Origin of the sequence: Mucilaginibacter achroorhodeus, assembly GCF_007846095.1 — a bacterium.
Lineage (GTDB): Bacteria > Bacteroidota > Bacteroidia > Sphingobacteriales > Sphingobacteriaceae > Mucilaginibacter > Mucilaginibacter achroorhodeus.
In genome coordinates this window covers 806,753-922,095 of the sequence record NZ_VOEI01000001.1, presented here as the reverse complement: position 1 = coordinate 922,095, position 115,343 = coordinate 806,753, and the positions used below count along the sequence as shown (strand labels likewise).

Sequence of the window (115,343 nt, the reverse complement as noted above, 5' to 3'; positions counted from 1 at the left end):
CGTGACTATGCCCGTAAGATCATATTAATGGGTAAACACTCTGATGATACCACAGCAGGCGAGATCATGAGCAATGGCCTGCCGCACATTACGCCGGATTCTTCTATTGACGATTGCATGCTCATCATGAGCGAACGCAACATCCGTTACCTGCCGGTGTTTGATCGCGAGCAAAACCTTTGCGGTATTGTATCCATCAATGATGTGGTGTATGAGACTATCCACTCGCAAAAAGAAACCATAGAGCAACTGCACAGCTACATCCACACCTAAAGGCTGCTTTTGAAAACCATTAGCGATATGGCAGGTTATTTATAAGCGTGTTAATCTCGCTTGTACGTAATGAGCCATATAACGAAACAAGAAGCCACACCCATACTATTTGGTGCCGAAGTTTTTATTGAGCCCGGCCAACAGCCTGAAGAGATAGACCTTTGGTTTCGCAGGTTGAGCGATGCCGGTATGCTGGTAACGCGCATCCGCCTGTTTGAAAATTACATGCACCAACCCGATGGCACATGGGATTACACCTTGTTTGACGAGGCTTATAAAGCTGCAGATAAATACGGTGTAAAAGTTTATGGTAATCTGTTCCCGCGTACCGCCTTTACTGACCTGGGCGGATTAAAATTTCCGAAAGATGCAGAGCACCTTATATCCATCTCTAAATATATAGAATATGTGGTGGGCCACTTTAAACAGTTCTCATCATGTTATGGCTGGGTGCCGGTGAATGAGCCTGGGGTGGGCTCTTTCCCTCAAGAAGAATTTGCCACCGATAAATACAAAGAGTGGCGCGAAGCACAACAGCAAAACGAGTACAACAGCGGCGGATATGACCGGTTTGATTTTGCCGACGAGCGTTTTCACCTTTACTACAATACCTGGTTTTTGCAATGGCTTACCGATGAGATACAAAAGCACCATCCCGGTAGTGTGATCCATGTTAACAATCACGCCATCTTTAAAAACGTAGCCGAATATGATTTCCCGGCCTGGAGGGATTTCCTTACAAGTCTTGGCGGCTCAGCACATGCAAGCTGGCATTTTGGCTACTTTAACCGGCAACAGTACGCATTGGCGGTAAACGCCAATTGCGAGATCATCCGGTCAGGGGCGGGGGAAATACCCTGGTTTATGACCGAACTGCAGGGCGGCAATAATACTTACAGCGGTTTCCTGGCGCTGTGTCCAACCAAGTTTGAGATAGCCCAGTGGTTATGGACTGCCATTGGTGCAGAAAGCCGTGGGGCTATATTCTGGTGCCTTAACCCACGCTCATCAGGTATAGAGGCTGGCGAATGGGCTATGCTCAATTATCACAATGAGCCATCAGACAGGTTTACCGCTGCGGCGGAAGTGATAAAAGTGGTGGAAAGCAGTCGCGGCTTTTTTGATAATGTCAAAGAAGTTGAATCCGGCGTGAATATCCTTTACACCCGCGAATCGCTTTGGATAGAGAAAACCTTACAAATGGGCGGCAAAAGCTATGAAGGGCGGGATGAAGGCGGCGTTATGAAATCGGCTATCGCTTATTTTGAGGCGTTGAGCGAGGCTGGCATTCAAACTAACTTTAAAGAGATAAGCGAGTTCGATTTTAATAGGGATAGCTATAAAGGCACAGCGATAATACTGGCGCATCAGATATCCATCCCATCAAAATACTGGCCGCTGCTTACAGCTTTTGTAACCAAAGGCGGCAAACTAATTGCGGATGGCCTAACCGGCTATTATGATGAAAATGCCGTAGCAACCATGCGACTTGGCTTCCCTTTGCGAGAAGTTTTTGGGGCTGATGTATTGGAGTACAAAGCTATTGATAACATAGAAGAATTTACAGTGGTTGATGCTTTTCTGCCTGCCTTGCAATGGGTGGGGCAGTTAAAACCAACAACAGCAACACCACTGGCTGAAAGTGATGGCGAAGTTTACGCTACCGTTAATCAAAAGGGGCAAGGCTCGGCATGGTGGATACCAACCCTCACCGGTTTGGGCTGCCGCGTTTATGAAGATTACAATCAGTTAAATCAGTTTTTGAAACATGCGCTTGATATAAAGGCGCTTAACCTGCCATTTATGTTCAACGAGCCGCAGCCCGGTGTAATGATGAAAGTACTTAACAATGGCAAAGAATACGTAACTATCATCGTCAACAAAAGCGAAAATAGGTGCGAGTTTGCACTGTTAAATAACAAACCAAGCTTGCAGCCAATGGTCTTGTTTGCTAATTGCGGCGGTAAGGCAGGCGGTAATCATATCAGTATAGAAGCAGAAGAAACAATGGTGATCAAGTGGCTTTAGTCGCTATTCTTCTTCGCTTTCTCTTTAGCCTGCTTCGCTTCGAAAAGCTCCTGGTCTTCTTTGATGCGAAACTTTGTTATCCTTTCAACGAGATCCAACGGCAATGGCTTATCAAACGGAAAACGGATAGTTCCTTTAGATGTATCAAAACTATCTAAATCAGCAGCGAATACCTCTATGGCTTTAGCGCCGGGATAAAAGCCAATATGCTTGCTTTGCGCAGCAAAATAAACCAGCACGCTATGCTGTTTGTAAGCCGGCATACCATAACTTATAGTTTCCTGCGCTTGAGGGGCAGCCTGCTTAATGGTTTCTCGCATCGTGTTCAAAAGTTGCTGGATATCTTCTCCAAAGCTTTTAATGTATGCATCTGTTGACGCTGGTTTCTGCATCATTACGCTGTTATTATGGTGTTGATCTGGGTCTACGCTTCCCTAATTTAAAACAAAAATCCGTCAAATGCGTAAAATACGTATATGTCAAAAAAATTGCAGACTACTTGTTTCGGTCAATAATTTTTTCATATTTGTTTAAAATTTTACTCAGAAAACAAACCGCCCTGTGACTATTGATCTAACCAACTGCGATAGAGAACCTATACACATTCCGGGAAGTATCCAATCTCATGGTTTTTTGATCGCTATTGACCGTAGCGGCGAGATCACTTATCATAGTGAAAATATTAAGAGTTTCCTGCCGGATCTGCCGCCCAATTTATTAGGGCAGAACATTGCATCTATACAGCCTTTGATAGGTAAGAATGAACCGCCTGACTTCATTCTTCAGCTGATAACTTTTGGCAAAACAAACGGCTTTGAACAAACGAACCCTTTCAATACTGACATACGCGGCAACGCTTTTCACCTGATCATATCTGAAAGTGGAGACAACTACCTGTTGGAATTTGAACCGGCACGCTCTGATAACAGCACTGATGTACAACGCACTATAGGTCGTTCCATCTCCGAAATGCTGGCCGATAAAAACCTGCAAAACCTGCTTAACAACAGCGCGGCACAGGTAAGAAACGTGATCGGTTACGACAGGGTAATGGTTTACCGTTTTGCAGATGACGGGCATGGGGAAGTAATTTCAGAATCAAAGAATGATGACCTGGAATCATGGCTGGGCTTGCATTACCCGGCATCTGACATTCCTAAACAAGCGCGTGAGCTGTACAAAAAAAACCTTACCCGCATTATTGTTGATGTTAATGAATTGCCAAGCGCTATTCTTACCTCGGCAGATGATACCGCTGCTTCATTAGATCTTACTAACTCGCAGCTTAGGGCGGTATCGCCCATCCATATTCAATATTTAAAAAACATGGGTGTGGCCTCAAGCTTCAGTATATCTTTACTTTACAAGCAAGAACTTTGGGGGCTTATTGCCTGCCATAACTATACACCGCGTTTTATTGATTTCCGCTCGCGCGAAGCAGCTAAGCTTATTGGTCAGATACTATCATCGGCCCTTGAATTTAGGCAGGATGAAGAGAACCAAATGGTAATGGAGCGCTATAAAAGCGCCGTTGACCAGCTAAGCCGCTTAATGCTGAAGGATGATAGCATAGAGTTTGCTTTAACCGCTAATGACGTTACATTACTTGATGCTACAGATGCAAGCGGTGCTGTACTTATGCTGGAAGGCAACCTGATCAAATTAGGTCAAACACCTAATGACGAGCAACTTAAAGGATTGATAGGCTGGGTAAAGGCAAACATCATAGATTCGTTGTTTTACACCACTAAACTACCGGGCGTTTATCCGCCGGCAAACGAATTTAAAGATGTTGCATCAGGCGTAATGGTCTATACGCTGTCGCGAGAGTTAGACGAGTATGTGATATGGTTTAAGCCTGAGCAACTTAAAACGATAAAATGGGCTGGTAATCCGGATAAACCGGTTGAAGTTGACGCCAACGGCAATCGTACGTTATCGCCACGCAATTCTTTTGAAGAATGGTCCGAAACGGTTTCTGCTACCTCCGTACCGTGGAGTAATGAAGAGGTTAAATCTGTAATACGTTTACGCAGCGAACTGGCTTACGCCCTCAATCAAAAAGCCGGCGCTATACGCTTGCTTAACGAGCGTTTAAAACAGGCTTACGAAGAGTTGGATACTTTTAGCTATACCATTTCGCACGATCTTAAAAATCCGCTCACGGCTGTTAAAAGCTACGCGCAGATACTGCTTCGCGATAAAACCCTTACACCACAAGCTACAAGGGCCCTGGAGCGAATAAATGCAGGTGCCGATAAGATGAATAACATGATAGCAGAAGTGCTTGATTATTCGCGTATAGGTCGTTCAGATCTGATTTTCAGTGAAATAGATGCAAAAAGCATGATAGAAGACCAGGTAAGGGAGCTTGCAACCGTTTATGAGGTAGCCCCGTCTGTAGTGACCATTAAAAACGCTCCACCGATAACCGGCGACCCGGTAATGATATCGCAGGTGTTTGCCAATGTGATCAGTAATGCTATCAAATACTCCAAAAAATCAGAAAAACAAAAGGTTGTTATTGATGCTACGGAGAACGAACGTGAAATAATTTACGCTATTACTGATAATGGCCTCGGTATCGATATCAAGCATCTGCCACGCATATTTGAACTGTTTAACCGCATGGATAACGTAGGCGACATAGAAGGCACCGGTGTTGGTTTAGCTATTGTAAAGCGTATAGTAGAAAAACACCGCGGCAAAATTTGGGCAGATAGTGAGCTTGGAGAAGGAAGCACGTTTTACATAGCCTTCAACAAAATGGCGAACGACTAAGCTGCTGCCTGCTGCTTGTTAAACCAATCGCCAAATTTTAAGAAGGTTTCATTAGCTGCTGCTATAATAACGGCCTCCTGTTCGGGGTTTTCTGCCTGGGCGTCCATTTTTTCTTTAAAAATGTTCCACATCTCCTCGGTGCGGTCGCCGTAGCCCGAGAAAAAGCTTAAACCGATACCGTTAAGGCCTAATTGCTGTTCCATCATTTTGCTGATGATCTTTCCGCCTAAGGTAGAACCCTCAATTACATATAATGCCCCTAACGCTTCCAAATGGGTTTCAATACGTGGCAGATCATTACCCTCAGCCTTTGCAGGCACCTGTCCGCCCAAGGCTTCAATATCGTTGGCAATAAACGCAATCTTCCTGCGCTCATCATTATCCGGCAACAGGTTTGAGTCGACATGCTGTTCAATACTTTTTTCCAATCCGCCAAAATAGCCATAGAACATCTTTAACAGATTGATATATCCATCCTTGTTTCGGATAGATTTGAGATTCCCAACTAATGCCTTTTCTAATATCTGGTGGTTTTGTTTAGTTTCTTCTTTCAGCTTTTCTGATAGCATGTTATTCAAAATTGATAGCAGGGTAAAAATAATGAATACTTGCAAGTATCAAATATAATATTTAGCATTGTGTACAACAGACACAATATAAAGGTCTGATAACCAATAAACCTGTACCGCTTACCATAAGCTGCTATTCTTTATGAAAAAAAATTACCTGCTGCTGCTCGCATTGCTGCCTGCCATTGCTTCTGCGCAAAATAAATGGTCGGAAACTAAACGTGGCGATATCGCTCTCGTATCAAACCCCGGGGGCCAAACGCTGGGCTATTCCACCACTTCAGGCGTTAAAATTATTATGGTTGATGGATTGGCCTTTAAAGACCTGAATAAGAATGGTAAGCTGGATAAGTATGAAGACTGGCGCCTGCCGGTTGATGAGCGCGCCAAAGACCTGGCAAGTAAACTTAGCGTAGAGCAAATAGCGGGGTTAATGCTTTACAGCCGCCATCAAATGATACCAACCATTCCGGTTGGCCCTTTTGCCGGCACATACAACGGCAAACCTTTCAGTGAAAGCGGCGCAAACCCTTTTGACCTCTCAGACCAGCAGCGCAAATTTTTAAAAGAAGATAACGTGCGCCACGTGCTGATAACATCGGTACAAAGCCCCGAGGTTGCTGCCAAATGGAGCAATAACGTACAGGCTTTTGTAGAAGGCATTGGTTTTGGTATACCTGCCAATAACAGCTCAGATCCGCGTAACGGAACAATTGCCACAGCAGAATATAATGGTGGCGCAGGTGGGGCAATCTCCATGTGGCCGGGCTCCTTAGGCCTTGCTGCAACGTTTGACCCAACCGTTACCCAAAACTTTGGCCACATTGCGGCACAGGAGTACCGCGCTTTGGGTATTGCCACTGCCTTGTCGCCGCAAGTGGATATGGCCAGCGACCCGCGATGGAACCGCGTTAGCGGAACCTTTGGTGAGAACCCTTGGCTGGCTGCCGATATGGCCCGGGCATACATTGATGGTTTTCAAACCTCGATAGGTGACAAAGAAATTAAGGGCGGCTGGGGTTACAATAGTGTTAACGCCATGGTTAAACACTGGCCAGGCGGCGGTGCAGGCGAAGGAGGCCGCGATGCGCATTATGGCTTTGGGAAGTATGCAGTTTATCCGGGCAACAACTTTAAGCAGCACATGATACCTTTTACAGAAGGCGCATTTAAACTTGCCGGAAAAACAGGGATGGCAGCTGCGGTAATGCCCTACTATACCATCAGCTTTAACCAGGATACCAAGAACCACGAGAACGTGGCTAACAACTATAATAAATACATCATCACCGATCTGTTGCGTAACAAATACCATTACGATGGCGTAGTTTGTACCGACTGGCTGGTTACCGGTGATGAAACGGTGATCAATAGCTTTTTGTCAGGTAAATCATGGGGAATGGAAAAGGCGAGTTTAGCCGAACGCCATTATAAAATATTAATGGCCGGTGTTGACCAGTTTGGCGGCAACAACGATATGGCACCTGTACTTGATGCCTACAAAATGGGCGTTAAGGAACATGGCGAAAAATGGATGCGCGAGCGTTTTGAGCAATCAGCAGTGCGTTTGCTTCGCGGCAGCTTCAGAACCGGTCTGTTTGAAAATCCATACCTTGACCCTGAACAAACCAAACAAACTGTTGGCAAGCCTGAATTTATGGATGCAGGTTATCAGGCCCAGCTTAAATCAATTGTGATGCTGAAGAACAAAGGCGGGGTGTTGCCTCTACAAATTGGCAAAACCGTTTATGTACCAAAAAAATTCACACCTGCAGGCAAAAATTTCCTGGGGATGCCATACCCTGAGAAATTGGAATACCCGGTTAACATGGATATCGTTAAGAAGTACTTTAAGGTGACCGAAAATCCTGATGAGGCAGACTATGCTTTGGTATTTGTTGCCAGCCCTATTGGCCATGGTGGATACAACGAAGATGATGCAAAAAGCGGCGGCAATGGCTACCTGCCTATCTCTTTACAATATGGCAAGTATACAGCAGATAACGCAAGGGCAACCAGCATTGCCGGCGGCGATCCGTTAGAAAAAACAACTAACCGCAGTTACAAGGGTAAATCAGAAATATCAACCAACGTTACCGACCTGGCTATTGTTAACGATACCTATGTAAAAATGAAAGGCAAACCGGTTATCGTATCTGTAAACATGAACAACCCGATGGTTTTTGGCGAATTTGAGAAAAATGCCAGCGCCATCATTGTGGACTTTGGGGTGCAAGGCCAGGCGAGCCTGGATATCCTTACCGGAAAAGCTGAACCATCTGCCCTGTTACCGTTGCAAATGCCACTGGATATGCAAACCGTTGAAGCACAGTTTGAGGATGTGCCATTGGATATGAAATGCTACAAAGACTCTGAAGGCCACCTTTACGATTTTGGTTATGGCTTAAACTGGAAAGGCGTTATCAAAGATGCACGCACAGCTAAGTATACAAAAGCCGGTGTAAAACCGTAAATTGATCTCCACATCCCCCAGAGGCGCTTCAACAGCACTTGCGCCTTTGCGGGAAATCTAAACAATAACCATGAAAAGTCTGCTTATCCTGCTTACAGCTTTAATACCGGCCATAAATGTCGCTGCGCAATCATCGGATGTAATTAAGACCGATGCGGGCAAAATATCCGGGGCAACCAATGCTGATAAAAGCATTCGCATTTATAAAGGTATTCCGTTTGCAGCACCGCCCGTTGGCAATTTGCGCTGGAAAGCGCCTCAACCGCTAAAGCCATGGCAGGGTGTTAAGGACTGTACAGATTTTGCCAAAAGCCCTGTGCAAGCTAAACCCAACGAGTTTGGCGTTTACACCCGGGAGTTCCTGATAAAAGATGAGCCTTTGAGTGAGGATTGCCTTTATCTGAATGTTTGGACGGGCGCTAAATCAACTGCAGAGAAACGCGCTGTTTTTGTGTGGATCTATGGTGGTGGCTTTGTAAGTGGGGGAACCAATGCACCTATTTATGATGGCGAGGCATTGGCCAAAAAAGGAATCATTGTAGTAAGCATCCCTTATCGTGTGGGGATATTAGGTTTCTTTGCCCACCCCGAGCTGACCAAAGAATCACCCAATCATGCTTCGGGAAATTACGGTCTGATGGATCTTATAGCTGCCTTAAAATGGGTTAAGCGGAACATAGCAGCCTTTGGGGGCGACCCGGAGAAAGTTACCATTGCCGGCCAATCTGCGGGGTCGATGAATGTAAACAGCCTGGTGGCATCACCTCTTGCCAAAGGTTTGTTCAGGAATGCCATTGCGGAGAGTGGTGCCAGTTTTATACCCGGACCATTTAGTGGTGCTACGTTGAAAGAAGCTGAGCAGGCAGGCGTACAAACTGCAGAGAAGTTAGGCGCAAAATCATTAGCAGATCTGCGCAAACTATCAACCAGCGAATTGTTAAAGCAATTTGGTGGCAGGCCTATTATTGACGGCTATGTGTTACCGCAAAGCATTGCTGAAATTTTTGCAGCAGGCAAGGAAAATGCTGTAAACCTGCTTACCGGATGGAATGAGGACGATGCATTTATAGGCCAGTTAAAGAATGCAGAAACATATCAAACAGATGCTAAGAAACAATATGACGGTGATGCCGACGAATTTTTAAAACTGTTCCCCGGCAGTACTGATGCACAGGCAGAACGCTCGCAGATCAACATATCGCGCGATATGACGTTCGGGATTCAGAATTATACCTGGGCCAACGTACAGGCCAAAAAGAGTCGCAAAATTTATCTGTACCGGTTTACGCGCAGAATGCCTGCCACTCCGGCATTTGAAAAGTACGGTGCTTTCCACACGGCCGAAGTACCCTATATTTTTAATAACCTCAAGTTTGTGAATCGCCCTTTTGAAGCGGTGGATAAAAAACTGGCAGATGATGCTTCATCTTACTGGGTAAATTTTGTAAAAACAGGGAACCCCAACCATGGCAATCTTCCAAAATGGCCGGTTTACACCATCCAAGACAAGCAGACCATGTACCTGGGCAAACAGCCTGCTGCTAAGCCATTAGCAGATTCAGCAGCGTTGGATTTTTTGATTAAGCGTGCGCAGAAGAAAAAATAAGTGTCCAACAGAACGCTTACGCCCGACCTCATTTTAACAAATAGGGCACATGAGTCCAGCTAAACCATTTTCCTTATCTTTGCATTATCCGGGATAAAAACCCGGCAATGTATCATGATAAAAGAAGCAGAAATTGTATGCCCGCCCGGGCAGCAGGATGATGAGAATGTTTTAAAAACGCTTGCATCCGCAGCTCTAAATATCCCGCAAAAACGAATAACCGGTGTAAGAGTAGTAAAGCGCTCTATTGATGCCCGTGGCCGCAAGGTGGTTTACCGCATGCAGGCACAGGTTTTTGTAGATGAACCTTTTAAAGTCGAGCATTATACCCATCAATATCAAAACGTTGCTGACGCCAAACGCGTCATCATCGTAGGTGCCGGCCCGGCGGGATTGTTCGCTGCCCTGCAGGCCATTGATAACGGCATGAAACCTGTTGTGCTGGAGCGCGGCAAGGATGTTAAGCAACGCCGCCGAGATCTGGCAAACATCAATAAACAGGGCCTGGTTAATCCTGAATCCAACTATTGCTTTGGCGAGGGTGGTGCGGGTACCTACTCTGATGGTAAACTCTACACCCGCTCAACCAAGCGCGGGGATGTAAAAGGCGTATTGGAAACCTTTGTGGCCCACGGCGCAACCGAAGATATTTTGGTTGATGCCCGCCCACATATAGGTACCAACAAGCTGCCGCAAATAATCACCGCTATGCGGGAGAGCATACAGAATGCCGGCGGCGAAGTGGTATTTGACGCCAAAGTAACCTCATTGATGGTGGAGTTTGGCAAGATAAAAGGGGTGCAATTGGCCAATGGCGAAAAGCTTTTAGCTGATGCGGTGATCCTGGCAACCGGCCACTCAGCGCGGGATGTGTTCGAGATGCTGCATCGACAGAATATCCTAATAGAAGCCAAGCCATTTGCTCTGGGTGTCCGTATCGAGCATCCGCAGGAGATCATAGACCGTGCGCAGTACCATTGCGAGTTCCGAGGGCCTGATCTGCCACCATCTTATTATAGCCTGGTAGAGCAGGTAGATGCTCGCGGGGTGTTCTCATTCTGCATGTGCCCTGGCGGTATCATTGCTCCATGTTCTACAGATGTAGATGAGATAGTAGTAAATGGGTGGAGCCCATCCAAACGCAACAACCCTTACGCCAACAGCGGTACGGTGGTGCAAATAAATATGGAAGATATTAAAGGCGATATGAATGATCCGTTCCGCATGCTGAATTTTCAGCAGGAAGTGGAACGTATAGCCTTTAAAGCCGGCGGTGGTAACCTGGTTGCACCAGCCCAGCGTATGGTTGATTATGTAGAAGGCAGGCTTTCTCGCGACCTGCCCGATAACTCCTACCTGCCCGGCTGCAAAAGCGTTGAATTAAAAGACGTGCTGCCCGGCTGGATCGGCGAGCGCTTACGCAAAGCCCTGCCTTCATTTGGCCGTAAAATGAAAGGTTATTACACCAACGAGGCCATCTTGGTAGGGGTAGAATCGCGTACATCATCACCGGTAAAAATACCGCGCGACAGGGAAACTTATCAGCATCCACAGGTAGCCGGTTTATTCCCGTGCGGCGAAGGTGCGGGCTACGCCGGAGGTATCATTTCAGCAGCAATAGATGGTGTTAACTGCGCGGATGGGGTGGCAAAATATTTAGGCTAACAAGCCATTGAGGCAACCACGCCGAAACCTATATTTACTAAAACTATGCAATCTCCACTCAATAAATATAACGAAAAGTTTAAGGCAGCGCTGGCGGGTTTAAATCCTGAGCAGTTGGCCGCCGTAAATAAAATGGATGGCCCCGTGCTGGTAGTAGCGGGGCCGGGTACGGGTAAAACGCAGATCCTGGCGGCTCGCATCGGTAAAATATTGACGGATACCGATGCCCAGCCCAATGAGATATTATGTTTAACCTACACTGATGCAGGTGCGGTTGCTATGCGCAAACGCTTGTTCGAATTTATAGGGCCGGATGCATACCGCATTAACATCTATACATTTCACGCTTTTTGTAATGAGATCATCCAGGAGAACCTGGAGTATTTTGGTAAGCTGAATCTGGAAGCATTGTCTGATCTGGAATCGGCCATGCTGTTTCGCGAGTTGGTAGATGAGTTTGGGAACGATCATTTACTGAAACGCTTTACGGGCGATATTTACTTTGACGCACCGCGACTTAAAAAGCTGTTCTCTACCATGAAGACTGAGAACTGGTCGGAAGAGTTGGTGATAAAAGCGGTGCAGGATTACCTGGCCGATCTGCCAAACCGTGAGGAGTTTATTTATAAACGAGCCAATCCAAAAGCAGGTATTAAAATAGGCGACCCAAAGCAAAAGGATATCGATAAGGTAACTGAAACCATGCAGAAACTATTGGCTGCCGTTGCCGAATACCGTAACTACGATGCCAAGATGAAAAGCCGCGGCCGTTATGATTATGACGATATGATCATGTGGGTGATCAAGGCTTTCCGCGAGAACGACGAGATACTGCGCCGTTACCAGGAACGCTATCAGTATTTATTGGTAGATGAGTTTCAGGACACCAGTGGTTCGCAGAACGAGTTACTCAAATTCCTGCTCAACTATTGGGATACCCCCAATGTGTTTGTAGTGGGCGATGACGATCAATCGATATTCAAGTTTCAGGGTGCCAACATGAAGAACATTCTTGATTTTGCCGGTGATTATGTGGATACCCTGCATACCGTGGTATTGAAGCATAATTATCGCTCCAATCAGCATATCCTGGATATTTCCCGCGCGCTTATTAACAATAACCGAGAAAGATTAACAGCGCAGCTTAAGCTTGATAAGAACCTGCAAGCCTCGCACCCCCGTTTTAGCAGTGACGTAGTTCCACCATCCATAAAAGAATATGAGAACCCTAATCAGGAACTGGTTGATGTGGCCATGCATATTAAAGGTTTGGTGGCGAAAGGAACAGAACCAGGCGAGATAGCAGTGATCTATCGTAATCACAGCCAGGTTGATGACCTGCTGCATTTCCTGGAAACACAGGGCATCGCCGTAAATACCAAACGCAAGATAGATGTGTTGACTATGCCTTTCGGCGAAAAGATCATCAATATATTGCGCTATCTGGCTATGGAACTTGATTCGCCTTACAGTGGCGACGAGTTGCTGTTCGAGATATTGCATTATGATTTCTTTGACATACCGCCGATAGAGATAGCCAAGGCCAGCATTGCCGTATCAAAGGAAAACTTTGCAACGGCAAGTAATAATCAGCCCAAAACCTCACTGCGCCGCTACATCCACGAGATGAAGATACCGGCGCAAACCGACCTGTTCAGCAAGCCGGTGGGCACCAACATGAAGTTCCTGATCAATGATATTGATGAATTACTTACCGGTGCGGTAAGCGTTACGCTGCAACAGTTGTTTCAGTCGGTGATCTCTAAAATGGGTATCCTTAAATACATTATGCAGCAGCATGATAAGGGCACTTATATGCAGGTGCTTACCAGTTTCTTTGATTTTTTAAAGGATGAAAGCCGCAAGAACCCCGAGATAAAACTGGCAGAGCTGATCACCACTATCGATCTGATGCGTAAGAACGGCATCCGAATGGAGCTGAACAAAGTGATATTTTCTGAGAATGGTATCAATTTTTTGACGGCACACGGCTCTAAAGGGTTGGAGTTTGAGCACGTATTCTTTATCGGTTGTGATAAAAAGACCTGGGATGCTAAAGGCCGTAACAACGGTTTCAGCTATCCGGATACTTTAACGCAGTCGGCATCAGAAGATATTGCTTTGAAGGAAGAATCGCGCAGGTTGTTCTATGTAGCATTGACAAGAGCAAAACAATGCCTGAATGTGTCGTACGCTGCTAAAGATAAGAACGGGAAAGACCAGGAGCCATCGCAGTTTGTTGGTGAGATATTGGCCGATACACATTTGCAGGTGAGCTATCCTAAAGTGAGCAGTGATGATATGATAGAATTTATTGCCACGCAATTTAACGAGGCCGACAAACCGGTTGTTGAATTGCTGGACAGGAACTACATCAATCAACTCCTGCAAAATTACACGCTATCGGTGACGCATCTGAATAATTACCTGGATTGCCCGCTGAGGTTTTATTTCCAGTGTTTGATACGCGTGCCTTCGGGTAAAAGTCCGTCGGCAACGTTTGGGCAGGCGGTGCACTGGGCATTAAATAAGGCTTTCCGCCGGTTAAAGGATTTTGGTGATGAGTTTATGCCAATTGAGGAATTTATGAAAGAGTTTCGCTGGTACATGTACCGTAACCGGGATTCGTTCACTAAAGAAGAATTTAAACTTCGCGTGGCCTACGGCGAAAAGATATTGCCGCCATACTACGAGCAAAATATAGTCACCTGGAACAAAGTGACCCGTACTGAGCATAGCATTAAGAACATTGAGGTGCAGGGCGTACCGATTAAAGGAAACCTTGATAAGATAGAATTTAACGGCAAACAGGTAACCGTGGTAGATTACAAAACCGGCCGCGTGCGCAACGCTAAACCCAAACTGGAGCGCCCAACCAATGATGAGCCCAACGGAGGCGACTATTGGCGCCAGGCGGTATTCTACAAGATATTGGTTGATAACGACCGCACCAATGATTGGGAAGTGGTGGATACCATCTTCGATTTTGTGGAGCCAGAGAAGGAAAACGAATACTACAAAGCCAAGGTAGTGATAACACCAGAGGATATTGAGGAAGTGACCAACCAGATCACCTCAACCTATCAGAAGATCATGAGCCACGAGTTCAGCACAGGCTGCGGCAAAAAAGAATGCGACTGGTGCCACTTTGTTAAAAGCAATTTTAAACAACCGGAAGGGTTGCTGGAGGTTGCTGAAGGGGATGATGTGGTAGAGTAAATGAGGTCTGTTAAAAAATGGAAAGTCAAATACTAGAGTCGTAGCGGGTTAGATTAAATTCTTTATGTGTTCTGAATATAGAATCGGCGAGCCTGGTGCCTGTTGAAACTAATTTTGCAAGCACTCTTATTTGCTCCTTGCAAGCCAGGCTGTCAGTAGGGTGGGGGTAATTGATTGTATGATCTATTTCTCCCCATATTTCTTCAAACAATGTTCTAACTTGAATTTCACAACAGATTTTATTTTTATTATTCGGCTTAACCAAATAGTGAATGCTTGTATAGTAGGTGTCTCTAACTTCCGTATCTAATCCTAATGTACTGTAAAATGCAGCAGATTCAGGATCCCAAGTATAAGCTTTTGGTCTTTCAACAAAAATCCAATCTCCGCTTTCAATCTTATCATTTATTGCTTTATTAATTTCCTCGAATTGGTCTTGATAAAGATGCAGAACCCTAACGCCTGCAAAGTCCGATATGATATCAAAAAGATTATCTTTTGTAATCATGATACCTTTATCTAATTTTCTTTGTAGTTTATCTTCAAGGTGGGTCGGATCTTTTAAACGAGATTTAATAGAATGAATTATCGGAAACGGCTTTTTGTTAAGCTGGGGATGATCTCCGAAGAACACCAATACTCCAGCTAAAAACTGCTTGTATTCAAATTGCTTGTCCATATAAGCCTGGACCGACTCTTGAATTTCTGTTGTCATCAATTAAGGGTTTCGATTCTTTCTAACAAACTTTTTGCAAATTCTATATATCTTTCTCTGGTTGGTTTGTATAATGTATTTGCATTGCCTTTGATTGTAGATATATCATCAGCTTCCAAATTTGGTAAATCAGGAATTTCCCAAATAGGACGTTTGTATTTTTGAGACATGTTTGGCAAAGTATTATGCGAATGCATTACACTTTTCCCACCTATTGGCGTTTTTGCTAACTCTGGATCAAGATGGCTACGTAAGTCTGGATTAATAAATGCTTCAATTGTCTCCGGAATTTGTTGAGCATAATTATAATGAGCTTTGGCTAAATCCCATGGAGTAACATCCTTATATTTTTTTGCATTATATATCGTGTAACCTAAAAATCTTACAAAGTTGGTCGGAAATCTATTTCTTTTATCTTCCGAAATCAATCCATAAATAGTATTGAACTCCTTTTTCCATTGATTTAAAGCTCCCCCTATATTTCTAATGCCATACAGTGAAAACATATCAGGTAATGCTGGTATCAAAAAACCGTCGACAGTCGATATAATTACTTTATTCAAAGCGCCTAAACTTGGTGATGTATCAATTATAACAAAGTCGTAGTTATGGATTGCTGTGTACTGTTCGGCAATTGTTCTAATATTTGTGAGAGTTCTTATAGAAAGCGATTCGCCGAGATAGGCACCGCTCCACCTTTCTGAGATTTTATTTTCATATTTATGAATTGTTAATCTACCAGGAATCAAATCTAAATTATTTTTTACAGGTACAGGCGGTGGTAGTTTCGGCAAATCACTTACACCGTCTTCTGTTGGCTTCAATAAAAAATGTATTGTCTTTGGCGTATCAAGGAAGTCAGAAAAATCATTTACTGACATATTTTTCATAGAAGACTCAAAATCATCGATAAAGCTATCTTCCTCAAGCCAAATGTTATGTAATGCTTCTTCATCCATTCCACAAATGGTCAAATTGCATTGAGGATCTAAATCTATTATGAGAATTTTATGTCCCTGTTCGGCTAAAATATTGGATAAATGAAATGCTAAAGTTGTTTTACCAACCCCGCCTTTGTTGTTGAATAAGGAAATAATTTTCATTGACTAGGTCTCTTTGAAATAAATATAAACATTATGCCGATGTAACAAAACTATTAAAATAAAAAGCCTTCCGATTCCGGAAGGCTTTTTATTTTATCTCTTCTGCAACGCACTCGCTGCGGGATCATCCAAGAACCATTGGACATCGGTGCTTTTGATCAATTGCGCCGGGTATTCCTCAACGTTGGTATCATCCTCAAGGATGTGTTTAACCGCTTCGGCTTTGCCCTGGCCGTAAACCAGGAAGGCAATATGCTCTGCATTGTTTATCAATGGTGCGGTGAACGTGATGCGGTTCATCTTAACCTCATCAATGTACAAAGCCTGTACGGATGCACTTTCATCATGCAACACGCTGGTATGCGGGAACAAAGATGCAGTATGCGAGTTATCGCCTAAACCTAAAATGATCAGGTCGAATTCCGCTTTTTCGCCATCAAAGAAATCCGCAATTTTTTCGGTGTATTGTTTGGCTGCTTCCTCTGCACCAAGATCCGTCTGCACCGGGAAAACATGTGCAGGATCAATCCCCAGCGGGTCAAACAAGGTTTGTTTCGCCATCAGGTAATTGCTCTGCGAATCGGTTAACGGCACATCGCGCTCATCGCCGAAAAAGAAGAACACTTTGTTCCATTCTATTATATCGCGGTACTCGCTTACCAACAGTTCATGCAGCTTTTTAGGCGAACTGCCACCGCTTAAGGCAACCGCAAAGCGATCTTTAGCCTCAATGGCTTCCTTGGCACGATCGGCAAAGTAGGCAGCTAATGCGGCTAAAACCTCGGTATCTGTGTTAAAAACATTTAAAGTCATCTCAATTTGAAAATTAGATGATTTGAAAATTTGAAGATGCGCTAAATATTTTCAAATCAACACATCTTCAAATCATCAAATCGAGATTATTTTTTGCCGTTAACCGGTAGGGTAAACCAATTGAAACCATCGCGGGCAATTAAAGCCTCTGCAGCTTCAGGCCCCCATGAGTCGGCGCTGTAGTTAGGGAAATTAAGGCTCTTTTTATTTTGCCATGTGTTCAGGATAGGCATTACCAGTTCCCATGCAGCTTCAACCTGGTCGCCACGCATAAACAGGGTTTGGTCGCCAAGCATGGTATCCAATATCAAAGTTTCGTAAGCTTCAGGCGCCTGGTTGGTATAGGTGCCTTTATAGTCGAACACCATATCAACGGCATTCAGCACCATATCAATACCAGGGCGTTTGGCCTGTACCTGCAAGCGGATACTCATCTCCGGCTGTATGCTGATGATCAGCCTGTTCTGTTGCCAGCTTTCGGCAGCCTCAGTAGGAAATATCAGGTGCGGTACATCCTTAAATTGGATATTAATTACCGATGACGACTGGTGCATACGTTTACCTGTACGCAGGTAGAACGGAACGCCCTGCCAGCGCCAGTTATCAATAAAGAACTTGATTGCGGCAAATGTCTCGGTGTTTGATTGAGGATCTACCTTTTGCTCCTCGCGGTAGCCCGGTACTTCCTGCCCCTTCATCCAGCCGCTGCCATATTGGCCACGCACTGCAGAATTACGCACATCTTCGGGTGTGAACCTGCGCATAGCGCGTAAAACATCAACCTTGCGGTCGCGCACCTCGTCAGCATTAAAGCTAACTGGTGGTTCCATGGCTATGTGGCAAAGCAACTGCAGCAAGTGGTTCTGGATCATATCGCGCATAGCACCTGAGCCATCGTAGTAATCACCACGTTCTTCAACACCCAATTGCTCGGTAACCGAAATTTGCACATGCTCTATATAATTACGGTTCCAAAGTGGTTCCATAATAGAGTTGGCAAAGCGGAAGGCCATGATGTTCTGTACCGTCTCTTTACCCAGGTAATGGTCAATACGGTAGATCTGGCACTCATCAAAAATACCCTTAAGCAATTCATTAAGGTCTCTGGCCGACTCTAAATCATGACCGAAAGGTTTCTCGATAATGATGCGTACGCGGTTTTTATCCTCAGCCAGTTTGGCTTTAGAAATATTTGATGCAATGATAGGGAAGAAATTTGGCGCCACTGCAAGGTAGAATAACACGTTGGCGGTGGTTTTCCACTCTTTGTTGTGCTTTTCAATACGTTTACCAAACTCTTTATAGGTTTCTGCATTAGTTGCATCAGATACCTGGTAGTATATGTTTGCTGAGAACTCTGCCCATTTTTTTTCATCGGCTTTACCGCTACGCGAGAACTGGTTAATATCCTTATGCAGGTTATCGCGGAACTGCTCATCGGTAAGTTTGGTACGGCCAGTACCAATTATTGAAAATTGCGCGGGCATCCAACCATCTAAGAACAGGTTATAAAGCGCAGGTGCAATTTTACGGGCGTTAAGGTCTCCGGTACCGCCAAAGATGATAAATATGGTAGGATCGGCTTTTGCGTTATTGTTGCTCATTGTTGTGTTTTTTGGAGCGGGAAATAGGAGCGGGATGCCGGAGAAAATTCTGGCGTCCCGCTCCAACATCCCGCACTTTAAATTATTCTTTTTCCGGTGCCCATTGGGTATGGAACGTACCTTCTTTGCCTATAAGCTCATAAGTGTGCGCGCCAAAATAGTCGCGCTGGGCCTGGGTTAGGTTTGATGGTAAACGTTCGGTGCGGAAGGCATCGAAATAGCTTAAAGATGCTGCGTAGCCGGGAGCTGCTATGCCTACTTTAACAGCTGCAGCTACTACCTGGCGTATGGCCGGTATAGTACCTTCAACCAGTTTGGCTACATCCGCATCCAGTAACAGGTGCTTTAAGTTTTTATCCTTGCCGTAGGCATTATAGATATTCTCCAGGAATTTAGAGCGGATGATACAGCCACCTCTCCAAATCTTAGCGATCTCATCCAGGTGAAGATCATACTGATACTCTTCAGATGCTCTCGACAGCATGTGCATGCCTTGCGCATAGCTGATGATCATGGTGAAATAGAAAGCGTTTTCCAGAGCTTCTAAAAGCTCTTTATCATCACCCTCAATTTGCTGATGATCATCCTTGCTGTAAATACCTGCGGCTTGTGTGCGTAACTCTTTGTATTTAGACAAGTCGCGCATGGATACGGCAACGTCTACCGTTGGGATAGGTGCCTGCAGATCCATAGCGCTTTGAGAGGTCCACTTACCGGTACCTTTGGCGCGGGCTTCATCTTTAATATCATCAAGCAACAGGTGATCTGTGCCCGGTGCTTTGTATTTGAAAATATCTTTGGTGATATCTAAAAGGAATGATTGCGCACGGCCTTCGTTCCAGTCGGCAAATACTTTACCAATGGCTTCGTTGTCCATTTTAAGACCTTTTTTCATGATCTCGTAGGTCTCTGCCAACAACTCCATTATACCGTACTCAATACCGTTGTGCACCATCTTTACGAAGTGACCAGATGCGCCAGGGCCAATGTAAGTAACACAAGGCTCACCGTTTACTTTCGCAGCAATAGCTTCAAAAATCGGTTTCATTACCGCATAGGCATCTTTATCGCCACCCGGCATCATGCTTGGGCCGCGGCGTGCACCTTCTTCGCCTCCAGACACGCCCATACCGAAGAAATGCAGGCCTTTAGCTTCCAGTTCTTCTACGCGGCGGTTAGTATCGGTAAAGTGCGAGTTACCGCCATCTATTAAAATATCGCCTTTATCAAGCAATGGTGTAAGCTCTTCAATAACGCTGTCAACAGGTTTACCTGCAGGTACCAGCATCATAATGGCACGCGGCGTTTTAAGGTTCTGGATAAATTCCTTTACATCTAAAAAACCCTTAACCTGCAGATCACCACCTTCTTTATTTAGTGAATCTACTTTGCCTGCATCTTTATCATGCCCGGCTACAGCAAAACCATGGTCTGCCATATTCAGCAGCAAGCTGCGGCCCATAACACCAAGGCCTATCATGCCGAAAGCATATTTATCTGTTGTGCTCATTTTTTGTTGTGTTGAATTCTTTTTTTAAATCTTCAAGTATCTTTTTGGTTGTTTCGAAACCGGTATGCTGGTATGCCCGCATACCCAGTTTACCTGCAGCAATGGCAAACATCTTCCTGTCGTCAAAATAGACACACTCTGATGGTTGCGCCATGGCCACGCCCATTGCCAGTTTAAAAATAGCAGGGTCGGGCTTGCGGATGCCTACTTCACATGAGGAGATAAATGCATCAAACACCTCGTGCAGTTTAAACTTCTTGATGCGGTAATCATTCAGTTCCTTGCCCTCGTTGTTGATGGCCATTATCTTAAAGCCGGATGTTTTTTTCCATTCCTTAAGCCAGGCAAGCATATCCGGCAATTCCTTTGATTGCTCAAACATGAAGTTCTTAAAATCCTCGCGGGTAAATTCGCGCGGGTGGTTAAAAACAACGGTATCCAGGTAATCATCCAAGTCTACACCGGCGGCCTCGTACACATTAAAGATAAATGTGTGCAGCTCCTTAACCTCGTTATAATCAAGGCCAAATTTTCGTGCAGCTTCCTCGCGCGACTGGTGCCCCCAGCCGTTAGTAAGTAAAACCCCACCAATATCGAAAAACAGGAATTTAACAGATGTTGCTTCCATTAATTTAGTCCTTTTTCTGTTGGTCCTCAATTGCCTTTAAAAGTTTCTCGAAAGGCTTGTTGAACTTATCGATACCTTCATCTTCTAATTTCTGGGTGATCTCATCAAGGTTGATACCTGCAGCTTTTACACGCTGTAAAGTTTCAGTAGCCTGCTCTAAACCAAGCATTAAAGTATCGGCAGCAATACCGTGGTCGCGGAAAGCTTCAATAGTTTCCAAAGGCACGGTATCAACGGTATCAGGGCCAATAAGGGCCTCAACATATTTGGTGTCTTTAAAATCAGGGTTCTTGCTGCTGGTACTTGCCCAAAGCAAACGCTGTGGTTTTGCACCTTTAGCTTCCAACGCTTTCCAGCGCTCGGTGCTGAATACGCGTTTGTATATTTCGTAGGCTTTTTTAGCAGATGCAATGGCAACTTCGCCTTTAAGGTCGCTCAAGCCCTTTTCTTCCAATAATGGATCGATCATTACATCGATACGGCTTAAGAAGAAGCTGGCCACCGACGAAATGTGCGCAATGTTGTGGCCTGCTGCCAGGTGGTCTTCCAAACCTGCTATATAAGCCTCGGTAACTTCCTCGTAACGCTGTAAGCCAAACAGCAATGTAACGTTGATATTGATGCCTTTTGCGATTGACTGGCGGATAGCCTGAAGGCCCGGTTTTGTACCAGGGATTTTGATCATCACGTTTTTACGGTCAACTTTTTTCCATAGCTCTTCAGCTTGTTTAGCAGTACCCTCGGCATCTAAAGCTAAAAACGGAGATACCTCAAGGCTTACATAACCATCGGCACCTACAACTCCCTCATTATAAACCTGATCAAATAAATCGGCTGCTGCCTGAATATCTTTAACAGCTAATTCAAAAAACACATCTTCAGTTGTTTTTGCCGTTTTACCGAACTCTTTAATATCGGCATCGTAATCTGAACTGCTGGTTATTGCCTTCTCAAATATGGCCGGATTTGAGGTTACGCCTCTAACGCCGTCCTCATCAATTAACTTTTGCAGTTTACCTGATGAAATGATCTCGCGGTCGATAAAATCAAGCCAGATGCTCTGACCGAACTCGTGAATTTGCTTTACTTTATTTGCCATGATAAATGTATCTGTATGGTTTTTAATTCGTTAATTATTGTAAGTATAACACTTAGAACAGCCAAATGTGCTGATTAATGTGTTTTATAATGTAATACTAATCTCCTTATTGCGTTTACGCCGTGTCAATTAGCTGTTTAAACTTATGCTTTGATGATCTCTACCGGATAACCGATAAACAATCCGCTTTCTATCACACCGGTAATTGATTTAATGTCACGCTCAAGCGTTTTGCTGACGTTATCGAAATGGCAATCTAAAACCAGATTATTGTTTTCAGTAATAATAGGGCCATCTTTGCCTTTTGCCGGGCGTAGTACAATACTGGTAGCTCCCAATTCTTCCAACTTTTGCCCTACTGAGACCAAAGCCTGCGGGAAAACCTCAACCGGCACCGGGAAGTGGGTGCACAACTGGTTAACCATTTTGGAGTCATCTACAATGATGTAGCTCACCGGGCTTACGCTGATCAGCAACTTCTCTTTGAACATGGCACCGCCGCGGCCCTTTATAAGCCAATTGTTAGGGTCAACTTCGTCGGCGCCGTCAAATAACCAGGTAGGTGTATGTTCGTAGAGGCTGGTAAGCGGGATGCCTAGTTTGCTGCAGAACATAGAGATCTCCAGCGAGGTAGGGATAGCTTTAATATTTAATTTTTCGGTCTTGAGGCGTTCTGCAATGGCAAGTAAAGCCATGTAAACGGTAGAACCGGAACCAACACCAAGTATATCGCCATCCTTAACCTTTTGGGCAATCTGGCGCGCTACTTTTTGTTTAGCCTCCGGGTTGATGATCTCAGAAGACCACTGGAGCCGTTCAATTAAACTATCCATACTGGTATCAAGTAGTAAGTATCAGGTAGTAAGACAGAACGCCTTTACTTCATACTTACATCTTTTTTATAAATGATATTAGGTAGAAAGCATCAAGTAGCAAGAAGATGGACAGTACATCTAAATACTTGCTACTTGATACTATGGTATTAGCCTAAAAGCGCTTTCGCTTTCGCTACAACATTATCAACAGTGAAGCCGAAATGTTTGTAAAGGTCATCAGCCGGTGCAGATTCACCAAAGGTTGTCATGCACAAAGTGTCGCCCTCATCGGTAGTGTATTTGTGCCAGCCTTGTGGCGAAGCCATCTCAACAGCCAAGCGCTTTCTGCTTGCTTTTGGCAATACACTTTCTTTATACGCTGCATCCTGTGCCTCAAATAACTCCCATGATGGCATGCTTACCACGCGGGTTGAGATACCTTCTGCTTCCAGTTTTTCCTGTGCCTGTAAAACCAATGCAACTTCAGACCCGGTTGCTAATAATAATAAATCAGGGTTGCCGCTTTCTTTAGAAACTACATAAGCGCCTTTCTCAAGATTAGATGCCTTAGCAAATTTATCCTGATCTAATATAGGCAATGCCTGGCGGGTGAATACCAATACAGTTGGGCCACCTTTTTTCTCTACAGCAACTTTCCATGCGTAAGTGGTTTCGTTGGCATCAGCCGGACGGATAACCGTTACGTTAGGGATAGCACGCAGAGATGCCAAATGCTCAACAGGTTGGTGGGTAGTACCATCTTCGCCTAAGCCGATACTATCGTGCGTGTACACAAATACCGGACTGATTTTCATGATAGCCGCTAAACGGATAGGAGGGCGCATGTAATCTGCAAACTGCAGGAACGTTGCACCAAAAGGTATCAAACCTTTTGTAAGCGACATACCATTCAATGCAGAACCCATGGCGTGCTCGCGGATACCAAAGTGGAAGTTGCGGCCTGCACGGTTTTCTGAAGTGAACGAAAATTCTTCTTTAAGGTTAGTTTCGGTTGATGGTGCCAAGTCGGCCGCGCCGCCTAATAGGTTAGGCAGTGCACTTGCAATGGCGTTTAGTACCTTACCTGATGCCTGGCGGGTAGCCATTTTAGGGTCAGATGCCTTAAAGGTTGGCAATTTATCAGCCCAGCCTTGCGGAAGATCGCCTTTAAAGGCAGTTTCAAACTCGGCTGCTAACTCAGGATATTTCTCTTTGTATTTAGCAAAAAGTTCATTCCATTTTTCTTCTTTCTTAACGCCGCGCTCACCTTTTTCGCGGTAATATTTCAATACCTCATCAGGTACATTGAATGATTTTTCAGGATCAAAGCCAAAAAATTCTTTTACCAGTTTCACTTCATCGGCACCAAGCGGTGAACCGTGTGAGCCTGCAGTGCCAGATTTGTTAGGGCTGCCATAAGCGATCAACGAACGTACACGGATCAGAGAAGGTTTTTGAGACTCTGCCTTAGCGTTTATCAAGGCCAGTTCTAACGCGTGGGTGTCATTAACATCATTAACCTCCTGTACATGCCATCCGTAAGCACGGAAACGGGCGCTTACATCCTCGTTAAAAGCAATATCAGTACTGCCTTCAATAGAGATGTGGTTATCATCGTACAGATAGATCAAATTACCTAACTCCAGGTGGCCGGCTAAAGAAGCAGCCTCAGAAGTTACGCCTTCCATCATATCGCCATCGCTTACGATAGAGTAAATATTGTAGTTAAAAAGATCAAAACCCGGTTTGTTGTAACGGGCTGCCAAGTGTTTTTGTCCAATTGCAAAACCAACACCGTTTGCAAAGCCCTGGCCAAGAGGGCCTGTAGTTACGTCAACGCCCGGTGCCAAACCATACTCCGGGTGGCCGGCAGTTTTGCTGTTTAACTGGCGGAATTGTTTGATATCATCTAATGAAAGATCGTAACCGGTTAAATACAAGAAGCTGTATTGCAGGATACATGCATGGCCGGCTGAAAGGATAAACCTGTCGCGGTTAACAAAATCAGGGTTATGCGGGTTATAGTTTAAAAACTTGGTCCACAATACATGGCCCATTGGGGCCAAAGCCATTGCCGTGCCTGGGTGGCCCGAGTTTGCTTTCTGTACTGCATCTGCCGATAATATCCTTACGGTGTCTATCGCTAATTTTTCAAGTTTTTCGTTCGGTTTTTCCATTGTTGTAAGTAAAAAAGATAGCGTAATTATTTTGTTGGGGTTGCCATTGCAACGTGTGTAACGGGATGTTTATCCTCCTGCCACAATCTCGCCCCGCCTTTTATTCCGTCGGCATTGGTAACAATTTTCATGTTCTTATCCAGCTTAAAATCAAGCAGGTCTGAATTACCGCCGCCTATATATAAATAGTCGTAATTGAATACAGTTTTTAATATTTGAAAAACTTTGCGAATACGGCGGTTCCATTTTTTCTCACCTATCTCGTCAAGCGCACGGTCGCCAATATATTCGTCATAGTCACGGCCCTTTGATACCGGGTGATGTGATACCTCCAGGTGAGGCAAAAGGTGCCCATCCATCAGTAAAGCAGTACCAAAGCCGGTGCCCAGTGTAATTACCATCTCAAGGCCTTTGCCCTTTACAACGCCAAGGCCCTGCATATCAGCATCGTTAACAACCTGGGTGTCTTGGCCAAGTTCTTCGGTAAGGCGTTTTCTGAAATCAACATCGGCCCAAAAATCGGTGCCCAAATTAGGGGCTGTTTTAACAATACCGTTGCGTACATAACCCGGGAAGCCTACAGATACGCGATCATAAGGGGGATAATTTTTTACGAGGGTTTTAATTGCCTTAATGATATTATCGGGGTTGGCCGGTTTGGGGGTGGCAATCTTCTGGTAATCCATTGTAAGGTCGCCCTTGCTGTCTAATATGGTTGCCTTAACGCTTGAACCGCCAATATCTATTGAAAGTATCCTTAATTGGGAAGGTGTTGTTTTCATTTACCCGGTAATATTAAGATGTTATAATGTGGTATTCGCTGTAAATATCACATAATTATATAAAAAACAATACTAAACAGCCATATTATTAAACGCCAAATAAAGCGGAATTGCCTTACAGTTATGTAATCTCTATGTTACTTTATCTGTGCAGGCATTTTATATAACTCTTTATAACATTTTGGGTTTGCCGGAAAGGCGGTTTATGACATTAACAAGATTGTTTGCAAGACCATCATACCGACAAAATCCTGTCAGCGTTCACGAGCGTTCACAGATGTTCATGGCGTGAACGTGAACACTATAACAGGTTTAAAAAGCTACGCTAAACAAATAAAACAGCTTAACCGTTACCATTTGTGTTCATTTGTATAACTTACATCTCTATCTAAAAATTATGAGCAACATTCTGCACATTCTTAATGGCGATGCCACCCTGCACGGTTTTGAGCGCACCGGTATTGATGGTGACGTACTGGTTTGGCGCGAAGTTCTATCGGAAGGGCCATTGTTAGAGAACATCAATTCTGGTGGTTTTTGGAACAATAGAGCGAATTGGATAGGTGAGAATTTCGGCGAGACTGCTGAAGGCTATCAACAAAAAGTAGTTGAACCATTGTCTAAACTAAATGCCGATTATGACGAGGTAGACCTTTGGTTTGAGTTTGACCTGCATTGCCAGGTAAATATGCTGGGTGTTATGATGATGCTTTCGCAACATACTGATCTTAACGAGCGGAGCATTTACCTGATATGCCCGGACAGCTTCCCCAACAAACCCGACTTTCGCGGCATGGGCGAACTGACTGGCGACGAGCTGGAGTACCTGTACGATAGTATCCGCGTGCAGCTAAGCGCTTACGATTTTGAACTCGCCACCGAAGCCTGGGATATTTACATTGCTAAAGATGCCGCCCTCTTACAAAACTGGCTGGCAACAGAACGTTTCTGGGGTAACCTGCATTCGCTGCAAGCAGCGCTGAATGCTCATCTCAAACGCTTGCAGGTCGATGCAAACGGGCATAATTATATTGAGCAGAAATTATTGGAAATTTATAACCATGGTACTAAAGACCGCCCATCTATTCACCAGGAGTTTTGGAAAGCCGAACCTATTTACGGAATGGGAGATAGCGAGCTGAATACTTATTTAGATAAGCTGGGGATAAGTTAAAACTTAATTAGCTTTTCCATCATTTCCTCCAAGCGCGCTTTGGCAAGAAACTGGTCTTCCAATGCTTTGTTCATTGGTATAGCTGTATCAAGGCTTGCGCAGCGCATTACCGGTGCATCAAGATATTTAAATAAATGTTCGCCAATGTAAGCGGCAATTTCACCGCCAAAGCCGCTGGTTAGCGTATCTTCATGCAATACCATCACCTTAGAGGTTTTCTTAACGGTTTTTTCTACTGCTGCTTTGTCCCACGGCTGCAAGCTGCGAAGGTCGATGATCTCGATAGACTGATCGGGGTGGTTATCGACATACTCAATTGCCCAATGTACACCTAACCCGTACGTGATGATGCTTGCCTTGGTGCCTTCTCGTACAACACGGGCTTTTCCTATTTCAACAAAGTAATCATCATCGGGCACGTTGCCGCTAATGCTGCGGTAAAGGGCCTTATGTTCAAAATACATTACCGGGTTAGGGTCGTTAATGGCGGCCATCAATAAACCTTTGGCATCATCAGGAAAGGCAGGGTAAACTACCTTTAATCCCGGCGTTTTAGTGAACCAGGCCTCGTTGCTTTGGGAGTGGAAAGGGCCTGCACCGCTACCCGCCCCCGTTGGCATCCTTATCACTGTATCAACGGTTTGGCCCCACCGGTAATAGGTTTTGGCAAGGTTATTTACTATCTGGTTAAAGCCGCAGCTCACAAAATCGGCAAACTGCATCTCCACCACCGATTTATAACCATTAATAGCCAACCCCATCGCCGTACCAACAACGCCCGATTCGCAAATAGGAGTGTTGCGCACGCGGTCTTTGCCAAATTCGTCAACAAAACCCTGTGTTATCTTAAAGGCCCCGCCATACTCGGCTATATCCTGACCCATTATCACCAGGTTTTGGTGAGCTTGCATGCTAAAACGCAAAGCATCAGATATGGCATCAATATAGCGTTTATCCGTGCTTGTTTCTGATGGTACGTGCCGTGGGGTATTAAACAAGCGGTACATTGCCTGCTCCTCTGTTTGCACGTGGGGTATAATATCAGGCTCGTTAAATACCTTCTCAATTTCGGTATCTATTAGCGATGTAAATTCATTTCTAAGATATGGTACCCACTCGGGCCTTAACACCTGTTCATCAAGCAGGAATTTCTCAAAGCAATCCAGCGGATCTTTTTGCTTCCATTGCTCGATCAAATGCGGAGGCACGTATTTAACCCCTGATGCTTCCTCGTGCCCGCGCATACGGAACGTCATGCATTCGATGAGTACCGGGCGCGGATTCTCCCTTATCTCACGCGCCAGTTCACTAATGGTTTGATAAACTTCCAATACGTTGTTGCCATCAATGCGGCGGCCCTCTATGCCATAGCCTACAGCCCTATCGGCCAAAGTTGCGCAACGGTACTGTTCATTGGTTGGGGTAGATAGGCCATAGCCGTTATTTTCTATCAGGAATATAACCGGCAGGTCCCACACGGCGGCAATGTTCAGCGCCTCGTGAAAATCGCCTTCGCTGGTTGCCCCTTCGCCTGTAAAAACAAGCGTGACTTTTTGCTCTTTTTTTAACTTATGGGCAAGTGCAATACCATCGGCCAGGGCCATTTGCGGGCCAAGGTGCGATATCATGCCTATGATCTTATATTCCTGCGTGCCAAAATGGAAAGAGCGGTCGCGACCTTTTGTAAAACCTGATGCCTTACCCTGCCATTGCGCCATCAGGCGGGAGATAGGGATATTGCGCGATGTAAATACACCCAGGTTACGGTGCATAGGCAAAATATACTCATCGGCATCAAGCGCAAGCGTGGCGCCAACGGAGATAGCTTCCTGACCGATGCCAGAAAACCATTTGCCAATACGGCCCTGACGGAGCAGTATCAGCATTTTCTCTTCAACCAGCCGGGGCAATAACAGTTTCTTGTAAAACGTTATTAGTCCGTCGTTATCTATATTTTTCCGGTCAAAAATCATTACGTAAAGCTAAGAAGTTTTTAAAACTTTGTATGTTTGAACAATTCACTATTTCGCTATGAAGCAACTGTACGTTAGGTCCCTTTTATTTTTTGCCCTTATTGCACTGGTAAGCTTTGTGCCCGATCATTTCCTGGTGCCAGAGCATTTCTTTCTTAAAAAAGGCGACACTATAAATTTGCACCTGGTGTTAGGTGAAAACCTGGCCGGCGAAAGTGAGGTTCCTTACACGGCTAAACAAACTACCAAATTTGCCATATATGAAGGCAAAAAGGTTACTGATCTTACTAAAGTGACCAAAGATAACAGCAAGCCTTTGTTGAAGTATAAAGTTGAGAATAACGGCCCCGTGCTTATTGCTTTAAATAATAACGAGCTTAACGAGATACCACGAGAAGACTTCCTGGCATTTTTAACCGAACAAGGTTATGATGATATTGCCGATAAGCTTAAAAACAGCAACGCTTTAAATTTTACTGAAAAGTATAACCGTTATATTAAAACCCTGCTTACTGTTGGTGATGCCGGCGGTAGTGAGCATAGTAAGGTAATTGGCGACGATTTTGAGATAGTACTAAAACAAAATCCATACAAGCTTAATTACGGTGAAGACCTTACCGCAACCGTAACATTTAAAGGCAAGCCTTACGATGGCGCGGTTTGGTTGTACATTAAAGCGTCATCAGGAAATATCTATCCGCAAAAATTGGCTACAGATGGCGCAGGCCGGGTTTATATGAATATCAGTCGCGAGGGTGTATACATGCTGCGTGCTACAAAGTTTGAGGCGTCGAAAGGAAAAGATGCAGATTATGAATCATGGGTGGCCAGCTACATCTTCTCATTCCGCAACCATGATGACGAACCAAATACCTACAAAGAATTTGGCTTTGGTGATAAGCATTAAAGCAGCGGCAAGGTCTCAGGATTAAACCAGGGCTTCAGTTCATACCTTACTTGTAACAGGCCTGAATCGTATGCCTTGCTATCCAATAAGTTGAGTTGTACCCGGCTTTTGATCTCCTGGAAAAGCGCTTTACCTTCACCCAATACAATAGGGTGGATAGCCATTAACAATTCGCTTACCAAACGCTTTTGCATAAATATGGATATCAGTTCGGCGCCGCCGAAAAGCCAGATATCGCCGCCTTCAGCATTTAAAATGGCGTCGACTTTGGCATCAAAATCATCGCGACTGATCACCTTGAATTTCTCATTTTCTTCAGGCTCAAGGCTATCTGAAAAAACGTAGATATTGGGAACTGGGAACATATCCAGATCGTTGCGGATGATCTCAAAGCTTTTGCGGCCAATAAACAGGGTATCGGTGTTGGCGTAAAAGGCTTCCATACCATAATCCTGGTCGTTAAAACACCAGTCGTATTCGCCGTTTGGGCCTTCAATAAATCCATCGAGGCTCACGGCAACATTCATGATCACATTTCTTCTCATAAAATTTTATTGCTGCGGGCGCTGGCCCTCTTTCCATTGCTGACTAAAAGATTTTTCGGCAACTTTTGGCATCTCTTTGTAGTGCCCCCATGATTTTTTAAAGAAGGTACGAAGCATCCAGTTTTTCATTTTACCACCAAAGAAGTCGGTAAGTTTGCGTTTAAGCATACCTTTGGTCCATGCCTGCCAGCCCAGTTTTTCTACTACCGGTGCCAGCCCTTCCTTAACCGAATCGCGGCGGTTTAGCAGCAGCATTTTGTGTATGTCGATCTTAACCGGGCACACTTCGGTACATTTACCACAAAGGCTCGATGCAAAGCTGAGGTGCTTAAACTCCTGCATACCCCTTAAATGCGGGGCGATAACCGAACCAATTGGGCCACCGTAAGTATAATCATAAGTATGGCCGCCAATGTTTTGGAAAACAGGGCAAACGTTTAAACATGCGCCACATCGAATGCAGTATAAGCCCTGCCGCTGCTCTTTTTGAGCGAGCAAATTAGTGCGGCCATTATCAAGCAAAACAACATACATTTCTTCCGGGCCATCGGTTTCGTTAGCCTGGCGTGGGCCGCTCAATATGGTATTATAAACGGTAAGATTTTGGCCGGTACCATGGGTAGCCAGCATTGGCCAAAAAGTGTCCAGGTCTGCAATTGATGGTATCATTTTTTCGATACCCACAACGGCAATGTGTATTTTGGGGAAGCTTGTAGTTAAGCGCGCATTACCCTCGTTCTCGCTGATGGCGATACTGCCTGTATCGGCAATTAAAAAATTAGCACCTGATATGCCTACGTCTGCCTGCAAATATTTGCTGCGCAATATCTCGCGGGCTTTTTGGGTAAGCTGCTCTGGTGTGCTATCTATAGGGCTGCCAAATTTTTCATTAAAAAGTTTGGCTATGTCCTCTTTAGATAAGTGCATGGCAGGGGTAACCATGTGGTAGGGCTCCTGGCCCAGCAGTTGCACAATATATTCCCCAAGGTCGCTTTCAAGGGCTTCAATACCATGTTCTTCTAAAGCCGCGTTGAGGTGTATCTCCTCGGTAGCCATAGATTTTGATTTGATAACCGTTTTTGCGCCTGCCTTTTGAATAATATCCAGGATCTCTTTGCGGGCTTCTTCGGCATCATTGGCCCATATTACCTTACCACCGCGTTTTTGGAAGTTCGATTCAAACTCCGGTAAAAACTTATCCAGGTTTTCCATCACCCGCCATTTGATGGTGTGGCCTTTCTTTTTGGAGTGGTCCAGGTTGGCTAAGCGGGATTTGCCTTTTATGAAAGACACATCATACTTATCAATGTTGTTATTGATAATGCGCCTGTGTTCTGTTTCAAAGGCTTTTTGCTCTGATGCTACCAAAAAATCTTCTGCCGTGCTTGCCATGTATGCGAAAGTAAGTAAACCTGATAAAAGTTTTATGATATGTTAAAAATACAACAAGGACAGGTTAAACAAATAAGGGATATAAACAAAAAGAGCGGCCCAAGGGTCGCTCTTTTGTTTTAAACAGGTACTATTTATCTTGTGCCTTTTGCGGCGTCGGCTTTGTCAACAACCGGGCGGGCATCACGGTTAGCCAGTTCCCAACCGGTGTAAAAGGCCAGTTGCGCACGTTTAGCTAATAGCGGGAAGTTGATCTTACTTACTTCATCGCCAAGGCCGTGGTAATCTGCGTGTACACCGTTAAAGTAGAATATAATTGGCACGTTGTAACGGGCAAAGTTGTAATGATCTGAGCGGTAGTAGAAGCGGTTTGGATCGTTAGGATCATCATATTTGTAATCCAGCTTCATTTTGGTGTATGTGTTGTTAGCTGCCTCGCCAATTTTATGCAGATCAGAGCTTAGCATGTTTGAGCCGATAGAATATACGTAGTTAGCAGAATCCGGTTTGCCAACGTATTCTTCACCAACACGGCCGATCATGTCAATGTTTAGATCGGCAATAGTGTTAGCCAACGGGAAAACAGGATGATCTGTGTAATACTCAGAACCTAATAAGCCTTTCTCCTCACCAACGTTGCCTAAGAACAAAACGCTGCGGCGCGGGCCTTTGCCGTCTTTCTTAGCTTGAGAAAAAGCACGTGCGATCTCCAGGATACCAGTGGTTCCTGAGCCATCGTCATCAGCACCGTTGTAAACCTTATCAGTAGCACCAGGCTTGGTATTTAAGCCGATATGGTCATAATGTGCAGAAAATACCAAAACCTCATCTTTAAGTTTTGGATCGCTGCCCGGCATAAAGCCTAATACGTCTACAGCTTTTACATCTGTCTTGGTTGAACTTATGGTTACATCTGCAGTACTTTTTACAGCCTGAGATTGTTTTGCAGTAGCTGCAGCCTCTTTAAGTTGGGCAAACGTTTTGCCACTTGGTTTTAAAGCTGCATCAGCAACCGGCCCTGTTACAATAAATAATGGAGCAGTGGTAGCTTTAGCAGCCGCGTCATCCCCTTTTTTAAGTGAAAGCTGACCGGCACCACTTGGATTTACACCGTTAAAGCGTGCAAGTACAGCGCTAACGCCTTCATTTGCAGCCAATATCAATGCAGGCTTTTGCTCTTGTATAGCTTTAACAATAGCACGGCGCCCTTCAGTCATGCGGTAACTGGTGTTGGCGGGTTTGCCTGCTTCAGGTTTGTCTTCGTTTATCCAAAGTACCACTTTGCCTGCCAGGTTTAGGCCGGCTAATTCTTCCGGTGTACCAAAACCAACAAATACAACTTCGGTAGCATTTACCTTGGCATCAGCAGCACCCTGGAAAACAAAATCCTTCCAGTTCATGAAGCTTTGGCCGTTGATGGTTAAGGCGCTAACATTAACAGTGTTTTGCGTAAGCGGAACATCTAAAAAGTAAGAGCCTTTTACAGGAGCCTGCAGGCCTAATCTTTTAAATTCGGCTGCAATGTAATTAGCAGCCATTTCGGCACCGCGTTTGCCTGTCTCGCGGCCTTCATACTCATCTGATGCCAGTATGCTCAGGTGTTTTTTTGCATCGGCAGGGGTAATTAGATTACCGTACTTAACCGCTGTTGGGTTTTGTGCACATGCCGATGCCGTTATAGCAACGCCGGCTACCCATAATGATACTTTTTTCATTGTTTATTTTAAATAATAGGTCAGTTTGTTAGCAGCTTATTTTGTCAACCCGCCTTGCGTGGCGGCCACCCTCAAATTCTTCGGTAAGGAAGGTCTCGATCGTTTTCTTAACCTCTTCAAGGCTCATGTGCCTGGCAGGCAGGCAAAGTACGTTCGCATTGTTGTGGGTGCGGGCGGGTATGGCAACATCCTGTTTCCAGCATAAGGCAGCGCGTATGCCCTGGTGTTTGTTAGCTGTCATGGCTACGCCATTGGCGCTACCGCAAAGCAGGATGCCAAAATCAGCTTCTCCTTTTTCAACTGCGGTGGCAACAAGGTGTGCAAAGTCAGGATAGTCGGCAGAGTCAGAAGAGTAGGTTCCGTAATCTTTAAAAGAAATGTTATCAAACATGCCCAAGATGGCTTGTTTGTAATCGAACCCGGCATGGTCTGCACCAATGGCTATCTTTAACCCATTTTTCATCAGCTCAAATTTAAAGTTTAAATGCGTAGCCGAAGGTAAAGATTTTGTTGGAAAAGGGGCGTGTGTGCGGAGGATAATATGAAATGAGAAAAGATGCATCTGCTGCTTTGTGGTCTTGGCTTGTTGAAGACCTGTATCAGCGATAAGTGTTTCAATAGGCTGACCGTAACAACCCTATAAAGCAAATGCCGGATAACGAAGCTTACTTCATTATCCGGCATTAAATTCTTTATTGGATATTGCCAAGGCTTATTCGCCTGCGACTTCCCTGGCTAATTTGCGTTTTTCGACTACACCTGCTACCACTATACCAACTTCGTAAAGCACAAATAGCGGTATACTTACAACGGTCATGGTAAGCATATCGGGCGTTGGCGTAATTACTGCCGCGATGATAAGGATAATAACAATTGCATAACGACGGCCGCTACGCATATATTTTGGCGTTAAAATACCCAAGCTCGATAAAATATAAACCAAGATTGGCAGTTGGAAAACCGCACCGCTCGCCAGTGTCAAAGTAGCCACCGAAGAAATGTATGAATCAATAGAGAACCAATTCGTGATTTCGGGGCTGATGGTGTAGCTGGCAAGGAAGTTAACCGACATGGGGGTGATGATGTAATACCCGAACATGATACCGATAACGAAAAGTGTGGTAGCATAAAATACAAACCCTCCTGCTGCTTTGCGCTCTTTTTCGTGTAATGCCGGCTTAATAAAGCGCCATACCTCCCAAAGCAAATAAGGGAACCCTAATACCATGCCTATCATCAATGCTGAATTGATCTGTAACGTGAACTGGCCTGCCATCTCGTTATTCATCAATTTAACAGGTATTTCATGTACACAGAAGCCATCACGATGCAAAGCATCTCCCAACTTACAAAGCATCCGGTAGGTCCAGAAAGTTGGCTTTGCGGGGCCCATGATAATTTGGGAAAATATGAAATCGTAGTAGTAGAACGCAACGCCCATGAAGATACAAACTGCAATGGCAGACCTAACAAGGTGCCAGCGCAATTCTTCAAGGTGGTCAAAGAACGACATTTCGGCCTCCATGTTCTGGCCTTTTTCCTTAATTGCTTTTATTAATTTGTTATCGCTCATTTGCATGTATCCCCACCTTTAACGTGGGGATATTATTTACGTTGTATACTACTAAAAAGATTTTTTGAGCCTGTTAAAACTCAAAGGTTTCCATAAACTTGGTTGTAAAGTTACCCGCACGGAAGTTAGGATCTTTTAACAACTTTAAGTGGAATGGAATGGTAGTTTTAATACCTTCAATCACAAACTCGCTTAACGCACGCTCCATGGTTGATAGTGCTTCCTCACGGGTTTGTGCTACACAGATAACTTTCGCTATCATCGAATCGTAGTTTGGCGGAATCACATAACCACTGTAAACGTGGGTATCTATACGTACGCCATGGCCACCCGGCGAGTGGAAGTTTGTTATTTTACCCGGCGAAGGGCGGAAACCGTTTGCAGGGTCTTCGGCGTTAATGCGGCACTCAATAGCACACATTGTTGGCTCGTAGTTTTTACCAGAGATAGGGATACCAGCAGCAACTTTGATCTGCTCCTTTATAAGGTCAAAGTTGATAACCTCTTCGGTTACCGGGTGTTCTACCTGAATACGGGTGTTCATCTCCATGAAGTAGAAGTTGCGGTTCTTATCAACCAAAAATTCTACTGTACCTGCACCCTCATACTTAACGGCTTTGGCACCTTTTATGGCGGCCTCACCCATTTTTTTACGAAGTTTTTCGGTCATGAACGGAGATGGTGCCTCTTCAACCAGTTTCTGGTGACGGCGTTGTATCGAGCAATCACGTTCTGACAGGTGGCAAACTTTACCGTACTGGTCACCTACCACCTGTATCTCAATGTGGCGTGGGTCTTCTACGTACTTCTCAAGATAAAGGCCATCATTGCCGAATGCTGCGCCGGACTCAGCTCGTGCGCTGTCCCAGGCTGCTTCAAATTCTTCGTCTTTCCAAACTACGCGCATACCACGGCCACCACCACCGGCAGTAGCTTTAAGTATAACAGGATAACCTATTTTTTTAGCAATGCTGATACCTTGTTTAACATCAGTTAACAAACCTTCTGAACCAGGAATGGTTGGTACACCAGCCTTTTTCATGGTTTCTTTAGCAGATGATTTATCACCCATGGCATTGATCTGGTCGGCAGTTGCGCCGATAAACTTAATGCCGTACTCAGCACAAATAGCAGAGAATTTTGCATTCTCAGACAAGAAACCGTAACCCGGATGTATTGCATCGGCGTTGGTTAACTCTGCTGCTGAAATGATATTGGGGATATTTAGGTAAGAGTCGCGGCTTATTGGCGGGCCGATACATACAGCTTCATCAGCAAAACGCACATGAAGGCTGTCGCGATCAGCGGTTGAGTATACAGCTACGGTTTTAATGCCCATTTCCTTACAGGTGCGAATAATACGCAAGGCAATTTCACCACGGTTAGCTATTAATATTTTTTTAAACATGATTCTAATTTGAAAATTTGAAAATGTGTTTATTTGAAAATTCTTTGATCTTCAAAGTATAAGCAGTTGGTTTGAGGCTGACATTGTCAAATCTTCAAATCAACTAATTTTCAAATTTACTTAGGTTCAACTAAAAATAACGGCTGGTCGTATTCAACCGGAGAAGCATTCTCAACCAATACTTTAACAATACGGCCTGATACTTCAGATTCGATCTCGTTGAATAATTTCATCGCTTCGATGATACAAACTACTTTACCTGCGCTTATTTCGTCGCCAACGTTAGCAAAACTTGGTTTATCCGGCGATGATGAACGGTAGAAAGTACCGATCATCGGCGATTTAATGGTGATGTAATTGCCTGTATCCGCTGCTGCAGGCTCTTGTGCTTCAGTTGCTGCCGTTGCTGCAGGCAAACTTACAGGCTGTGGTGCAGGTGCCGCTGCCAACGGTGCCTGTACAGGTACTGTGGCATTTACATAAGTAGGTGCCTCGTTGGTTTTTATAGTGATTTTAAAATTTTCCTGCTCGATAGAAACTTCATTAACGCCTGATTTTGATACGAAGCGTATTAGATCCTGAATTTGTTTAATATCCATAGTAGCGATAATTGGTTTGGATAAAATTAGTTATTTAAATGTGCAATGTGCAAATATGCAGATGTGCAGGTGATTTTTACTTATTTATTGTTAACATGAAGTATTTCAAGATGTTTTGAAATGCAGTTTGCATCTTTCCACACCCAAAGCACTATGTTAGTACGCCCACTTTAAAAAGATAGAACCCCAGGTAAAGCCGCCACCAAAAGCCGCTAATATAAGGTTATCGCCTTTTTTAAATTTGCTTTCCCATTCCCACAGGCACAAAGGTATGGTACCATTGGTAGTGTTGCCGTAGCGTTCTATATTTACGATAACCTTTTCAGGTGTTAAACCTATACGGTTGGCGGTAGCATCAATAATACGCTTGTTGGCCTGGTGCGGCACCAGCCATGCAATATCATCACCGCTGAGGTTATTACGCTCCAGCACTTCGGCAGCAACATCAGCCATGTTGGTTACAGCAAATTTAAAAACTGCTTGCCCTTCCTGGTATGCATAATGTTCTTTAGCATCAACAGTTTGATGGGTAGCAGGATGTAAAGAGCCGCCTGCTTTCTGGAAAAGTAACTGAGCACCGGCACCATCACTTTTCATTACGGTGTCAATAATGCCATAACCTTCGGTATTAGGCTCAAGTAAGGCACAGCCACACCCATCTCCAAAAATGATACAGGTTGCCCTGTCCTGGTAATTGATGATAGATGACATTTTATCGCCGCCTACGATCAATACTTTTTTATGCTTGCCGCTCTCAATGAACTGGGCGCCGGTAGTTAAGCCAAATATAAAGCCTGAACATGCTGCCTGCAGATCATATCCCCATGCGTTTTTTGCACCTATTTTGTGGGCAAGTACATTGGCGGTTGCCGGGAAAGGCATATCAGGTGTGGTAGTACAAAATATGATCAGATCGATCTCTTCGGCAGATATGCCGCGTTTTTTCAGGAGGCCTTCAACGGCAGGTACTGCCATATCAGAAGTAGCAAGGCCTTCGCCTTTTAATATCCTTCGCTCCTTTATACCGGTACGGGTGGTTATCCACTCATCGTTGGTCTCCACCATCGTTTCCAGCTCGTGGTTGGTTAAAACGTAGTCTGGTACGTAACCGTTAACGGCGGTGATAGCAGCAGTAATTTTGCTCATTCTGTGATTTTTTACTGAAAAGCCAGTTTTATTTTGTCAACAAGATTGGTCTCGATCATGTTTTTAGAAAGGAGCACCATATTCTTGATAGCCTCGGGGCTTGAGATGCCGTGGCCAACAACAACAGGGGCGTTTACACCTAAGATAGGGCTGCCGCCGTATTGCTCATAATTAAAACGATCAAGAAATTCGTCTTTTAACTTCTTTTTAAGGGTAATAACGTAAAACGATTCTGCCAGTTTAAGGATCACGTTACCTGTAAAGCCATCGCATACAATAACATCATTATTATCGTTAAACAGGTCGCGGCCCTCTACGTTGCCCACAAAGTTAAATAATTTGGTATCCTTCATTAAAGGGTAGGTTGCAAGGCTTAATAAATTGCCTTTTTCCTCTTCTTCGCCTATATTCATAAGCGCTACACGAGGGTTTTGGATACCATAAACAGATTCGGCCAGCAGACTGCCCAAAACGCCAAACTGCAAAAGCGTATCAGGCTTGCAATCGGCATTGGCTCCTACATCTAAAATAATACCCAAACCTCCTTTAAGTTTGGGTACTATGGTAGTCATGGCCGGGCGTATAACGCCGGGTATATTTTTTACGCTGAACATACTGCCAACCAGCATAGCACCTGTATTCCCTGCCGATGAAAATGCATCAATAGCACCTTCTTTAAGCATCTGGAAACCTACGGCAATACTTGAGTTGGGTTTCTGTACAATCGCTTTAGTTGGGTGTTCGCCCATACCAATAACTTCGGTTGTATGTACAAACTCAAAGTTATCAGCACTAAAGTTATTTTCATTGAGAATAGCAAGGGCTGTATCCTTGTCGCCAATTAGCACAAGCTTTTGCCCGGCTGTTAATGTTTTACAAGCTTCGATGGCCCCTAAAACTGCCGCTTTAGGAGCGTAATCACCGCCCATAATGTCTAAGCCAATCTTCATTCTCAGAAAATTAAACTTAAACTGCTACTGCTTTCTCAATAAGGATTTTGCCGTTGAAGTAAACGTTACCATCAACAGTGTAAGCTCTGTGCGGCAAGTGTACTGCGCCGGTAGTTTGGCAAGTAGTTAATGAAGGAGCGTCAGCTTTGTAATGCGTTCTGCGTTTATCTCTTCTTGATTTTGAAATTTTGCGTTTTGGATGTGCCATAACCTTTTTGTATTATTTTAATTTTTTGAGCGCTTCCCATCTCGGGTCTGCGTTCTGTTCCTGTTCATCATTTACTGAAAGCTTGTTTAAGTTTTTCAGCATTTCCTCATCACATTGTTTGCCGTCGCCCTGGTTGCTGCAATTTGCAATAAACGGCATTGAAACGGTAACATATTCATATATCAACCCGGCAATGTTTATCTCATGATCATTTTTGCCAAGGGTAATAATTTCATCATCTTCGCCCATTTCGTCTTCAGTGAAGCGGGCAATTTGCTGCTCGTGTATATTAACCGGCTGCTGATACTCTGCCAAACACCTGTCGCAGGTGGCGGCAACCGTACCGGTTATGTCAAAATTAAGGATAAGCATAGTTTCCTGCTTATCAAGCTCTAATTTGCATACCAGGTTAGCCTTTTTTACAAGCGAATATTCAAACTCGCTGAAAAACTCGTCGTTTATCTCGTATTCAAAATAATGCTTGCCCAGCTTTAGGCCAGAGAACGGTATTGAATATGTGCGTAGCGATTTCAATGAGCAACAATTAGCCCGCAAATGTAGGTATTTTTATTAAAACAGGAAAGTGTTTTTTTAATAAGGCAAAGGGTTAAAGAGGAAAGGTAAAAGGTGGGCGAAAATAGTAGTCTATTGTCGTTTCGAATAAGCGACAGCGAGGGGAAATCTTCTACGTTATGCGCTTACTTGTTGTATGCAGAAGATTTCTCGTCGCCCCTGCACTCAATAAGCCTGCCCCCTCTGCTCTGTCGAAATGACAATAAGAGGCCTTGAAACAAAAACGCCCGCAGTAGGCGGGCGTTTCAATATATCTGTTTACTGCTAATTACTTAGCAACGTACATTACCTCTTTAACGGCTTTAACCAGGCGCTCTGGGTTTGGTAGGTATTCCTGGATAAGGGTTGGTGCGTACGGCAATGGTACGTCGCCACCGGTTAGGCGCAGGATAGGTGCATCTAAATAATCAAATGCATCTTTTTGTACCTTAAAGGCAACCTCAGTAGCTATTGAGCCTAATGGCCAGCTTTCTTCGATGATCACTAAACGGTTTGTTTTCTTAACCGATTCGATAACAGTAGCATAATCAATAGGGCGAACAGTACGTAAGTCTATCACTTCAGCATTGATGCCTTCTTTTTCCAATTCGGCAGCAGCAGCAATAACCACCTTCATGATCTTACCAAAGCCAACCAACGTTACATCTGTGCCTTCTTTAACAACTTTTGCTTTGCCTAATTCTATGTAGTAGGTTTCTTCAGGCACCTCGCCTTTATCACCGTACATTAATTCAGACTCCATAAAGATCACCGGATCCGGATCTAAGATAGATGACTTTAAAAGCCCTTTTGCATCATACGGGTTTGATGGAACCACAACTTTTAAGCCCGGGCAGTTAGCATACCAGTTTTCAAAACATTGGCTGTGCTGCGAGCTAAGCATACCTGCGTTACCGGTAGGGCCTCGGAATACAATTGGTACAGAGAACTGACCACCACTCATTGACATCATTTTAGCGGCGCCGTTGATGATCTGGTCAATAGCTACCAACGAGAAGTTGAACGTCATGAACTCGATGATAGGGCGTAGGCCATTCATGGCCGAACCGATACCGATACCTGCAAATCCTAACTCAGAGATAGGCGTATCAATGATACGTTTTGCACCAAATTCATCAAGCATACCCTGGCTTACTTTGTAGGCACCGTTGTATTCGGCAACCTCTTCGCCCATAAGGTAGATATTCTGATCGTTGCGCATTTCTTCCTGCATGGCTTCACGTAGCGCTTCTCTGAATTGTATTTCTCTCATTATATTATTAAAATGAAGTTTTTAGCGAGGCAAATATAAGCACTAATGTTAAATATGCAATCGGTATGTATGCATAATAAACCCGTTACATAAAGCTTACGCTTTTATGGCATTAGCAAAGTTTAAAACCAGCTCCGGGTCAGGAATGTTTTGGTCATACTCGCCTCTGCGGCTATAATAGCCTACCCCGGGATAATCGCCATTTGCATCGCCAATATCCAGCATTAGTTGAAAATGAAGATGCGGCGGCCAACTGCCGTTTTCAGAAGCATCACCGAAAGTTGCTATCAGCTGGTTCTTCTGGATCACCATACCTTCATGAAGGCCCTCAATACTTTCGCGACTTAAATGACCGTACAAGCTATATAGGGTAAAGCCGGTAAACTGATACTGCAGGATGATGGTTGGCCCATAATCGCCAAAATTGTTGTTATCTGCAAAGCTATGAACGGTGCCAGCAACAGGCGCATAAACCGGCGTGCCAGCCGGCCCCCAGATATCTACCCCCAGGTGCAGGCGGCGCGGTTCACCATCTGCATTAAAAAGCTGACTGCGATTATAAACCGAACGATGTTCCATGTAGCCACCAACTGCATAACGACAATTGTTAACGGCCAGGCGACCATCCACCCAGGCGCTAAAAGCAGCGGTATCTGCTAATAGCTCTGGTGTCAGTTCTGTATTTGAAATGGTAAGATCAAGCGGGTACAGTTTATCATGTACAGGATCCAGATCTACCAATTTCCCAAAAGCGTTAGGATTTGCCTTTATATAAGTTGCCAGCTTTTCGGTAGCAGTCATCAGCTTAGTTTTCGTCGGTATCAGGCTGGCGGTCTTCCTTGCTTATTTTATCGAATATCTTGTCCATACGCTCAACGTACTCATTGGTATCATCCACAAAAAACTCAAGCTGCGGGATAACCCTTACCTGGTCTTTAATGCGCGCGCCCAATTTATAACGTATCTCTGATGCGTGCGACTTTACGGTTGCCAGCGACTGCTGCGTATTGGTATGATTAAAAAAGCTGAGGAAAACACGTGCAATTGCCAGATCTGGCGTAACGCGTACTTTAGTGATGGTAACCAGTGTGTTTGGCAGGTAGTTCATGCCCTCGCGCTGAAATATTGCGGCCAGGTCTTCCTGAATTACCCCGGCAAATTTTTGCTGACGTTTAGATTCCATAGTATTGTAACGCCCTTTGGGCGATTGAGTTTTTAATTAATTGATAAGCCGGGTAATACCTAAAGCTATGATTTTATTTTAATAGTTACTGCTGGGATAACACCCTAATCCCTGTTGGTTAAAATAACTTGTGTTAACTGCCCGCAGATTTGACTCACCCCGACATCGCTCTCGCTTGTTGCCCCTCTCTTCGCTGCGCGGAAAGAGGGGATCGAATAAGCTTTCGACTTTGAACTTTTACAAGTCTTTCTTAAGCTCATCCAATTGCCTTACGCTTAAACGTGCGCTTATACCTGAAGCGATAACCGCTATACCTATCACGGTTAAAAAAACAAGGCCAAAATCGCTTAGTTTAAATGCTACCGGATAGGCATCCAACACAGACAGACTTGAGCCCATTTTGATCAGTTTGAAATACATCTGAGCCAAACAAACGATGGTACCAATAGCTAAGCCTGCAACGCACCCAATAAGCGATATCATCATCCCCTCTAAAAAGAAGATGCCTTGTATCAATGATTTATTGGCACCAAGGCTGGTTAAAATGGCAATGTCCTTTCGCTTATCTATCACCAGCATAGTCAACGAGCCTACAATGTTAAACAGCGCTATAATAAGCACAAAAACGAGGATCATGAATATTGACCAGCGCTCAAAATTGATGGTTTTGTACAAGCTGGTATTCTGCTCCTTCCTGTTTTTAACCGTGTAGTTCTTTTCAATTTTTTCAAGGATGCTTTCCTGCACTTCATCCAGATCGGTGCCCGGCTTAAAGTTAATGTCTAAAGAGGATACCCGGTTTGGTTCGTCAAGCAGGTCGCGGGTAAACTCGAGCGGTGTGATAACGATATCATCAAAATCAGCCTGTATGCCAAACACGCCCGAAGGTTGTATTGAACGGAACACAAAATCGTTCATGGGATTGGTTGAGTTGCCGGCAGTACGTTTTGGCGAAAAAACCTGCATGGGCGTAAACTGGTCTTTCAAACTTACACCAAGGGAACCTTGCACCGTTGCGCCGATGACGGCATAATCTGCACCCTTATCTTTAAGCGTAAATGAACCGAACTGTATAGTACTATCTAAATGGCGGCCTTTTAAAAAATCGTCGCTTACGCCTTTAACGGTACCTATGAAAGAACGATCGGCATATTTGATCAACGCGCGCTCCTGCAACACTTCGGTAAACGAAACAATGCGCGGGTCTTTTCTAAGCGCTTGAAAATATGGCTCGTCGGGATTAAAGGTCTTACCGAGGCGCGGTTCTATCTTAAGCTCGGGTGTAAAGTTGCTGTACAAACTCAGGATCACCTTTTCCAAACCGTTAAAGACTGACAAAATAATGATCAATGCCGCACTACCCACCAATACACCCAACATGGATATACCCGATATGATGTTAATGGCGTGTGTTTGTTTCTTAGAGAACAGGTAACGCTTAGCTATGTAAATGGAGGTGTTCAATGTGCTTGGATGATTGCCTTTATAACCTACAGATAGGGATTATGTTGTTTTTCGAAACCGATTGTTGTTTCGGGACCGTGGCCAGGATAAACGGTACAATCATCAGGCAGGGCGAAAAGTTTTTCTTCGATGCTTTTGATAAGTGTAGAATAGTTGCCACCCGGCAGATCGGTACGTCCGATACTTTGGCGGAATAGCACATCGCCCCCTATCAAAATATTATCTTTCTTATCGTAAAAACATAAGCTGGCAGGCGAATGGCCCGGTGCAAAGATCAGCTCTAACGTGGTATCCCCGAAGATTATGGTGCCGGTTTCCGGTAGAAAGGTATCAGGCAAAGGCGAAGCATCGTACCTGAAACCCATGGCCGGGGCATATGCCACTACAGCAGCAAGCGTTTCTGATTCCCCTTCATGAAATTGAGGTTTTAGTCCGTACTGCTCAAACACAAAGCGGTTGCCCAGTATATGGTCTACATGGCAGTGTGTATTCAGTAGCAATACCGGTTTAAGGTTATTATCCTTAATAAAATTTACAACGGCATCCTGCTCGGGCCGTGTATACATACCCGGATCGATGATAGCGCATTCGCCTGTTTCATCAAAAAGGATATAGGTATTCTCCTGGTAAGGATTATTAACAAAGGACTGAACTTTAGCCATGGGGCAAAGGTAGGGTATTGAGTTGAAAGGTAAAGGGTGAAAGCTAAAAGGCAAAAGGTTTTTGCGGGCGGGGATTACAAAACCCTTAACCTTTCGCCTCTTATCTTCTAACTTTCCTATTTCCACTTAAAACTCTTGATCATCACATCTACATCCTTTTTGATAAAAGTAAGAACAGGCTGTATCGAATCGAGGCGTGGCTCAGTATTGAAATATAGTGCGCCCCTGAGATAATGCTTGGTGCTATCAGTAAGGAAAAACTGGGCGGATGATGCTGCATTGCCGTCGATAGTGTAATATATGCCGTAAACTTTACGATCGGGGTAGTGGATAACGCCTTCGTCAATGGAAGTCGCTTTTACCGTATGCTTAAAGCTCAGTTTATGCGCGTCTTCTATCAGTTCATTGAATTCCTTTTTAGATGTTACCGGCTGATAGCTTAAGTGCAGTGTTGCATTAAATTGCGGGAACTGGATATTTTGCCAGCAGGGCTTAGCCCCGGGCGACTTGTCGGCCTCTATTTTACCATAAACAGGATATTGAAAGGTAAACGGACAACCCTGGTTATATTCCTGGTAGGCCTTTTTAGGAAACTCAATGCGGAAATATCCACGGGGCTTAGGCGAAAAGTCGTTACCACCGCAACCAACCGCTAAGAAAGCGAAGGTTAGCACCATCAGGAAACCTTTTATTTTATTTTGTTTGAATTCCATATTTCCCAGGCTTTTTCGGCTTGTAAAACCAACATTTCGTAACCATTTTTTATTGTTGCGCCGTGTTCTGCACCCTTCTTTAAAAATAAGGTTTCTGCAGGATTATATACCAGGTCAAACAATACATTTCTATGTGTAATTGCCTCGTACGGTATAGGAGGGCATTCATCAATATTGGGGTAGGTGCCCAAAGGCGTTGTGTTGATGATAAGCCTGTTTTCTTGAATGTGCTCGGCTGTTAATTCCTCAAACAAGATGCCGCCTTCAACGCGCTTACGCGTAACGGTGGTATAAGTAATGCCCCTGTTCTCCAATGAGCATTTAACCGCCCGCGCTGCGCCACCGTCACCAAGAATAAGGGCTTTATCGAAACTATCATTTATGAGTGGCCCTAAGGAAGTATCGAAGCCATATATGTCAGTATTATGGCCTTCAAGAAACAGGTCGTCATTATTAAATGCAACCTCGCCGGAGAAAGCGGTGGAAACCGGGCTCTGTGAAATTACCTTAATACAATTTACTGCGCCAACACGTTTGGCGTCGTGTTCAATCCAGTCCAGGTGTTTTAGTACAGATATTTTGTGAGGGATGGTAACATTTAAGCCACATAAATGTGGATGCTTATGTAACAGCTTTGGAAGGTTGTTAATATTTTCTAAAGGGTAAAGTTCGTACGTGCAATCTTCAATGCCCTCTTTCTCAAATTTTTCAGTAAAGTATTTTTTTGAGAACGAATGCGAAAGCGGGTAACCTATGAGGCCAAAATGTTTCATCGCCATAATATTAACACAAAAGATGCTGGAGGCATCAGCTGTGCGACAATATTAACGAATTAATTATTTTATACACTCAAATTTTACTACCAGTTCCCAGCGTTTAGGGTTTTCAACCAGCTTAAACATCGGGTCTGCAGAATCATTAAATTCACAACGGCGAATGTTCTGAAAACCGGCGTCGCGCAATTCTTTTTCGGTCGATTCCCAATCCCAAAGCCAAAGGTGCTCCAGGTAGCCGAACAGGTGTTTAGCAACTGCCTTAAAATTGCGCGGGCGTACCTCTACGCCCATCATCATCCTTTTTATCAGGCGAATAGATGCTTCAGGATCATGCTTAACGTCTTTGTCAGTGATGTAATCCCGCACCAAAACTTCCAGATCCGGCATAATTATGCGGAATATCCCGCCGGGCTTCAGCATTTTGTAGGTGTTGCGCAGCGCTATCCTGAAATGTTCTAAAGACATGTGCTCAAGCACATGCGAACAGTATACGCCATCAGCTGTACCGTCCTTAATGCCCGGCAAACCTTTAGTGATATCACCATACTTTACGTTTTTATCAAACACCTGGCCCAGGCTCTTCTTTAATAAAAATCCTAAAACGGGTGTGTTTTGAATTACCAGGGTAGGCGATACATCAAAGTTTTTCCATTCGGCAGGTGCGGTTTGGCCGCAGCCGTAATGCACGTAAAGTTTGTTATCAGACATTTGTTATCTTGTGGCGGTGTTTACGGGTTTAAAGGTAATCCAATTTAACTAACAAGCCTATTGTTTAAACGTGTATTTATCACTTTAAGTTACATAAGACACATCCATATATAACACTTAGCCGTATAAAGTAAAAATTTATTACACCCCATGCTTAACAACCGAAATATACTTTGCATTAGTGGTACCGAGTGGAATGGCAACTATATTAAGGCAGTTGTAGAATTAATGAAAGTGTTATCAGTTAACAACAAGGTGTTGTTTGTAGAGAATGCCTACACTTACAAGGATGCCCTGATGGGTGTAAACAACAAAGATAAGATAGACTTTAAACAGGTGTTGGGCTTAAAAAGCCGCATACGCACAGTACAAACAGAAGGAGATGGTACGGTGCACGTACTATTCCCGCCGCTGGTTTTTCCTGTAAGTTTTCTGTCTGACGGACCTTTGTACCGTCAGTTGCTAAAATTCAATGGTTGGTTGCTAAAACGAACCGTTAGAAAGGCGCTGAAAAAATTGGAGATGCAGGATGATCTGATTAACTTCACTTCATTTAACCCGGGCATGGGTGCCATGACAGGGAGAAAGTTCAAAGAGAAGTCGCTCATATACCATTGCTATGACGAGATCAAGGGTGCGCACTCCTGGTTAAGCCGGCATGGTTTGCGCCTTGAAGCCATATTCATGAAAATGGCTGATGCGGTAATTGTAACATCGCAAGGGCTTTACGAAAGCAAAAAAGACTTTGCCAAACAGTGCTTTATAGTGAAAAATGCCGTAAAGGTTGATCTGTTCAAGAAGGGTTTTACAGCAGAGCCAAACCGCTCAAAAACGGTGATAGGTTATGTTGGCACTGTTGACGACCGAAGCAACTATGATATATTAGAACATTTGTTCACCAACATGCCCGATGCAGAATTTGTATTTGTTGGCCGGATTTTGAGCGAGCGCGGGGTTAACATCTTAAAAAAATATCCCAACGTTAAAATAGAGGGTGCCAAACGGCCCGAGGAATTACCTGCCTACCTGCAAACCTTTAGCGCAGGCATTATTCCATTTGTGAAGGATGATCTTACTAAGGGCATTTATCCCATGAAGATAAACGAATATTTGGCAGCAGGGTTGCCTGTAGTGAGCACCAATTTTGGCGACATAAGCGATTTTGCCAGCCTGGTTAAGATTACCGATGATAAGCAGGATTTTTTAGAAGCCTTACTGGCCGAAATTGGCAATGACAATGCTGAAAAGCGCACCGCTCGTTTAAAAACTGCCGAAGGCAACACCTGGAACAAACGTGCCGAAGAATTGTCTGATGTTATTGAACGCGTTGAGGCCGGCTTAAAACGTTAAAGATTTTCGCCCCGTTCAAAAAAATGCGTTATTTACCTTTTCTATGAACCCGTACGAACAGAAACGCCGCTGGAAATATTTTTTGCTTGCCTTTGCCGTAGTTATTGCCAGCGGCTCGGTGTTTTATACCAGTTATCTGGTAAAAAAGATCTCTCAAAGCGAGCGTACCCGTGCACAGGTATGGGCGTTAAGTATGAAACAGCTCGCCAATACTTATGATAACGACTTCTTAACGTACGTTTTGGCTGTGCGGGATAGCCTTGTAGTACCAGCAATTGTAACAGATACCAAGGGCGGTATCAAATTCGTGCGCGGTTTAGACTCAACCAAAACCTATATTAAAATGGATGCGCAAGAGGCAAAACTTGCGCACAAATGGTATGACCCGCAATATTTTAAGGATGAGCTGGAGTATATGAAAAGCCAGCATGAGCCGTTCAAAATAACCATGCTGAACGAGCCATACCTCGTTTATTACAAAGACTCGGCATTATTAACCCAGTTAAAGATCTTCCCCTATATACAGTTATCTGTTATTGCTATATTCTTGTTAGTGGCCTATACGGCATTCAGTTCTTCAAGAAAGTCGGAGCAGAATCAGGTTTGGGTAGGGCTTGCGAAAGAAACGGCGCACCAGTTAGGCACGCCAATATCTTCGCTGATGGCCTGGATAGAGTTGATCAAAGAGAAATTTAATGCGGAGACCGACCCGCTGATGGCAGAGATGGAAAACGATGTGAAGCGGCTGGAGATAGTTGCCGATCGTTTTTCTAAGATAGGCTCAAAACCACAATTAGAGGAGCATTCGGTTTATGCGGTTGTTAAAGAGTTTGTTGATTATTTTAAAGTGAGAGTAAGTTCCCGTATCACTTTTGAAATGACGGGTAACCGCAGGTTAATAGCCGGTTTAAACATACCGTTATTTGATTGGGTGTTAGAGAACCTGCTAAAAAATGCCGTAAATGCCATTGAGGGGCCAGGCACTATTCGCGTGCAGATCACGGGAAATAAGCAAAAGAAATTAATTTTTATCGATATAAGCGACAGTGGAAAAGGTATACCGCGGTCAAAATTTGATACCGTTTTCCAGCCGGGTTATACTACACGTAAACGGGGGTGGGGGCTTGGTTTGTCACTAACCAAACGGATCATACAAAATTACCACAACGGGCAAATATTTGTGAAAGAGTCTGAAGTGGGCAAGGGAACAACTTTCAGGATAGTACTAAAAACCATGAAATATGATAAAGAGGCCAAACTCTGATGACTACGCGCCATATGCGGCCAACTATGTAATCCTTGTTCCGGAAGGAACGGATGTGCTGGCCCTACTTGCGGAAAATCAACAGGCATCATACAGCCTTTTCAGCGGCCTTTCTGAAGAACAGGCTATGTTTGCTTACGCAGAGGGTAAATGGACTTTAAAAGAAGTGCTCGGCCATATGATAGATACGGAGCGTGTATTCTCTTTCAGGGCATTTGTATTTTCACGGGAAGATATCTCCCTGCCGGGATTTGACCAGGAAACTTATGTTGCCAGTACGGATTTCAATAGCCGCACGATAGTAGACCTGGCTAAGGAATTTAAAGCTGTTCGTGAGGCTACTTTATATCTTTACCGCTCTTTTAGTGAAGAGCAATTAGGCAGATCAGGAGTGGCCAGCGGTGCGCTTGTGAAAGTTGCTGCGCTTGTTTACATGACCGCCGGTCACGAGCTTTATCATCTTAATTTAATACAGGAAAAATACCTGCAATAAAAAAAGCGCCGATAAGGCGCTTTTTTATTTGTTTAAAGCCTTTTACTCTTTGTCCCGGTTGTTATAAAGCTCTTTTTTCTCGATAACATAAGAGAGCACTAAGCCAAAACCTCCGAAAATGGCAATCAAGCCAAAATAAATGGCTTCGTTCTCATCTCTGGTTGCTTTAAATGCTGTGTAATCTAACAAATAAGCTATAAACAACCCTAAACCTGCACCTATTAGTAATAATCCCCATTTAAGGTTCTGCCATGGGGCTGGTTGCGGTTTGTAACTGCGTGGGTCCATGCCACGCTCAATCATCGCCATGCGTTCACGGTTTTTGATGTATACAATTCCAAAAATCATGGCAAACAGGCCCAGCGGCACTAAGATCGGTATTAATAATTCTCCAGGCATAATATTAATTTTTAAGTTATTTCTGTAATGTGATACACCACCGTGGTGTATTTGTATGCTATGACCACATAATTTTTAAGCAGGTTACACCCGGCATAAAAATATTTTCGGAAGAATCTTTATGTGTTTTCTTAGCAGTAAGTGACGGGTGGTGAATAAGCCAAGAAGAGTTTATAAACAATACAATATCAGAAGCTCTTGCAATATGGCCAAAAGATAAGCAATCGCGCTACCTTATGCTTTGCTCATTATTATGTGATACTGTTTTATTAATAAAGTAAATTAGCGTGTAACCTGGTCCAGAAAAGTGTAGTCAGAGATGGTGTAATATGCAAAGCAAGCTTTCTGATATAGAACTGATACAACAAACTATCAATGGCAACCAATCGGCCTATGCTGATCTGGTTAAGCGCCACCAACGGTTTGTATTTACGCTTGCCTTGCGTTTTACAAAAAGCCGCGAAGATGCAGAAGAAGTGGCGCAGGATTGTTTTGTTAAAGCATATCGGTCGTTAAATTCATTTCAGCAGCAATCTAAATTTAGCACGTGGTTGTACACCATTGTTTATACCACTGCTATGACCTTTCTACGAAAGAAACGGGTGGACACGTCTTCAATTGATGATGAGCAAACGTTTTTACAATTAGAGAATAAGCCAGGCGGCTTTGATGAGAATAACGCGGAAAACAGGTCGCGGTCTTTTTATTTGAACCAGGCTATTGAGCAATTACTGCCCGATGATGCAGCAATAATCACCATGTTTTACAAGGGCGAACAATCGCTTGATGAGATTGCACAGGTGATGGGTATTGAGGCGAACACCGTGAAGGTTAAACTTTTTAGGGCGCGCCAGCGTTTGAAAGAAAAGCTGGAGCGCAATTTAAAACACGAAGTTAAAGAACTGATATGAACAGCATTGAAGAAAAACTTTGGAACTATATTGATGGCAGCTGCCCGCCGCAAGAACAGCAGGCCATTGAGAAACTGATTGCGACAGATGAAATCTATCGTAGAAAGTACGATGAATTGCTGCAGCTAAATAACGAGTTTATGTTGGCAGAAGTTGACGAGCCGCCAATGGCTTTTACTTACAATGTAATGGAGGCTATAAGAACCGAAAAAGCGATGCAGCCATTAAAGGCTCGTATCGATGGTCGCATAATCTGGGGGATAGCTGCTTTCTTTATTATAACTGTGGTGGCGATGCTTGCCTATACGTTAGGCACAGTAAATTGGTCATCAGGGGCATCTGTGGTTAAACAAGTTGAGCTGCCGGTACAGTTAAATGCAAATAAGCTGAACGGGATATTCACCGGCCCGATAGGAAAGGGATTTTTGTTTTTTGATATGGTAATGGGATTGTTCTTTATTGATTACTATTTGCGACGCCGCAATATGACAAAACCGCAATGATTGTCACACTTTGGGTACAAAATTTCTGATATTACTTAAAAGCTTACGCCAGGTGGCTATAATCGTAATAGCTGAAAGTGCTTGTTAGTGTCTACAAGACACATTTGGATACAAATGCTAAACTTTGGTACAGTCTTTGTTAAATACTAAGCATACCGGTAAACTTACCGGTTAATTGTGATAAGGTTTAGGTTGAAAGTCCTCCGGAGCAAGTCTGGAGGGCTTTTATTTTTTTAGCCCTTTTTCATAACTGTCAATTAAACCTTTTCATTAAAAAATCATCTTTCAATTATTACCTTAGTGGTAAAATACAATAATGAGAAAAGCCAAACTATATCTTTTTGCTGCGTTTTTAACGTGTGCAAGCCTAAATTTATTTGCGCAACAGCAGGAACCGCGCATCCCGGAAGCAAGTTCTACTCAAACCATTATACAGGATTTTGGATTAGGGAAAATTACAGTAACCTATTCGCGACCAAATGTAAAAGGCCGCAAAATATTTGGTGGCATTAACCCATACGGACAAGTTTGGCGCACAGGTGCCAATGCCGCCACAACTATCAATTTTACTGAAAATGTGATGTTAGAAGGCCATAAAGTGGCTGCAGGCACCTATGCTTTGTTTAGTATACCTGAAAAAGATAAGTGGACCATTATCCTTAATAAAACGGTAAAACAGTGGGGTGCTTACGATTATAAACAGGCTGATGATTACCTGCGTTTTACGGTTAAGCCTATCAATGTAAAGGAGAAACGCGAGACCTTTACCATCGCCTTTGCTAACTCTACCACAAAAAGTACAGATATGTACATTATTTGGGACCATACCGCAGTGCCTATCAGTATGCAAACTGATGACGATGCCCAGATAACTGCCAACATCGAAAAACTGATGCAGGGCGAGATCAGGAAGCGCCCTTATTTCAACGCGATACAGTATTACTACGAAAACGATAAGGATCTAAAAAAAGCAATGCAATGGGCTATTGAAGCCGAGAAGCTTGAGCCAAAAGCACCATGGTTCAAATTATGGAAAGCTCGTATACAGCTAAAGATGGGTGATAGGGCAGCTGCCATAGCAACCGCGCAAGAAGGTATCAAACTTGCAAAAGCAAGCAACGATGATGAATACGTTAGATTGAACGAAGCAGTTATTGATCAGGCTAAAAATTAATAGTGATGCAAACAGTAGTGCTCCGATAATCGGCAAATAATAGAAAGCTCTGGGTAAATCTCAGGGCTTTTTTATTTCGCTTACAAAGCTGCCGGGCAAAAGGCTGTAAGTTTGTGGCTGGATGAATACAAGCTTTATCAACGGGTAAGCTTGTTTAATAGTTTTTCGGATCCTTTCTATTGATGCAGTGATATCCTCCGTGTCAATAGCCGGTTCAAAATCGATGATCAGCATTAGTATCACGTCATCAGGCGCCTGGTATGTCGATAGCAAATTTACAACTTTGATAACAGCTTCGTCCTGCTCAGCAAGTGTGCGTATTTTACGTTGTGTTTCGGGTGCAATGCCTTCACCCATCAGTAAGCTCCGGCTTTCTCGGGCCAATATCGCCGATGTAAATACCAGTAACAATCCTACCAAAACTGATGCAACGCCATCCAGATAAGGCAAGTTAAAATTATGGCCTATTACCATTAGTACAAATACGATGAGCAAACCTAAAACCGCCGCGCCATCCTCAAACAAAACCAGGAAACTACTTGGGTCTTTGCTTTTAACAATGGCTTTCCACCAACTAAGGCCGTTGCGCACCTGGTTAAATTCCTTGGCCGCAATGATAAATGAGCTTCCCTCAAATATCAGCGACAGGCCTAATACAATATAATTCCAAAGCGGGTTTTCTACGGGTTCTGGGTGGATAATATGCTGAATGCCCTGATATATCGAAATGCCTCCGCCTAAGCCAAATATTAATATAGATACAATGAACGACCAGAAATAAAGTTCTTTACCATACCCAAACGGGTGGGTGGCATCGGGTTCTTTCTTACTGCGCTTAAGTCCGTAGAGCAATAAAACCTGGTCTACGGTATCCACTAAAGAATGGATACCTTCTGATATCATCGAAGAACTCCTGGTGAACCCTCCGGCTATAAATTTGGTTACAGCAATAAGCAGGTTGGCAATAAGCGCACTATATATTGATTTTCTGTTTTTAGCCATTTAGCAGTTGTGTAACTACTAAAAGTTTAAAACGGCATTTCTGTTTCAGAAATTAGTTTAAGCTTTTATCAGATCAGACTTGTTGCCTGGAGTAGCGATGTTGATGATCACAGCAATGATGATAACTCCTATGCAGCCAATTGCATTAAGCCAAAGGTAGGCAACCGTTTCGTAATAACCCATCACGCAAATAATGGCCTCCGTAATTACTGCCGCTATAAATACCGGCGTTGCTCTTACGTTTTTTAGATAAAAGGCAACTACGAAAACGCCTAAAATTGTGCCGTAGATGTAAGAGCCTAACTGGTTCACAGCCTCAAGCAAGTTGCCTATCTTACTTGCGTAGAGCGCCATACCTATACAAACTAATCCCCAGAATAATGTAGATAGCCTTGATGCCATCACATAATTCCGTTCAGATGCGTTGGGTTTCAAAACGCGTTTGTAGATATCAACTACGGTTGTTGAAGCAAGGGAATTTAACCCGCTGGCCGTTGAACCCATTGATGCCAGAAATATGATGGCGATAAGCAAGCCAATTAAGCCTTTAGGCAGGTATTGCGTAACAAAGGTTAAGAACACATAATTTGTATCGTTAACATTATCATTACCACTACTTTTTTTGATCACACTTACCGCTTGCTTGCGGATAGTATCCAGATTGGCATTAGCTGTTTTGAGCGCAGCTTTGGCAGAAACTAACCGGGAATTATCGGCACTTTTTTCGGCCTTACTAAAGGTTTCTACTATAGCCTTCTTTTCAGCAAAGGCTTTATTATAATCGCTTTCGAGTTTATTAAACGCATTTGCATATGGCGTTTTCTTTATCTGCTCAACTTCGTAATTATTAAAAAAAACCGGCGGGCGATTAAATTGGTAGAACGTGAAAACCAGCACACCTAAAAGCAGTATCAGAAACTGCATGGGTATCTTCATAAGCCCATTCATGATGAGGCCCAAACGGCTTTGACCAACTGAGCTGCCCGTGAGATATCGGCCAACCTGACTTTGATCAGTGCCGAAGTAGGAGAGCTGCAGAAAGAAACCGCCAATGATGCCGCTCCAGATGTTATATCGGTTATTGGGATCAAATTTCCAATCAATGATATTCATGCGGCCTTCGGTACCGGCAATCTTTATGGCATCAATAAAGCCAACTTGTTTCGGCAGCAGGTATACCACAAAGCAACCAGCAGTAAACATCCCCAAAAAAATGATACTCATTTGCAGCAGTTGCGTATACGATACTGCCTTAGCACCACCGTAAACGGTGTAAAAAAGTACCAGTCCGCCGATGAAAAGTGTAGTGTAAGTGGTATTGATATGCAATATGCCCGATAGGATAATGGCTGGGGCATAAATAGTGATGGCAGTTGAAAGCCCACGCTGTATCAAGAAAAGCAATGCAGTTAAAGCACGGGTTTTAAGATCAAACCGTTTCTCTAAAAACTCATACGCGGTGTAAACCTTAAGGTGATGGAATATAGGCACAAAGGTGATACACAGCACGATCATAGCCAGCGGCAGGCCGAAGTAAAACTGTACAAAGCGCATCCCATCACTGTAAGCCTGCCCCGGAGCCGATAGAAAAGTTATAGCGCTGGCTTGCGTTGCCATAACAGAAAGGCCTACATGGTACCATGGTAAGGAGCGGTCGCCGGCCAGGTAATGATCTATGTTATTACTACGACCACTTTTCCAGATGCCGTAGCTAACAATACCCAGGAGGGTTAGGGCAAGAACTATCCAATCGGTTAAGCTCATTCAAATGCATTTGTAATGAGCCAAAATATAAAAATTAAAAAAACCAGCCATACGATAACTATACCGTAAAACTGGTTCCAGTTTTTTATGAATGAAGGAAGGTCTGTTTCGTTAGACCTCTTCACGGCCTTTCACTAAAAATTTAATGAAGATGGCTGCAGTTAATAAGCCTAAAACACCACCAACAGGTATCCAGATAAAGCCTCTTTCAATAACAGCGCCTACAAATAAACCACATACCAATGCTACAAGGTAATAGATATAATCGTAGCTTTTTTCTTCTTCGTGATGTGGGTGATGATGATGTGACATAGTATGTTAATTATATAATGCTTGCAAATTTAAATTAATAACCAATTGCTGCCTAATGCAATTATCAGTTTTTAGGCTTACTCAATAAATTTATAAATAAGCGATAAGCGCCAGGTACACCTGCAGGCAATTCTCTAAAGAAAGCCAGCGATGTATACACAAAACGCCCTTTGCCATAATTTGTTACAAGAAGAGAACCTTTGTTGGGTGCCATCCCGGTATCGTTCATTTGTAGCGGGGTAGCATATTTATTGTCTATATTGTCAGCAAAATAAAGGCCTCGCTCTTGTATCCATCCGTTAAAGTCGGCATCTGTTATTTTGTTTGGATAATTTAACGCCGGGTTCTGCTGATCGGTAAGTGTTACTTTCGCATCTTCCTCGGTAACGCGCTGGTTTACGATATTGAACGGATAAGGCCCTATATCGCGGGTGACCAAGCCATTATTTACGTTGTATTGTACCACTACATTACCACCATTTTTTACATATTCCATTAATCGCGGCTGCTGGTATGCAATACGTTGGTTAACATTAAATGCCCTCACGCCAAGTACAATGGCATCATATGCCGACAGGTCGCTGTTAGCAATTTCATTTTCGTTTAAAATGTGCATATCATAGCCAACTTCACGTAACGACTCTGGGATCAGGTCGCCGGCGCCGGGAATGTAGCCTATTTTTTTGCCAGCTGTTTTCAGGTCGATGCTCACCAATTTTGCCTCTGCCGGCGGAAAAATTGTGATAGCAGGGATATGGTTATACCGAATATCTAAAATGCTTTGCGAGGAAGTTTTACCATTCGCAATCACTTCTGCCTGTAATTGCGCCGTGCTGGTTTTAGTGTCATTAGGTGCAATGCTAAACGCCGCAGCCCATTCATCACCTTTTTGCTTGTTGCTAAAATCAATCTTCGCCGGGCTGATCTTCCAGCCGTTGACCGGCTTTAAGTTAATGCTGCCACTAACGTTGGTAAAGCTCTTTAATTTAAGCTGAACTGTTTGTGGTTGCGTGCTGTTAAAAATGTAAACCTTTTCGGCAATGTTGGCCGTTACCGGAGGAGTTATTTCTAATGGCTGATAGATCTCACCGCGAGCTGGATCAACGTACTTATAATCGATAACACGTTTATAACGGAGCGTTTTGCCGTAGATATTGAAGCTAAACCAAATGGCCGGGGCATCCGGGTTCTCCGGGTTACCAACCTTTTTGTCATCATTTATAGCATAGCTGCCTAAACTGCGTGGCGACTCCAGCCAATAAGGCTGTGAGACCCTTTCAGCGGGTAAGGTATAACCCCAATTCTTTAGCTCGCCTTTTTTCAAGGTACTATCTGCATGACCAATAAATGTGTCCGAATTTTCAAAGCCAAAAAGTTTGATTGGTATTTCCCCGTTGTTTATCGCCTGTAGTTGAACATCGATTTTATCTCCTACCGCATAAACGGGCTCTTTAGCGTACGCCTCAAACCACAAACCAGCACACTGCGCTATCAGGTCTTTAAGCTCTTTTGTTTTTTGTTTGTGCCAGTAATCGTAGCTTGAGTTGGCTACTTCGGTTAACCTTACAGTTTGGAAAGCTTTGTTGGTAGCTACGGTTTGGTCAATATCACCCAACAGGTCTACCAGCGATTTTACTGAAGCCTGCGGTGCATCGCTGTTAAATGCCTTGTTAATGGCATTAAGTTTAGTGGCTATACCGGCACCAAAAGGGATCCTGTTCCAGGTAACATCTACGCCGTCCATCAGGTCGGTTTTTGGGGCATCGCCTAAGATGGTTTTAAAGTACTCAAAAGCATCGCCACGCTGGCGTGCCGAGCCAAAGCCCTGCGTTTTGTGATTGCTGCGGCTTTCTGCTGCAATTTCGCCATAGCTTTTACCTAATATAGGGTTATAGCCACCCACATTTATCTTAAACTGATCCGGCGAGGTGGTGTTAACACTACCAAAACTAAACGTATTCCACAACAAACGTTTTGCCTGCCAAACGCCTGCATATTTTAATTGCTCCGGGTAGCGCTTTGGGTCGGCGGCGGCACTGAATGCCTCCTGTGCTAATATAGCTGAAGCCGTATGGTTGCCGTGGCCTCCCTCACCTGTTGTAGGGAAACGGCATATCATCACATCGGGCCTAAAGTTGCGTATCACCCATACCATATCGCCCAGCACTTTATCCTTGTCCCAAAATTTTAAAGTTTCTTCGGGATTTTTAGAAAATCCAAAGTCGTTAGCGCGGCTAAAAAACTGCTCTGCGCCATCTACCCTGCGGGCGGCCAATAGCTCTTGAGTACGTATCAAGCCCAACAATTCGCCTTGTTCTGTTCCTATTAGATTTTGTCCGCCGTCACCGCGGGTTAATGACAGGTAACCGGTACGGTAATGTTTCTCCTGAGCCAGGTAACCCAATAATCGTGTATTCTCGTCATCCGGGTGGGCTGCTATATACAGCACGCTACCCAGTACGTTAAGCTTTTTAAGATTTTGTTTGATAGAACCGATATCAGATGGTGGTGCGGTTTGGGAGAAGGCCCTTGAGCAAACTATCAAAAGGGTAAATGTTAACGGCAATAGGCGTTTCATGCCCGCAAATATATCTGAAAGATAGCGTGATATATATAAGTTAATTGTAAAACGTATGCTTTGATAACGGTGCGAGGTGTTCACGTTCACGCCATGAACACTCGTGAACACCGTGAACGGTAGTTTATAAATTAAGAAGCTATACCTAAGGTTAATTTTTTTATCTTTAGCGTATGCAGACTACCATCCGCCAACCACAAATTAGTGAATACCCGTTGTTGCTTGATCTTTGGGAAGCATCTGTAAGGGCAACGCACCATTTTCTTGCTGAAGGAGATATCGGATTTTATCGGCCGTTGGTTGCTACCTACCTGCCCTTACTTAAGGTTTACTGTGCTGCCGATGATAACGACATTCAAGGTTTTATAGCCATAGGTGAGGAAATGATACAGGCGTTATTTGTGCACCCGGAGGCAAGGGGAAAAGGTATAGGAAAACTACTGATAGATCATGCAATTGTACAGCTGAATATCATCAAGGTTGATGTTAACGAACAGAACCAGCAGGCGCTGGGCTTTTATGAGCGTTTGGGTTTCAGGGTAATTGGTCGCAGCGAAATTGACGGAGCAGGCAAACCGTATCCTATTTTAAATATGGAATTAAATTACGAACTATCAGATTATCTTCGGCCGTAGGCTAAATAACGTTATACCTTATTGCTTTATCCACCAGGCGTAGAACACAGCAAAGGCTTTACGCCATTGGGCCTCATTATGTTTAGCATCTTTCAAGATCAAAGGTGCAGGCACATGACCACGATCAAATCCCTTAGCTGATAACAGGCTGTCCATCCGCGCCACATAGGATGCCTCGTCACCTTCCTGATCGCCGCAGGCCAGGAAAAAACGATTTTTGGTAATAGGTTTCTCTGTTGATACCATTTTATACATATCAGGTGCTATCCAGAATGATGGAGAGAATACCCCCGCCGTACCAAATACCTGCGGATACTTAACCGCTGCGTACATGGATATCAAGCCACCCATCGAGCTGCCTGATATAACCGTGTGCTTCGCATCCTTTAATGTTCGGTAAGTGCTGTCTATATGCGGTTTAAGGGTTTTTACAATAAAATCTGTGTATGCAACACCCTCCTGTTTGCCATACTTGCTATCCCATGCATTATATTCCATAATGCGGTTAGGCCCGTTATTAATGCCTACAATTATCGCTTGTTTTTTTGCAGGATAGGTTTTTAATAACGAATCGATATACCAGCTAAATGCAGGGTCTTTTGTACCGCTGAAAAGGTTCTGCCCATCGTGCATGTATATAACCGGATATTTTTGTTTTGAAGAAGTATAGCCTGCCGGCAGATAGATACGCAGGCTGCGGTCGCGGTTTAGTTGCGGGATATGGATGTTCTCTGTTACGATCCTGGCGGTGTCCTGTGCAATGCTCACAGAAGACAAAGTAAGTATTATAAGCGTTAAAAGCTTAAGGCGAGGTTTTAGCATGTCATTAAATTAAGTATAAATGCGGCTATTGCAAAGCCTGGTAGTTACTCAGTTTGTATTCACTTGTTTTAACGATGATCATCTTCACTACTCAGGCAATATTAAATTTTTTTGTACGACGGCTGTCATTTAAGCCAGTTATACCCCAGCATCATCAGCGGTTAATAACAGTATCAGTTAAGTAAGCATTCAGAATATCTAAACGCATTTGGTTAAGTGATGCGGTGTCTGTATTGCGTAACAAAATTAAAGTGATATCTCTGTCGGTAAGATGCACCCAGTTAGATTCATTACCGTACCCACCGCCCTGCCGCTCCATAAAGATGGTGTTAAATTTGCTTATTCTACGAGGATATACCCATACTCCAAATGCAACATCGCCCAACTTAGGGTAAGCTGTCATCATCAGATCAACAGTTTGTTTTTTTAATAGGTGATAACCGAAAATGCCCTTATCAAATTTAAGCAGATCTTGTGGTGTTGAATACATGGCACCTGCGGAGAAATGATTATCAATATAGTGGTTTGTCGGCATGATGATGGCATTTACATCATCCCCATTATGATAGTAGCCTTCAGCCAAATTAGGGATGATATCCTCGTGCCCGTAAAAACCGGAGTTATCCATGTGCAGCGGTTGTAAGATCTGCTGGCTTAATATTTCTTTAAAAGGTTTATTATATAACTTTTCGATAATGCGCCCTAAGATAATATAGTCGCCGTTGCTGTAGTTGAATTTGGTGCCGGGCGTATCAATCAGCTTTTCTGAGCAGTAGCGGTTAATAAAGGTATCCACAGGCCAGAGATTCTGATCATAAGCTTCGGGAATATATTTCGGATCCATCTCCTTTAGATAGCGACCACTGCTGTAGGTAAGCAGATTACGGATGGTAACCTTATGCGCAGCCTCGCCTTTATATTCAGGATAGTAAGCCGATATGGTAGAATCAAGAATCAGCCTACCCTGTTCATACAATTGAAGAATGAGTACGGCAGTAAAAGTTTTAGTGACAGAGAAGATTTGAAACCGTATTTTGGATGAAAACGGGATATTGTAATGACGGTTTGCTATGCCAGCGTATTTAACGTAAACCGGAATGCCTTTTTTGGCAATCAACACTGCTCCGTTAAAGTTTCTATGTCGGATGCATGAATCGAGTACCTGGTTAAGATGTTTAAATTGGGCGCTGGCGCAATTTGTAATGAGCGAAAAAATAACCAGGATCAGATATACAATTCGTTTCATTTTTGGAAAGGTCTATTTCAGTTACAATTCAAAAGCCATACATAAGATATTTTAAATATAGCCAGCATATTTACTGAAATGATATTTTAATCGAATACTTGATCCTTGGCGGAAAAGTTAAGTCAAATTGAGGCACTATCCAAGGCCTTAAAAGTATAGCCTTGTTCGCTGAAATGTTCTAACACTTTTGGCAAAGCATATTCCATTTTAAGATAGGCTTTAACACTATCATGGAATAGCACTATAGAACCGTCGCCGGTATTTTTGAGCACATTATCCAACGCCTCATGTTTTTTAAGGCCGATGTCAAAGTCGCCGCTTAGCACATCCCACATAACAACCTTAATATCCGGCCTTGCCTGTTGCAAAAGTTTTACTTGCGACCGCTTGATACGGCCATAAGGCGGGCGGAACAGGGGGGTATCCATTATCTCATCAGCTCTAAGGTAATTCTCCAGGTAAACCTGGTCATCGGTGTCCCAGCCGCGTAAATGGTTATAGGTATGGTTACCGATAGAATGCCCTGCTTTTTTTACCTCTTTATAAATATCAGGATGTTTGCGTACGTTATCGCCAATGCAAAAGAAGGTAGCCTTTGCATCATACTTTTTTAAAATATTTAAAACGAAAGGTGTAACAATGGGTATGGGGCCGTCGTCAAAAGTCAAAAAAATGGAACGGGTACCCGGTTCGGCATTCCAGATCAGCTGCGGATAAAGTTTTTTTAACCACCAGGGGGTCTTAACCAGGTACATTCTGAGACAAAGTTAGCTGCTTTGCTTAATACAAATTAATGTAAGGCTCGCAAGGTAATTATCAGTTACTTTACAATTGTACACAATTAATATGAAACTAAACTTACAAGTCACAAAAGTAACTATTGCTTGCCTTATTGCATTGTGTGGCTTTAATTATACGGCCAAAGCGCAGGAAGTTATAACCCTGCAGCGCGCCATTGACCTTGCCCTTGAGCGTAACCTGAATATTAAACAGGCGCAATTTAGCGAGGCATTATCTGAAGAGAATTTAAAACAATCAAAATATAACCTGCTGCCAAACTTAACCGCAGGCCCGCAGGCATCTTTCAACTTTGGCCGTAATATCGACCCCTCTACCAACCAGTTCATCAACCAGCGTATTTTTGCGTTAAGTGGAAACGTTACATCGCAGGTTACACTTTTCCAGGGCGGGCAGTTGCGCAACCAGATCATCGAGAATAAATTGTTGCTTAATGTTGACCGCAGCAATACCACCAAAGTTAAGAACGACCTGATCTTGAACGTGGTAACGCAATACCTTTTAATATTAACCAACCAGGACCTGGTAACCGCAGCACAGCAGCAAATTGATGTGGCCAAAATAACGGTAGACCGTGCACAAAAGAATTTTGATGTGGGTAACCAAACCCTGGCAGATCTGGCACAGGCCAAAGCCCAGCAATCTACCGCCGACCTGAATTATACTACGGCTGAGAACCAACTGGAGCTATCCATACTAACCCTTAAGCAGTACATGGAAATGCCGCCGGCAACACCCATAAGCTTTGAAAAACCGGATATCAGTAAGTTTCGCCAGTTGGCAACTTCGTTTAACGCCGAAGAAGTGTTGAAAACAGCATTGGCAGTAAACCCGGATGTAGGCCTTGCCGAAGCACGCCAAAAAGTTACTGCGCAGGATATTAAAGTAGCACGTGGTAATTATTACCCAAGCATTGTGTTGTTTGGCCAGGTAGGTTCTAACTATTCTGATGCACGTAAACTGGTATCGGGCGTTGTACCTAACGGCCGGGCAGATACTGTTGGCTTTGTTGGTGGCAATACCGCTAACCCGGTAACCATACAAGGCCTTAACCCTGTATATTCAAACTACAGGTTCTTTAAGCAATTTGGTGATAACTTTAACCAATCGGTTGGGTTAAGCTTGCAGATCCCCATCTTTAACCGTTTCACAGCGCGTACTTCAGTCAGAAAGGCAAAGATCACTAACGAGAATGCCATTGTTGGCGTGCAATTGGCCCGTAACAATTTAAGTAAGATAATTTATCAGGCAGTTTGGGATGTGCAGGCAGCTAACAAAAAATATCAAAGCACTATGCAAACCTATACAGCCAATAAAGAAGCCTTTAACGTGATACAGCAGCGCTATAACGTCGGTCTGGTTAACTCGCTTGATTATAATACTTCGCTTACCAATTTAAATAAATCGCAGTTTGATATGATCAACGCGCAGTACGAACTGGTATTCAGAAATAAGGTAATTGACTACTATCTCGGAAACCCTATAACCCTATAAATTTATAACCCAAAACAATCATGGGAAAAACTACCAAATATATTCTGTTCGGCGTTGGCGGCCTAATTGTACTGCTGTTTGTACTAAAGGCGGCAGGCATTATCGGTAAACCGCAGCTAACGCAGGTTGCCGTTGAAAAAGCCGAAAGTCGTGATATTAATGAAACCGTATCTGCCAGTGGTAAGATAAAACCGCATATTGCTGTAAAGATTAGTCCCGAAGTATCGGGCGAGGTGGTAGAACTGCCTATCAAGGAAGGTGATGTGGTTAAGAAGGGCCAGCTGCTGTGCCGTATCCGCCCGGATATTTTAAAATCGGGTTACGAGCGTGCCGTTGCATCTTATAATACGCAAAAGGCCAGCGTTGGTAACTCAGCACAAATGCTTAAGCAATCTGAAGCGTCTTTTGCAAATCAACAATCAACCTATAAACGCAGCAAGGAACTTTTTGATAAAAAAGTGTTAACCATAGCCGAATTTGATAAAATCAAGGCCGATTATGAAAGTGCAAAAGCAGCCCTTGAGGCAGCACGCCAAAATGTTATCGGATCGAAATTTGGTTTAGAGCAATCACAGGCATCTGTTAAGGAAGCATCAGATAATCTGGCAAAGACCACTATCTATGCACCGGTTGATGGCGTGGTCTCAAAGCTTTCTATTGAAAAAGGCGAGCGCGTGTTAGGTACCCAGCAGTTTGCCGGTACCGAGATCATGACCATATCTGACCTTACCAAAATGGATGTTAACGTTGATGTGAACGAGAACGACATCAACCGCATTAGCGTAGGTAATAAAGCGCAGATAGAGGTTGATGCTTTCCAGGGAAAAAAATTCGAGGGTGAGGTGATAGAGATCGGCAGCTCGGCCAATGTGGTAGGTACCAATGCAGACCAGGTAACCAACTTTACGGTAAAGGTTAGGATCACTGCGCAATCTTATATGGATATCCTTAAAAAGAACGCGGAGAACCATTCGCCATTCCGCCCGGGGTTAACAGCTACGGTTGATATCAATACAAATCACGTGAAGGCTTTATCTGTACCAATACAATCAGTAACTACCCGCGAGGATAAAAAGAAAGAAAAAGCACCCGTTAAAGAGGGTGACGACGACAAAAAGAAAGCTTCTGAAGCACCGGCCAAAGAATACGTTTTTGTTTTGCAAGGCACTAAAGTGAAACAGGTTGAAGTAAAGACCGGCATACAGGACGATACTTACATACAGATACTCTCCGGCCTTAAAGGCGGCGAAGAAGTTGTATCAGCGCCGTTTGCAGCTATTTCCAAAACGCTAAATGATGGCATGCAGGTAGAGAAGGTTGATAAATCAAAGCTGTTTACCGATACTAAGAAATAAGTCTTTAAGAGATTAAGGATGTAAGGACAAAGGATAAAAGACTTTGTCCTTTTTTTGTATGTTTCTCCACCATGTCATTACGAGCGATAGCGCGGACAACCGACCTTAGGGAGCTCATTGATACAATAACTTAAAATAAAATCATCAATAATCTCGTAGGTAGTACTTCGTTGGGAATGGTAGTAGCTTTATGATCGTTAGTGGATGTACTTTTTCTTTTTCCGCAAAAGAAAAAGTACCAAAAAGAAAACTCGCGACTGCCGCAAAATGCTTTTAAGTTTCTGCTTGAGCAATGCCTGTGCTTACCGCCTTTTGCGAAGGCCGCATGAGTTCGGTTACGTTAAGTTCATTGCTAAGCGGTTAGTAACCCTGTCATGCTGAGGAACGAATCATCTATATTAATGCGCGGTGTATTATAGATTCTTCGCTCTCGCTCAGAATGACAAAAAGGAGTTTCTCGGCAGCAAAAAAGCTTCGGGGCGAAAGCGGGCAGAACAATAGCGGCCTTGTGCGTTGGTAGGGGGCATAGCAATACTTGCCTGAAGCGGGGGCTATAAGCGAACGAAGTGGCGGCAAGATTTTGCAGCCCGTGGTTCTGGCAGCTTGCAGGGCAAAGGCCTTGTGCGGAAAAGAAGCCTCTTTGCTGACTTGATCTTTTGCTTCTTTTGTATCAAGACAAATGAAGTAGCCCTCCGCGGCAATGAGCGGGCTGACGTTGATCAAAGCAAAGGCCTACATTCTATTGTGATTCCTTTGGCTACCTAAAACACTATCAAGAACAACTAATGACGAATGTAAATCCTTTCGGCTTCTCCGTATAATTTCACTAATTTGCGGCACCGGCAAACCGAATGGCCGAGAGGGACATTAATCATATACATGCTTAAGCAAATCAATAAAATTGCTGTTATAGGCGGAGGCAGTTGGGCTACTGCTAACATCAAAATGCTTACCGATAACACCATGCCTAAAGAGGTATCATGGTGGATGCGTAACGCTGAGGCAGCGGACTACATTAAAAACTTTCGTCATAACCCGCATTACCTAAGCTCGGTTGAAATAAAACTTGATGCAGAGAATATAGGAACTGACATCAAACCACTGATCAGTGACGCCGACTTTATATTACTGAATGTACCGGCGGCTTTTTTAAAAGAGGCATTAACGGGCATAACAGCAGAAGATCTGCAGGGCAAAAACATCGTATCGGCCATTAAGGGTATCGTACCCGATGAGAATAAGATCATCGGTGAATTTTTGCATGAAACGTACCAGGTGCCATTTGAAAAAATATTGGTCATCAGTGGTCCCTGCCATGCTGAGGAAGTAGCGCTTGAAAAACTATCATACCTTACCATTGCCTGCCAGGATACAGAGCTTGCTGCTGCATTTGCAGGTATGCTAAGCACGCGGTACATTAAAACCGTTGTGTCTGATGATATCTACGGAACTGAATATGGTGCTGTATTAAAGAACGTTTACGCCATGGCCAGCGGTATATGCCACGGAGTTGGTTATGGCGATAACTTCCAGTCGGTATTGATATCAAATGCCATACGTGAGCTGGAGCGTTTTGTAAACGTTGTACACCCTATTGACAGGGACATTAAAGAATCGGCCTACCTTGGCGACCTGCTGGTTACCGCATACTCGCAGTTTAGCCGCAACCGTACATTTGGTAACATGATAGGTAAGGGATATACGGTTAAGTCGGCGCAGCTGGAGATGAACATGATCGCAGAAGGCTACTATGCAGTAAATTGCCTACACGAGGTGAATAAACAATACAAGGTAGAAATGCCTATATGCGAGGCTGTTTACGCTATTTTGTACAAGAAGGCCTCGCCTGCAATAGAAATGCAAAAATTGGCAGAGAAATTGAGTTGATAGGGTAGTTAATTTAATATCCGATCATGAAAAAACTATTTAAAACAGCCTTGTTTGCTGCTACGTTGTTTGCAGCATCGTCGGCTATGGCACAAACCCACAAAGACACCACCTTTGGCGAAAAGGTTGGTATGACAGCAAAAAAAGGTTGGAAAGCTACCAAAAAAGCCGGTAAAACAGTTGGTAATAAAACTGCGGAGCTTGCTTCAAAAGGCGCTTCGGCTGTTGCTGATAAAAAATACGATGATAAAGTAGGGCCACAAGGACAAACTATTTACATCGATAAGGACTCTAAGTACTACTACGTAAACAAAAAAGGCCATCATGTTTACGTATCTAAAGCACGGTTGAAAAACAAACCGGCAGAAATGTAATAACAATATAAAAGCACCCGTTTAAGCGGGTGCTTTTATTAACTACCTATACCATATTGAAAACTTTTGCACTCGTATTTATACACGTAACCGGCGCAGTACTGGGCATGAGCGCTTGCCATACCAATACAAAAACCGATAAAAGATTGCATGGCACGTGGAAATCTAAAGACGGCGCTATCACCCTTAAAATAACCGATAAGCAATTTACCATGGCAGATGGTGAGGCGCCCATCCCCGAGGATTATTTTATGAAAGCCGATACCATATTCACTTCTTTTGAAGGCAACCAGCCTTACACCAAATTTGTGATCAAGAAACTTGATGACCGTAGCCTTAGCCTGGTTATGCCTGATGATACTGTGGCTGTTGAGTTTAGTAAATAAAAGAAAAGCCCTCCGTTTGTGGCGGAAGGCTTTATGAAAAAACAAAACTAAAACATGATGCCATGCGGTTTTAAACCGCAGGCATACTTAAACTAAACTAAAACCTTTTGCGGCGCTCCGGGCGATCTTCGCGGCGTTTGCCACTAAAATCACGGAAGCCACCACCGCTGTTAGCGCCGGCACCGGCAAAGCTTGTCTCGCGGCGTTCGCCGCCTTCGCGCCTGTCGCCACGGTAACCGCCTTCGCGTTTCTGATAACCACCTTCACGGCGGCCACCACCGCCACCACGGTTGCTGCTGCTAACACCTTCGCCTGATATCTCGATACGTACCGGACGGCCTTTAAAGTCAATGCCTTTAAAGTTGTTCATTACGTTATCTACATCGGCATTAACTACTTCAAAGAAAGAGTAAACACCTTTAACGTCAATTTTACCAACGTTACGGCCGGTTATCTTAGCGTTGTTGCAAATGTAACCCAGCAGATCGCCGCGGTTAAACTCATCAACACTGCCTAAGTTAATAAACAGGCGTGTGTATTCTGAACGCATGCCATCGCGGTTAAAGCGATCGCCTTGAGCTGCGCCTTCTCTGCTGCGGAAATCATCAGCAGGGGCGTTAAGATCCGGTGCATTCTGGTAATATTCTAAGAAGCGGTTAAACTCAAGCGATGCAAATCGTTTAATAATTTCTTCTTTGCTCAGCTCGGCAAACTCATCCATGATACGCGGGATGTATTGCTCTATCTGGCTTTCGTTAACCTCTACATTATGTACTTTGTGTACAAGGGCAAAAAGTTGTTTTTCGCAAACGTCGAAACCAGAAGGTATCTCAGCCTTGATAAACTTTTTACCAATAACACGCTCTATCTGGCGTATCTTACCCAGCTCTTTGCTGTTTACAATAGCGATAGATACACCTGTTTTACCGGCACGTGCAGTACGGCCGCTACGGTGTGTATAGTTCTCTATCTCATCAGGTAACGAATAGTTAATTACGTGTGTAACGTCATTAACATCAATACCACGTGCTGCAACGTCAGTTGCAATTAACAACTGCAGGCTGCGTTCGCGGTAGCGTTTCATTACCTTGTCGCGTTGTTGCTGCGAAAGGTCACCGTGTAAAGAATCGGCGTTGTAACCGTCTTTAATAAGCGCTTCTGCAATTTCCTGGGTCTCAATTTTGGTACGGCAAAAAACGATACCGAAGATCTCAGGGTTATTGTCAACAATGCGTTTAAAGGCAGCGTATTTATCGCGGGCACGTACTACGTAGTACTCATGCTCGATATTAGCGTTACCTGTATTTTTAGTACCCATGGTTAACTCAAAAGGGTTATCCATGTATTTTTTTGCAATTCTTCTTACCTCAGCAGGCATAGTGGCCGAAAACAGCCAGGTCTTTTTCTCGTCGGGAGTGGTTGATAAAATATTGTCAATATCTTCCTGGAAGCCCATGTTGAGCATTTCATCTGCCTCGTCTAAAACAACATACTTAACCTGCGAAAAGTCTATCGCCTTACGGTTAATAATGTCCAGCATACGGCCTGGTGTAGCTACAACGATCTGCACACCGCGACGAATTTGACGCAGCTGATCGCTGATACTTGCACCGCCATAAACGGCAACAACATGTACGTTGTTCATTTTTTTGGCGTAGTTGTTAATGTCGTTCGCGATCTGTAAACAAAGTTCGCGAGTTGGGCATAAAACAAGAGCCTGCGGATGATTTTCTTCGAAATCTAATAGTTCTAATAACGGCAGTCCAAAGGCAGCTGTTTTACCGGTCCCGGTTTGGGCTAATCCGACAAAATCGTTGCTGCCTGTTAACAATACCGGGATTGACTGTTCCTGGATTGGAGTAGGATTTTCAAATCCTAATTCAGAGATGGCATTAACAATATCATGACGGATTCCCAGTTCAATAAATGGGTTGTTCATGAATTAAAATAACGAATCTGGCAACATCGCCAAATCGGGTGCAAAAGTACGTTTAATTTTTTGTAAATCAAATATTGGCCATCAATTTAACAATGATGACAGTAGGATTGCAGTTTTAAAGTGTAAAAAACAGAAAATCAGGCAGATAAATTGCCAAATTTATATCACTTCCAGATTGTGCCCGGTCATATACAGGATAATAATAACGCCGCCTACCAATATACGGTACCAGCCAAATAACCTGAAGCCACGTTTTTCTAAAAAGGTAATAAACGTTTTGATAGCTAATAATGCAACTATAAAAGCTATGATATTGCCCACGGCCAATAGCTTAATTTCTTCGCCGGTAAAGCGGTGCCCTTCCTTGTAAAAATCATACAGTTTTTTGCCGGTTGCGGCAAACATAGTAGGCACGGCTAAAAAGAAAGAGAATTCTGCCGCTGCCTTACGGCTAAGCTTCTGCGCCATACCACCAACAATGGTAGCTGCTGAGCGTGAGGTACCCGGTATCATGGCCAGACACTGGAACAGGCCTATTTTAAACGCAGTTGGGTAACTTATCGCTTTCTCCTCTTTTACATCCGCGTGGTTAAACCATTTATCTACGAACAAGAGGATAATACCGCCGATAAATAATGTGATGCCTACGGTAAGTGCACTTTCTAATAGCGCGTCTATCTTTTTGCTGAAAAGCAAGCCAAATACAGCGGCGGGAATAAACGCTACGATGAGTTTAATATAAAAATCAACCGATTGAAAAAAACGCTTCCAGTATAAAATGATCACCGATAGGATAGCACCTAACTGTATAGCAACGGTAAATAGCTTTACAAAATCATTTGTTGCTATACCCATTACCGATGATGCAATGATCATGTGCCCGGTTGAGGATACCGGTAAAAACTCGGTTAGCCCTTCAATAATAGCAAGGACTATAACGTGTATAATGTTCATTATTTAGCGGCTGGCTTTTTTAGGATAGCATAAAAACCGATGCCGAAGCCGGCTAAAACTACGATGGGCGCTATCACAATTTTGGTAGTGCTGTAAATATCAGTGGTGCCGCTCATTAACACAAAGCCAAAGGCAACCACCGCAATGGCTATGATAAGCCACATGTAGTTGTTTTTACTGAATACAAACTGTGCAGGTATGGTGTTCACAGGCGCTTCGGTGCTTTTTGCTGCTGGTGTTGCAGCTTTACCTGTTGTTTTTGTTTCTCTTAATGCCATCTTTTTAATGAGTGAATGAGTGATGGTGTAAATGAGTGAATAATGACTCAATGACCCAATGATTATCTGTATAGATCGTATATTTTTAAACGTAAAAACTTGTTAACTGCCAGGAACGTACTGAACCCTGAAATGAAAATGCCGATAGCAATTACTCCCAAAAACACAAAGCCAAATTCTACCGGGCTTTGCAGTATCACCAGGTCTGGTATCTGCTGATTGGCAAAGTAAAGCGTACCTACCAGTATCACAATGGCAATTAAAGCGCCCAGTAAACCATGCCATAAACCGTAAAGTAAAAATGGCTTGCGAATAAACCCTTTGGTTGCACCAACCAACTGCATTGATTTGATCAAAAAACGTTGGGAGTAAATAGCCAAGCGGATGGTATTGTTAATAAGCGCCACAGAAAGTATCACAAATATGCCCGCAAAAACTACGATTATTAAACTGATGGAAGTAATGTTAGCGTTCATCTGGTCTACCAGTGACTGCTGATATTTAACCTCTTTAACCAATTTGTTCTTCAGTAGCTCGGCTTTAAATTTATCAATACCTGCATTATTGGCGTAATCGGCCTTTAAGTAAACATCAAGCGATTGCGAAAGCGGGTTGTAACCCAAAAACTTCACAAAATCTTCACCAAGGTCTTTTTGCAGGTTACGCGCAGCAAGTTCTTTACTTACATACTGCGTTTGCTTTACCATGGGGTTGGCATCCAGTTGTTTTTGCAATTGCAGTACATCTGTCTCATGGGCAGAGTCATCCATAAAGATATTCAGCACGATATTCTCCTTTACATAACGCGAAAGGTTATTAGCGTGTACTAATATCAAACCCAGCAGGCCAACCATCAGTAATACCATAGCAATACCAAATACGGTTGATATGTATATGGTTTTGGTTTTCTTCGCCGATGCGCTTGCTTCAAATTCTTCCATGTGCCCTTATAGATATGAGATTTTAGATGTGAGATATGAGACAACCCTAATACCTTACACCCAGTCTTATAGTTTGCGAAATTAACAAACCAGCTATAAAGGTAAAAGTTTATGTTTTATAATTAACAATATTTAACGGTAATGTGAGCTGTAGGGATAGCTTCAGGCTGCCAAAGCTTTGATAAAGTTGTTATGAGACTAAAATGTAGAAGTTCAATCATTGATCTTAACATTCCAAATCTTCTCTGCCTTGCGGCCAACCAGCCAAAATGACAGCGCTAATATGGCGAAGAAAAGCGTTTTGTTGGTGCTTTCCCAAAAATACTCAAAGTACTTGGTGTATATGGAGATAATGAGGAAGGTGATGCCGAATTCGCGGGCTATCACATCTTTCTTTTTTAAACCATAGAGCAGGAACAAACCGGCTACGATGGCTGAGATAATGCCCCAGTAATACAAACTTATTTGTTTGATATGCCACCAGGTATCAAGGCTGCCGTAGTTGCCAAATATGCTTAGTAACCATAACGACATAAACAGGTAAAGCATACCCACTACGTAGGTAAGGTCCCAGAAATGGCTGAACCAGTTTTTATTCCTGAGCAAATGGCAAGCCCCAACCAATAGCAGTCCAAAGGCTACAAAACGCAGCGGGTAATTCATCCCAAGAAAATAAAATGCCCAATTGGTTTGGTAGCCCGTTTCGGTGCCAAACCAACTGCCAAATGATACCAGCGCAAACAGCCATATTAACCTCGATTGCATGCGGTAGGCAAGGAAAGCATAAACGACTACCGAGATCAGAAAAAGCAGAGAATAGTGACCTGAACCATCATCAAAAGTTTTACCCAGGTAAGCAATGCAGCAAGCGGTAAAAAATACCCCCAAAAAAATGGTTCCCTCATTGCTGAAAATCTGTTCGGGATGGCGCCTCTCTCTTTGTCGGCCCAGGTAAAATAAACCCACCGCAGCAACACCGCATATCAGGCTTATTACAATATCGGGCGTATCATAAAGTGTTTTTATCCACTCCAGCACGGCGTTATTTACAAATAACGACCCAATGGCAATGGCACCGCAAAAAAGGGCCACCCAAATGCTATACTTGGCCAGCCGCATCCAGTCGAACCCTTTAACTTCATAAGATTGCCTTAAACGCGCAGCTTGGTCGGCATCCACCAGGTTTTCTTTTTCCCAATGGGCAATGGTGTTATTTAAAAAATCGCTCTCCTGCTTATCAAGGTTTAACCTGGCCATGTAAGTGCTAAAGTAATAAATTATAATTCCCTCCCCAATATCAACCCAAACAGGCATTACAGAACATTCTTTTTAAGAGGGTTAAGCGCGAGCCGTGTTTCATAAAATAACTAAAAACCTTTCGGCAATTTAGTTTGTCGTTATACCTTTGCCGCAGTTATGAAGATCTACCATCATATAAACGATTTTACACGCGTTGAAAATGCCGTGGTTACCATTGGTACGTTTGATGGGGTGCACATTGGGCACCGTAAGATCATAGCACACATCAAAGACCTGGCTAAACGTACAGGCGGCGAAACGGTGATCCTCACTTTTTTCCCGCACCCCAGGATGATATTGCATCCCGAAGACGAAAGCCTTAAACTTATCAATACCATAAATGAGAAGGCTGAATTACTGGAGCAATTAGGTATAGACCATTTGATCATCACACCTTTCTCCCGCGATTTTTCAAATCAAACTGCTGAAGAGTATATCCGTGATATCTTGGTGAACCAGATAGGAACCAAAACAATTGTGATAGGTTACGACCACCGTTTTGGAAAAGACCGCCAGGGTGGTCTGCAAGATCTGTTAAGATTATCTCCCCGCTATGGCTTTGAGGTAGTAGAAATACCTGAGCAGGATATTAACGATGTAGCCATCAGTTCGACACGGATACGTGCGGCCTTGCTGGAGAATGATATCCATATTGCAAACGAGTGCCTGGGGTATCCATTCTTTATCACAGGCAAAGTGATCAAAGGCGACCAATTAGGCCGCCAGCTTGGCTACCCCACAGCAAACCTTTTGATAGAAGAAAGCTACAAGCTGATACCCGATGACGGCATTTTTGCCGTGCGCGTAAATGTGAACCGCAGGCAATACAAAGGCATGGCCTACATTGGTCATCGCCCAACGGTGAACGGCATGAGCCGAAACATTGAGGTTAATATCTTTGATTTTAATGACGATATCTATAACCAGCAATTACGCATGGAATTCCTGCACTTTGTGCGTAGCGATATCAAATTTGCCTCACTTGATGAGCTGGTGGTACAGTTAGGTAAAGATAGGGAAGATGTGCTGGCGCTGATGGTGATTGACGGGCCGCAGTTTGATGCTTAAGAGGCTACACTCTAATGTCATTGCGAGCGATAACGTGGCAATCTCCTCTCTTACAGATAAATGCGACGACATTGCCGCGTCGCTACCGCTACTCGCAATGACATCTTTAAATTCACGCTATTCTTTAGGCTCTTTCAACTCCGTTATCTTCCCAACCAACTCCATTACTTCATACGCGTCTTCGATCCTGAAATTGCCGCTGCGGGTCCGGCGCAAGCGCGACATATAGGCACCATTGTTAAGCGCCTTGCCAAAATCATTTACCAATGAGCGGATATAAGTACCCTTGCTGCAAACTACCCTAAAATCAACCTCGGGTAGTTCAATACGGGTTATCTCAAACTCGTTTATGGTTACGGTACGGGCTTTAAGTTCCACTTCTTCACCCCGGCGGGCTTTTTCATAAAGGCGTTCGCCATCAACCTTTATAGCAGAGTGGGCAGGTGGGTATTGCTGTATCTCGCCCATAAATTGCGCACAGGCTGCGTAGATCTGTTCGTGGGTAATGTGATCAACTTCAAACAGCTTTTCAGGTTCGCTTTCCAGGTCGTAAGTTGGTGTTGTTGACCCCAGCACCATGGTGCCGGTGTATTCTTTTTCCTCTGCCTGGAAGGTATCAATCTGCTTGGTCATTTTACCTGTGCAGATAATGAGCAGGCCGGTAGCCAGCGGATCTAAAGTGCCGGCATGGCCAACCTTTAGTTTTAGTGGTTTGAACGAATTACGGATTTTGCCTACCACGTCAAAGCTGGTCCACTTGTAGGGCTTGTTTACCAGCAGCAATTTCCCGTCGGCAAAATTTTGTATAGAGTTGAACATTATGTAACAAATAGCCTGCTTAAAACAGGCTTAATTAGCCGGCAAAAGTACCGAATTTTAAACTTAGATTAGTATCACACTCAAATACCCACAATCACAATGAAAAGAATTGCCTTACTGATGTTCATGGTGCTATCAATGTTGAGCACAGCCGCTATCCGGGCGCAGGATATTCGCAAAATGATGGATACTACAAAGTATGGCCGCAACCCTGCTGTTGGTAAATATGCTAACATACGCGGTATCAAAATGTATTACGAAGTTTATGGTAAAGGTGAACCATTGCTCATCATCCATGGTAACGGTGGTTCTATCAACAACTTCCTGTTTCAGATACCATATTTTGCCAAAAAATACCAGGTAATACTGGCAGATAGCCGTGCCCAGGGCAAAACCGTTGATAGTGCGGACTCATTAAGTTACGAGATGATCACAGATGACCTAAACGGATTGCTCGAACATTTAAAGATCAAAAATGCCAATGTAATAGGCTGGAGCGATGGCGGCATTGAAGGTCTTTTATTAGCCATGCGCCATCCGGATAAAGTAAACAAACTGGCTGTTACGGGTGCTAATCTTCGCCCTGATACTACGGCTGTTGATCCGTTTGTGCAGAAAATGGTTTTGGCAGAAAATATAAAAGGAGCCGATTCATTAAAGAAGATGAAGAACCCGCCGGCTGAAATGAAGAACCAACTAAAGCTGATGCACCTGCTATCGTACGAACCGAACATTAAAACTGCGGATCTGAAAAAGATAAGCTGCCCTGTTTTAGTTATTGGCGGCGACCATGATGTGATCACCACACGCCATACTTTAGAAATATTTGAGAACATCCCGAAGGCTTACCTGTGGATATTGCCAAACTCGGGCCACTCTACACCAATATTTTACAGGGACATGTTTAACCAGGTGGTTAGCGACTTTTTTGCAAAGCCCTACCGGTCGATTGAGAAAACGGCCAGGTTCAATTAAAGCAATTTATGTAGAGATGCATGTAATGCGTCTCTTTTTGTTTAGCGTAACCTGTCGGCAGATTTTACCAGTTTCTCGTCGCGCTGAACGGCTTTAGCGGCAAATATCAACAGGATAATGCTGAGCGAGGTAAGAAACAATCCTATGCCCATATTACGGTATTCCAGGGTGATAGGTCCAACTACTTTCTTAACGGTTTGGGCCATCCAGAAGCTGTAACCTATCAGTACCAGGATGGTGCTATAGATCAACGCGATCTGTTGTTTACGATTCCTGTAAAGGAAGATGATCACCAGAGGTATCAACCCTACAATTGCAGTCAACACAGTAAGCGCCACAAAAGACTGAACTGGTTTATCTGCGCCGTTAACGTTTTCAGTAACGCCGGTTACCGTAACATCAATCAGTTTGCCATCCACAAATAAACCATGGGCTAATGGGAAAATAAACAGCGCAAAAATTACCAGTGAAGCGAATAACAGGTATATGGATTGGATACGTTGTAACATGTTTGATTTTTAAAGGTGCTCAAAGATAGAACGGTAAATCGTAATTCTAAAATGGTAATGCTAACTTTGCCATGTGGCAAACCTCCAACGCTATTTTATTGAATTAAGTTACGATGGCACTAATTACCACGGCTGGCAGGTACAACCTAATGCCATAACCGTGCAGGAGTTGTTAAACAAGGCTTTAAGCACCTTGCTGCGCCAGCCCATAGAAACCGTCGGCTGTGGCCGTACGGATACCGGCGTACACGCCACACAGTATTTTGCGCATTTTGAAGCCCCACAGCCCCCTGAAGGGGCAGCCGAAGACGCACTTCCAAAATTCCCCCTTCAGGGGGTTAGGGGGTTAAACGCCCTGCTCCCTTATGACATAGCTGTTAGCAGGATATTTCCTGTGAGCGATGAAATGCACGCCCGTTTCAGCGCTACGCAACGTGCTTATGAGTACCACATACATTTTCAGAAAGATCCGTTCCTGCACAACTGGTCGTGGTTGCAGCGTGACATGCCCAACTTGGATTTGATGAACCATGCGGCCGCAATTATCATGGAATACTCAGATTTTAGTTGTTTCAGCAAAAGCAACACACAGGTATTCACCAATAATTGTAAAATTGTAAATGCCCATTGGGAACAAACGCCCAATGGTATTGTATTTAAAATTGCCGCCGACCGTTTTTTGCGAAATATGGTGCGGGCTATAGTAGGCACACTGATGATGGTTGGCCGCGGTGATATAGCACCCGAAGAAGTGCGCAATATTATTGAAAGCAAAAACCGCAGCAACGCTGGCACCAGTGTACCCGCCTGCGGCTTGTATTTAACAGAAGTGAAGTATTAAGCCCCCCAGCCCCTTAAAGGGGGAGTAGAATATAAAAATGGCGAAACAGGATAAAGAGAGCAAATCAAAAATTCCCCCTTCAGTGGGCGGAGGGGGAACCGTTACCGGTAAGGCCTTTGATTGGAAGTTGCTTAAGCGCGTTATGCACTACGTTGCGCCTTACAACCGGGTGTTTGTGATCGCCACTATCCTTACTATCTTTTTGGCGGGTGTAGCTTTGCTACAACCTATCCTGATACAGATAACCCTGGATAAATATATTTTAGGTAACGACTATAACGGCCTTGTTTTTATGATAGGCCTTATGCTGGTACAACTGGTGGTACAAACCATTGCCCAGTATTATCAAACCTACTCTACCAACGCCTTAGGTCAATCCGTTATCCGCGACCTGCGTAAGGATGTTTTCAACCACATCACCAGCTTGCGTTTACGATATTTTGACCGTACGCCTATCGGTATGCTCATCACCCGCACAGTATCAGACCTGGAAACCATTGCTGATATTTTTTCGGAAGGGTTAATATCCATTATGGGCGATCTGTTATTGGTTGTTGCCGTTATTGGGTACATGCTGTGGCAGGATTGGAAACTGGCTTTGATCACGTTGATCCCGATGCCTTTCCTGTTTGCATCAACCTATGTATTTAAAGAGGCTATTAAATCATCGTTCCAGGAAGTACGTACACAGGTGGCGCAACTGAACACTTTTTTGGCCGAGCATATCAGCGGTATCAGCATCATCCAATACTTTGCCCGGGAGGAGCAGGAGATGCGCAAATTTGTAGATGTAAATAAAAAATACCGCGATGCCAACATCCGCTCAAACTGGTATTATTCTATATTTTTTCCGGTTGTGGAGATACTGTTTGCTGTTTGTATAGCCTTGCTGGTTTGGTACGGCTGTAAGCGTATATTAAACGACCAGCAAATGCACACCCTTTCGGCCTCGCCGAATGGCATTACGCCAGGTGTAATAACCGGGTTCATTGTGCTGCTGAACATGCTTTTCCGCCCTATACGCCAACTGGCAGATAAATTTAACACTCTGCAAATGGGGATGGTAGGTGCCGACCGTATCTTTAAGGTTTTGGATACCGACGATGTTGCACCTGACGAAGGTAAACTTGCCCCATCAGTTTTGCAGGGCGACATCCATTTCAACAACGTTTGGTTTGCTTATAACGATGAAAATTGGGTGCTTAAAGATATCAGCTTCCACGTTAAGCCCGGCGAAACCCTGGCTTTGGTAGGGGCAACAGGTGCCGGCAAATCATCTACTATAAATATCCTTAACCGTTTTTACGATATCGGCAGGGGAGATGTGAAGGTAGATGGGCACGACATCCGCGATTATAAGGTTGATTACCTCCGTTCAAAAATTGCCACCGTTATTCAGGATGTTTTCCTGTTTACCGATACCATTGGCAACAATATCAGTCTCAACCGCGAAGACATTACCCGCGAACAGATCATTGCAGCTGCAAAAGACGTTGGTGCACATGATTTTATTGAGCGATTACCCGGCGGTTATGATTACAATGTGATGGAACGTGGCTCCACGCTTTCGGCAGGGCAAGCGCAACTAATATCATTTATACGGGCCCTGGTCTATAACCCGGCAATATTGGTATTGGACGAGGCCACCTCATCAGTAGATACTGAGACTGAGATCCTGATCCAGAACGCCATCAATAAACTGATGCAGGGACGTACGGCCATTGTTATTGCGCATAGGCTATCTACCATCCAAAACGCTGATAAGATCATCGTGCTTGACCATGGTGAGATAAAGGAAATGGGTACCCACCAGCAACTGTTGCGTATAGAGGGTGGTTATTACCGTAAATTGTACGATCTGCAATTTAACTCGGCGGGTATAGCCAAAAGTGTTTGAGTTTCTACTCAAAACGCCATGTCATTTCGAGCGAACAGAAGGGTGGGGATGTAAAAAGGGGTGACGAGAAATCTTCTACGCGCGATAGTTCCAGTGCAGAAGATTTCTCCTCGTTCGAAATGACATTTTTATTTTCCTACTTCGATTCCAATCTCCGCTCATTATCATCTGATGCATCAGGTTGATCTTTTGACGGGGGATTCTTGATCGGATCAACAGGTTGTTCCTCACGTTCTGCTTTTTTAGCAATGTTTTCCTGCTCGGGCTGGTCGGCATTGTATTGTTCGTCTTCCTTACGCACTACACTTTCGTTACCGTTATCATTTGGGCGTTTGGTTGGCGTATCAGAAGGAGATGGTTTATCGTGGTTGTTTGCTGGTGTTGTCATGTAAAGGTAACACAGCAAAAACGAAAAGGTTGTTTTGCAGCAAGCTATTCGCCGGGATACTTCAATCCTACCTGCCGCCTCGCTTCATCTATCATGGCGATCATTTGCCTCGACATCTCATGGCTAACGATAGGGCTTTGGGTTTCGCCTTGCCTGATAAGTTCACAAAAATGCGCTATTTCATAATTCAATCCGCCTGCGGTAAAAGGTTCATTAAGCTCTACCAACCGGCCGTCAAGATAATCAATGGTCGCTTTGGCAGGGTTCCACCAGTTTTTATGGATAGTGATATTGCCCAGGGTTCCGCAGATCAGGGCATCGCCTTTTCCATGAAGATCAAAGCCGCTGTAAAGTTGCGCATATCCTCCGTTTTGATGTATGGTTTGGAAAACGCTGAACATATCCAGTTCCGTACCATTAAAACGCCCCATCGCCTGTACATTTTCAGTTTTTCCTAACCAGTCGATGGCCAGGAAAGCCTCATAAATGCCGATCTGCATCAGGCTTCCGCCTATCAGCTCATAGCTAAAGTTAGGATCGTTTGGATCGATATCTGCCACCGATGAACCTGCCCGCACATATCCTATTTTCCCTATAGGGTTGTTCAGGAGATGCTTCTTTAGCTTTTGGTAAAGCGGGTAAAAAGGCGGTTTCATTCCTTCCATAAAAAGCAAGCCTGTTTCTCTCGCGACCGCCAGCACTTCATCAAGCTGATTTAAATTTATGGTGGCAGGCTTCTCACAAAGTACATGCTTGCCTGCACGGAAAGCTGCAATGCTGTAAGCCGCATGACTATCCGGCAACGTAGCGATATAAACTGCATCGATATCGCTTGTAAGCAAAGCCTCGGCACTGCCAAAAGGCATGCCCCCCTGCTCAGTAACAAAAGCCGCAACACTCTCTGGCCGGCGCGAATAAACGGCAGCAAGCTCGGCATCAGAAACCACTTTTATACCTTCCGCAAAACGCTGCGCAATGCGCCCGCAACCTATTATACCGAACTTCGTCATTTAGTCAAAAGTAAAAATTCAAAATTAAAAAAGCCTCAGCTGAGTTAACTGAGGCTTTTGACTTATTACTTTTGAATTTTGACTTACTATTGATATTGTATGTATAGCGGATATGGGCTATAGCGCGACAATACCTCCTGCGGCGTTAGCATGTGGTGCGGTGCCTTTTTAATATCGTTTTTGTAGAATAATTTAAAGCCTGTAAATTGTACCGGCTCCTGGTTGATAAAGTAACGGTACGTACCCGTTTTAAGATCAGGCTCGCCCCAACCGTCCATGTCCATTACAACCTGTACTTCCGGGCGTAATTTGATGTTTTTGTAGTTGGTCACCATTTTGCGGGTAAAGCGGTGCACAATTAATATTTTCGGCGGAAGCCCATTCTTTTTAACAATATTGGCCAGATAGCCCGATACATAATTGATATCATCTGCATCATAAGTGCCTATCTTTTTTCCCGGCTTGGTTCCGTCTTTCATCGAGAACTCAGGGTCCATACCAAAGTGTACTTGCGGCATTTTAAGGTATTGCTCAAATAAAGGTAATTCGGCACGGATATTTGATAAAGCTACCTGCACATCCAGGAACACAATAGCATGTGCTTTTTTAGCCAATACCAATACACTGTCTATTTGCTTAAATGGCATGCGGTAACGGTATTTACCATCTTTACCGCCATCGCCCTGCGCAACAACTGCAATGTAATGTAACGCAGGCTGTACCGGTGTTTTAGGATCTGCTTTTTCCCAGGCTTTAACTTCGCCTTTTAGCTTGGCAAGCATTTCATTAGGGGGCAATTCGCCAAGGATCCCCATCTTTTTAGAGTATAAGTTACCATAGAAAGCAACAATACGCTTAAACGGCAGTATAGCGCCACCTAATGGGTATGGGGTGCCTTTTACCGGCCAGCGGCCACTGGTATCATTGTGTGCGTTAAATTTTAGTAACGAATCGTATTTAGCTTTATCAATAGGCGGGTAGCTCGATTTTACAACACTTAGCGTGTCCGGAGAGTCGCCGGCTGCTTTTGCTTTCTTAGAAGTATCAGAGGCGGTGCCGCCTTTTTTATCTGTACCGCTGTTACCGCAGCTACTGAGAATGGCCAATGACAGGGTTAGTGCGAGGCCTGTAAATAGAACGTTTTTGAATTTCATAAAAGGTAGTTGCGAACGCAAGTTGTTTAAGTGTTTAGTATTGTTTGAGTTTTACCAATGTAAAGATAGAAATAGCAGCCTTATGAGGCCTTATTTTTAAAAAATTTTCCAAACACCCCCAGTGGCAGCTTAGGGCCCGCTGTTGCTTGTAAGTATAGTTCACCAATCTCCAGGTTCTCTACTTTTGGGAATGCGCTCTTAATTAGGTTCTCTATAATGACTGATGAAAAACCAAGCGAGTAGGTGTTAAGGATAAGAAAGTGCTCTTCGGGATCTAACAAGCTAATCACGTCGGTCATCATCTCGTTGATGTTGTCTTCCAGTTTCCATTTTTCCCCGTTGGGGCCATTGCCGTAAGCCGGCGGATCAAGGATAATGCCGTTATAAGTTTTGCCGCGTTTTGCCTCGCGTTTAACAAATTTAAGGGCGTCCTCAACCATCCATCTGATGTCTTTGATACCTGATAGTTCCTGGTTTTCGTTAGCCCAGGTAACCACTTGTTTTATCGAGTCGACGTGTGTGGTATCGGCACCGGCAGCTCTCGCAATAAGCGATGCGCCACCTGTATATGCAAAAAGGTTAAGCACCCTTGGGTTTGGTGTTTTAAACCTTTTGATGTTATCAGAAATATAATCCCAGTTAACGGCTTGCTCCGGAAAAATACCAACGTGCTTAAATGAGGTTAAACCAAGCCTGAATTTGATAGCAACATCATCATTTTTGTACTCGATATGCCAGCGATCGGGCACCTGGGGAGACTTTTTTACCCAGTCGCCCGCGGTTGCACTGCGGCCTTTAAACCGTATGTGATGCAGTTTTTGCCATTCGCTTTGGTTAAGGGCTTTGCTCCATACGGCCTGGGGCTCGGGGCGTATCAATATCAGGTTCCCAAACCGCTCCAGTTTTTCAAAGTCGCCGCAATCTATTAGCTCGTAATCTTTCCAATGGGCTGGGGTGAGGAGGTTGATCATTTTTAAAGTATCAAGTAATTAGTATCAAGTATGAAGATACTTGCAAAGCGCAAAACTACAAATTTGAAGCGACTTAAGTCTTGTGACTTGATACTTGGTACTATTTACTAACTACAACTTATCCTTAGCCGCCTGCATAAATTTGCTGGCAAATACAAAGTCGTTAAGTTCCTGGTTATCGGTGTGGGCTATCTCTTTATTTGAACCTTCCCACCATTTTTGGCCCTGGTGCAGGAATATGATATGATCGCCGATACCCATCACCGAGTTCATATCGTGGGTAACCACAACGGTGGTCATCTTGTATTCTATGGTCAGTTCGGCAATTAATTCATCAATTAATATAGATGTCTTTGGGTCGAGGCCGGAGTTTGGCTCATCCACAAAAAGGTATTTGGGTTCCATTGATATGGCACGTGCAATACCAACGCGTTTTTTCATACCGCCGGATAGCTCTGCCGGGTACAATTTGTTACGCCCTTTAAGGTTAACACGCTCTAAACAGAAATTGGCACGATCGCGTTTCTCGGATACAGACTGGTTGGTAAATAAGTTAAGCGGGAACATGATGTTCTCTTCTACCGTCATGCTATCGAATAAAGCCGAGTTCTGGAACAACATGCCTATTTGTGTACGTATAGGCACGCGTTGCTCAAAATCCATTTCGGTAAAGTTCTCACCATCAAAAAATACCTTCCCTTTTGTTGGTTCGTGCAGGCCCACAATACATTTAAGCATGGTTGTTTTACCCGAGCCTGATCCACCGATGATCAAATTATTTTTACCTGTTTGAAAGGTTGCTGAAATGCCTTTTAGTACCTCGTTTTCACCAAAGGTTTTAACAATATCCTTAACTTCGATCATAGCATTAAACGGGTTATAACAAGGTCGGCAAATAAGATCATCACACAGCTGTAAACCACACCTCTCGTAGCCGACTGGCCTACTTCAAGCGCACCGCCTGAAGTATAAAAGCCCTGGTAAGAACAAATTGATGCTATCAAAAATCCGAATACGAAAGCCTTAACCAATGCTACCCGGATGGTTAAACCATCAAAGCCATCAACCACGCCTGCAACATAGTCTGAAGGTGTTATTTCGCTTCCGGCCATACAGGCTATGTAACCGCCTGTGATACCAAGGCAAATGGATACGATAACCAAAATAGGTACCATAGTAATGCCTGCAATAATTTTAGGAGAGATGAGGTATCCCGGTGCATTAACACCCATTATTTCCAGGGCATCTATCTGCTCGGTTACCCGCATGGTACCGATCTGAGAAGCGAAATTTGACCCTACACGGCCAGCCAGTACCAATGATGATATGGTTGGACTAAACTCAAGGATGTTTGAGTCGCGGGAGATCTTACCGGCAATACTTAGCGGCACCAATGGGCTGGCCAGCTGAAAGGCCACCTGTATAGTAGTAGCCGCACCAATAAATATTGAAATGATGGCAATGATACCTAACGAGCCTATGCCCACAGACACCATCTCGCGCATTATCTCTGCCCAGTATACTTTAAACTTCTCGGGACGTTTAAAACTTAAACGAAGGAGCAGTATATATTTTCCAAAACTTGTGAACATAGATAGGGTAAAAATCTGCTAAAAATACATTTTTTAATTTAAGCTGCATACCTGCCGGTATTTGCCTTAATTTAAACTTTAAATAAAAACACATGAAAAACGCACTAATAACCGGTGCCACCAAAGGCATAGGCCGGGCGGTATCTATTGCTTTTGCTAAACAAGGAATAAACCTCTCAATTTGTTCTCGAAACCAGCAAGAATTGTTAGATTTTAAAGTTGAGTTACAAAATATTAACCCCGTTATACAGGTTTACACTACTCTTGCCGACTGCAGTAAGCACGATGAGCTAAAAAAATTTGCCGAATTCACCGAGAAAAACATGGCCTTCGTCGACATTCTTGTGAATAATGTTGGTATGTACAAGCATGTTTCCATACTAAATGATAGTGATGACAGCTTCCAGAAACAGATAGATACCAACCTGATGCCTGCCTATGAACTGTACCGTTTCTTCGGTAAACGGATGGTTTCTGTCGGTAAAGGGCATATCTTCAATATATGCTCGGTAGCATCGCTAAACCCCATAGCAGTGGCGGGTATGTACAGTGTAACCAAATACGCTTTGCTTGGTCTTAATAAGGTAATGAGGCTCGAAATGCAGGAGCATGGTGTTAAAGTCACCGCAGTGATCCCGGGCTCAACATTAACAGATTCGTGGAAGGGTGTTGAAGTTGAAGCAAACACCATGATACTTCCCGAGGATGTGGCATCGGCAATAATAAACGTACTTGGTATGAGCGCCGGCGCCAATGTTGACGAAGTGATCATCAGACCTGCACCGGGCCAGATATAAACACTACTTAACAACTAAATAAAATGGAAAAGAAACTGTATCGCGACGAACAACACAAATCAATTGGTGGGGTTTGCGCAGGCCTGGCAGAGTACTTTAATGTAGATGTATCTATTGTAAGATTAGTATTTGTTTTGGCCCTGGTATTAAAAGGTGTAGGCCTTATTCCCTACATTATCTTATGGATAGTGCTGCCAAAAAAACCAATTGGCTACCGCGATCCGTTTAAGCACGGTGTAAACCCAATGCCCGGTTACGATAGCCGATACAGCCAGCCATATGGCGATATTAAGGTAGATTATACAGTGCCTCCGGTTGACCAGGCAGGCCATCCCTTTGCCTATCCGCCGCAAAAGAAAAGCAATATGGGTATGATATTCGGTGCCATATTGATAGTTTTGGGCAGTTTATTTTTAATTGATAACCTTGATTTTATCCCTGATTTTGATTTTGATCTGCTTTGGCCAATTGCATTGGTAATAGCTGGTTTAGCGGTTATATTCAGCGGAAAAAAGAAACCCTGGGAACACCCAGAAGCTTTTCAGCAGGAAAAAAAGGAAGCAGATTTTAGTACAGCTGCACCACAAACTGATACCGATAATAACAAACACGAAGACAATAACACCTCAACTTTATAAGCCATGAGAAGCGATAAATTGGTACCGGGCCTTATCCTGGTAGGCATAGGAGTCATATTCCTTTTAGATAACTTTAACATTATAGATTTTCATTGGGGTAACCTTTGGCACCTTTGGCCAATATTCCTGATAATGGCCGGCGTTAACCTGGTTTTAGCCAACAATAAAGCAGTTTGGGCAAGTGCCATTAAGATAGGTGTTGTTATACTGGGTTTTGCACTGCTTATCTTTGGCCATTTCAAAAACCCGTGGTTCTCGCCGTTTGACAGGCACTGGCGCCTTAGTGAAAAAGGCTGGAACCATCGTGATAAAGATTTTGACATGGATGATGACAGTGATGACAACGACAACGACAATGATACCACAAGCCATTCGATCACCAAGGTTAACGGCAGCAGCAACTATGTAGAATCATTTAAACCCGGCACAGCAGAAGCCAGGCTCGAGGTTAACGGTGGCGGTACAGAATATATTTTAAAAGATACTACCTCACAATTATTTGAGGCTAATACAAAAGAGTTCTTTAATCGCTTTGTGTACAGCCATACCATGGAAGGTAGCATGCCAGTTGTTCAGCTACGCATGAAAGACAAAAAGGGCAACATCCAATGGGATAGCGATAATACTAATGCTGCTACTATGAAGTTAAACGCCAAGCCGGTTTGGAATATCAATGTAAAAGCTGGTGCAACCAAAGTTGATTTTGACCTTTCAAAATTCCGTGTTCGTAACCTTAATGTTAATGGTGGTGCCGGCTCTTTTGAAGTGAAAATGGGCATGCCTGTTAGTGCAACCCGCATAGAGGTAGCAACAGGTGTTTCTGAAGTAGATATTAAAGTACCTGAAGGTGCAGCAGTGCAGATCAAAACCAGCACAGGCTTATCTTCTGATAGTTTCCCGGGCTTTACCGACAAAGGTAACAGCACCTATGAAACTCCGAACTTTGACAGCGCAGCCAACAAAATGTTCATCGTGATGAAAGGTGGCCTGTCTGATTTTAAAGTGAGTCGTTATTAATTACAGTTTTCTTAAAAAGCGCCCCTGCCGTGTTGGTGGGGACGCTTTTGTTTTTGCAGGTGGCATAGTTGACTCACCCGGTCTTCGCTACGCTGGACCACCCTCTCTTCGCTGCGCGAAAAGAGGGTGAAATACTAAATCACTTACCCTCATTACGCTTGCGTGGATGGGGTCGACGAGCCGCCGCATGGCGGAGATGTCGGGGTGAGTAAACTATGCGCGCGATTATCAATCGGCTCTCTTTTTAATTACTTTTACTTCCAATGCAAACCGGCAACTCTTTTCCTGATCCGTCAGAAGCTGATAATTACATCCTGGTTATAGATGGTAAACCGCAAGGTCCGTTTACCATTGCCGAATTACGCCAACATAACATTAAGCCAGGCGATTTTGTAAAAACCGATGCAATGATCGATTACAAAGAGGCGCACGAGATCCCGGCTTTAAGAGAACTGTTAGGTTTTCAACGCCGCCCTTTAACCATGCAATACTTCGGTAGCTTTGATCAACGCGCCATTGCAGCGGTTGTGGATTGGCTGCTGGTGTTTGCCGTTTTTGTGCTTGCAGCTTTTGTAGTGATGCTGATGCTCTACATCTTTATCCCGGGTGAGGATAATAAGATGCTGCGTATGGGTATTATTATGGGTATCGTATCACTAACACCTGTTGCTAAATTCTTTTACAACGTTAAGTTGGAGAGTGGCCCAAAGCAGGGTACTATAGGCAAACAGCTCTTACGAATCCGAGTGTGCGATGTTTATGGCGACAGGCTTACCACCTCAAAAGCCCTTACCCGTAATGCAGCCAAGATCATTTCTACAGCCATATTTTTCATCGGTTATCTGCTGTGTTTCTTTAATTCCAAACAACAGTGCCTGCATGATATGATAGCAGATACGCTAACTATAAGAGATAGGCTGGACGAGTAGACACCCATCCCCCAAAAGGAGAGCAGAGATAATTTTCAAGTTGTCATTGCAAGCGTAGCGTGGCAATCTCCTCGCATGCATATCAAAGGCCATGAGATTGCCGCGTCATCCCGATAGCCATCGTGACTTCTCGCAATAACAGGGTTTTAATGCTTACAAACTTACACTCACCCCAAAAAAGTAATTACGCAATGGTGCAGGATTAAAGTAGCGGTTACCAACAGCGTTAAGATCATTACCCAGGCTGTAGCGCTGGTTTAGAAGATTATCGGCGCCTGCGTAAAGCTCAAGTTTGGTCTTACTGCTCACTTTTGTTTGCCACGATGCTTTGGCTTGCAGCAGGTGATACTTTGCTGCATAAACAGTATTGGCATCGTTAAGTGGTATGGATGAAGTATAATTATGCTGCACAAAGGCAGATAATCCTAAAGGCATATTGAGCAACAAGGATGAAACGATCACCTCGCGTGGTACGCCCGTTAAACGATTGCCCGAGTAACTGGCGCCTGCCACATTATAATCCCTGAATTTAAAGCGGCTGATAGATACACCTGTATTAAACTGCAGGCCGCGTACAAAATGATCGTTGTTACGTTTGATGAGCCAATCCGTAAAAGCCAGTTCGAAGCCGGGCTGGTTAGTGCCGCCAGCATTAAGATAATACTCCGTTTCGTTTGGATTTAACTGGCGCACAATAGAACCATTGAGGCGATAGTAAAACACGGAAGCATCTAACAGCATGCTTTCATCGCGGTTACGCAATCTGAAGCCGGTCTCATAATTCCAGCCTATCTGTGCTTGCAAAGCGGTATTGATGATATTATCAGTGGGGCGTACTTCAGCCGTGGTTGGTGTAGAGTAGCCCCTGCTTACTGATGCCCGCCATATAAAATCAGTTGTAACCTGGTAAGATAGCGCCAACCTTGGCATTAGCACGGCATCAAAATCCCTGGTATTTGTGCTGGTTTCGTTAAGTGGCTGCACGTTACGGAATTTATAGCCGTAATAATTTAAGCTTACTGCGGCTTCGGCATGCAGTCGTTTAAAAATATCTGCGGCAAAGCGCGTAAAAAAGAAATGCTGACCGGTGTTGATGCGATCAATCTTCTGGATGTTCCCTTTCTCTCCGGCATTGTTATCATAGTTACTGATGAGCGAGTTGGTTTGCTGCCATTCGGTGCCCAAGTTCAGTTTCCAGTCAAAGTTTTCTTTGGGGATAGCTGCAAGGGTAAAATAGCTTCGTAGTCCGTAGGTATTCTCATCGCGCTGCTCATAATTGGTGATGAAAGGATTCGCAAAATCAACATGGCTACCATAAACTGCCAAAACGTTGCTAACACGATCACTTAAAAGGGCATCATTAACAAGGCCACCCAAAAACATTTTTGTATCAATGCCTATCTTTTGCTGAATTGCGCCGGGCAACGTAGCCGTAGGCAACCTGGCCGAGCGTGGGTCTGCCTGCATCTGGGCAAGGGTTAAGCCGCCGGGCGTCTGGTAGTTAAGATCGGAATATAAGGCTATGGCCCTCAACTCGCTATTTTCCGCATATTTGTAAGTGTCACCAGCTTGCAGGTACAAACGGTGCATACGGCTGTTTTGCCTGTAACCATCATAAGTTTGGTAAGATTGATTTAGGCTGAACCTGTTATTGCCGCTTTGCTTTTGAAGCGATATTTTTTGGTGGAATAAGCCATACGAGCCACCATTGATGCCCGCATTTAAATAGGTGCCATCAACTTTACTTACCGGACTCAGCAAAACCACACCGCCGGAGTTGGCACCAAATAAACTGCCATCAGGCCCTTTCAAAATCTCTATATGCCGTATGTTGCCGATGTCTATTACATTAAGGTAAGTATTGCCACCCGCATCAGTTAGCGGTATCTCATCAAAATAGATCTTGACGTCGCGCACCCCAAAAGGCGAGCGCAGCAAACTACCGCGGATACTTAGGCGATAACTCCCGGGCGAGCGCTCCTCTGCACGCACCCCGGGTACAGTGTTTAATGCAGTAACAAATGAGTTATCGGGCTGTACCCTTAATTGTGCTGCCCCAAGCACACTTACTGATGCCGGTACGGTGATAGCAGGTTGTTCCGTTAGGTAAGCCCGAACGGTAACAGGGGTCAAATGCCTCAGCGTATCATTTTGCTTAGCCTTGCCGTTTTGTGCACTTGCAGCAATGGAAAACATAAAACAAAAAATAGGGCCGAGGTAAAAGTTCTTCATGTTGGGCGCTAAGCTAACAAAATAGCCCCTCAGATATGCAGGGGCTACGTTAAAGCTTTTCTAATTTTTTTTATTTCGATTTGCTTACACGCCAAACCTTATTACTGGCATCATCTGCTACCAGTAGCGATCCGTCTTTAGTAACAGCCACGCCAACCGGGCGGCCATAAACCTCATTTTTATCGGCATTAGCTACAAAACCCGTCAGGAAGTCTTCCGGCTTGCCGCTTATTTTCCCGTTAGCAAATGGAACAAACAATACTTTATAGCCCGATAGCACCGAACGGTTCCAGGAACCATGCTGGCCAATAAAGGCACCATCTTTATACTTAGCCGGGAATTGCGCCGCATTATAAAATACTAATCCTAATGATGCAGTGTGTGACCCTAATGACAGATCGGGAACGATGGTTTTTTTTACCATATCCGGGCGTTTGACCTCCGGCCGAGGGTCTTCGTGCTGGCCGAAGTAAGCCCATGGCCAGCCGTAAAATCCGCCCTCTTTAACACTGGTAAAATAATCGGGCACCAGTTCGTCGCCCAGGTTATCGCGCTCGTTCACTACGGTGTAAAGCGTTCCGCTTCCTGGCTGTATATCCATACCGGCAGGGTTGCGCAAACCGCTTGCATACACACGCTCGCCGCTGCCATCCGGGTTTATTTCTAAGATATTTGCCCGGCGTTTTTCCACATCCATACCGTGCTCGGCAATGTTGGTGCCTGATCCTACCGCAATAAATATTTTGTTTCCATCCGCGTTAGCGCGCAGGTTGCGTGTCCAGTGGTTGTTATATCCTCCGGCAGGCAATGATAATATCATTTTACCGGGCGTAGTGATCTTGTCCTGCCCCGGTTTATAATCGTACTTCCAAAGTCCATCGGTGTTGGCTACGTAAAATGCATTGCCAATTACCAGCATGCCATAAGGCTGATTGAGGTTAGATAGAAATACCTGCCTGAAATCAATTTTACCGTCACCATCCGTATCGCGTAGTAAAGTGATACGGTTGGCGCTCTTACCTAAGTTTTGTGATTGGGCAACGCCTAAAACCTTTGCGCCTAATTTTTTAACGCCCCGCGCTTCAGTGTTGGCTTCAGAAATAAAAATATCACCGTTAGGAGCTATATAAATATTGCGTGGGTTCTTTAAGGTATCTGCAAACAAACTTACCGTGAAACCTGCAGGTGCTGACGGCATTTTACCCGCCGGCCAACCGATTACTTTGCAATAATTTTTTACCGCTTTGGTCTCATAAGGCGCAGGCAATTTAACCTCCTGTTGCGTGGTGGCAACACTATCCGCCTTTGCTGGGTAGGGCTTTTTTTGCTCACAGGCAGTAAGTAATAAAACAAAAGCGGCTGCAAGGGTAAAATGGTTGTTCATGGTAGACTTTTAGTTAAATAAATAACTTACAGATTAATACTTTGTTTGCCACTTAGCTTTAATGAGTAATTGATTGCCGGTGAGCAGTTTGCGAATACGGTAATGTAAAGGTATATTTGATTAAACCCTGCCCGGGTTGCACCAATGCGAACCTTTTACAAACTGACGCTAATAGCGTTAACTACTGTATTTACTTTTAAAGTAAAAGCACAGGTGAGCCTTGGCAACCCCGTGGTGCCGGAAGATTTTGGGCATGGTACCAATTACTCCCCCGTTGGTCAGCCGTTACCGGCAGACCGTACCGATATGAAATTTGCCAGCGTTAGCGGCAGATGCCCGGCAAATGGCGCCTATTTGATATTGAACAGTTCTTCCAATTGCTTCGGCGATACTTTTAAGACCATTAATTTTGACCACACCGATACTAATCCATATGGTTACCTGATGATGGTGAACGGCGACAATAAACCTGTTGTTTACTATCGCAGGCGTATAGAAGCCGCCAAATTTTGTGCAGGCGCCCAATACCGATTCTCGGTATTTATTGAAAATATCAACATCGGCATGCCTAAGCCTGCAGGTTATGTTGATCCCGACATACGTTTGGTAGCCAGATCTGCAACATCCGGCGTATTTCTGCTAAACCGAGCTACCGAAGCCATAACTTCAGATACTTTTACAGAATATTATGGTGATTTTGCGGCCCCGGCAGATGGTAGCGACGTGATCGTAACGCTGGAGAACAACAGCCTTACAGGCACATCAGGCAACGATTTTGCCATGGATGATATATCCGTAAAACCGATAGGCCCGCAAATTGATGCAGGCGAAGGCAGCCCAACCGGCCCACAAAGCTTACAGCTCTGTTTAAATGCCGGTCCGCAAACGTACGTTTTAAAAGCTTTTGCGCACAACGTGGTAACGCCCCAGTATCAATGGCAGTTTAATTTTAACAAGCAAGGCTGGATAAATATGCCGGGTAAAACTAATGCAACCTTAGACCTGATTACAGAATTTCAAAACCCGCCGGTTGGTAAGTATCAATTTAGGGCGGGTGTACTTAGCGCACCGGGCGGTTCGCTTAATTGCCAAACGTTTTCGCTGCCTATAACGGTTGATGTGGTGAAAAATCCGACATTCAGTTTACCACCGGTGAGTACCTTTTGCGAAGGTGATATCTTATCAATTCCCGCACAAGGCGGCTCTGACTATTACTGGACCTTGCCTGATGGATCACATTCTACGCAATCCAGGCTGGATGTTGCCCTTAGCGCCGACAAAAGTTATGAGGGGCTTTACACCGTTACCATCACGCAAAACGGATGCTCGATAACTTCATCTACACAGGTAAAGGTTTATCCACCACTTAATCCCGTGGTAGAGAATACAGTACCCATTATTTGCAGGGGAGAAAGTGTGCAATTGAAAGTAACCGGCGGCAGCATTTACAAGTGGACACCATCAACAGGGTTAGATAAGGATAATGTAGCAAACCCCACTGCCAGCCCCAATGTTACAACCGAGTATAACGTGGTTGTAAGTAACGGCGGATGCATAAAGGAACGCACTGTTAGGGTAACTGTACTCGATCCTCCATTGGTAAATGCCGGGCCCGATCTAAGCATGGAAGAAGGCCAACCGATCAAATTACAAGGCTCTGCAAACGGCAGTGGGATAACCTATTACTGGACTCCGGCAGACGATATCAGCAACCCAACTTCGCTAACGCCAACCGTTAACCCCATCGAAGACGTAACCTACACCTTACACGTAAAATCGCAGCAATGCGGCGAAGTTACGGACAATGTGAATGTGAAAGTATTCAAAAAGCTCCTGATCTCTAACAGCTTTTCACCCAATGGCGATGGCGTAAACGACCTTTGGCGAATTGAAAAACTTTACACCTATCCGGAAAGTGTGTTAAGCGTTTACACCCGCAACGGGCAGGAGGTTTTCAGGACGGTAGGAGACGCCATGCAATGGGACGGAACGCTTGGCAACAAGCAGTTACCATCCGGCACTTACTATTACGTTATCGATAGAAAGAACAACCTTTCAAAACTATCAGGATGGGTATTGCTGATCAGATAATAATCCGTTTATATTTCATAACTCTTTTGTAAACGTATAATTTAGACGCATCTGCAGAATTTATAATGCAATTAAGTTTCAGGCTCCTTTTTCTATTACTGATTTTGTTTTGCAACAATCTATTGGCCCAGGTTTGTACCGGGAGTTTAGGCGATCCTGTTTTTAAATTCGACTTTGGCTCTGGTGACACGCCAAAATTTCCTGTAACCGGTTATACCTACAAGGCGGGTTCTTGTCCTGAGGATGGGCAATATTCCATATCAAAAACCGAAACGGGTTGTCATGATGCAACGTGGCACCGGGTTCTTAGCGATCATACAGGCAATGATGGTTACATGATGGTTGTAAACGCTGACGAAGTTGCTAATAAGGTTTTCTTCACAAAAAACACAAACATTGATGGTACCGATGTAGGGGCATTGTGTGAGAAAACTGGTTACGAATTTTCGGCCTATATCTTAAACTTGATGAAACCGAACCAGCCGGGAATTATAAGCCCGCGTGTAACATTTATTATCACCGATCTGGACGGAAAAATAATCACGCAATCTTCTCCAATAACCATTCCCGAAACAAGCGACGATAACGGGTGGGAGAAATACGGCGTGTTTTTTGAAACGCCGGCACATACTACGTCAGTGATTGTTAAAATGGTGAATAATGCCCCCGGCGGCAATGGTAACGACTTGCTTCTGGATGATATAAGCTTTAGGCCATGTATATCAAATACAATACAAGCAGGTTTTTTAAACCAGCCAACTGGCACCATTAAAAATCAATGTGTGGGAGATAAGGGAGATTACGCTATTACAGCGACGCCCCCAGCCGGGTATGACATGGTTTGGCAGGAAAACAAAAATGAGGCCGGCTGGATTGATCTTGATGCTGAAAAATCCACATTATTATTACGGTCTTTTCCACCGGGTTATCCGATTGGCACTTATCGATATAGATTAGGTATTGCACATGAAGGAAACCTGGCGAGCCTTAATTGCAGAATATACTCTAATCCTGTCAGCATTGTTATAAATGATTATCCGCACCCACTGGATATATTGCCAAAAAAAGTGTGCGAGGGCGAAAGGTTAATCTTATCAGCTACCGGCGGGGCTAATTATAAATGGACCGGCCTAAACCTGCCTGCAGCGGGCGTAATTGCCAACCCGCTGGTAGTAGATAATGTTATTCTTTCAAATGCCGGTGAGTACCATGTTGAAGTTATCTCTGAAACTGGTTGTTCAACGCCAAAATCTGTACAGGTAACCGTGATACCAAGGCCGGTGATCTCATCAATAGCGGCCGATGCACTGATATGTGAAGGTGGAGCCAGCTCATTGAAAGCTACAACAAGCGGAGCAAACACCTATAGTTGGTATCCTGCAGACGGCATGTCTGATGCCGCATCATCCCACCCCGCGGCTTCACCTACAAAGACAACTACTTACAAACTTACCGCCTTTAATGCCGATGGATGCTCCGTGACCGACTCTATAACCATTGTAGTGAACAAGCCGCCGGTAGTTAGTGCCGGCAATGCAAAGGCTATTTTTGAAGGGCAATCAACAACCTTAAATGGCAGCGTAACCGGCGATTTCACAGGCTTTAGCTGGAGCCCCACAACAGCCATGAGCAATCCTAATACACTTACGCCCATTGTAAACCCTACTGATGATATTATCTACACCTTAACGGTAACTTCACCTATCTGTGAACCGGTTATCAAGCCAGTATTTGTAAGGGTGTATAAGAAGATCATTATCCCAAATTCATTTTCGCCTAATAACGATGGGGTGAACGATCTTTGGAACATAGAAGCTTTATTCACTTATGCCCAAAGCACAACGGCAGTTTACAACCGCAACGGGCAGCAGGTGTTTTTTAGTCGCGGTTATACCACGCCCTGGAATGGTAAGCTAAACGGCGACAATCTGCCTTCCGGCACATATTATTACGTTATTAACTTAAACAACGGTACAAAACCACTGTCAGGTTGGGTGCTAATTATACGATGATAAACTTAAAACCTGATGAATTTATCTATTTGTTCGTTGGTGTACTTACGCGTATCTTCTTTGTAGAGGTTACCATCGGCATCCATTTCAGTACGGATGGATGGGATGTGCAATTTCAGCGGCATCACATGCAGGTTTAAATAATGGCAAACGCCGGTAAAATGATCAATACCGCGGATGTTGCCATACTTGCCGGATGAAAGGCCCACCAACGCCGCCTTTTTATCGTAAAAGCTTTCCGGAAAACTGCAGGCATCAATAAAAACCTTAAGCACACCCGGGAAACTGCCGTTATACTCGGGTATGATGAACAGGAACTTTTCAGTAGCGGTAACCATTTCCTGTATGGGCGTAAAGACCTCGCTGCGTTTGCCGTAAAGGTCTGTCTCTATTAAACTGCCGGGAAGTTCTAACAATGAGAACAGCTTGGCATCCATTCCTTTTTCTGCAAGCTGCCGCTGGTAATATTGCGCCAGTTTAAGGGTAGAACTTCCGGGGCGGTTGGTAGATGCTATGATTGTTATCATTTTTTAGAGAGTAGAGATTTGTGATTGGAGATTAGTTTCTATTGCGATTGGAACGTTCATAGATTGCTGTAAATAAATCACATGCGACCCTAATCTCTATTCTCTAATCACTAATCTTCCAAACCCAATTATGTTTGTAAGTTGGCAAAACTGTTAATTTCTCAATTGTTTTAATCCGTATCTTTAGCGGCGGATAAAAAACAGTACAAACATAGAAATTTATGTGCCTGTTTTTCGTTGATAAAAAACCGCAGTTTATATAATTTTTTGGAGATAAAGAATGAGTAAAATTATTGCATTAGCCAACCAGAAAGGTGGCGTTGGAAAAACTACGTCTTCTATCAATCTTGCAGCAAGCCTGGCCGTATTGGAGTTTAAAACCCTTTTGGTTGATGCCGACCCGCAAGCCAACTCAACTTCTGGTATTGGTTTCGATCCTCGCAATATTAAGAACAGTATATATGAATGTATCATCAATGAGATCGATCCGCATGATGCTATTCAGAAAACAGATACACCTAATCTCGACCTCTTGCCTGCCCACATTGACCTGGTAGGTGCCGAGATAGAGATGATAAACATGGAAAGCCGCGAGTACAAAATGAAAGCGGTTTTAGACAGCGTGCGTGATGAATATGATTTTATCATCATTGACTGTTCTCCATCTCTGGGTTTGATCACCATTAACGCGCTAACAGCGGCAGATTCAGTTATTATTCCTGTACAGTGCGAATACTTTGCATTAGAGGGATTGGGTAAGCTGTTAAATACTATTAAAATTGTACAGTCGCGCTTAAATACGCAACTGGCGGTTGAAGGTATTTTGTTAACCATGTACGATGTAAGGCTTCGCCTGTCAAACCAGGTGGTTGATGAGGTACGCACCCATTTTGAGGATATGGTATTTGATACCATTATACAGCGCAACACCCGCTTAAGCGAAGCGCCAAGTTTTGGCGTATCGGTAATTATGCACGATGCCAATTGTAAGGGTGCCGTAAACTACCTTAACCTTGCCCGCGAGATCATCCGCAAGAACGGCTTGGTTAAAGACGAAGAACTGGCCACCGTAACCGCTTAATTTAATTTATGAGTACAGAGAAAAGAAACGCTTTGGGTAAAGGCCTTAGTGCTTTGTTGAATGATACCCCGAGCGTACTTCCTAATAAAAATAACGAAGCACGGCAGGCCGTTCCGCGCCCGGTATCTGAGGTGGATAGCCTTGGCTCCATTAACGAAATAAAGATCAGCGAGATCGAGGTCAATCCTTTTCAGCCTCGTACCGAGTTTGACGAACAGGCCCTTGCCGATCTATCAGCGTCAATAAAATTGCAAGGACTGATACAGCCCATTACCGTACGTAAAGTTAGCGCACATGCTTATCAGTTAATATCAGGCGAGCGCAGGTTGCGTGCATCGAAACTGGCCGGCCTTACGCAAATACCAGCGTACGTACGCACTGCCAATGACCAGCAGATGCTGGAGATGGCTTTGATAGAAAACATACAGCGCGAGAACCTGAATGCCATTGAGGTTGCCCTAAGTTTTCAGCGGATGATAGACGAATGTAGCCTTAAACAGGAAGAGCTTGGCGACCGTGTAAGTAAAAACCGCTCTACTGTAACCAACTACCTGCGTTTGTTAAAGTTACCGCCAAGCATACAGGCTTCGCTGCGCGATAATGAGATAAGTATGGGCCACGCCAAAGCGCTTTTAGCCGTTGAAGACCCTGCTGCGCAATTGTATATCCATCAGCAGATCATCAAGAATGAACTTTCTGTACGTAAAGCGGAAGAACTGGTTAGGGAAATACAAAAAGCACCCACCAAAAAAGAAGGTAAACAGCCTGAAGACCTGCCTTATCAACTTAGAAAGATACAGGATGACCTAGCATCAAAGTTTAGCACCAAAGTGCGCTTAAAAGTTAATAGCCAGGGCAATGGATCAATAGAAATACCGTTCTTATCCGAAGACGATCTGGGCCGTATATTGGAAATGCTGGATTGGTAAACCACTATCATGATCAAAAAACTTTTAGCTACCTTGTTTCTTGTAGGATTTGTAACCCTTGCTATGGCCCAAACGGCCGATACATTGGCTGCAAAAGCAAAGGCAGATACCCTGCCTAAAGCCAACCCTAAACAGGAAGTTTTTAAGCCCAAAATTAAAAAAGAGCCAGCGTATCACCCTGATAGTACGCATAGCCCAAGCCTTGCCGTGCGGCGATCTTTGATCATACCCGGCTGGGGCCAGCTATACAATAAAAAAGGTGCCTGGTGGAAAGTTCCGGCTATTTATGCCGGTTTAGGTGCATTAGGTTATTCAATAGTAGATAGCTACAAAAATTACAAACTGTTTCTGGCACTTACCCGTATCAAAAATACCGGTGGGATACCTCAACCCGGCGATCTGTATTATGCAGATTACATAAAATATCAGCGCGAAGTTGCGCTTTATGCCAACGCAAACTCCACCCAATTGCAGGAGGCATCAAGTAACTATCAGCGTAACTTCCAGATCAGTATCCTAAGCGTTTTAGTGGTATGGGGTGTACAGGCCGTTGAGGCCTATATCGAGGCCAAGTTTATTAACGCCTATACGGTTGATGATAACCTGTCATTCAAAATTAGCCCTGCCTTTATTAATCAGCCCATGTATGCGGCAACCTCAATGAGTTCTTATATTCCAGGATTAAAAATTACATTTGCGCTATAAACACTTACACAAATGAAGATAGCACTGTTAGGCTATGGCAAAATGGGCAAAATGATTGAGCAGATAGCCCTTAGCCGCCGGCATGAGATAGTCCTGAAGATAGACAAAGATAACATCGATGAATTAACCGCCGAAAATCTTCAAAAGGCTGATGTAGCTATCGAATTCAGTACCCCATCAACAGTGTTAAGCAACATTGAATTATGTTTTAGTGCAGGTGTGCCTGTAGTTGTAGGTACCACCGGCTGGCATAATGAGATGGAGCAGATAAAAGAGCAGTGCGAGTTCAACAACGCATCGCTTATATACGGCACCAATTTCAGCGTAGGTGTAAACATCTTCTTCCACGTAAATAAGATGCTGGCGCGTATCATGAACAATTACCCTTATTACGAGGTACAGGTTGAAGAGATACACCATACGCAAAAGCTTGATTCGCCAAGTGGCACCGCCATTACCATTGCCGAAGGTATTATAGACAACCTTGAAAGCAAACAAAACTGGAAAAATGTACTGGTAGGCGATGATCACCCTAATACTGAAGTAACGCCGGCTAACGAGGTTTTGATAGAATCGTTACGTATTGAGAGCGTGCCCGGTACACATACCGTTATTTACGATTCGGAGGTTGATACCATTGAATTTAAGCACACGGCACACAACCGCAACGGTTTTGCCTTGGGTGCAGTGTTAGCTGCCGAGTGGATACAGGATAAAAAGGGCTTTCACTCTATTGAAGAAATGTTTGATTTTAATAAGTAGTAATTAACTTGCTGCGAAAAATATAAGTAATGAACTGGAAATTTTGGAGAAAGAAACAAGAACACGCTAAAAAGAAAAGCGCCACCCGCGAGTGGACCGAGGCCATCATTTTTGCGGTTGTTGCTGCTACTTTGATACGTACGCTTTTTATAGAGGCTTACACCATACCTACCCCATCAATGGAACGCTCGCTTTTAGTTGGCGATTTTCTGTTTGTAAGCAAGGTTAATTACGGTGCACGCACACCCATGACGCCTATTGCATTCCCTTTTGCACACCATACCATGCCTATCATCGGCACAAAAGCTTACTGGGATGGCGTTAAGTTGCCATACTATCGTTTGCCGGGCTTGGGTGAGGTAAAAAAAGGCGACGTGGTTGTGTTTAACTATCCGATGGAGGCTGATTCGCCGTACTTTAGGCCGGTTGATAAACGAGAAAATTACATTAAACGCTGCCAGGGCGCTCCCGGCGATACGCTCAGGTTAATAAACGCACAGGTGTATGTAAATGGTAAAGCTGCGCCTAACCCTCCGGGCGAGCAAACCGACTACACCATTAAAACAACCGGTATGGAAATCAACCCGGATGTTTTGTCCGACCTGGGTGTATCTAATTATGAAGGCGCCCCGCCAACCATGACCAAGGCAACAGCCGAAGAAGTTAAACGCATTAGTAATGTACAGGCTGTAACGCCTAACGTTAAACAACCGGGTATTGCAGATCCTTTTAACCCTGTTTTCCCGGCTGCTTATCCTAAATACAAACTTAATCCTAAAAATAAGGATTATGACTGGAACGTTGACAATTACGGCCCTATCATCATCCCTAAAAAGGGCTGGACAGTTAAGCTGGATAGCCTTACACTGCCGCTTTACGGCCGTGCCATTGAGGTTTACGAAGGCAATAAATTGAAGATAGAGAACGGTAAGATATTTATCAATGATAAGGAAACTACCGCCTATACCTTTAAAATGAATTATTACTGGATGATGGGTGATAACCGCCACGACTCATTAGACTCGCGTTACTGGGGCTTTGTTCCCGAGGACCATATTGTTGGTAAGGCGCTGTTTGTATGGATGAGTTGGGATGATAATGCTTCCTTCTTCCACAAGATACGCTGGAGCCGCTTGTTTATGGGCATCCACTAAAACCTTAAGCCTCGCTAAAAGCGGGGCTTTTTTATTGAATTTATAATAGTTTAAGCAGATTGTTAAATTCGGACTACCGGGCGCCAAAGCCCTAATTAATGATGCTTGAAGAACGCCAGGTAGATCTGTTTGAAGATATGATACGCCGCAAAGGAGAAAAATAAAATGGCGATCCCGGTATCTATCAAACGGTTACTTAATTCAAATCTCTTCTTAATGTAGCCTGCAAACTTGGCATACAAAAACAACGCAATAAATGCCCCGCATGCCGAACCAATACTGAAGATCACTAAAGGAAATTTCTGATCTAATATCCACTCATGCGTAATAAGATAAGTGCCGGTTACCATCCAGAACGGAATTTGCATAGGGTTAAGAAAGCCCAGCAGGATGCCGTATTTGATTGCAGCATGATCTGAATAAGTGGTTTGCATAGGTTTATTGCGGTTTCGCAATGCAACTATTCCTAACACCATGAACAGGACTACCATTACCCAATCTATAATGGTATCTAAACGAACCTGCTCAGATAGCCACCTTGCACCAAGCATCACAAAAAAAGTAAAGAAAAACTCAACGCAGGAGAAAGCGATGATAAACTGAAGCGCCTGTTTCATCCCACGGTTAATGGTGATCTGGGCGAGGGTAAGATTTATGTTTCCGGGGGGTATGTACCCTATAAAATTGGCAATAATGCCAATGAAAAAGGTCAGGAATATCATTGGCGTAAAGATATGTTTAATAGTTAAATTAAAAGCTTATCATGTTAACGAATTAATTGGTGGGTTGTTAGTTGGGGAGCGTTGACATTCTGCTCATTGCCGCAGGGGCTACTTCTTTTGTCTTGATACAAAAGAAGCAAAAGATCAAGTCAGCAAAGAGGCTTCTTCCGCACAAGCCATTGCCCTGCAAGCGCGCAGAACCACGGTCTGCAAAATCTTGCCCCTAATTCGTTTGCTCTCATCCCCCGCTTCAGGCAAGTATTGCTATGCCCCTACCAACACACAAGGCCGCTATTGTTCTGCCCGCTTTCGCCCCGAAGCTTTTTTGCTGACAAGGAGAATATAAAAGTAAAAAAGTATGAGATAAATATCGTGACGAACCTAACGTAACCGAACTCATGCGGCCTTCGCAAAAGGCGGTAAGCACAGGCATTGCTTAAGCAGAAACTTAAAAGCATTTTGCGGCAGCCGCGAGTTTTCTTTTTGGTACTTTTTCTTTTGCGGAAAAAGAAAAAGTACATCCACAAACGATTCACAAAATCACTGCTATTCCTAACGAAGAACAGAACATAACTATAATAAGCTAAATACGGCCAGGGTGCATTATTAACGTTACTCTCAAAAAATCGCATATTTGCAAACTATGCCCGAAAGAATTGTATCACTACTGCCTGCCGCTACGGAAATTGTTTGTGCACTGGGATTGGAAGACCGTTTGGTTGGCCGCTCGCATGAGTGCGATTACCCGGAGAGCGTGCAACAACTGCCCGTATGTTCTGAAGCGAACATTCCTGATGGCTTAAGCAGTGCCGAGATTGATGTGAAGGTAAAGGAAATACTGGCAGATGCACTATCTGTTTATACTGTAAAGCGCGAGGTGATCAAAAGCCTGCAGCCTGATGTGGTGCTCACCCAGGCACAGTGCGAGGTCTGCGCCGTTAGTTTGCCCGAGGTGGAGCAAGCCCTTGCCGATTACCTGGATGAGCCTGTACAGATCATCTCCTTACAACCCAATGGTCTTGAAGAAATTCTTAACGATATCAAACAGGTTGCCGGTGTTTTAGGCGTAGCTGATAAAGGCGAGCAACTTTTAGAAGACCTTACCGAACGTATCGACATCATCCGCCATAAGCTGAAGTTTATGGAGGTAAAACCTACCGTAGCCTGCGTAGAATGGCTGGAACCCATGATGATCTCCTGCAACTGGATCCCCGAGCTGGTTAGCATTGCAGGCGGCACGCCAGTACTGGCCCAGATAGGCAAGCATTCACCCTATGTAGAGTGGAGCGATATTGTATCTGCCGACCCGGATGTTCTCCTACTGATGCCTTGCGGCTTTTCTATTGAGCGCACGATGCGCGAAGTTGGTTTGTTGTTAGCGCAACCAGGCTTTGCTGAGCTGAAAGCGGTTAAGAACAACCGGGTATACATTGCTGATGGCAACCATTATTTTAACCGCCCCGGCCCAAGAATAGTAGACTCGCTGGAGATATTGGCCGAGATTATCCACCCTAAACAATTCATCTTTGGGAATGAGGGTAAGGGCTGGGTAAAATTCGCACTTTAAAAAATATTTTAAAAAGTAGGTTATTGCGCTGGTTTACTGGTTATATTTACGGTTAAAACAAACCTGAATTAGCCATGCGCCGTATTATCGCCCTAATTGTTATTGCGTTTGCAAATGTTGCCGCCTTTGCTGCCGTCCCGGTTTTTAATGTTAAAAACTTGAGCCTTACCTGGGAGGTGGTTGATAATAACTACAAAAACAAACAGCAATCGTTAACGGCACTTATCATCACCAATAACGGTACGGAAACACTGCCTGCCGGTGGCTGGAAGATCTATTTCAATTCATCTCGCAATTTTATTGCAGATGCTGTTAGTGGTAATGCCAAAGTATTGCAGGTAAACGGCGACCTCTATAGCATTATCCCAAACCAAAACTTTAAAGCCATTAAACCCGGCGAAAGCGCCCGTATCGAATACATCTGCGAAAACGTTGTGATTAATTATACCGATGCAATTGAAGGCCCTTACTTTGTTTGGGATGCCTCGCCTGATAAAGGCTACCTTCCCGGCAACTTCATCATCAAACCCCTCGACCCCAAATATCCCGGCCTGGTTACGCCCGAGGTTATTTACAATCAGAATAAAAGTATTATTGATATCCCTGCTGATAAACTGCCGAAGATAGTCCCGCTGCCGTTGAGCTACCAGGAAACAGAAGGTATGTTTAAACTCGAACCAAGTACAAAGGTTATTAGCGCCGACCCTCGTTTCGCTAAAGAGCAGGCCAAACTGAGCGCTTTTTTAATGAAGGCCTTTGGTATGCAGTTTACGTCGGCATCTGCAAGCAACACCATAACGCTGGGTTACAAAGTTGGCTTCGGTAAAGAGGGTTACGAGTTGAGTGTTAAGCCTAACGCCATCCAAATAAACGCCACTACTGCAACGGGTATGTTCTACGGTATACAATCGTTAAAGAACCTTTGTCCATCCGCAGTATATGCCGATAAGCAGAAAAGTATGGACATCCCATGCGTAGAGGTTAAAGACTCTCCCCGCTTTGGCTACCGTGCCGTGATGTTGGATGTTGCGCGTAACTTCCAGAACAAGCAGCAGGTACTGCGCCTGTTAGATCTGATGGGTGCTTATAAACTAAACACCCTGCACATGCACCTTACCGACGATGAGGGCTGGCGCATAGAAATTCCATCACTGCCCGAGCTGACTTCCGTAGCCTCAAAACGCGGCCACACGCTGGATAGCAAGAATTTTTTGCCGGCCTCGCACGGCTCCGGTCCGGATTTTAGTAATCCTGCCGGTACGGGTTTTTATACCGTTGCCGATTACATCGAGATATTAAAATACGCCAACGACCGCCACATCACAGTAATGCCCGAGATCGAGACTCCCGGCCATGCCCGTGGTGCCATTAAAGCCATGCAGGCGCGCTACAATCGCCTGGTAGCTGCCGGTAAAAAGACCGAGGCTTCGAAATATCTTCTGTATGATGCTGGTGACCAATCGGCATACCGTTCGGTACAATATTGGAACGATAATGTGATAGATGTTTCGCTGCCATCAACCTATACTTTTGTTGAGCGCGTGGTTGATGATCTGGTTGCCATGTACAAACAAGCAGGTGCTCCGCTGCCAGTGATCCACTTTGGCGGCGACGAAGTGCCTGCACATGTTTGGGAGAAATCGCCGGCCTACGAAGCGCTTAAGAAAACTCATCCCGAAATAAAAAATACCGGCGACCTATGGTACTATTTTTACGGCCGCGTGAACAACATTCTTAAAAAGAAAAACATTACCCTTGCCGGTTGGGAAGAAATGGCATTGCGCAAAACCACGCTTGATGGCCGCCCGGCTTACGTACCCAACCCACAGTTTGTAAACGAGGGCATGCAGGTTGATGTCTGGAACAACGTACTGGGCGATGGCCAGGAAGACCTTGCTTACAAATTGGCAAATGCGGGTTACAAAACCGTGCTTACCTGCGTTACCAACCTGTACTTTGATATGGCCACCTACAAAAGCTGGGACGAACCCGGCTATTACTGGGGAGCATTTTTGGGTATAGATAAATTCTTCTCGTTTATCCCTTTCGATTATTTTAAGAATACGGATGTGGATAAGAACGGCAAAGCTATTGACCGCCGGATGTTTGTAGGCAAACAGCGCCTTACAGATTATGGCAAAGAGAACATTATAGGCCTGCAGGGTGCGCTTTGGGCCGAAACCGTTAAAACTCCGCAGCAAATGGAATACATGATATTCCCCAAGCTGATTGCCCTGGGCGAACGTGCCTGGGCCAAAGACCCTGCGTGGACAACTGAGCTCGACTCGGCCAAAGCCAAACAAATGTATAACGAAGATTGGAGCCGATTTGTGAATGTGCTGGGGAAACGCGAACTGCCGCGACTGGCCTACGAGGGAGGCGGTTATGCATTTAGGATACCTAAGCCCGGTGTTATGCTTAAGGATGGCAAGTACTACGCAAACGTGCAGTACCCCGGCATGGTGATCCGCTACACCACCAACGGCGCCGAGCCAACCGCCGAGAGTCCGCAGTATACCGGCCCGGTTGATGCCACAGGTACAGTTAAGTTCCGTGTGTTTGATGCTAAAGGCCGCGGCGGCAACATCGCCCAAGAAGCGGAAAATGATAAACCGGCGATATAAAAGCCTCACCCCAAACCCCTCTCTCCAAAGGAGAGTGGCTTATAACATCATTCCTTCACGCGTCATTGCTTCGTGCCTCGCAATGACGCGTTTATTTGCTGTTGTCCTGGATAATTCAAAAAACTTACTACCTTCCATTTCATCATGATTGCTCATTTTATTCAGCATCGAGGTAAAGGACATTTGGTTTTGGCTGCTCCATTGATTGTTGGTGTTATACTTTTTGTATTTACTGATGCAATTGGCCACGGTGAGAAATACGTACGCCCGGCAACTTTTTTTATTTCAGCAGCTTTTGTTTGGTTCTATGATAAAGGGCCCCTGCTGCTGCAGCTCGGTCGCAATGTTAACCGCGGGCAAAATACCTTAATGTGGATAGACATGAAGTTTTGGGCTATTCCGCTTGCTATAGCAGGAGCTATATCGTTAGCCGTGATAAAATAAAATCAAATTTCCCCCTCTCGAGAGGGGCCAGGGGTGTGTTTAAACGCGGTGCTTACCATAAGATACACACCCCATCAACGAAGGTACTAAGTGTTATTTGGTGCTACCCCTCTCAAGAGGGGACTGTCGATGGTGCAATCACTTCCCCTCTCGAGAGGGGCCAGGGGTGTGTTTATACGCCATGCATAATACAAGATCTTCAAACACTCTGTCATGGTGAGCCTGTCGAACCACACTATCCCGCTTACAGGTCTTCGACAAGCGCAGACTGACAATCTCACATACCAAACACTTAACTATTTGCTAAAAATATTAGCAAATATAAGCCATGGTTGTTACCTTTGTTTAAAAGCGATAACCACCATGAGCACTACCGAACAACTAAGCCAAGAGCGCCTGCAACTCCTAAGCGAAGCCCTGGAACTGCTGGAAGACATGAAAATAAAAATGGCCCTCTTTGAGCGCCAATACTACAGCAAATTAAAGGCAAAGGCGGAGAAGGTGGGGAGGAAAGGGTAAATATATCTGAAAATCAGGTGTTTTTACGGTAGTTACAATCAAAAATTAATGGTATTTTCATGAACCTAATTAATTATCATGGAATTGAACCAATACCAAAAATTGGCAAAAGAGTACGACCAAAATCCTAACGAAAAAATAATGAAAAGTTATATTATACCGTTATTTGGTGTAATTGGCGAAAGTGGAGCATTAATTTCAGAATTTAAAAAATCCTTTCGTGATAAGGCGGCTCACACTAAATTTAAAGCGAACGTAGAAGAAATATTAGGCAATATACTTTGGTATGTAGCCAATGTTGCAAGTAAATTAAACTTGGAGCTTGATGCAATTACTTCTAAAAATTTGCAAAAAATCAAAGAAAGATTTCCAAAATCAGGCGAAATTATTTGTGTCACCGAACTGTTTGACCAAAATTATCCAGACAACGAAAGACTCCCTCGAAGAGTAATATTACGATTTGAAGAGGTGAATGACAACGATAATAGAAAAGTCAAAATATTTCTTGATAACCAGGAAATCGGCGATGCATTAACAGATAACTCTTATGAAGATGATGGCTACAGGTATCACGATGTCTTTCACTTTGCATTTGCTGCTGTATTGGGCTGGTCACCGGTAGTGCGAGCGTTGACAAGATCAAAAAGAAAAAGCAATCCAAAAATTGATGAAATAGAGGATGGCGCAAGAGCAGCTATCATTGAAGAAGCAATTAGCGCTTTTATTTATCAATACGCCAGGGATCACAATTTTTATAACGGAATAGATAAGGTAGACAATTTTTTAATTAAAACGATTAGAAATTTGTCATCAAATTTGGAAGTATCTGTATGCAGCGTTTCCGAATGGGAAAAAGCAATTCTTGAAGGTTATGGCGTGTTTAGAAATTTAGTAAAGTTTAAAGGAGGAAACGTTCTGGTTGACCTTGACAATAGAGAGATACAATTTTTAGGAAATGCCGAAGTTAATTGAATCGGACACATGTTTGTCTGCTTGGCGTGATGCTTGTCAAGAAATTATAAAAGATGGAGATGGTTTTAATATGTTAGTTCATATCAAAAACCCACAGTTAATAAATGATAATCATCTTAATGAAATTTTGAATTCTAAAATAATAACGAAACAGAAATTACAAGATGTTGCAAATACAATTTTTCCTGAAAAATTATATAAACGAAATCAAGGTGATTTACATAAGTTTTACGACTTGCATGAGAGTTTGTATAACAGAGGAAAGCGTTTAAGAAAGAAAAATAAAAGTAGGTGGGGTAACTACTTTTTAAGATTTACTAAGTTTGGCCACGATAAAAAAAATCAGATACAGAAAATAATTCAGGATATTAATAAGAGACCTAATAATCAATCGTCGTGTTATATTATGCACGTGTCGTCAATTGATTATGATAGTAATACAAGAATTATAGGAAATCCTTGTCTTCAGTATGTTCAGTTTGCGCAAGTTGGTGATATGTTAAATCTAACTGCAATTTACAGGAATCACGATTTTTTAGAGAAGAGTTTGGGGAATTACATAGGATTGTCAAAACTATTGGCATTTGTTTGTGAAAAGACAAATTCTAAAGTTGGCTCTATCACATGTCATTCAATTCACTTTTATTTGAATCAAAAGCGAGAAGTAAAGAAGTGTCTTGATTCATTAACATGGTAAAAAGTTATGATCAGTTTTAGTGAGTTTGATAACTTATGTATGAAAGTCCAGTCTTGCATTTTATGTACTCGCATGTGCGATAGCTTAAAAGTACTTAACAGATCCAGCGGATCTTTAAATGCAGAGATTATGTTTATTGGAGAGGCACCAGGAAGGCTTGGAGCTGACAGCAGTGGCATTCCTTTTCATGGTGATAAAGCCGGGCATAATTTTGAGGATTTACTTAAAATAGCAGATATAAATAGGTCAAATATTTTCGTCACTAACGCTGTTCTGTGTAATCCAAAAGACGAGGCTGGAAATAATTCAACTCCAACAAAGCAAGAGATTATCAATTGTGCAAATTTTTTGGCGGAACAAATAATACTTATAAACCCCAAAATTGTTGTTACTCTTGGTAGAGTTGCTTTAGAGAGCTTAAATTATATAAGCGAGCATAAACTTTCGCTTAAAGATTCTGTGCGGTCATCCAACAGTTGGTTTAATAGAATATTGATACCTTTTTATCATCCCGGCCAGCGTGCAATGTTGCATCGCAGTATGGCAAATCAGCGATCAGATTATCAATTTCTATCTGAGGAATTAAAGAGATTAAATAAAAATCATTTTAAAAAAAATTTGCCAGCATCGAAATTAGAGGTCGCTGCAATTATTAATTATCTATTTCAAAGAAAGAACACTTACACATATTTTGCCTTACATAAGCTTTTTTATTTAATTGAGTACAACAGTATTTTGATATTTGGAAGGCGATTAACTAACTCCTATATCATACGTCAGAAGGATGGACCTTACTGCACAGATTTGCATTTGACTAAGATTAAAAAAGCGTTACCATTCATAGGATCGAAAATATTGAGTAATACCAATATTTTATTATTCAAAACTTCTGTCGAGCTATTTGATACTTACGAACATTTAGAACTTGAAGATGGAGTAAAAAGATTTATTGATCAAGTTCTTGAAAAGCATGGCGACAAGAGTAACATTGCTTTAAAAAAAACAGTATATTTTTCGAGACCGATGAGGGATATTCTTATGGCCGAGAGAGATAACAAGATAAACCTTTACAATACACCTATCTTATAGTTCCGCTTCGGAAAAATAGCAATGTTAAGTTTTTTTCGTTACCAAAAAAGGCCCCTGCGTACACAGAGGCCTTTCATATTTTATTTCAAAACTGATTACCTATTTTTCACCAGCACATAGGCTTTGGCCCATTTGTCGTGCCAGGCTTGTTTGCGGTCGTCCCATAGTACCCACAGGTAGCCGATGAACAGTGCCGTGCCCGATACAATTTTGCCAATGTTGCGGGTTAGCGCCCTAAAGAAGCTAAGTCTGCGGCCGTCGGCATCAACCACCGTAAGCCTGAAAAGCTTTTTACCCAAACTACCCTGCAGCGGCGAAAACTCGCAGATGGTGTGGTACATGGCCATCACCAAAAAGGTGAGCAGGTTAAACTGCATCATGGTGCTCAGGTCGTCAACCGTGGCACCGCCGTTCATGGCACGTTTGTATATGGCATCAAAACTCTCCGGTTTCAGTAATGCTATCGGGTACGACATAATGAACGAGTCGGCAATGTAAGCCAGCAGGCGCCAGCCAAATCCCGCCAGGTTATCTTCGGTAGGGAAGTAGTAACCACGCGCCTCAAAATAATGGAACAACTCCGGCAGGTCTGATGCACGCTGCCAGTCGGCCGCATTAGGGCTTAGTATCAGCGTGTCGGCATCAATATCGGCCTGCATCAAGTCCTTAAGGGTAAAGGGGCCTTCCTCGGTTTTATCTCGTGCTATGTAGTAGTTCTCTTCCATTTGTGCAATTGTTCTGCGCCTATCATGAGTTTAGCGCATACATAATTATATTGACGCCAAATTTAGTGTTATCCTCGGCTAAAAAGCGCTTATTTCTAAAATCGTAATCCCACTCGCAGCCGTAGTCCTTGCTGCTGTACAAAACGCCTATGCGGCCGTTTATCTCAATGGCTTTAAGGTAATCGTGCACCAGGTCGTCGCCCCAGCCGTTCAGCTCAAAGGATGTGGTGGGCGGGCCTTTCTCAAATTTAAAGAAAGAGCTGTACAGCTTATGGTTATTGGGGATCTTCTTTAACGCCGTTGGGCCGAACAGGGCTGCCATCTGTGCTTCGAAAGATTTAGCAAAAAGTCCGTCGATATCGTGGTTGCAATCGTCAGCAAAAACAAAGCCCCCGTTTTGCACATACTGCTTAAAGTTGGCTTTCTCCTTTGCATCAAACTGCACCAGCTTATGCCCGCTGAGGTAGCAGAAGGGATAGTTAAAAATATCGTCGCTGCTTAGCGGGATCACCTTTTCCTGCGGATTAAAGGCAACGGTGGTATATTCCAGCAACGAGTTAAGCAGGTTTGATGGCATGCGCTGGTCGGTATCCCAGTCGCCGCTGTGGTAACTGAGCCTTGTGAAAGTAAATTTTTGCGCCTGTGCCATTGCGGTTAAAATTAACACAAATATTTTGCCCCGATCAGTGCAGATGCCGCAGCCGTTGTAAAGTTTTAGATACTTAGCGGCGTGGTTATGCTAAAATTGCGGTGAATAGCTATCTTGTGGACTCACATGCCTCACCCCGGCCCTCTTTAAAGGAGAGGGAGTTTATACTCCCTTAAAGATAGTTCCCTCTCCTTTGGAGAGGGTTAGGATGAGGCTTTTTACAAAAATGCAACTAACTGAACAACAAATTAAATCCCTCCTGGCCAAACTGCCGGCGTTAAAAACCGAGATACAAAAGGTAATTGTGGGGCAGGATGCCATACTGGACGAGCTGCTGGTGGCTTTCCTGGCGGGGGGCCACTGCCTGCTGGAGGGCGTACCCGGACTGGCGAAAACGCTGATCGTAAAAACCATGTCGCAGGCACTGCAACTGGCTTTCAGGCGCATACAGTTCACCCCCGACCTGATGCCTACCGACATCATCGGTACCGAGATACTGGAGGAAGATCATGCCACGGGCAAGCGTTTCTTTAAGTTTAACAAAGGGCCGCTGTTCGCCAATATCATCCTGGCCGATGAGATCAACAGGACGCCACCCAAAACGCAGTCGGCATTGTTGGAGGCCATGCAGGAGTTTGAGGTAACCTACGGCGGGCAAACCTATCCGCTGGATAAGCCCTTCTTTATACTGGCTACCCAAAACCCTATTGAGCAGGCCGGCACTTACCCACTGCCCGAGGCACAGTTAGACCGTTTTTTATTGTTGGTGAAAATAGGCTACCCAACCGAACAGGAAGAGTTTGAAGTATTGAACCGCACCACCGGCATCCGCAATGCCGATGTGCAGGCCGTTATCTCTGCAGAAGAGATCATTCAGGCCCAGGCGCTGGTAAGGCAGGTAACCATCAACGAAGATCTGACAAGGTATGTTAGTCAGCTGATACGCGCCACCCGGCCAGATACCAGCGCGGTAAGCTACGTAAAGGAATGGGTACGCTGGGGCGCAGGGCCCCGCGCAGGCCAGGCTTTGATACTGACCGCCAAAGCACGCGCACTGTTAAAAGGCCGCTATACTGTTTTAATGGAAGATATCCATGCCATGGCACCGGCCGTACTGCGGCACCGCATCCTGATGAACTTCAGGGCCGAGGCGGAAGGTATAAATTCTGATAAGGTAACGGAGCAACTAATAAAGGTTGTAGAAAGGAAGGGTTCTTTATAAATCATGTCATTGCGAGCGATAGCGCGGCAATCTCAGAGGATAAGCACGCTGACCTGCCTGTAAGATTGCTTCGTCGTTCCTCCTCGCAATGACATGGCTTTTTACCCAATAAAATATCACCATGCTCAACCCTAAAACATTAACCACCATAAAGGATTTGCCGCTGCTGGCGAAAACGGTTGTTGATGGCTTTATGAATGGGTTTAACAGGAGCACGCTTAAGGGGCCGGGACTTGAGTTTTCTCAATACCGCAGCTACCAGCCTGGTGACGACCTGCGCTGGCTGGATTGGCGCATGTTTGCCCGCAGCGATAGATATTACATCCGCGAATCGGAGACAGAGACCAGTATTTCGGTGCGTTTCCTCGTTGATGCCAGCGCATCAATGAACCACGATGATGACGGAATAGCCAAGATAGCTTACGCCAAAATGCTGGTGGCTTCGCTGGCATGGCTGGCCAACCTGCAGGGCGATGCTGTAGCGCTAAATGTTTTTCAGGATGGCAAGCTATTCTCGCTGCCGTCCAAACCCGATCCGCAGCATTTGCAAAGGTTGTTCTACCATTTGGAGCAGGTAAAACCGGGCGGACAATTCACCCAGCCAGCCCACTACAAAGAACTCTTCGCCGATAATGGCCGTAAGGAGTTATTGGTATTTATCACCGATATGTACCAGGCCAATGGTGAGATATTCTCATTGCTGAATACGCTTGCTGCCTTAAGGCATGAGATCATCGTGTTTCATCTGATGGGGCAAAACGAGCTGGACTTTAACTTTAAAGGCTACACCACACTGGAAGATATGGAAACGGGCGAAACCATCCAGGTGAATGCCCAAACTGCAAAAACCGTCTATAAAGAAAAGCTAAAACAACATCTTGACGTCATTAAGGCTGAGCTGCTTGGCAAACGCATTGCCTATCGCATGCTCAGCACCTCCCAGCCGCTTGATGAAGCCCTGAGAGAATTTTTGGTCCAACGCAAAAAGGGGTTGGTACAATGAATTACGGGACCATTTATAAACAATTAAAGAAAGTCCTCTCCTTCGGAGAGGATTTAGGAGAGGCTTCTTGATGCAATTTCTTTCCCCCATATGGTTTATCTCATTGGCAGCGCTAAGCATCCCGCTGATGATATACCTGTGGAATATCAGGCCGGGAAAAACATTGCGGGTAGGCAGCATATCGCTCATCAGCGAAGCCTCAAAAACAAGTAGTCGTAGCCTTAAACTGCTGGAGATACTCCTGCTGATATTACGTTGCCTGCTGCTGGCTTTGATCGCCTTTTTTTTAGCGAAGCCTGTTTGGGAGAAGATGGTTTCTGCCTCCAAAGCCAAAGGCTGGGTGCTCATCCCGAAAGAGAATTTTAAAGAAACCTACACCAGATTTAAACCGCAGGTAGATTCGCTCATCAGTAAAGGTTACGAGTTTCATTATTTTAATAAAGGTTTTGAAAAGCGCGACAGCACAAAGCAACAAGCCGATACCTTATCTAAATCTAATATCAACTATTGGGGCCTGGCTAAGCAGCTTGAGGAAAGCGGGCAAGGCAGGGAGGTTTACATCTTCAGTCCGAATTTTAAAAAGCATTTTAAGGGTAGTAAGCCAAAAGTACGCCTTAATCTAAAATGGCAAACCTACACCCCGGCAGATTCCGTAAGTCGATGGGTAGCCTCTGCTGCTTTAACAAATGATGGCAGCATCAGAGTAACCGATGGCTCAAGCACACCTAATGGCACAGTGTACACCACCACCACACTGAAAAGTAATGGCGATCCTGCTCACACCGTCCGCACCCAAAGCGGGCGGACAAGCATTAGTCTCAATGGCAGCAATAACGCACCTGTTACGGTTGACACCACCACCCAACGCATTGCCATTTATACCGATAGATATCCGCTGGATGTGCAATATTTAAAAGCTGCGCTTGATGCTGCTACGGCTTTTAACGGTAATAAAACAATCATCAAACAATACAGCAATCAAACAATACCCGGCAACCAAACCTGGCTGTTCTGGTTAGCAAACAAGCCGGTGCCCGCGGCATTGGAGAAAACAGCCAAACATGTTTTAGCTTACGCGGACGGCAAGCCCACAGATGTAAATTCATGGATAGAGCCGGGGCATATCGCTTTAAAAAAACGTATCGCTATGAAGGAGAATGGCACACAATCTATCTGGGTGGATGATTACGGTGACCCTATTCTTTCATACTCCCCCTTCAGGGGGCTGGGGGGCCTCTACACCCACTTTAACCCGGCCTGGAACAACCTGGTTTGGAGCGATGATTTCCCGGCGATGATGTTAAAGTTGCTGTATCAGCAAACCGCCAGCCAACCAAACAGTGATGACCGTCGTATCCTTACTGATCAGCAAATACAGCCTGATGTGATTAAGGCTGCTACGCCCACATCTCCTTATCGAGCAAGCGAACAAAAGGATGTTTCCGGATATTTTTGGCTGTTGCTGATGCTGGTCTTTGCTGCAGAACGTGTGTTGAACTTTAAACTTAAACAACAGGAAAATGGCTGAGCAGGCAGGCTTACATAAAATACGAAGCCTGCGCAGGCGATGGGTAACCTACCAGGTGCTGGAGGTCGTGCTTTTTGCAGCCTACGCCGCTCTGTACGCAGGTGCTATTGCCTATTATTTGATCTCGCCGAAATTACTTTGGGGGATGCTGATATTCCCGGTTGCCTTGCTGTTGATATTGCTTGTGCGTAAGCCCTGGCAAATGTCTGATAAAAAGATAGCCGCGTTCCTAAATAAAGAATATCCTGAGCTGGAAGAAAGTACCCAACTGTTGCTGATACCAGCACAACAGCAAAACACCCTTCAACAATTAGCCTCCGCAAAGGCTGCGGAAACTTTGAGCAATTTGAACGTGTCGCACAAGCCATTTGCAAAGAAACTTGTTTTTGCTTTTATCGCTTTGCTGGTGGCAACAGGCTTCATCTGGGCCATGGGTAAATTGTTCCATGTAGACAAGATCTTTTACACCCACGATCGCGATGTGGCCTTCTGCGCTCCCGAAAAACCCGAAGTGCTGCTGCCTCAGGTTAAGGGTGTGCATATCACGATTACGCCACCGGCTTATATCAGCCGCACACCGTTCACCTGGGATAAATTCAACATCACCATAAACGAGAATGCAAGCCTGCGCTGGCAGGTAAAAACCAACGTTCGGGTCAAAGCACTATCCCTCATTTTTAACGATATACAGGAACTGAAGCTTCAACCTTCGGTAGATGGCACCGAGTGGACGGGCATCAAACAACTGAACAAACCAGGTTTTTACCAAGTAAAGGTGGATGGCAAACTGTCTGACCTTTATCGCATCATCGTTTTAAAAGATGCCCCGCCGATTATCCATATCAAAACGCCGAAGCCCTACACTTACATTGATGCGGGCGAAGCACAGCGGGTAAACATTAACGCTACGGTTGATGACGATCATGGCATCATCAACGCGCAGCTTGTTGCAACCGTAGCCAAGGGTCGCGGCGAAGGCGTTAAGTTTACTGAATATAAAATTCCGTTTGCGGAAGAATTCAGAGGGCAGAAAACTAAATACGAACTTGCTAAATTGATAGACCTGCCATCCCTGAAAATGGAGCCGGGTGATGAGCTTTATTTTTACTTGCAGGCGCAGGATACCTACCATCAGCAAAGCCGCTCTGATGTGTTCAGGGT

At 44.1% G+C, this 115,343-nt stretch carries 106 protein-coding genes (2 of these 106 running past the window's edge); 47 read left to right on the top strand and 59 right to left on the bottom strand.

Annotation, left to right across the window (positions count from 1 at the left end):
* Positions 1-273, top strand: partial view of a CBS domain-containing protein gene (locus tag FPZ42_RS04315; protein ID WP_146269243.1) — the 3' portion only. It extends 159 nt beyond the left edge of the window; only the last 273 of its 432 coding nucleotides appear in the window; the start codon falls outside the window, past its left edge; its stop codon occupies positions 271-273.
* Between the two features lie 69 nt (positions 274-342).
* The gene (locus FPZ42_RS04310) at positions 343-2,301 is read left to right on the top strand and encodes a beta-galactosidase trimerization domain-containing protein (RefSeq protein ID WP_146269242.1); all 1,959 of its coding nucleotides are present in this window, start codon (positions 343-345) and stop codon (positions 2,299-2,301) included.
* Here the strand turns inward: FPZ42_RS04310 and FPZ42_RS04305 are convergent.
* Positions 2,298-2,696, bottom strand: a complete 399-nt coding sequence (locus tag FPZ42_RS04305; RefSeq protein ID WP_261382218.1) for an iron chaperone — start codon at positions 2,694-2,696, stop codon at positions 2,298-2,300. The genes FPZ42_RS04310 and FPZ42_RS04305 overlap by 4 nt on opposite strands.
* Before the next feature lie 166 nt (positions 2,697-2,862).
* Between FPZ42_RS04305 and FPZ42_RS04300 the strand changes: the two genes are divergently transcribed.
* Positions 2,863-5,082 carry an ATP-binding protein gene (locus FPZ42_RS04300; protein ID WP_146269241.1) on the top strand — a complete coding sequence of 740 codons (2,220 nt, stop codon included), beginning with the start codon at positions 2,863-2,865 and terminating at the stop codon, positions 5,080-5,082.
* Here FPZ42_RS04300 and FPZ42_RS04295 read toward each other — a convergent pair.
* Entirely contained in the window at positions 5,079-5,651 is a 573-nt protein-coding gene (locus FPZ42_RS04295) for a biliverdin-producing heme oxygenase (protein ID WP_146269240.1), read from the bottom strand. The two genes, FPZ42_RS04300 and FPZ42_RS04295, sit on opposite strands and share 4 nt — an antisense overlap.
* A gap of 142 nt (positions 5,652-5,793) precedes the next feature.
* Here FPZ42_RS04295 and FPZ42_RS04290 point away from each other — a divergent pair, with 142 nt between their 5' ends.
* The 4 genes from FPZ42_RS04290 (at position 5,794) to FPZ42_RS04275 (ending at position 14,614) form a co-directional block, all read left to right on the top strand.
* Entirely contained in the window at positions 5,794-8,124 is a 2,331-nt protein-coding gene (locus FPZ42_RS04290; protein WP_146269239.1) for a glycoside hydrolase family 3 protein, read from the top strand.
* Positions 8,125-8,194: 70 nt separating this feature from the next.
* Positions 8,195-9,730 carry a carboxylesterase/lipase family protein gene (locus FPZ42_RS04285; RefSeq protein ID WP_146269238.1) on the top strand — a complete coding sequence of 512 codons (1,536 nt, stop codon included), beginning with the start codon at positions 8,195-8,197 and terminating at the stop codon, positions 9,728-9,730.
* Between the two features lie 114 nt (positions 9,731-9,844).
* Entirely contained in the window at positions 9,845-11,395 is a 1,551-nt protein-coding gene (locus FPZ42_RS04280; protein WP_146269237.1) for an NAD(P)/FAD-dependent oxidoreductase, read from the top strand.
* A gap of 45 nt (positions 11,396-11,440) precedes the next feature.
* A complete protein-coding gene (locus tag FPZ42_RS04275; RefSeq protein ID WP_146269236.1) occupies positions 11,441-14,614 on the top strand; it encodes an ATP-dependent DNA helicase in 3,174 nt (1,057 codons plus the stop codon).
* Positions 14,615-14,639: 25 nt separating this feature from the next.
* Here the strand turns inward: FPZ42_RS04275 and FPZ42_RS04270 are convergent, their stop codons facing one another.
* The 10 genes from FPZ42_RS04270 to FPZ42_RS04225 form a co-directional block, all read right to left on the bottom strand.
* Positions 14,640-15,329, bottom strand: coding sequence for a RelA/SpoT domain-containing protein (locus FPZ42_RS04270; protein WP_146269235.1), 690 nt, complete (start codon positions 15,327-15,329; stop codon positions 14,640-14,642).
* A complete protein-coding gene (locus tag FPZ42_RS04265; RefSeq protein WP_146269234.1) occupies positions 15,329-16,432 on the bottom strand; it encodes a ParA family protein in 1,104 nt (367 codons plus the stop codon). Before FPZ42_RS04265 ends, FPZ42_RS04270 begins: the two co-directional genes overlap by 1 nt.
* A gap of 93 nt (positions 16,433-16,525) precedes the next feature.
* Positions 16,526-17,245 (bottom strand): 6-phosphogluconolactonase, encoded by a 720-nt coding sequence (gene pgl / locus FPZ42_RS04260; RefSeq protein ID WP_146269233.1) that lies wholly within the window; start codon positions 17,243-17,245, stop codon positions 16,526-16,528.
* 86 nt (positions 17,246-17,331) lie between these two features.
* Positions 17,332-18,849: a glucose-6-phosphate dehydrogenase gene (zwf, locus tag FPZ42_RS04255; protein ID WP_146269232.1), complete on the bottom strand. Its 1,518-nt coding sequence runs from the start codon at positions 18,847-18,849 to the stop codon at positions 17,332-17,334.
* Positions 18,850-18,931: 82 nt separating this feature from the next.
* Positions 18,932-20,359, bottom strand: a complete 1,428-nt coding sequence (gene gndA / locus FPZ42_RS04250; RefSeq protein ID WP_146269231.1) for an NADP-dependent phosphogluconate dehydrogenase — start codon at positions 20,357-20,359, stop codon at positions 18,932-18,934.
* Positions 20,343-20,987 carry an HAD family hydrolase gene (locus FPZ42_RS04245; protein WP_146269230.1) on the bottom strand — a complete coding sequence of 215 codons (645 nt, stop codon included), beginning with the start codon at positions 20,985-20,987 and terminating at the stop codon, positions 20,343-20,345. Before FPZ42_RS04245 ends, gndA begins: the two co-directional genes overlap by 17 nt.
* Before the next feature lie 4 nt (positions 20,988-20,991).
* On the bottom strand, positions 20,992-22,086 hold the full coding sequence (gene tal / locus FPZ42_RS04240) for a transaldolase (protein WP_146269229.1): 1,095 nt from the start codon (positions 22,084-22,086) through the stop codon (positions 20,992-20,994).
* Between the two features lie 143 nt (positions 22,087-22,229).
* The gene (gene rpiA, locus FPZ42_RS04235; RefSeq protein ID WP_146269228.1) at positions 22,230-22,919 is read right to left on the bottom strand and encodes a ribose 5-phosphate isomerase A; all 690 of its coding nucleotides are present in this window, start codon (positions 22,917-22,919) and stop codon (positions 22,230-22,232) included.
* Positions 22,920-23,068: 149 nt separating this feature from the next.
* Positions 23,069-25,078: a transketolase gene (gene tkt, locus FPZ42_RS04230; protein WP_146269227.1), complete on the bottom strand. Its 2,010-nt coding sequence runs from the start codon at positions 25,076-25,078 to the stop codon at positions 23,069-23,071.
* Positions 25,079-25,104: 26 nt separating this feature from the next.
* The gene (locus FPZ42_RS04225; protein WP_146269226.1) at positions 25,105-25,860 is read right to left on the bottom strand and encodes an ROK family protein; all 756 of its coding nucleotides are present in this window, start codon (positions 25,858-25,860) and stop codon (positions 25,105-25,107) included.
* 397 nt (positions 25,861-26,257) lie between these two features.
* Here FPZ42_RS04225 and FPZ42_RS04220 point away from each other — a divergent pair, with 397 nt between their 5' ends.
* Complete coding sequence (locus FPZ42_RS04220) at positions 26,258-27,034, top strand: DUF1835 domain-containing protein (protein ID WP_146269225.1); 777 nt, start codon at positions 26,258-26,260, stop codon at positions 27,032-27,034.
* Here FPZ42_RS04220 and FPZ42_RS04215 read toward each other — a convergent pair.
* Positions 27,031-29,007 (bottom strand): alpha-ketoacid dehydrogenase subunit alpha/beta, encoded by a 1,977-nt coding sequence (locus tag FPZ42_RS04215; RefSeq protein ID WP_146269224.1) that lies wholly within the window; start codon positions 29,005-29,007, stop codon positions 27,031-27,033. The genes FPZ42_RS04220 and FPZ42_RS04215 overlap by 4 nt on opposite strands.
* A gap of 58 nt (positions 29,008-29,065) precedes the next feature.
* On the opposite strand from FPZ42_RS04215, the gene FPZ42_RS04210 reads away from it, so the two are divergent.
* A complete protein-coding gene (locus FPZ42_RS04210; RefSeq protein ID WP_146269223.1) occupies positions 29,066-29,914 on the top strand; it encodes a DUF4198 domain-containing protein in 849 nt (282 codons plus the stop codon).
* Here FPZ42_RS04210 and FPZ42_RS04205 read toward each other — a convergent pair.
* The 19 genes from FPZ42_RS04205 to FPZ42_RS04115 form a co-directional block, all read right to left on the bottom strand.
* Entirely contained in the window at positions 29,911-30,459 is a 549-nt protein-coding gene (locus FPZ42_RS04205; protein WP_146269222.1) for a dihydrofolate reductase family protein, read from the bottom strand. The genes FPZ42_RS04210 and FPZ42_RS04205 overlap by 4 nt on opposite strands.
* 6 nt (positions 30,460-30,465) lie before the next feature.
* Positions 30,466-31,851 (bottom strand): LutB/LldF family L-lactate oxidation iron-sulfur protein, encoded by a 1,386-nt coding sequence (locus FPZ42_RS04200; RefSeq protein ID WP_146269221.1) that lies wholly within the window; start codon positions 31,849-31,851, stop codon positions 30,466-30,468.
* Positions 31,852-31,985: 134 nt separating this feature from the next.
* Entirely contained in the window at positions 31,986-33,566 is a 1,581-nt protein-coding gene (locus FPZ42_RS04195; RefSeq protein WP_146269220.1) for a M28 family peptidase, read from the bottom strand.
* A 28-nt stretch (positions 33,567-33,594) separates the two neighbouring features.
* Positions 33,595-34,029, bottom strand: coding sequence for a ribose 5-phosphate isomerase B (rpiB, locus tag FPZ42_RS04190; protein WP_146269219.1), 435 nt, complete (start codon positions 34,027-34,029; stop codon positions 33,595-33,597).
* Positions 34,030-34,278: 249 nt separating this feature from the next.
* Positions 34,279-35,139 (bottom strand): twin-arginine translocase subunit TatC, encoded by an 861-nt coding sequence (gene tatC / locus FPZ42_RS04185; RefSeq protein WP_146269218.1) that lies wholly within the window; start codon positions 35,137-35,139, stop codon positions 34,279-34,281.
* 73 nt (positions 35,140-35,212) lie between these two features.
* Positions 35,213-36,547, bottom strand: coding sequence for an acetyl-CoA carboxylase biotin carboxylase subunit (gene accC, locus FPZ42_RS04180; RefSeq protein WP_146269217.1), 1,335 nt, complete (start codon positions 36,545-36,547; stop codon positions 35,213-35,215).
* A 116-nt stretch (positions 36,548-36,663) separates the two neighbouring features.
* A complete protein-coding gene (accB, locus tag FPZ42_RS04175; protein ID WP_146269216.1) occupies positions 36,664-37,146 on the bottom strand; it encodes an acetyl-CoA carboxylase biotin carboxyl carrier protein in 483 nt (160 codons plus the stop codon).
* Between the two features lie 156 nt (positions 37,147-37,302).
* Positions 37,303-38,292, bottom strand: a complete 990-nt coding sequence (locus FPZ42_RS04170) for a beta-ketoacyl-ACP synthase III (RefSeq protein WP_146269215.1) — start codon at positions 38,290-38,292, stop codon at positions 37,303-37,305.
* Positions 38,293-38,303: 11 nt separating this feature from the next.
* Positions 38,304-39,242 (bottom strand): phosphate acyltransferase PlsX, encoded by a 939-nt coding sequence (gene plsX / locus FPZ42_RS04165; RefSeq protein ID WP_146269214.1) that lies wholly within the window; start codon positions 39,240-39,242, stop codon positions 38,304-38,306.
* A 16-nt stretch (positions 39,243-39,258) separates the two neighbouring features.
* Complete coding sequence (rpmF, locus tag FPZ42_RS04160; RefSeq protein WP_146269213.1) at positions 39,259-39,450, bottom strand: 50S ribosomal protein L32; 192 nt, start codon at positions 39,448-39,450, stop codon at positions 39,259-39,261.
* Between the two features lie 12 nt (positions 39,451-39,462).
* Positions 39,463-39,984, bottom strand: a complete 522-nt coding sequence (locus FPZ42_RS04155; RefSeq protein WP_146269212.1) for a YceD family protein — start codon at positions 39,982-39,984, stop codon at positions 39,463-39,465.
* 307 nt (positions 39,985-40,291) lie between these two features.
* Positions 40,292-41,275 carry a pyruvate dehydrogenase complex E1 component subunit beta gene (locus FPZ42_RS04150; protein WP_146269211.1) on the bottom strand — a complete coding sequence of 328 codons (984 nt, stop codon included), beginning with the start codon at positions 41,273-41,275 and terminating at the stop codon, positions 40,292-40,294.
* A gap of 96 nt (positions 41,276-41,371) precedes the next feature.
* The gene (locus FPZ42_RS04145; protein WP_146269210.1) at positions 41,372-42,076 is read right to left on the bottom strand and encodes a peptidoglycan DD-metalloendopeptidase family protein; all 705 of its coding nucleotides are present in this window, start codon (positions 42,074-42,076) and stop codon (positions 41,372-41,374) included.
* Positions 42,077-42,080: 4 nt separating this feature from the next.
* Complete coding sequence (rbfA, locus tag FPZ42_RS04140) at positions 42,081-42,458, bottom strand: 30S ribosome-binding factor RbfA (protein WP_117391900.1); 378 nt, start codon at positions 42,456-42,458, stop codon at positions 42,081-42,083.
* A 237-nt stretch (positions 42,459-42,695) separates the two neighbouring features.
* Entirely contained in the window at positions 42,696-43,922 is a 1,227-nt protein-coding gene (locus tag FPZ42_RS04135; protein ID WP_146269209.1) for an FtsX-like permease family protein, read from the bottom strand.
* Positions 43,923-43,948: 26 nt separating this feature from the next.
* Positions 43,949-44,584: an MBL fold metallo-hydrolase gene (locus FPZ42_RS04130; protein ID WP_146269208.1), complete on the bottom strand. Its 636-nt coding sequence runs from the start codon at positions 44,582-44,584 to the stop codon at positions 43,949-43,951.
* A gap of 116 nt (positions 44,585-44,700) precedes the next feature.
* Positions 44,701-45,297, bottom strand: a complete 597-nt coding sequence (gldD, locus tag FPZ42_RS04125; protein ID WP_146269207.1) for a gliding motility lipoprotein GldD — start codon at positions 45,295-45,297, stop codon at positions 44,701-44,703.
* The gene (locus FPZ42_RS04120; protein ID WP_146269206.1) at positions 45,273-46,070 is read right to left on the bottom strand and encodes a shikimate dehydrogenase family protein; all 798 of its coding nucleotides are present in this window, start codon (positions 46,068-46,070) and stop codon (positions 45,273-45,275) included. Before FPZ42_RS04120 ends, gldD begins: the two co-directional genes overlap by 25 nt.
* A gap of 63 nt (positions 46,071-46,133) precedes the next feature.
* Complete coding sequence (locus tag FPZ42_RS04115; RefSeq protein ID WP_146269205.1) at positions 46,134-46,781, bottom strand: class I SAM-dependent methyltransferase; 648 nt, start codon at positions 46,779-46,781, stop codon at positions 46,134-46,136.
* Between the two features lie 150 nt (positions 46,782-46,931).
* Between FPZ42_RS04115 and FPZ42_RS04110 the strand changes: the two genes are divergently transcribed.
* The 3 genes from FPZ42_RS04110 to FPZ42_RS04100 are packed head-to-tail and all read left to right on the top strand — an operon-like array spanning position 46,932 to position 49,888.
* Entirely contained in the window at positions 46,932-48,131 is a 1,200-nt protein-coding gene (locus tag FPZ42_RS04110) for a glycosyltransferase (protein WP_146269204.1), read from the top strand.
* A gap of 43 nt (positions 48,132-48,174) precedes the next feature.
* Positions 48,175-49,395: a sensor histidine kinase gene (locus tag FPZ42_RS04105; RefSeq protein WP_146269203.1), complete on the top strand. Its 1,221-nt coding sequence runs from the start codon at positions 48,175-48,177 to the stop codon at positions 49,393-49,395.
* Positions 49,373-49,888, top strand: coding sequence for a DinB family protein (locus FPZ42_RS04100; RefSeq protein WP_146269202.1), 516 nt, complete (start codon positions 49,373-49,375; stop codon positions 49,886-49,888). Before FPZ42_RS04105 ends, FPZ42_RS04100 begins: the two co-directional genes overlap by 23 nt.
* Positions 49,889-49,930: 42 nt before the next feature.
* Here the strand turns inward: FPZ42_RS04100 and FPZ42_RS04095 are convergent, their stop codons facing one another.
* Positions 49,931-50,287 (bottom strand): DUF6249 domain-containing protein, encoded by a 357-nt coding sequence (locus tag FPZ42_RS04095; protein WP_261382217.1) that lies wholly within the window; start codon positions 50,285-50,287, stop codon positions 49,931-49,933.
* A 329-nt stretch (positions 50,288-50,616) separates the two neighbouring features.
* Between FPZ42_RS04095 and FPZ42_RS04090 the strand changes: the two genes are divergently transcribed.
* The 3 genes from FPZ42_RS04090 (at position 50,617) to FPZ42_RS04080 (ending at position 52,875) form a co-directional block, all read left to right on the top strand.
* The gene (locus FPZ42_RS04090) at positions 50,617-51,198 is read left to right on the top strand and encodes an RNA polymerase sigma factor (RefSeq protein WP_146269201.1); all 582 of its coding nucleotides are present in this window, start codon (positions 50,617-50,619) and stop codon (positions 51,196-51,198) included.
* Positions 51,195-51,701, top strand: a complete 507-nt coding sequence (locus tag FPZ42_RS04085; RefSeq protein ID WP_146269200.1) for a hypothetical protein — start codon at positions 51,195-51,197, stop codon at positions 51,699-51,701. Before FPZ42_RS04090 ends, FPZ42_RS04085 begins: the two co-directional genes overlap by 4 nt.
* Positions 51,702-52,017: 316 nt before the next feature.
* Positions 52,018-52,875: a DUF2911 domain-containing protein gene (locus tag FPZ42_RS04080; protein WP_146269199.1), complete on the top strand. Its 858-nt coding sequence runs from the start codon at positions 52,018-52,020 to the stop codon at positions 52,873-52,875.
* A gap of 60 nt (positions 52,876-52,935) precedes the next feature.
* On the opposite strand, the gene FPZ42_RS04075 is transcribed toward FPZ42_RS04080, so the two are convergent.
* The 4 genes from FPZ42_RS04075 to FPZ42_RS04060 all read right to left on the bottom strand — a co-directional run bounded on the left by FPZ42_RS04075 (position 52,936) and on the right by FPZ42_RS04060 (position 58,531).
* Entirely contained in the window at positions 52,936-53,877 is a 942-nt protein-coding gene (locus FPZ42_RS04075) for a cation diffusion facilitator family transporter (RefSeq protein ID WP_146269198.1), read from the bottom strand.
* Between the two features lie 57 nt (positions 53,878-53,934).
* On the bottom strand, positions 53,935-55,641 hold the full coding sequence (locus tag FPZ42_RS04070; protein WP_146269197.1) for a sodium:solute symporter: 1,707 nt from the start codon (positions 55,639-55,641) through the stop codon (positions 53,935-53,937).
* Positions 55,642-55,752: 111 nt separating this feature from the next.
* A complete protein-coding gene (locus tag FPZ42_RS04065; protein WP_146269196.1) occupies positions 55,753-55,953 on the bottom strand; it encodes a hypothetical protein in 201 nt (66 codons plus the stop codon).
* 64 nt (positions 55,954-56,017) lie between these two features.
* Complete coding sequence (locus FPZ42_RS04060; protein WP_146269195.1) at positions 56,018-58,531, bottom strand: PIG-L family deacetylase; 2,514 nt, start codon at positions 58,529-58,531, stop codon at positions 56,018-56,020.
* Between the two features lie 173 nt (positions 58,532-58,704).
* On the opposite strand from FPZ42_RS04060, the gene FPZ42_RS04055 reads away from it, so the two are divergent.
* Positions 58,705-59,166 carry an acetyltransferase gene (locus FPZ42_RS04055; protein WP_146269194.1) on the top strand — a complete coding sequence of 154 codons (462 nt, stop codon included), beginning with the start codon at positions 58,705-58,707 and terminating at the stop codon, positions 59,164-59,166.
* Between the two features lie 18 nt (positions 59,167-59,184).
* On the opposite strand, the gene FPZ42_RS04050 is transcribed toward FPZ42_RS04055, so the two are convergent.
* The 3 genes from FPZ42_RS04050 to FPZ42_RS04040 form a co-directional block, all read right to left on the bottom strand.
* Complete coding sequence (locus FPZ42_RS04050; protein WP_146269193.1) at positions 59,185-59,988, bottom strand: alpha/beta hydrolase; 804 nt, start codon at positions 59,986-59,988, stop codon at positions 59,185-59,187.
* Between the two features lie 154 nt (positions 59,989-60,142).
* Positions 60,143-61,234: a serine hydrolase domain-containing protein gene (locus tag FPZ42_RS04045; RefSeq protein WP_146269192.1), complete on the bottom strand. Its 1,092-nt coding sequence runs from the start codon at positions 61,232-61,234 to the stop codon at positions 60,143-60,145.
* A gap of 122 nt (positions 61,235-61,356) precedes the next feature.
* On the bottom strand, positions 61,357-61,989 hold the full coding sequence (locus FPZ42_RS04040; protein WP_146269191.1) for a polysaccharide deacetylase family protein: 633 nt from the start codon (positions 61,987-61,989) through the stop codon (positions 61,357-61,359).
* Between the two features lie 91 nt (positions 61,990-62,080).
* On the opposite strand from FPZ42_RS04040, the gene FPZ42_RS04035 reads away from it, so the two are divergent.
* From FPZ42_RS04035 to FPZ42_RS04015, 5 genes are all read left to right on the top strand, one after another.
* The gene (locus tag FPZ42_RS04035; RefSeq protein WP_146269190.1) at positions 62,081-63,526 is read left to right on the top strand and encodes a TolC family protein; all 1,446 of its coding nucleotides are present in this window, start codon (positions 62,081-62,083) and stop codon (positions 63,524-63,526) included.
* A 20-nt stretch (positions 63,527-63,546) separates the two neighbouring features.
* Positions 63,547-64,881 (top strand): efflux RND transporter periplasmic adaptor subunit, encoded by a 1,335-nt coding sequence (locus FPZ42_RS04030; protein ID WP_146269189.1) that lies wholly within the window; start codon positions 63,547-63,549, stop codon positions 64,879-64,881.
* 879 nt (positions 64,882-65,760) lie between these two features.
* Positions 65,761-66,768 (top strand): NAD(P)H-dependent glycerol-3-phosphate dehydrogenase, encoded by a 1,008-nt coding sequence (locus tag FPZ42_RS04025; RefSeq protein ID WP_146269188.1) that lies wholly within the window; start codon positions 65,761-65,763, stop codon positions 66,766-66,768.
* A gap of 26 nt (positions 66,769-66,794) precedes the next feature.
* Positions 66,795-67,142 (top strand): hypothetical protein, encoded by a 348-nt coding sequence (locus FPZ42_RS04020; RefSeq protein ID WP_146269187.1) that lies wholly within the window; start codon positions 66,795-66,797, stop codon positions 67,140-67,142.
* Positions 67,143-67,198: 56 nt separating this feature from the next.
* Complete coding sequence (locus FPZ42_RS04015; RefSeq protein WP_146269186.1) at positions 67,199-67,528, top strand: hypothetical protein; 330 nt, start codon at positions 67,199-67,201, stop codon at positions 67,526-67,528.
* Positions 67,529-67,625: 97 nt separating this feature from the next.
* On the opposite strand, the gene FPZ42_RS04010 is transcribed toward FPZ42_RS04015, so the two are convergent.
* The 5 genes from FPZ42_RS04010 to FPZ42_RS03990 all read right to left on the bottom strand — a co-directional run bounded on the left by FPZ42_RS04010 (position 67,626) and on the right by FPZ42_RS03990 (position 72,897).
* Complete coding sequence (locus tag FPZ42_RS04010) at positions 67,626-69,467, bottom strand: DEAD/DEAH box helicase (protein WP_146269185.1); 1,842 nt, start codon at positions 69,465-69,467, stop codon at positions 67,626-67,628.
* A 159-nt stretch (positions 69,468-69,626) separates the two neighbouring features.
* Entirely contained in the window at positions 69,627-70,421 is a 795-nt protein-coding gene (locus tag FPZ42_RS04005; RefSeq protein ID WP_146269184.1) for an undecaprenyl-diphosphate phosphatase, read from the bottom strand.
* Complete coding sequence (locus FPZ42_RS04000; RefSeq protein WP_146269183.1) at positions 70,421-70,699, bottom strand: DUF3098 domain-containing protein; 279 nt, start codon at positions 70,697-70,699, stop codon at positions 70,421-70,423. Before FPZ42_RS04000 ends, FPZ42_RS04005 begins: the two co-directional genes overlap by 1 nt.
* Positions 70,700-70,761: 62 nt before the next feature.
* Complete coding sequence (locus FPZ42_RS03995) at positions 70,762-71,640, bottom strand: cell division protein FtsX (protein ID WP_146269182.1); 879 nt, start codon at positions 71,638-71,640, stop codon at positions 70,762-70,764.
* A gap of 213 nt (positions 71,641-71,853) precedes the next feature.
* Positions 71,854-72,897 carry a DUF2157 domain-containing protein gene (locus FPZ42_RS03990; protein ID WP_146269181.1) on the bottom strand — a complete coding sequence of 348 codons (1,044 nt, stop codon included), beginning with the start codon at positions 72,895-72,897 and terminating at the stop codon, positions 71,854-71,856.
* 159 nt (positions 72,898-73,056) lie between these two features.
* On the opposite strand from FPZ42_RS03990, the gene FPZ42_RS03985 reads away from it, so the two are divergent.
* On the top strand, positions 73,057-74,007 hold the full coding sequence (locus FPZ42_RS03985; RefSeq protein WP_146269180.1) for a bifunctional riboflavin kinase/FAD synthetase: 951 nt from the start codon (positions 73,057-73,059) through the stop codon (positions 74,005-74,007).
* A gap of 117 nt (positions 74,008-74,124) precedes the next feature.
* On the opposite strand, the gene truB is transcribed toward FPZ42_RS03985, so the two are convergent.
* The gene (gene truB, locus FPZ42_RS03980; RefSeq protein ID WP_146269179.1) at positions 74,125-74,826 is read right to left on the bottom strand and encodes a tRNA pseudouridine(55) synthase TruB; all 702 of its coding nucleotides are present in this window, start codon (positions 74,824-74,826) and stop codon (positions 74,125-74,127) included.
* Between the two features lie 99 nt (positions 74,827-74,925).
* Here truB and FPZ42_RS03975 point away from each other — a divergent pair, with 99 nt between their 5' ends.
* Positions 74,926-75,801, top strand: a complete 876-nt coding sequence (locus FPZ42_RS03975) for an alpha/beta fold hydrolase (RefSeq protein ID WP_146269178.1) — start codon at positions 74,926-74,928, stop codon at positions 75,799-75,801.
* Positions 75,802-75,842: 41 nt separating this feature from the next.
* Here the strand turns inward: FPZ42_RS03975 and FPZ42_RS03970 are convergent, their stop codons facing one another.
* A complete protein-coding gene (locus tag FPZ42_RS03970) occupies positions 75,843-76,310 on the bottom strand; it encodes a DUF4293 domain-containing protein (RefSeq protein ID WP_146269177.1) in 468 nt (155 codons plus the stop codon).
* 73 nt (positions 76,311-76,383) lie between these two features.
* Here FPZ42_RS03970 and truA point away from each other — a divergent pair, with 73 nt between their 5' ends.
* Positions 76,384-77,151: a tRNA pseudouridine(38-40) synthase TruA gene (truA, locus tag FPZ42_RS03965; RefSeq protein WP_146269176.1), complete on the top strand. Its 768-nt coding sequence runs from the start codon at positions 76,384-76,386 to the stop codon at positions 77,149-77,151.
* Between the two features lie 142 nt (positions 77,152-77,293).
* On the top strand, positions 77,294-79,048 hold the full coding sequence (locus tag FPZ42_RS03960) for an ABC transporter ATP-binding protein (RefSeq protein WP_261382234.1): 1,755 nt from the start codon (positions 77,294-77,296) through the stop codon (positions 79,046-79,048).
* 136 nt (positions 79,049-79,184) lie between these two features.
* Here the strand turns inward: FPZ42_RS03960 and FPZ42_RS03955 are convergent, their stop codons facing one another.
* The 6 genes from FPZ42_RS03955 to FPZ42_RS03930 form a co-directional block, all read right to left on the bottom strand.
* Entirely contained in the window at positions 79,185-79,436 is a 252-nt protein-coding gene (locus tag FPZ42_RS03955; protein ID WP_146269174.1) for a hypothetical protein, read from the bottom strand.
* Between the two features lie 44 nt (positions 79,437-79,480).
* Positions 79,481-80,446, bottom strand: coding sequence for a Gfo/Idh/MocA family protein (locus FPZ42_RS03950; RefSeq protein WP_146269173.1), 966 nt, complete (start codon positions 80,444-80,446; stop codon positions 79,481-79,483).
* A gap of 86 nt (positions 80,447-80,532) precedes the next feature.
* Positions 80,533-81,600, bottom strand: coding sequence for a hypothetical protein (locus FPZ42_RS03945; protein ID WP_146269172.1), 1,068 nt, complete (start codon positions 81,598-81,600; stop codon positions 80,533-80,535).
* 80 nt (positions 81,601-81,680) lie between these two features.
* Positions 81,681-82,571: a class I SAM-dependent methyltransferase gene (locus FPZ42_RS03940; protein WP_146269171.1), complete on the bottom strand. Its 891-nt coding sequence runs from the start codon at positions 82,569-82,571 to the stop codon at positions 81,681-81,683.
* Between the two features lie 111 nt (positions 82,572-82,682).
* Complete coding sequence (locus FPZ42_RS03935) at positions 82,683-83,435, bottom strand: ABC transporter ATP-binding protein (RefSeq protein ID WP_146269170.1); 753 nt, start codon at positions 83,433-83,435, stop codon at positions 82,683-82,685.
* Complete coding sequence (locus FPZ42_RS03930; RefSeq protein ID WP_146269169.1) at positions 83,432-84,163, bottom strand: MlaE family ABC transporter permease; 732 nt, start codon at positions 84,161-84,163, stop codon at positions 83,432-83,434. The genes FPZ42_RS03935 and FPZ42_RS03930 overlap by 4 nt, the downstream gene beginning before the upstream one ends.
* Positions 84,164-84,255: 92 nt before the next feature.
* Between FPZ42_RS03930 and FPZ42_RS03925 the strand changes: the two genes are divergently transcribed.
* From FPZ42_RS03925 to FPZ42_RS03910, 4 genes are all read left to right on the top strand, one after another.
* Complete coding sequence (locus tag FPZ42_RS03925; RefSeq protein ID WP_146269168.1) at positions 84,256-84,960, top strand: SDR family oxidoreductase; 705 nt, start codon at positions 84,256-84,258, stop codon at positions 84,958-84,960.
* 23 nt (positions 84,961-84,983) lie between these two features.
* The gene (locus tag FPZ42_RS03920) at positions 84,984-85,598 is read left to right on the top strand and encodes a PspC domain-containing protein (protein WP_146269167.1); all 615 of its coding nucleotides are present in this window, start codon (positions 84,984-84,986) and stop codon (positions 85,596-85,598) included.
* Between the two features lie 3 nt (positions 85,599-85,601).
* Positions 85,602-86,615 carry a LiaI-LiaF-like domain-containing protein gene (locus FPZ42_RS03915; RefSeq protein ID WP_146269166.1) on the top strand — a complete coding sequence of 338 codons (1,014 nt, stop codon included), beginning with the start codon at positions 85,602-85,604 and terminating at the stop codon, positions 86,613-86,615.
* Between the two features lie 263 nt (positions 86,616-86,878).
* On the top strand, positions 86,879-87,544 hold the full coding sequence (locus FPZ42_RS03910) for an RDD family protein (protein WP_146269165.1): 666 nt from the start codon (positions 86,879-86,881) through the stop codon (positions 87,542-87,544).
* A 153-nt stretch (positions 87,545-87,697) separates the two neighbouring features.
* Here the strand turns inward: FPZ42_RS03910 and FPZ42_RS03905 are convergent, their stop codons facing one another.
* Positions 87,698-89,776: a TonB-dependent receptor gene (locus FPZ42_RS03905; RefSeq protein WP_146269164.1), complete on the bottom strand. Its 2,079-nt coding sequence runs from the start codon at positions 89,774-89,776 to the stop codon at positions 87,698-87,700.
* Between the two features lie 70 nt (positions 89,777-89,846).
* Entirely contained in the window at positions 89,847-91,160 is a 1,314-nt protein-coding gene (locus tag FPZ42_RS03900) for a PQQ-dependent sugar dehydrogenase (RefSeq protein WP_146269163.1), read from the bottom strand.
* Positions 91,161-91,304: 144 nt separating this feature from the next.
* On the opposite strand from FPZ42_RS03900, the gene FPZ42_RS03895 reads away from it, so the two are divergent.
* Together FPZ42_RS03895 and FPZ42_RS03890 are read left to right on the top strand one after the other, a co-directional pair.
* Entirely contained in the window at positions 91,305-93,251 is a 1,947-nt protein-coding gene (locus tag FPZ42_RS03895; RefSeq protein WP_146269162.1) for a gliding motility-associated C-terminal domain-containing protein, read from the top strand.
* A 122-nt stretch (positions 93,252-93,373) separates the two neighbouring features.
* Positions 93,374-95,263 carry a gliding motility-associated C-terminal domain-containing protein gene (locus FPZ42_RS03890; RefSeq protein ID WP_186458675.1) on the top strand — a complete coding sequence of 630 codons (1,890 nt, stop codon included), beginning with the start codon at positions 93,374-93,376 and terminating at the stop codon, positions 95,261-95,263.
* Between the two features lie 5 nt (positions 95,264-95,268).
* Here the strand turns inward: FPZ42_RS03890 and FPZ42_RS03885 are convergent, their stop codons facing one another.
* Positions 95,269-95,790 (bottom strand): NADPH-dependent FMN reductase, encoded by a 522-nt coding sequence (locus tag FPZ42_RS03885; protein ID WP_146269160.1) that lies wholly within the window; start codon positions 95,788-95,790, stop codon positions 95,269-95,271.
* 280 nt (positions 95,791-96,070) lie between these two features.
* On the opposite strand from FPZ42_RS03885, the gene FPZ42_RS03880 reads away from it, so the two are divergent.
* Genes FPZ42_RS03880 through lepB form a run of 5 tightly spaced genes read left to right on the top strand, consistent with a single transcriptional unit; the run spans position 96,071 to position 100,421 of the window.
* On the top strand, positions 96,071-96,871 hold the full coding sequence (locus FPZ42_RS03880; protein ID WP_146269159.1) for a ParA family protein: 801 nt from the start codon (positions 96,071-96,073) through the stop codon (positions 96,869-96,871).
* A gap of 8 nt (positions 96,872-96,879) precedes the next feature.
* Complete coding sequence (locus FPZ42_RS03875; protein ID WP_146269158.1) at positions 96,880-97,800, top strand: ParB/RepB/Spo0J family partition protein; 921 nt, start codon at positions 96,880-96,882, stop codon at positions 97,798-97,800.
* Between the two features lie 9 nt (positions 97,801-97,809).
* A complete protein-coding gene (locus FPZ42_RS03870; RefSeq protein ID WP_146269157.1) occupies positions 97,810-98,505 on the top strand; it encodes a DUF5683 domain-containing protein in 696 nt (231 codons plus the stop codon).
* 12 nt (positions 98,506-98,517) lie between these two features.
* Positions 98,518-99,267: a 4-hydroxy-tetrahydrodipicolinate reductase gene (dapB, locus tag FPZ42_RS03865; RefSeq protein WP_146269156.1), complete on the top strand. Its 750-nt coding sequence runs from the start codon at positions 98,518-98,520 to the stop codon at positions 99,265-99,267.
* A gap of 29 nt (positions 99,268-99,296) precedes the next feature.
* A complete protein-coding gene (gene lepB, locus FPZ42_RS03860) occupies positions 99,297-100,421 on the top strand; it encodes a signal peptidase I (protein WP_146269155.1) in 1,125 nt (374 codons plus the stop codon).
* A 95-nt stretch (positions 100,422-100,516) separates the two neighbouring features.
* Here the strand turns inward: lepB and FPZ42_RS03855 are convergent, their stop codons facing one another.
* Entirely contained in the window at positions 100,517-101,143 is a 627-nt protein-coding gene (locus tag FPZ42_RS03855) for a LysE family translocator (protein ID WP_146269154.1), read from the bottom strand.
* Positions 101,144-101,786: 643 nt separating this feature from the next.
* On the opposite strand from FPZ42_RS03855, the gene FPZ42_RS03850 reads away from it, so the two are divergent.
* The 7 genes from FPZ42_RS03850 (at position 101,787) to FPZ42_RS03825 (ending at position 109,055) form a co-directional block, all read left to right on the top strand.
* Positions 101,787-102,710 carry a cobalamin-binding protein gene (locus tag FPZ42_RS03850; RefSeq protein ID WP_146269153.1) on the top strand — a complete coding sequence of 308 codons (924 nt, stop codon included), beginning with the start codon at positions 101,787-101,789 and terminating at the stop codon, positions 102,708-102,710.
* A 74-nt stretch (positions 102,711-102,784) separates the two neighbouring features.
* A complete protein-coding gene (locus FPZ42_RS03845; protein WP_146269152.1) occupies positions 102,785-105,334 on the top strand; it encodes a family 20 glycosylhydrolase in 2,550 nt (849 codons plus the stop codon).
* Positions 105,335-105,478: 144 nt separating this feature from the next.
* On the top strand, positions 105,479-105,778 hold the full coding sequence (locus FPZ42_RS03840) for a hypothetical protein (RefSeq protein WP_146269151.1): 300 nt from the start codon (positions 105,479-105,481) through the stop codon (positions 105,776-105,778).
* 363 nt (positions 105,779-106,141) lie between these two features.
* Positions 106,142-106,297 carry a hypothetical protein gene (locus FPZ42_RS19110; RefSeq protein ID WP_186458674.1) on the top strand — a complete coding sequence of 52 codons (156 nt, stop codon included), beginning with the start codon at positions 106,142-106,144 and terminating at the stop codon, positions 106,295-106,297.
* 78 nt (positions 106,298-106,375) lie between these two features.
* Positions 106,376-107,269 carry a nucleoside triphosphate pyrophosphohydrolase family protein gene (locus FPZ42_RS03835; protein ID WP_146269150.1) on the top strand — a complete coding sequence of 298 codons (894 nt, stop codon included), beginning with the start codon at positions 106,376-106,378 and terminating at the stop codon, positions 107,267-107,269.
* Positions 107,253-107,966 (top strand): thymidylate synthase, encoded by a 714-nt coding sequence (locus FPZ42_RS03830; RefSeq protein ID WP_146269149.1) that lies wholly within the window; start codon positions 107,253-107,255, stop codon positions 107,964-107,966. The genes FPZ42_RS03835 and FPZ42_RS03830 overlap by 17 nt, the downstream gene beginning before the upstream one ends.
* Positions 107,967-107,972: 6 nt before the next feature.
* The gene (locus FPZ42_RS03825; protein WP_146269148.1) at positions 107,973-109,055 is read left to right on the top strand and encodes a uracil-DNA glycosylase family protein; all 1,083 of its coding nucleotides are present in this window, start codon (positions 107,973-107,975) and stop codon (positions 109,053-109,055) included.
* 95 nt (positions 109,056-109,150) lie between these two features.
* On the opposite strand, the gene FPZ42_RS03820 is transcribed toward FPZ42_RS03825, so the two are convergent.
* Both FPZ42_RS03820 and FPZ42_RS03815 read right to left on the bottom strand, forming a co-directional pair.
* Entirely contained in the window at positions 109,151-109,780 is a 630-nt protein-coding gene (locus FPZ42_RS03820; RefSeq protein ID WP_146269147.1) for an RDD family protein, read from the bottom strand.
* Between the two features lie 22 nt (positions 109,781-109,802).
* Complete coding sequence (locus FPZ42_RS03815; protein ID WP_146269146.1) at positions 109,803-110,429, bottom strand: DUF4159 domain-containing protein; 627 nt, start codon at positions 110,427-110,429, stop codon at positions 109,803-109,805.
* Positions 110,430-110,655: 226 nt separating this feature from the next.
* Between FPZ42_RS03815 and FPZ42_RS03810 the strand changes: the two genes are divergently transcribed.
* The 4 genes from FPZ42_RS03810 to FPZ42_RS03795 form a co-directional block, all read left to right on the top strand.
* Positions 110,656-111,651, top strand: coding sequence for an AAA family ATPase (locus FPZ42_RS03810; protein ID WP_146269145.1), 996 nt, complete (start codon positions 110,656-110,658; stop codon positions 111,649-111,651).
* A 121-nt stretch (positions 111,652-111,772) separates the two neighbouring features.
* A complete protein-coding gene (locus tag FPZ42_RS03805; RefSeq protein WP_146269144.1) occupies positions 111,773-112,654 on the top strand; it encodes a DUF58 domain-containing protein in 882 nt (293 codons plus the stop codon).
* Between the two features lie 70 nt (positions 112,655-112,724).
* A complete protein-coding gene (locus FPZ42_RS03800; protein WP_146269143.1) occupies positions 112,725-114,182 on the top strand; it encodes a BatA domain-containing protein in 1,458 nt (485 codons plus the stop codon).
* Positions 114,175-115,343, top strand: partial view of a hypothetical protein gene (locus FPZ42_RS03795; protein WP_146269142.1) — the 5' portion only. 949 nt of this gene lie beyond the right edge of the window; the window shows 1,169 of its 2,118 coding nt (coding positions 1-1,169); it begins with the start codon at positions 114,175-114,177; the stop codon falls past the right edge of the window. Before FPZ42_RS03800 ends, FPZ42_RS03795 begins: the two co-directional genes overlap by 8 nt.

What these genes read in the sequence shown, in the direction of transcription:
- FPZ42_RS04030 (WP_146269189.1), top strand. Translation starts at nt 63,547, where the DNA reads ATGGGAAAAACTACCAAATATATTCTGTTCGGCGTTGGCGGCCTAATT.
- FPZ42_RS04060 (WP_146269195.1), bottom strand. Translation starts at nt 58,531, where the DNA reads ATGAAACGCCTATTGCCGTTAACATTTACCCTTTTGATAGTTTGCTCA.
- rbfA (WP_117391900.1), bottom strand. Translation starts at nt 42,458, where the DNA reads ATGGAATCTAAACGTCAGCAAAAATTTGCCGGGGTAATTCAGGAAGAC.
- FPZ42_RS03800 (WP_146269143.1), top strand. Translation starts at nt 112,725, where the DNA reads ATGCAATTTCTTTCCCCCATATGGTTTATCTCATTGGCAGCGCTAAGC.
- FPZ42_RS04080 (WP_146269199.1), top strand. Translation starts at nt 52,018, where the DNA reads ATGAGAAAAGCCAAACTATATCTTTTTGCTGCGTTTTTAACGTGTGCA.
- tkt (WP_146269227.1), bottom strand. Translation starts at nt 25,078, where the DNA reads ATGGAAAAACCGAACGAAAAACTTGAAAAATTAGCGATAGACACCGTA.
- FPZ42_RS03875 (WP_146269158.1), top strand. Translation starts at nt 96,880, where the DNA reads ATGAGTACAGAGAAAAGAAACGCTTTGGGTAAAGGCCTTAGTGCTTTG.
- FPZ42_RS03830 (WP_146269149.1), top strand. Translation starts at nt 107,253, where the DNA reads ATGCCGAAGTTAATTGAATCGGACACATGTTTGTCTGCTTGGCGTGAT.
- FPZ42_RS04305 (WP_261382218.1), bottom strand. Translation starts at nt 2,696, where the DNA reads ATGATGCAGAAACCAGCGTCAACAGATGCATACATTAAAAGCTTTGGA.
- FPZ42_RS03995 (WP_146269182.1), bottom strand. Translation starts at nt 71,640, where the DNA reads ATGGAAGAATTTGAAGCAAGCGCATCGGCGAAGAAAACCAAAACCATA.
- FPZ42_RS03945 (WP_146269172.1), bottom strand. Translation starts at nt 81,600, where the DNA reads ATGAAATTCAAAAACGTTCTATTTACAGGCCTCGCACTAACCCTGTCA.
- FPZ42_RS04010 (WP_146269185.1), bottom strand. Translation starts at nt 69,467, where the DNA reads ATGAACAACCCATTTATTGAACTGGGAATCCGTCATGATATTGTTAAT.
- FPZ42_RS04105 (WP_146269203.1), top strand. Translation starts at nt 48,175, where the DNA reads ATGAACCCGTACGAACAGAAACGCCGCTGGAAATATTTTTTGCTTGCC.
- FPZ42_RS03905 (WP_146269164.1), bottom strand. Translation starts at nt 89,776, where the DNA reads ATGAAGAACTTTTACCTCGGCCCTATTTTTTGTTTTATGTTTTCCATT.
- accB (WP_146269216.1), bottom strand. Translation starts at nt 37,146, where the DNA reads ATGGATATTAAACAAATTCAGGATCTAATACGCTTCGTATCAAAATCA.
- FPZ42_RS04100 (WP_146269202.1), top strand. Translation starts at nt 49,373, where the DNA reads ATGATAAAGAGGCCAAACTCTGATGACTACGCGCCATATGCGGCCAAC.
- FPZ42_RS04110 (WP_146269204.1), top strand. Translation starts at nt 46,932, where the DNA reads ATGCTTAACAACCGAAATATACTTTGCATTAGTGGTACCGAGTGGAAT.
- rpiA (WP_146269228.1), bottom strand. Translation starts at nt 22,919, where the DNA reads ATGGATAGTTTAATTGAACGGCTCCAGTGGTCTTCTGAGATCATCAAC.
- FPZ42_RS04150 (WP_146269211.1), bottom strand. Translation starts at nt 41,275, where the DNA reads ATGAGAGAAATACAATTCAGAGAAGCGCTACGTGAAGCCATGCAGGAA.
- FPZ42_RS03900 (WP_146269163.1), bottom strand. Translation starts at nt 91,160, where the DNA reads ATGAACAACCATTTTACCCTTGCAGCCGCTTTTGTTTTATTACTTACT.
- FPZ42_RS03985 (WP_146269180.1), top strand. Translation starts at nt 73,057, where the DNA reads ATGAAGATCTACCATCATATAAACGATTTTACACGCGTTGAAAATGCC.
- FPZ42_RS04270 (WP_146269235.1), bottom strand. Translation starts at nt 15,329, where the DNA reads ATGACAACAGAAATTCAAGAGTCGGTCCAGGCTTATATGGACAAGCAA.
- rpiB (WP_146269219.1), bottom strand. Translation starts at nt 34,029, where the DNA reads ATGAAAAATGGGTTAAAGATAGCCATTGGTGCAGACCATGCCGGGTTC.
- FPZ42_RS03925 (WP_146269168.1), top strand. Translation starts at nt 84,256, where the DNA reads ATGAAAAACGCACTAATAACCGGTGCCACCAAAGGCATAGGCCGGGCG.
- tatC (WP_146269218.1), bottom strand. Translation starts at nt 35,139, where the DNA reads ATGAGCGATAACAAATTAATAAAAGCAATTAAGGAAAAAGGCCAGAAC.
- FPZ42_RS04210 (WP_146269223.1), top strand. Translation starts at nt 29,066, where the DNA reads ATGAAGCAACTGTACGTTAGGTCCCTTTTATTTTTTGCCCTTATTGCA.
- FPZ42_RS03895 (WP_146269162.1), top strand. Translation starts at nt 91,305, where the DNA reads ATGCGAACCTTTTACAAACTGACGCTAATAGCGTTAACTACTGTATTT.
- FPZ42_RS04120 (WP_146269206.1), bottom strand. Translation starts at nt 46,070, where the DNA reads ATGAAACATTTTGGCCTCATAGGTTACCCGCTTTCGCATTCGTTCTCA.
- FPZ42_RS04215 (WP_146269224.1), bottom strand. Translation starts at nt 29,007, where the DNA reads ATGATTTTTGACCGGAAAAATATAGATAACGACGGACTAATAACGTTT.
- FPZ42_RS03820 (WP_146269147.1), bottom strand. Translation starts at nt 109,780, where the DNA reads ATGGAAGAGAACTACTACATAGCACGAGATAAAACCGAGGAAGGCCCC.
- truB (WP_146269179.1), bottom strand. Translation starts at nt 74,826, where the DNA reads ATGTTCAACTCTATACAAAATTTTGCCGACGGGAAATTGCTGCTGGTA.
- FPZ42_RS04050 (WP_146269193.1), bottom strand. Translation starts at nt 59,988, where the DNA reads ATGCTAAAACCTCGCCTTAAGCTTTTAACGCTTATAATACTTACTTTG.
- FPZ42_RS04205 (WP_146269222.1), bottom strand. Translation starts at nt 30,459, where the DNA reads ATGAGAAGAAATGTGATCATGAATGTTGCCGTGAGCCTCGATGGATTT.
- FPZ42_RS04035 (WP_146269190.1), top strand. Translation starts at nt 62,081, where the DNA reads ATGAAACTAAACTTACAAGTCACAAAAGTAACTATTGCTTGCCTTATT.
- FPZ42_RS04065 (WP_146269196.1), bottom strand. Translation starts at nt 55,953, where the DNA reads ATGTCACATCATCATCACCCACATCACGAAGAAGAAAAAAGCTACGAT.
- FPZ42_RS03970 (WP_146269177.1), bottom strand. Translation starts at nt 76,310, where the DNA reads ATGTTACAACGTATCCAATCCATATACCTGTTATTCGCTTCACTGGTA.
- FPZ42_RS04310 (WP_146269242.1), top strand. Translation starts at nt 343, where the DNA reads ATGAGCCATATAACGAAACAAGAAGCCACACCCATACTATTTGGTGCC.
- FPZ42_RS04045 (WP_146269192.1), bottom strand. Translation starts at nt 61,234, where the DNA reads ATGAAACGAATTGTATATCTGATCCTGGTTATTTTTTCGCTCATTACA.
- FPZ42_RS03960 (WP_261382234.1), top strand. Translation starts at nt 77,294, where the DNA reads ATGCACTACGTTGCGCCTTACAACCGGGTGTTTGTGATCGCCACTATC.
- FPZ42_RS03855 (WP_146269154.1), bottom strand. Translation starts at nt 101,143, where the DNA reads ATGATATTCCTGACCTTTTTCATTGGCATTATTGCCAATTTTATAGGG.
- FPZ42_RS03845 (WP_146269152.1), top strand. Translation starts at nt 102,785, where the DNA reads ATGCGCCGTATTATCGCCCTAATTGTTATTGCGTTTGCAAATGTTGCC.
- FPZ42_RS04275 (WP_146269236.1), top strand. Translation starts at nt 11,441, where the DNA reads ATGCAATCTCCACTCAATAAATATAACGAAAAGTTTAAGGCAGCGCTG.
- gndA (WP_146269231.1), bottom strand. Translation starts at nt 20,359, where the DNA reads ATGAGCACAACAGATAAATATGCTTTCGGCATGATAGGCCTTGGTGTT.
- accC (WP_146269217.1), bottom strand. Translation starts at nt 36,547, where the DNA reads ATGTTTAAAAAAATATTAATAGCTAACCGTGGTGAAATTGCCTTGCGT.
- FPZ42_RS03935 (WP_146269170.1), bottom strand. Translation starts at nt 83,435, where the DNA reads ATGATCGAAGTTAAGGATATTGTTAAAACCTTTGGTGAAAACGAGGTA.
- FPZ42_RS04040 (WP_146269191.1), bottom strand. Translation starts at nt 61,989, where the DNA reads ATGTACCTGGTTAAGACCCCCTGGTGGTTAAAAAAACTTTATCCGCAG.
- FPZ42_RS03990 (WP_146269181.1), bottom strand. Translation starts at nt 72,897, where the DNA reads ATGGCCAGGTTAAACCTTGATAAGCAGGAGAGCGATTTTTTAAATAAC.
- FPZ42_RS03920 (WP_146269167.1), top strand. Translation starts at nt 84,984, where the DNA reads ATGGAAAAGAAACTGTATCGCGACGAACAACACAAATCAATTGGTGGG.
- FPZ42_RS04245 (WP_146269230.1), bottom strand. Translation starts at nt 20,987, where the DNA reads ATGGAAGCAACATCTGTTAAATTCCTGTTTTTCGATATTGGTGGGGTT.
- zwf (WP_146269232.1), bottom strand. Translation starts at nt 18,849, where the DNA reads ATGAGCAACAATAACGCAAAAGCCGATCCTACCATATTTATCATCTTT.
- FPZ42_RS04070 (WP_146269197.1), bottom strand. Translation starts at nt 55,641, where the DNA reads ATGAGCTTAACCGATTGGATAGTTCTTGCCCTAACCCTCCTGGGTATT.
- FPZ42_RS04025 (WP_146269188.1), top strand. Translation starts at nt 65,761, where the DNA reads ATGCTTAAGCAAATCAATAAAATTGCTGTTATAGGCGGAGGCAGTTGG.
- lepB (WP_146269155.1), top strand. Translation starts at nt 99,297, where the DNA reads ATGAACTGGAAATTTTGGAGAAAGAAACAAGAACACGCTAAAAAGAAA.
- FPZ42_RS04265 (WP_146269234.1), bottom strand. Translation starts at nt 16,432, where the DNA reads ATGAAAATTATTTCCTTATTCAACAACAAAGGCGGGGTTGGTAAAACA.
- FPZ42_RS03940 (WP_146269171.1), bottom strand. Translation starts at nt 82,571, where the DNA reads ATGATCAACCTCCTCACCCCAGCCCATTGGAAAGATTACGAGCTAATA.
- FPZ42_RS04055 (WP_146269194.1), top strand. Translation starts at nt 58,705, where the DNA reads ATGCAGACTACCATCCGCCAACCACAAATTAGTGAATACCCGTTGTTG.
- FPZ42_RS04170 (WP_146269215.1), bottom strand. Translation starts at nt 38,292, where the DNA reads ATGAGCAAAATTACTGCTGCTATCACCGCCGTTAACGGTTACGTACCA.
- FPZ42_RS04075 (WP_146269198.1), bottom strand. Translation starts at nt 53,877, where the DNA reads ATGGCTAAAAACAGAAAATCAATATATAGTGCGCTTATTGCCAACCTG.
- FPZ42_RS03815 (WP_146269146.1), bottom strand. Translation starts at nt 110,429, where the DNA reads ATGGCACAGGCGCAAAAATTTACTTTCACAAGGCTCAGTTACCACAGC.
- FPZ42_RS03825 (WP_146269148.1), top strand. Translation starts at nt 107,973, where the DNA reads ATGATCAGTTTTAGTGAGTTTGATAACTTATGTATGAAAGTCCAGTCT.
- FPZ42_RS03850 (WP_146269153.1), top strand. Translation starts at nt 101,787, where the DNA reads ATGCCCGAAAGAATTGTATCACTACTGCCTGCCGCTACGGAAATTGTT.
- FPZ42_RS04085 (WP_146269200.1), top strand. Translation starts at nt 51,195, where the DNA reads ATGAACAGCATTGAAGAAAAACTTTGGAACTATATTGATGGCAGCTGC.
- FPZ42_RS04285 (WP_146269238.1), top strand. Translation starts at nt 8,195, where the DNA reads ATGAAAAGTCTGCTTATCCTGCTTACAGCTTTAATACCGGCCATAAAT.
- FPZ42_RS04090 (WP_146269201.1), top strand. Translation starts at nt 50,617, where the DNA reads ATGCAAAGCAAGCTTTCTGATATAGAACTGATACAACAAACTATCAAT.
- FPZ42_RS04295 (WP_146269240.1), bottom strand. Translation starts at nt 5,651, where the DNA reads ATGCTATCAGAAAAGCTGAAAGAAGAAACTAAACAAAACCACCAGATA.
- FPZ42_RS04115 (WP_146269205.1), bottom strand. Translation starts at nt 46,781, where the DNA reads ATGTCTGATAACAAACTTTACGTGCATTACGGCTGCGGCCAAACCGCA.
- FPZ42_RS03975 (WP_146269178.1), top strand. Translation starts at nt 74,926, where the DNA reads ATGAAAAGAATTGCCTTACTGATGTTCATGGTGCTATCAATGTTGAGC.
- plsX (WP_146269214.1), bottom strand. Translation starts at nt 39,242, where the DNA reads ATGAAGATTGGCTTAGACATTATGGGCGGTGATTACGCTCCTAAAGCG.
- FPZ42_RS03910 (WP_146269165.1), top strand. Translation starts at nt 86,879, where the DNA reads ATGCAAACCGGCAACTCTTTTCCTGATCCGTCAGAAGCTGATAATTAC.
- FPZ42_RS04130 (WP_146269208.1), bottom strand. Translation starts at nt 44,584, where the DNA reads ATGGCTAAAGTTCAGTCCTTTGTTAATAATCCTTACCAGGAGAATACC.
- FPZ42_RS03835 (WP_146269150.1), top strand. Translation starts at nt 106,376, where the DNA reads ATGGAATTGAACCAATACCAAAAATTGGCAAAAGAGTACGACCAAAAT.
- dapB (WP_146269156.1), top strand. Translation starts at nt 98,518, where the DNA reads ATGAAGATAGCACTGTTAGGCTATGGCAAAATGGGCAAAATGATTGAG.
- FPZ42_RS03915 (WP_146269166.1), top strand. Translation starts at nt 85,602, where the DNA reads ATGAGAAGCGATAAATTGGTACCGGGCCTTATCCTGGTAGGCATAGGA.
- FPZ42_RS04020 (WP_146269187.1), top strand. Translation starts at nt 66,795, where the DNA reads ATGAAAAAACTATTTAAAACAGCCTTGTTTGCTGCTACGTTGTTTGCA.
- FPZ42_RS04220 (WP_146269225.1), top strand. Translation starts at nt 26,258, where the DNA reads ATGAGCAACATTCTGCACATTCTTAATGGCGATGCCACCCTGCACGGT.
- rpmF (WP_146269213.1), bottom strand. Translation starts at nt 39,450, where the DNA reads ATGGCACATCCAAAACGCAAAATTTCAAAATCAAGAAGAGATAAACGC.
- FPZ42_RS03810 (WP_146269145.1), top strand. Translation starts at nt 110,656, where the DNA reads ATGCAACTAACTGAACAACAAATTAAATCCCTCCTGGCCAAACTGCCG.
- FPZ42_RS04095 (WP_261382217.1), bottom strand. Translation starts at nt 50,287, where the DNA reads ATGCCTGGAGAATTATTAATACCGATCTTAGTGCCGCTGGGCCTGTTT.
- FPZ42_RS04145 (WP_146269210.1), bottom strand. Translation starts at nt 42,076, where the DNA reads ATGACTGCTACCGAAAAGCTGGCAACTTATATAAAGGCAAATCCTAAC.
- FPZ42_RS04200 (WP_146269221.1), bottom strand. Translation starts at nt 31,851, where the DNA reads ATGGCAAGCACGGCAGAAGATTTTTTGGTAGCATCAGAGCAAAAAGCC.
- pgl (WP_146269233.1), bottom strand. Translation starts at nt 17,245, where the DNA reads ATGACTTTAAATGTTTTTAACACAGATACCGAGGTTTTAGCCGCATTA.
- FPZ42_RS03840 (WP_146269151.1), top strand. Translation starts at nt 105,479, where the DNA reads ATGATTGCTCATTTTATTCAGCATCGAGGTAAAGGACATTTGGTTTTG.
- FPZ42_RS03870 (WP_146269157.1), top strand. Translation starts at nt 97,810, where the DNA reads ATGATCAAAAAACTTTTAGCTACCTTGTTTCTTGTAGGATTTGTAACC.
- FPZ42_RS03880 (WP_146269159.1), top strand. Translation starts at nt 96,071, where the DNA reads ATGAGTAAAATTATTGCATTAGCCAACCAGAAAGGTGGCGTTGGAAAA.
- FPZ42_RS04225 (WP_146269226.1), bottom strand. Translation starts at nt 25,860, where the DNA reads ATGAAAACAACACCTTCCCAATTAAGGATACTTTCAATAGATATTGGC.
- gldD (WP_146269207.1), bottom strand. Translation starts at nt 45,297, where the DNA reads ATGGAATTCAAACAAAATAAAATAAAAGGTTTCCTGATGGTGCTAACC.
- FPZ42_RS04005 (WP_146269184.1), bottom strand. Translation starts at nt 70,421, where the DNA reads ATGAACATTATACACGTTATAGTCCTTGCTATTATTGAAGGGCTAACC.
- FPZ42_RS04000 (WP_146269183.1), bottom strand. Translation starts at nt 70,699, where the DNA reads ATGGCATTAAGAGAAACAAAAACAACAGGTAAAGCTGCAACACCAGCA.
- FPZ42_RS03930 (WP_146269169.1), bottom strand. Translation starts at nt 84,163, where the DNA reads ATGTTCACAAGTTTTGGAAAATATATACTGCTCCTTCGTTTAAGTTTT.
- FPZ42_RS03955 (WP_146269174.1), bottom strand. Translation starts at nt 79,436, where the DNA reads ATGACAACACCAGCAAACAACCACGATAAACCATCTCCTTCTGATACG.
- FPZ42_RS03805 (WP_146269144.1), top strand. Translation starts at nt 111,773, where the DNA reads ATGCTCAACCCTAAAACATTAACCACCATAAAGGATTTGCCGCTGCTG.
- FPZ42_RS04195 (WP_146269220.1), bottom strand. Translation starts at nt 33,566, where the DNA reads ATGAAAAAAGTATCATTATGGGTAGCCGGCGTTGCTATAACGGCATCG.
- FPZ42_RS04280 (WP_146269237.1), top strand. Translation starts at nt 9,845, where the DNA reads ATGATAAAAGAAGCAGAAATTGTATGCCCGCCCGGGCAGCAGGATGAT.
- FPZ42_RS19110 (WP_186458674.1), top strand. Translation starts at nt 106,142, where the DNA reads ATGAGCACTACCGAACAACTAAGCCAAGAGCGCCTGCAACTCCTAAGC.
- FPZ42_RS04290 (WP_146269239.1), top strand. Translation starts at nt 5,794, where the DNA reads ATGAAAAAAAATTACCTGCTGCTGCTCGCATTGCTGCCTGCCATTGCT.
- tal (WP_146269229.1), bottom strand. Translation starts at nt 22,086, where the DNA reads ATGGCAAATAAAGTAAAGCAAATTCACGAGTTCGGTCAGAGCATCTGG.
- FPZ42_RS03950 (WP_146269173.1), bottom strand. Translation starts at nt 80,446, where the DNA reads ATGACGAAGTTCGGTATAATAGGTTGCGGGCGCATTGCGCAGCGTTTT.
- FPZ42_RS03885 (WP_146269160.1), bottom strand. Translation starts at nt 95,790, where the DNA reads ATGATAACAATCATAGCATCTACCAACCGCCCCGGAAGTTCTACCCTT.